The 115,343-nt window shown below is 73.0% G+C and carries 95 protein-coding genes and 1 pseudogene (1 of these 96 cut by a window edge); 41 read left to right on the top strand and 55 right to left on the bottom strand.

Annotated elements, in window-relative coordinates:
- The 3 genes from AB0A97_RS18850 to AB0A97_RS18840 all read left to right on the top strand — a co-directional run.
- On the top strand, positions 1-1,104 hold the 3' portion of the coding sequence (locus AB0A97_RS18850) for an MFS transporter (protein WP_361150879.1). The gene continues 213 nt to the left of window position 1, outside the view; 1,104 of the gene's 1,317 nt are visible here — the last part of the coding sequence; its start codon lies beyond the left edge, outside the window; it ends in the stop codon at positions 1,102-1,104.
- 42 nt (positions 1,105-1,146) lie between these two features.
- Entirely contained in the window at positions 1,147-2,217 is a 1,071-nt protein-coding gene (locus AB0A97_RS18845) for a GNAT family N-acetyltransferase (protein ID WP_361150877.1), read from the top strand.
- 271 nt (positions 2,218-2,488) lie between these two features.
- Positions 2,489-3,298, top strand: coding sequence for a hypothetical protein (locus AB0A97_RS18840; protein ID WP_361150875.1), 810 nt, complete (start codon positions 2,489-2,491; stop codon positions 3,296-3,298).
- 54 nt (positions 3,299-3,352) lie between these two features.
- Here AB0A97_RS18840 and AB0A97_RS18835 read toward each other — a convergent pair whose 3' ends face one another.
- Positions 3,353-3,907 (bottom strand): hypothetical protein, encoded by a 555-nt coding sequence (locus AB0A97_RS18835; protein ID WP_361150872.1) that lies wholly within the window; start codon positions 3,905-3,907, stop codon positions 3,353-3,355.
- A 283-nt stretch (positions 3,908-4,190) separates the two neighbouring features.
- On the opposite strand from AB0A97_RS18835, the gene AB0A97_RS18830 reads away from it, so the two are divergent.
- From AB0A97_RS18830 to AB0A97_RS18820, 3 genes are all read left to right on the top strand, one after another.
- Entirely contained in the window at positions 4,191-4,847 is a 657-nt protein-coding gene (locus AB0A97_RS18830) for a response regulator transcription factor (RefSeq protein WP_361150869.1), read from the top strand.
- Positions 4,848-5,040: 193 nt separating this feature from the next.
- Positions 5,041-5,718 carry a DUF4255 domain-containing protein gene (locus tag AB0A97_RS18825; protein WP_361150866.1) on the top strand — a complete coding sequence of 226 codons (678 nt, stop codon included), beginning with the start codon at positions 5,041-5,043 and terminating at the stop codon, positions 5,716-5,718.
- Between the two features lie 92 nt (positions 5,719-5,810).
- The gene (locus tag AB0A97_RS18820) at positions 5,811-7,793 is read left to right on the top strand and encodes an ATP-binding protein (protein WP_361151110.1); all 1,983 of its coding nucleotides are present in this window, start codon (positions 5,811-5,813) and stop codon (positions 7,791-7,793) included.
- 30 nt (positions 7,794-7,823) lie between these two features.
- Here the strand turns inward: AB0A97_RS18820 and AB0A97_RS18815 are convergent, their stop codons facing one another.
- A complete protein-coding gene (locus AB0A97_RS18815; protein ID WP_361150864.1) occupies positions 7,824-9,218 on the bottom strand; it encodes a hydrolase in 1,395 nt (464 codons plus the stop codon).
- Positions 9,219-9,528: 310 nt separating this feature from the next.
- Here AB0A97_RS18815 and AB0A97_RS18810 point away from each other — a divergent pair, with 310 nt between their 5' ends.
- The 12 genes from AB0A97_RS18810 (at position 9,529) to AB0A97_RS18755 (ending at position 23,521) form a co-directional block, all read left to right on the top strand.
- Positions 9,529-11,136 carry a phage tail sheath subtilisin-like domain-containing protein gene (locus AB0A97_RS18810; protein WP_361150862.1) on the top strand — a complete coding sequence of 536 codons (1,608 nt, stop codon included), beginning with the start codon at positions 9,529-9,531 and terminating at the stop codon, positions 11,134-11,136.
- A 67-nt stretch (positions 11,137-11,203) separates the two neighbouring features.
- Entirely contained in the window at positions 11,204-11,647 is a 444-nt protein-coding gene (locus AB0A97_RS18805) for a phage tail protein (protein WP_030019509.1), read from the top strand.
- A complete protein-coding gene (locus AB0A97_RS18800) occupies positions 11,647-12,156 on the top strand; it encodes a hypothetical protein (RefSeq protein WP_361151107.1) in 510 nt (169 codons plus the stop codon). The genes AB0A97_RS18805 and AB0A97_RS18800 overlap by 1 nt, the downstream gene beginning before the upstream one ends.
- On the top strand, positions 12,153-12,311 hold the full coding sequence (locus AB0A97_RS18795; protein ID WP_344093983.1) for a DUF6760 family protein: 159 nt from the start codon (positions 12,153-12,155) through the stop codon (positions 12,309-12,311). The genes AB0A97_RS18800 and AB0A97_RS18795 overlap by 4 nt, the downstream gene beginning before the upstream one ends.
- Before the next feature lie 3,180 nt (positions 12,312-15,491).
- Complete coding sequence (locus AB0A97_RS18790) at positions 15,492-15,797, top strand: hypothetical protein (RefSeq protein WP_361150857.1); 306 nt, start codon at positions 15,492-15,494, stop codon at positions 15,795-15,797.
- Between the two features lie 59 nt (positions 15,798-15,856).
- Positions 15,857-16,279 (top strand): phage tail protein, encoded by a 423-nt coding sequence (locus AB0A97_RS18785; protein WP_030022142.1) that lies wholly within the window; start codon positions 15,857-15,859, stop codon positions 16,277-16,279.
- 37 nt (positions 16,280-16,316) lie between these two features.
- Entirely contained in the window at positions 16,317-17,039 is a 723-nt protein-coding gene (locus AB0A97_RS18780; RefSeq protein WP_361150854.1) for a LysM peptidoglycan-binding domain-containing protein, read from the top strand.
- Positions 17,039-18,967 carry a VgrG-related protein gene (locus AB0A97_RS18775; RefSeq protein WP_361150851.1) on the top strand — a complete coding sequence of 643 codons (1,929 nt, stop codon included), beginning with the start codon at positions 17,039-17,041 and terminating at the stop codon, positions 18,965-18,967. Before AB0A97_RS18780 ends, AB0A97_RS18775 begins: the two co-directional genes overlap by 1 nt.
- An 85-nt stretch (positions 18,968-19,052) precedes the next feature.
- On the top strand, positions 19,053-19,508 hold the full coding sequence (locus AB0A97_RS18770) for a GPW/gp25 family protein (RefSeq protein ID WP_361150849.1): 456 nt from the start codon (positions 19,053-19,055) through the stop codon (positions 19,506-19,508).
- A complete protein-coding gene (locus AB0A97_RS18765; protein WP_361150847.1) occupies positions 19,508-21,466 on the top strand; it encodes a putative baseplate assembly protein in 1,959 nt (652 codons plus the stop codon). The genes AB0A97_RS18770 and AB0A97_RS18765 overlap by 1 nt, the downstream gene beginning before the upstream one ends.
- 28 nt (positions 21,467-21,494) lie before the next feature.
- A complete protein-coding gene (locus AB0A97_RS18760) occupies positions 21,495-22,052 on the top strand; it encodes a phage tail protein (RefSeq protein ID WP_361150845.1) in 558 nt (185 codons plus the stop codon).
- Positions 22,049-23,521 carry a zinc ribbon domain-containing protein gene (locus tag AB0A97_RS18755; RefSeq protein ID WP_361150842.1) on the top strand — a complete coding sequence of 491 codons (1,473 nt, stop codon included), beginning with the start codon at positions 22,049-22,051 and terminating at the stop codon, positions 23,519-23,521. The genes AB0A97_RS18760 and AB0A97_RS18755 overlap by 4 nt, the downstream gene beginning before the upstream one ends.
- A 73-nt stretch (positions 23,522-23,594) precedes the next feature.
- Here the strand turns inward: AB0A97_RS18755 and AB0A97_RS18750 are convergent, their stop codons facing one another.
- The 3 genes from AB0A97_RS18750 to AB0A97_RS18740 all read right to left on the bottom strand — a co-directional run bounded on the left by AB0A97_RS18750 (position 23,595) and on the right by AB0A97_RS18740 (position 27,634).
- Positions 23,595-26,279, bottom strand: coding sequence for an AAA family ATPase (locus tag AB0A97_RS18750; protein ID WP_361150839.1), 2,685 nt, complete (start codon positions 26,277-26,279; stop codon positions 23,595-23,597).
- A gap of 315 nt (positions 26,280-26,594) precedes the next feature.
- The gene (locus AB0A97_RS18745; RefSeq protein WP_361150837.1) at positions 26,595-27,146 is read right to left on the bottom strand and encodes a hypothetical protein; all 552 of its coding nucleotides are present in this window, start codon (positions 27,144-27,146) and stop codon (positions 26,595-26,597) included.
- A gap of 38 nt (positions 27,147-27,184) precedes the next feature.
- Positions 27,185-27,634, bottom strand: coding sequence for a hypothetical protein (locus AB0A97_RS18740; RefSeq protein WP_361150834.1), 450 nt, complete (start codon positions 27,632-27,634; stop codon positions 27,185-27,187).
- Positions 27,635-28,455: 821 nt separating this feature from the next.
- Here AB0A97_RS18740 and AB0A97_RS18735 point away from each other — a divergent pair.
- A complete protein-coding gene (locus AB0A97_RS18735) occupies positions 28,456-29,673 on the top strand; it encodes a hypothetical protein (protein WP_361150831.1) in 1,218 nt (405 codons plus the stop codon).
- 100 nt (positions 29,674-29,773) lie between these two features.
- Positions 29,774-30,712: a hypothetical protein gene (locus tag AB0A97_RS18730; RefSeq protein WP_361150828.1), complete on the top strand. Its 939-nt coding sequence runs from the start codon at positions 29,774-29,776 to the stop codon at positions 30,710-30,712.
- Positions 30,713-30,970: 258 nt separating this feature from the next.
- On the opposite strand, the gene AB0A97_RS18725 is transcribed toward AB0A97_RS18730, so the two are convergent.
- Positions 30,971-31,252, bottom strand: a complete 282-nt coding sequence (locus AB0A97_RS18725) for a hypothetical protein (protein WP_361150826.1) — start codon at positions 31,250-31,252, stop codon at positions 30,971-30,973.
- 427 nt (positions 31,253-31,679) lie between these two features.
- A complete protein-coding gene (gene nirB, locus AB0A97_RS18720; RefSeq protein WP_361150824.1) occupies positions 31,680-34,553 on the bottom strand; it encodes a nitrite reductase large subunit NirB in 2,874 nt (957 codons plus the stop codon).
- A 220-nt stretch (positions 34,554-34,773) separates the two neighbouring features.
- Between nirB and AB0A97_RS18715 the strand changes: the two genes are divergently transcribed.
- Together AB0A97_RS18715 and AB0A97_RS18710 are read left to right on the top strand one after the other, a co-directional pair.
- The gene (locus tag AB0A97_RS18715; RefSeq protein ID WP_361150821.1) at positions 34,774-35,577 is read left to right on the top strand and encodes a CbiX/SirB N-terminal domain-containing protein; all 804 of its coding nucleotides are present in this window, start codon (positions 34,774-34,776) and stop codon (positions 35,575-35,577) included.
- A gap of 64 nt (positions 35,578-35,641) precedes the next feature.
- Complete coding sequence (locus tag AB0A97_RS18710) at positions 35,642-35,953, top strand: hypothetical protein (protein WP_361151104.1); 312 nt, start codon at positions 35,642-35,644, stop codon at positions 35,951-35,953.
- 16 nt (positions 35,954-35,969) lie between these two features.
- Here the strand turns inward: AB0A97_RS18710 and pflA are convergent, their stop codons facing one another.
- The gene (gene pflA, locus AB0A97_RS18705) at positions 35,970-36,785 is read right to left on the bottom strand and encodes a pyruvate formate-lyase-activating protein (protein WP_361150819.1); all 816 of its coding nucleotides are present in this window, start codon (positions 36,783-36,785) and stop codon (positions 35,970-35,972) included.
- Entirely contained in the window at positions 36,785-39,043 is a 2,259-nt protein-coding gene (gene pflB / locus AB0A97_RS18700; protein ID WP_361150816.1) for a formate C-acetyltransferase, read from the bottom strand. The genes pflA and pflB overlap by 1 nt, the downstream gene beginning before the upstream one ends.
- A gap of 238 nt (positions 39,044-39,281) precedes the next feature.
- On the opposite strand from pflB, the gene AB0A97_RS18695 reads away from it, so the two are divergent.
- Both AB0A97_RS18695 and AB0A97_RS18690 read left to right on the top strand, forming a co-directional pair.
- Entirely contained in the window at positions 39,282-40,151 is an 870-nt protein-coding gene (locus AB0A97_RS18695) for a universal stress protein (RefSeq protein ID WP_361150813.1), read from the top strand.
- A 227-nt stretch (positions 40,152-40,378) separates the two neighbouring features.
- Positions 40,379-40,819, top strand: coding sequence for a pyridoxamine 5'-phosphate oxidase family protein (locus AB0A97_RS18690; RefSeq protein WP_361151101.1), 441 nt, complete (start codon positions 40,379-40,381; stop codon positions 40,817-40,819).
- Between the two features lie 63 nt (positions 40,820-40,882).
- Here the strand turns inward: AB0A97_RS18690 and AB0A97_RS18685 are convergent, their stop codons facing one another.
- Positions 40,883-41,890, bottom strand: coding sequence for a helix-turn-helix domain-containing protein (locus AB0A97_RS18685; protein ID WP_361150811.1), 1,008 nt, complete (start codon positions 41,888-41,890; stop codon positions 40,883-40,885).
- 154 nt (positions 41,891-42,044) lie between these two features.
- Here AB0A97_RS18685 and AB0A97_RS18680 point away from each other — a divergent pair, with 154 nt between their 5' ends.
- Both AB0A97_RS18680 and AB0A97_RS18675 read left to right on the top strand, forming a co-directional pair.
- Complete coding sequence (locus AB0A97_RS18680) at positions 42,045-43,283, top strand: MFS transporter (protein ID WP_361150809.1); 1,239 nt, start codon at positions 42,045-42,047, stop codon at positions 43,281-43,283.
- 587 nt (positions 43,284-43,870) lie between these two features.
- Positions 43,871-44,317 (top strand): hypothetical protein, encoded by a 447-nt coding sequence (locus AB0A97_RS18675; protein WP_361150806.1) that lies wholly within the window; start codon positions 43,871-43,873, stop codon positions 44,315-44,317.
- 151 nt (positions 44,318-44,468) lie between these two features.
- Here AB0A97_RS18675 and AB0A97_RS18670 read toward each other — a convergent pair whose 3' ends face one another.
- Complete coding sequence (locus AB0A97_RS18670) at positions 44,469-44,852, bottom strand: hypothetical protein (protein ID WP_361150803.1); 384 nt, start codon at positions 44,850-44,852, stop codon at positions 44,469-44,471.
- Between the two features lie 1,032 nt (positions 44,853-45,884).
- On the opposite strand from AB0A97_RS18670, the gene AB0A97_RS18665 reads away from it, so the two are divergent.
- A complete protein-coding gene (locus AB0A97_RS18665) occupies positions 45,885-46,421 on the top strand; it encodes an EF-hand domain-containing protein (protein ID WP_361150800.1) in 537 nt (178 codons plus the stop codon).
- Positions 46,422-46,440: 19 nt separating this feature from the next.
- Here AB0A97_RS18665 and AB0A97_RS18660 read toward each other — a convergent pair whose 3' ends face one another.
- On the bottom strand, positions 46,441-48,123 hold the full coding sequence (locus tag AB0A97_RS18660; protein WP_361151098.1) for a GAF domain-containing sensor histidine kinase: 1,683 nt from the start codon (positions 48,121-48,123) through the stop codon (positions 46,441-46,443).
- A gap of 306 nt (positions 48,124-48,429) precedes the next feature.
- Here AB0A97_RS18660 and AB0A97_RS18655 point away from each other — a divergent pair, with 306 nt between their 5' ends.
- On the top strand, positions 48,430-49,128 hold the full coding sequence (locus tag AB0A97_RS18655) for a CBS domain-containing protein (RefSeq protein WP_361150797.1): 699 nt from the start codon (positions 48,430-48,432) through the stop codon (positions 49,126-49,128).
- Positions 49,129-49,300: 172 nt separating this feature from the next.
- Here the strand turns inward: AB0A97_RS18655 and AB0A97_RS18650 are convergent, their stop codons facing one another.
- The 10 genes and pseudogenes from AB0A97_RS18650 to AB0A97_RS18605 form a co-directional block, all read right to left on the bottom strand.
- Positions 49,301-50,038 carry a response regulator transcription factor gene (locus tag AB0A97_RS18650; RefSeq protein ID WP_361150795.1) on the bottom strand — a complete coding sequence of 246 codons (738 nt, stop codon included), beginning with the start codon at positions 50,036-50,038 and terminating at the stop codon, positions 49,301-49,303.
- Between the two features lie 157 nt (positions 50,039-50,195).
- A complete protein-coding gene (locus AB0A97_RS18645; protein ID WP_361150792.1) occupies positions 50,196-50,384 on the bottom strand; it encodes a respiratory nitrate reductase subunit gamma in 189 nt (62 codons plus the stop codon).
- A 175-nt stretch (positions 50,385-50,559) separates the two neighbouring features.
- Positions 50,560-50,709, bottom strand: a pseudogene (locus tag AB0A97_RS18640) (respiratory nitrate reductase subunit gamma); the annotation flags it as partial.
- A complete protein-coding gene (locus AB0A97_RS18635; RefSeq protein WP_361150789.1) occupies positions 50,709-51,575 on the bottom strand; it encodes an alpha/beta hydrolase in 867 nt (288 codons plus the stop codon). The gene AB0A97_RS18635 and the pseudogene AB0A97_RS18640, both read right to left, overlap by 1 nt.
- Positions 51,576-51,684: 109 nt before the next feature.
- The gene (gene hemG / locus AB0A97_RS18630) at positions 51,685-53,181 is read right to left on the bottom strand and encodes a protoporphyrinogen oxidase (protein ID WP_361150786.1); all 1,497 of its coding nucleotides are present in this window, start codon (positions 53,179-53,181) and stop codon (positions 51,685-51,687) included.
- 103 nt (positions 53,182-53,284) lie between these two features.
- On the bottom strand, positions 53,285-54,460 hold the full coding sequence (locus tag AB0A97_RS18625; RefSeq protein WP_361151095.1) for an MFS transporter: 1,176 nt from the start codon (positions 54,458-54,460) through the stop codon (positions 53,285-53,287).
- A 220-nt stretch (positions 54,461-54,680) separates the two neighbouring features.
- Positions 54,681-55,469, bottom strand: a complete 789-nt coding sequence (gene narI / locus AB0A97_RS18620) for a respiratory nitrate reductase subunit gamma (RefSeq protein ID WP_361150784.1) — start codon at positions 55,467-55,469, stop codon at positions 54,681-54,683.
- Positions 55,466-56,215: a nitrate reductase molybdenum cofactor assembly chaperone gene (gene narJ, locus AB0A97_RS18615; RefSeq protein WP_361150781.1), complete on the bottom strand. Its 750-nt coding sequence runs from the start codon at positions 56,213-56,215 to the stop codon at positions 55,466-55,468. Before narJ ends, narI begins: the two co-directional genes overlap by 4 nt.
- Positions 56,212-57,759 carry a nitrate reductase subunit beta gene (gene narH, locus AB0A97_RS18610; RefSeq protein WP_361150778.1) on the bottom strand — a complete coding sequence of 516 codons (1,548 nt, stop codon included), beginning with the start codon at positions 57,757-57,759 and terminating at the stop codon, positions 56,212-56,214. The genes narJ and narH overlap by 4 nt, the downstream gene beginning before the upstream one ends.
- A gap of 1 nt (position 57,760) precedes the next feature.
- The gene (locus AB0A97_RS18605) at positions 57,761-61,456 is read right to left on the bottom strand and encodes a nitrate reductase subunit alpha (RefSeq protein WP_361150775.1); all 3,696 of its coding nucleotides are present in this window, start codon (positions 61,454-61,456) and stop codon (positions 57,761-57,763) included.
- A gap of 227 nt (positions 61,457-61,683) precedes the next feature.
- On the opposite strand from AB0A97_RS18605, the gene AB0A97_RS18600 reads away from it, so the two are divergent.
- Entirely contained in the window at positions 61,684-62,925 is a 1,242-nt protein-coding gene (locus AB0A97_RS18600) for a TIGR04053 family radical SAM/SPASM domain-containing protein (RefSeq protein WP_361150773.1), read from the top strand.
- Here the strand turns inward: AB0A97_RS18600 and AB0A97_RS18595 are convergent.
- On the bottom strand, positions 62,910-63,371 hold the full coding sequence (locus tag AB0A97_RS18595) for a MarR family transcriptional regulator (protein ID WP_361150771.1): 462 nt from the start codon (positions 63,369-63,371) through the stop codon (positions 62,910-62,912). The two genes, AB0A97_RS18600 and AB0A97_RS18595, sit on opposite strands and share 16 nt — an antisense overlap.
- 121 nt (positions 63,372-63,492) lie before the next feature.
- Between AB0A97_RS18595 and AB0A97_RS18590 the strand changes: the two genes are divergently transcribed.
- On the top strand, positions 63,493-64,749 hold the full coding sequence (locus AB0A97_RS18590; RefSeq protein ID WP_361150769.1) for an alpha/beta hydrolase: 1,257 nt from the start codon (positions 63,493-63,495) through the stop codon (positions 64,747-64,749).
- A gap of 124 nt (positions 64,750-64,873) precedes the next feature.
- On the opposite strand, the gene AB0A97_RS18585 is transcribed toward AB0A97_RS18590, so the two are convergent.
- On the bottom strand, positions 64,874-65,164 hold the full coding sequence (locus tag AB0A97_RS18585) for a hypothetical protein (RefSeq protein ID WP_361150767.1): 291 nt from the start codon (positions 65,162-65,164) through the stop codon (positions 64,874-64,876).
- A gap of 1 nt (position 65,165) precedes the next feature.
- Here AB0A97_RS18585 and AB0A97_RS18580 point away from each other — a divergent pair, with 1 nt between their 5' ends.
- On the top strand, positions 65,166-66,119 hold the full coding sequence (locus AB0A97_RS18580) for a serine hydrolase domain-containing protein (RefSeq protein ID WP_361150765.1): 954 nt from the start codon (positions 65,166-65,168) through the stop codon (positions 66,117-66,119).
- A 61-nt stretch (positions 66,120-66,180) separates the two neighbouring features.
- Here AB0A97_RS18580 and AB0A97_RS18575 read toward each other — a convergent pair whose 3' ends face one another.
- Both AB0A97_RS18575 and AB0A97_RS18570 read right to left on the bottom strand, forming a co-directional pair.
- Positions 66,181-67,779 (bottom strand): helix-turn-helix domain-containing protein, encoded by a 1,599-nt coding sequence (locus AB0A97_RS18575; RefSeq protein WP_361150762.1) that lies wholly within the window; start codon positions 67,777-67,779, stop codon positions 66,181-66,183.
- 157 nt (positions 67,780-67,936) lie between these two features.
- Positions 67,937-68,851, bottom strand: coding sequence for an NAD(P)H-binding protein (locus AB0A97_RS18570; RefSeq protein WP_361151093.1), 915 nt, complete (start codon positions 68,849-68,851; stop codon positions 67,937-67,939).
- A 141-nt stretch (positions 68,852-68,992) separates the two neighbouring features.
- Between AB0A97_RS18570 and AB0A97_RS18565 the strand changes: the two genes are divergently transcribed.
- Positions 68,993-69,868, top strand: a complete 876-nt coding sequence (locus AB0A97_RS18565) for a helix-turn-helix transcriptional regulator (protein WP_361150760.1) — start codon at positions 68,993-68,995, stop codon at positions 69,866-69,868.
- Between the two features lie 3 nt (positions 69,869-69,871).
- Here AB0A97_RS18565 and AB0A97_RS18560 read toward each other — a convergent pair whose 3' ends face one another.
- Positions 69,872-70,498 (bottom strand): helix-turn-helix domain-containing protein, encoded by a 627-nt coding sequence (locus AB0A97_RS18560; protein WP_361150758.1) that lies wholly within the window; start codon positions 70,496-70,498, stop codon positions 69,872-69,874.
- A gap of 172 nt (positions 70,499-70,670) precedes the next feature.
- Here AB0A97_RS18560 and AB0A97_RS18555 point away from each other — a divergent pair, with 172 nt between their 5' ends.
- Positions 70,671-72,200, top strand: coding sequence for an amidase (locus AB0A97_RS18555; RefSeq protein WP_361150756.1), 1,530 nt, complete (start codon positions 70,671-70,673; stop codon positions 72,198-72,200).
- Here the strand turns inward: AB0A97_RS18555 and menC are convergent.
- The 4 genes from menC to AB0A97_RS18535 form a co-directional block, all read right to left on the bottom strand.
- Positions 72,178-73,287 carry an o-succinylbenzoate synthase gene (gene menC / locus AB0A97_RS18550; RefSeq protein ID WP_361150753.1) on the bottom strand — a complete coding sequence of 370 codons (1,110 nt, stop codon included), beginning with the start codon at positions 73,285-73,287 and terminating at the stop codon, positions 72,178-72,180. The genes AB0A97_RS18555 and menC overlap by 23 nt on opposite strands.
- A 37-nt stretch (positions 73,288-73,324) precedes the next feature.
- Positions 73,325-74,062 (bottom strand): GNAT family N-acetyltransferase, encoded by a 738-nt coding sequence (locus AB0A97_RS18545; protein WP_361151090.1) that lies wholly within the window; start codon positions 74,060-74,062, stop codon positions 73,325-73,327.
- 29 nt (positions 74,063-74,091) lie between these two features.
- Positions 74,092-75,174: a M20 family metallopeptidase gene (locus AB0A97_RS18540; RefSeq protein WP_361151087.1), complete on the bottom strand. Its 1,083-nt coding sequence runs from the start codon at positions 75,172-75,174 to the stop codon at positions 74,092-74,094.
- Positions 75,175-75,351: 177 nt separating this feature from the next.
- The gene (locus tag AB0A97_RS18535) at positions 75,352-76,374 is read right to left on the bottom strand and encodes a membrane dipeptidase (protein WP_361150751.1); all 1,023 of its coding nucleotides are present in this window, start codon (positions 76,372-76,374) and stop codon (positions 75,352-75,354) included.
- A gap of 138 nt (positions 76,375-76,512) precedes the next feature.
- On the opposite strand from AB0A97_RS18535, the gene AB0A97_RS18530 reads away from it, so the two are divergent.
- The 3 genes from AB0A97_RS18530 (at position 76,513) to AB0A97_RS18520 (ending at position 78,574) form a co-directional block, all read left to right on the top strand.
- Positions 76,513-76,722: a hypothetical protein gene (locus tag AB0A97_RS18530; protein WP_361150748.1), complete on the top strand. Its 210-nt coding sequence runs from the start codon at positions 76,513-76,515 to the stop codon at positions 76,720-76,722.
- Positions 76,723-76,808: 86 nt separating this feature from the next.
- Complete coding sequence (locus tag AB0A97_RS18525; RefSeq protein WP_361150746.1) at positions 76,809-78,428, top strand: fibronectin type III domain-containing protein; 1,620 nt, start codon at positions 76,809-76,811, stop codon at positions 78,426-78,428.
- Positions 78,425-78,574, top strand: coding sequence for a hypothetical protein (locus AB0A97_RS18520; protein ID WP_361150744.1), 150 nt, complete (start codon positions 78,425-78,427; stop codon positions 78,572-78,574). The genes AB0A97_RS18525 and AB0A97_RS18520 overlap by 4 nt, the downstream gene beginning before the upstream one ends.
- Here the strand turns inward: AB0A97_RS18520 and AB0A97_RS18515 are convergent.
- Positions 78,565-79,362: an inositol monophosphatase family protein gene (locus AB0A97_RS18515; RefSeq protein WP_361150741.1), complete on the bottom strand. Its 798-nt coding sequence runs from the start codon at positions 79,360-79,362 to the stop codon at positions 78,565-78,567. The two genes, AB0A97_RS18520 and AB0A97_RS18515, sit on opposite strands and share 10 nt — an antisense overlap.
- Positions 79,363-79,446: 84 nt before the next feature.
- Entirely contained in the window at positions 79,447-80,214 is a 768-nt protein-coding gene (locus AB0A97_RS18510; RefSeq protein ID WP_361150738.1) for a hypothetical protein, read from the bottom strand.
- A gap of 236 nt (positions 80,215-80,450) precedes the next feature.
- On the opposite strand from AB0A97_RS18510, the gene AB0A97_RS18505 reads away from it, so the two are divergent.
- Entirely contained in the window at positions 80,451-80,999 is a 549-nt protein-coding gene (locus AB0A97_RS18505) for a CchlQ (RefSeq protein ID WP_361150736.1), read from the top strand.
- Between the two features lie 81 nt (positions 81,000-81,080).
- Here the strand turns inward: AB0A97_RS18505 and AB0A97_RS18500 are convergent, their stop codons facing one another.
- The 5 genes from AB0A97_RS18500 to AB0A97_RS18480 all read right to left on the bottom strand — a co-directional run bounded on the left by AB0A97_RS18500 (position 81,081) and on the right by AB0A97_RS18480 (position 92,612).
- Positions 81,081-81,752, bottom strand: a complete 672-nt coding sequence (locus tag AB0A97_RS18500; protein WP_361150733.1) for a hypothetical protein — start codon at positions 81,750-81,752, stop codon at positions 81,081-81,083.
- Between the two features lie 9 nt (positions 81,753-81,761).
- The gene (locus AB0A97_RS18495) at positions 81,762-82,391 is read right to left on the bottom strand and encodes a hypothetical protein (protein ID WP_361150731.1); all 630 of its coding nucleotides are present in this window, start codon (positions 82,389-82,391) and stop codon (positions 81,762-81,764) included.
- Between the two features lie 148 nt (positions 82,392-82,539).
- Positions 82,540-83,349, bottom strand: coding sequence for an SAM-dependent methyltransferase (locus AB0A97_RS18490; RefSeq protein WP_361151084.1), 810 nt, complete (start codon positions 83,347-83,349; stop codon positions 82,540-82,542).
- Positions 83,350-83,504: 155 nt separating this feature from the next.
- The gene (locus AB0A97_RS18485) at positions 83,505-91,472 is read right to left on the bottom strand and encodes an amino acid adenylation domain-containing protein (protein ID WP_361150728.1); all 7,968 of its coding nucleotides are present in this window, start codon (positions 91,470-91,472) and stop codon (positions 83,505-83,507) included.
- A gap of 567 nt (positions 91,473-92,039) precedes the next feature.
- Positions 92,040-92,612 carry a rhodanese-like domain-containing protein gene (locus tag AB0A97_RS18480; protein ID WP_361150725.1) on the bottom strand — a complete coding sequence of 191 codons (573 nt, stop codon included), beginning with the start codon at positions 92,610-92,612 and terminating at the stop codon, positions 92,040-92,042.
- Between the two features lie 153 nt (positions 92,613-92,765).
- Between AB0A97_RS18480 and AB0A97_RS18475 the strand changes: the two genes are divergently transcribed.
- A complete protein-coding gene (locus AB0A97_RS18475) occupies positions 92,766-93,044 on the top strand; it encodes a metal-sensitive transcriptional regulator (RefSeq protein WP_361150723.1) in 279 nt (92 codons plus the stop codon).
- A gap of 78 nt (positions 93,045-93,122) precedes the next feature.
- On the opposite strand, the gene AB0A97_RS18470 is transcribed toward AB0A97_RS18475, so the two are convergent.
- Entirely contained in the window at positions 93,123-93,869 is a 747-nt protein-coding gene (locus AB0A97_RS18470; RefSeq protein ID WP_361150720.1) for a sulfite exporter TauE/SafE family protein, read from the bottom strand.
- Positions 93,870-93,939: 70 nt separating this feature from the next.
- Positions 93,940-95,304: an MBL fold metallo-hydrolase gene (locus AB0A97_RS18465; protein WP_361150718.1), complete on the bottom strand. Its 1,365-nt coding sequence runs from the start codon at positions 95,302-95,304 to the stop codon at positions 93,940-93,942.
- A gap of 407 nt (positions 95,305-95,711) precedes the next feature.
- On the opposite strand from AB0A97_RS18465, the gene AB0A97_RS18460 reads away from it, so the two are divergent.
- Positions 95,712-96,335, top strand: coding sequence for a GPP34 family phosphoprotein (locus AB0A97_RS18460; protein WP_361150715.1), 624 nt, complete (start codon positions 95,712-95,714; stop codon positions 96,333-96,335).
- A 66-nt stretch (positions 96,336-96,401) separates the two neighbouring features.
- Here AB0A97_RS18460 and AB0A97_RS18455 read toward each other — a convergent pair whose 3' ends face one another.
- From AB0A97_RS18455 to AB0A97_RS18410, 10 genes are all read right to left on the bottom strand, one after another.
- A complete protein-coding gene (locus AB0A97_RS18455) occupies positions 96,402-96,689 on the bottom strand; it encodes a hypothetical protein (RefSeq protein ID WP_361150712.1) in 288 nt (95 codons plus the stop codon).
- Positions 96,686-96,928: a hypothetical protein gene (locus AB0A97_RS18450; protein WP_361150709.1), complete on the bottom strand. Its 243-nt coding sequence runs from the start codon at positions 96,926-96,928 to the stop codon at positions 96,686-96,688. The genes AB0A97_RS18455 and AB0A97_RS18450 overlap by 4 nt, the downstream gene beginning before the upstream one ends.
- 308 nt (positions 96,929-97,236) lie before the next feature.
- On the bottom strand, positions 97,237-97,566 hold the full coding sequence (locus tag AB0A97_RS18445) for a hypothetical protein (RefSeq protein WP_361150707.1): 330 nt from the start codon (positions 97,564-97,566) through the stop codon (positions 97,237-97,239).
- Between the two features lie 161 nt (positions 97,567-97,727).
- Positions 97,728-98,615 (bottom strand): DUF4190 domain-containing protein, encoded by an 888-nt coding sequence (locus AB0A97_RS18440; RefSeq protein ID WP_361150704.1) that lies wholly within the window; start codon positions 98,613-98,615, stop codon positions 97,728-97,730.
- Positions 98,616-98,751: 136 nt separating this feature from the next.
- Positions 98,752-99,795, bottom strand: coding sequence for a hypothetical protein (locus AB0A97_RS18435; protein WP_361150701.1), 1,044 nt, complete (start codon positions 99,793-99,795; stop codon positions 98,752-98,754).
- A 143-nt stretch (positions 99,796-99,938) separates the two neighbouring features.
- Entirely contained in the window at positions 99,939-101,591 is a 1,653-nt protein-coding gene (locus AB0A97_RS18430; RefSeq protein ID WP_361150699.1) for a M48 family metallopeptidase, read from the bottom strand.
- A 362-nt stretch (positions 101,592-101,953) separates the two neighbouring features.
- Positions 101,954-102,712 (bottom strand): GAF and ANTAR domain-containing protein, encoded by a 759-nt coding sequence (locus AB0A97_RS18425; RefSeq protein WP_361150696.1) that lies wholly within the window; start codon positions 102,710-102,712, stop codon positions 101,954-101,956.
- Between the two features lie 91 nt (positions 102,713-102,803).
- A complete protein-coding gene (locus tag AB0A97_RS18420; protein WP_361150693.1) occupies positions 102,804-103,481 on the bottom strand; it encodes an ANTAR domain-containing protein in 678 nt (225 codons plus the stop codon).
- Positions 103,482-103,713: 232 nt separating this feature from the next.
- Positions 103,714-105,006, bottom strand: coding sequence for an acyl-CoA thioesterase/bile acid-CoA:amino acid N-acyltransferase family protein (locus AB0A97_RS18415; protein WP_361150691.1), 1,293 nt, complete (start codon positions 105,004-105,006; stop codon positions 103,714-103,716).
- Between the two features lie 77 nt (positions 105,007-105,083).
- Positions 105,084-105,650 carry a DUF2690 domain-containing protein gene (locus tag AB0A97_RS18410; RefSeq protein ID WP_361150689.1) on the bottom strand — a complete coding sequence of 189 codons (567 nt, stop codon included), beginning with the start codon at positions 105,648-105,650 and terminating at the stop codon, positions 105,084-105,086.
- A 370-nt stretch (positions 105,651-106,020) separates the two neighbouring features.
- Between AB0A97_RS18410 and AB0A97_RS18405 the strand changes: the two genes are divergently transcribed.
- Complete coding sequence (locus tag AB0A97_RS18405) at positions 106,021-106,263, top strand: hypothetical protein (protein ID WP_361150686.1); 243 nt, start codon at positions 106,021-106,023, stop codon at positions 106,261-106,263.
- Between the two features lie 63 nt (positions 106,264-106,326).
- Here AB0A97_RS18405 and AB0A97_RS18400 read toward each other — a convergent pair whose 3' ends face one another.
- A complete protein-coding gene (locus AB0A97_RS18400; protein ID WP_361150684.1) occupies positions 106,327-107,592 on the bottom strand; it encodes a cation:proton antiporter in 1,266 nt (421 codons plus the stop codon).
- Positions 107,593-107,594: 2 nt separating this feature from the next.
- On the bottom strand, positions 107,595-108,065 hold the full coding sequence (locus AB0A97_RS18395; protein WP_361150682.1) for a TrkA C-terminal domain-containing protein: 471 nt from the start codon (positions 108,063-108,065) through the stop codon (positions 107,595-107,597).
- Between the two features lie 278 nt (positions 108,066-108,343).
- On the opposite strand from AB0A97_RS18395, the gene fes reads away from it, so the two are divergent.
- On the top strand, positions 108,344-109,654 hold the full coding sequence (gene fes / locus AB0A97_RS18390; protein WP_361150680.1) for an enterochelin esterase: 1,311 nt from the start codon (positions 108,344-108,346) through the stop codon (positions 109,652-109,654).
- A gap of 127 nt (positions 109,655-109,781) precedes the next feature.
- Here fes and AB0A97_RS18385 read toward each other — a convergent pair whose 3' ends face one another.
- The 3 genes from AB0A97_RS18385 to AB0A97_RS18375 all read right to left on the bottom strand — a co-directional run bounded on the left by AB0A97_RS18385 (position 109,782) and on the right by AB0A97_RS18375 (position 115,218).
- Entirely contained in the window at positions 109,782-110,867 is a 1,086-nt protein-coding gene (locus AB0A97_RS18385; protein WP_361150677.1) for a YncE family protein, read from the bottom strand.
- 179 nt (positions 110,868-111,046) lie between these two features.
- On the bottom strand, positions 111,047-114,991 hold the full coding sequence (locus AB0A97_RS18380; protein WP_361150674.1) for an amino acid adenylation domain-containing protein: 3,945 nt from the start codon (positions 114,989-114,991) through the stop codon (positions 111,047-111,049).
- Positions 114,988-115,218 (bottom strand): phosphopantetheine-binding protein, encoded by a 231-nt coding sequence (locus AB0A97_RS18375; protein ID WP_030018483.1) that lies wholly within the window; start codon positions 115,216-115,218, stop codon positions 114,988-114,990. The genes AB0A97_RS18380 and AB0A97_RS18375 overlap by 4 nt, the downstream gene beginning before the upstream one ends.
- Positions 115,219-115,343 lie beyond the last annotated feature (125 nt).

Below are 115,343 nucleotides of genomic sequence, written 5' to 3'. Positions count from 1 at the left end.
GCGGTGGGAGACCGGACCAAGGCGCGGCGGCAGGTCCTGGTGGTGTGCGACATGGCGCGGGTGGTCGTCCTGCTGCTGATCGCCGCCGCCACCTACTGGACGACCAGCGCGTTGCTGCTGGTGGCGCTCTCGCTGCTCATCGGGATCGCCGACGGCTTCTTCATGCCGGTCTCGTTCTCGTACATGCTGGAGATCACGTCGCGGGACAAGCTGGTCCCCGCGAACTCCGCGCTGTCGGTCAGCATGCAGTTCGGGCTGATCGGCGGCCCCCTGATCGGCGGTCTGCTGGTGGGGTTCATCGGGGCGCCCGCCACCTTCGCCTTCGACGCGCTGACCTTCCTGCTCTCCGGAATCCTGCTGATGGTCCGGCCGAAGGGCGTGACCGGCGCCCGGCCGGTGACCGACGGCGAAGCGGCCGACGAGCCGCGTCAGCCGATGGGCGAGCAACTGCGCCGGTTCGGCCGGGACATCGTGGAGGCGCTGCACTACGTGCGGGGCGTGCCCTGGCTGCTGATCTTCCTGGGCGTCGGCGCGCTGGTGAACGCCGTCTTCGCCGGTGTGCTCGACGTACCGGTGCCGCTGATCATGTCCCCGGAGGGCACCAGCCAGGCCCAGTCGCTCGGCGTCTTCTACGCGCTGGAGGGCGTCGGCGCGCTGATCGGTGCCGTGATCCTCATGCGGCTCACCGTCAAACGGCTGGGCACCAGCATGTTCGCGATGCTGCTGATGATGGCGGCGGCGCTGACCGCCGTCGGATTCTTCGGCGGGGGCGTCCCGGCGCTGGCCCTCGCGCTGCTGTACGGCATCGGGCTGCACGTCTTCAACTCCCTCTACCCGAGCCTGCTCCAGGACCGGGTGCCGGAGAACCTCACCAGCAGGGTGGGCAGCCTGTCGTTCCTCGGGTTCGACGGCCTGATCCCGTTGGGCACCCTGCTGATGGGCCCACTGGTCACCTCCCTGGACGCACGGGGCGCGGCCGTCGTGGCCGGCGGGGCAGCCGTCCTGCTCAGTCTCGCGGCGCTGCTCGCCCCCAGCATCCGGGGCCTGAAGGCCGAGCCGCCGGCCGATGTCCCCGCGGCCGAGCCCGACCTGGCACCCCGCTGAACCGTCCACGAGGACCGGCCCACGACAGAACGAAGGAGAGGAATGCCCCGCACCGAGATCTCCGCGCACTTCGACGCCGCACGCTGGGGCCGGCTGCACCCCGGCTCCGCGGTGCAGAGCGCCCGCTGGATCGACATCATGCTCAGTCGGCTGCCCGGAAAGCCCCTGATGGTGCTGCACGAGGACGACGACGGTGCCGCGCTCGGCCTCGTGGGCGCGGTGGTCGGGGAGCCGGGCGCCTACGAGGCGTACAACCCGTGGACGATCCTGCGCGCCGACCCCGAGGTCTTCCCCGCCGCGCACGCCGACGGGCCGGTGGCCCCGCAGCTCGGCGGCGCGGCGGCGGACATGCTCCCCAGCGTGGTGCTGTCCGCCCCCGGCTACCTCGGTGACCCGGTCGGACCGGCCGGCCGCCGCCAGGACGCGGTACGCGACTGCCTGTCCGCGGTGCTGGACCACGCGCGGGACGCCGGACTGGCGACGGTGTGCGTGCTCTACACCACCCCCGAAGGCGCCGCCGTGCTCGACCCGGTGACCACGGCCCTCGGCGGCGCGAGCTTCGATCTGACCTCCCGGTCGGTGCTGGAGATCGGCTGGGCGGACTGGGACGACTACCACTCGGGGCCGCGCAACCGGCGGCGGGCCGAGATCCTGCGTCAGCTGCGCCGGCTGGCCGAGGCCGGCGGCGAGGTGGTCCGCGAGGACCCGCGGCCCCGGTTCGACGAGGTGGTGGCCGCGCGCTGCTGTCTGCTGCGCCACTACGGCCAGCCCGCGGACGAGGAGAGCGAACGGCGCAGGCTGAGCGCCCTGATCGAGGCGTTCGGCGACGACCTCGTGCTGTACTCGGTCGTCCGCGACGGCCGCCTCCTGGCCCACGCGCTGTTCGTCGCCCGGGACCGCGTCCTGCAGAACATCTACGCCGGCACCACCGAGGAGGGCCGCGCCACGCCGTACGCCCACCTGGCGGCCACGTATTACGCGCCGCTGATGTACGTCACCAGCAAGGAGTTCGACCGGATCGACTACGGCGTGGGCCACGAGACGACCAAGCGTCTGCGCGGCTGTCTCGTCGTGCCCTTGCGCGGGCATCTGCTGCCGGTGGCCGGGCGGTGACGCCGCGGGCCGGGCGGGCGCACCGCCCGCCCGGCCCGCGGCCACCGCGCCGTGCCGAGCACCGGCCACCGGTTGAGCGCCGTGGCCGGATGTCGTGCCGGGTCCCGTACCTCCTCGTGCCGGGACCGGTACCCCCAGGGAGCCCAGGGGCATCGCTCGTACGGATGGCCGAGCGGGCGAACCCGTCTGCGGTCTTCGCCGTCCGGCAAGGGCAGTGGGGAAAGAGACCGTCGGCGTCGAGCCCCGACCCCGCTCCCGGAGGCCCGCTCACATGACCGTCACCCTCGTGGTGGCCGTGGTCGCCCTGATCCTCGGCCTGATCGCCCACCACTTCCTGCGCCGCAACGACTCCGAAGCCGACGACGAAGGTCTGTCGGTGAAGGACCTGCTCAGCCCGGTGCAGACGCTGACCGTACTGATCCTCGCCTTCGTCCTGGCCACCGCGGCCGGCTCCTACAACCGGGCCGAGGAGGCGGCGCACAACGAGGCCAACGCGGCCGACCACCTCGCGGAGACGGCGGACTACCTCCACGACGCCACGCAGCGCCACCGGGTGCAGGCCGACGTCGTCTGCTACACCCGCGCGGTACACCACTTCGAGTGGCCGACCATGGCCCACGGCCGGAACGCCCCGGAACCCAGCGTCTGGACCGCCGACCTGCGCAGCGCCTTCAAGGACATCGGCACGGACCAGAGCGCCTTCGGCATGCTCGTGTCGGCGGACGACACCCGGGCCAAGGCCCGCCAGGCACGGCTGACGGAGTCGACCGCGGCGGTCCCCGCGGTGATCTACTGGTTCATGCTCGTCCTGCTCTCCATCACCGTCATCTCCCTGTGCCTGTGCATCCCCCGCCGCCGCAACCGGCCCCAGCTCGCCACCCTGGCCGTGGCGACCGCCCTGCTCACCGCCACCCTGCTGCTCGTCCACGACGCCGAGCGGCCCTTCGGCGGGGCCATCGCCGTCAGCCCCACCGCCATCACCGACGTCGAACACCAGGCCGCCCGCGACTTCCGCGCCGACGCCCCCGGCACCGATCTGCCCTGTGACGCCGACGGCCGCAAGGCGACTGGGCGTGCCTGAGGCGGGCCTCGGCCACCAGTCGGTCCAGGACTTGACGGGCAGTGGCGCCCGGCTTCAGCCCCGAGCCCGGTCGAAGGCCCATGCCCCCAGCCCGACCAGCACAGCCACTCCGGCCGCGTACACCGGCAGCCACAGGGTCGTGGTGACGGACAGGCAGTCGGCCACGGCGGCCTGGCGGTGGACGTCCTGTGCGTGGGCCAGGGCGGCGCCGTCGCGACCGGCCAGGCCGGCCAGCGCCGCCTCTGTACGGACGCTCTCGTAGCTGCCCAGCTCGGGACACCGGTCACGGGTGCCCGGCATCGGGAACAGCCAGGCCCGGCGCTGCATCACGGGGGCCGGGGTGATTGCTGCGCACAGGCCGACGACCAGCGAGAACGCCGTCAGATTCGCGATGTACGCGCGTCGCGAACCGGGTGCCCGCGGCGGCAGCCGGTAGAAGGAGAGGATCACCGCGAGCAGCGTCACGCCGAGGTACGTGGCGAACCACTGCCACCAACCCTGCGCGAGCGCGGCCGTCAGCACGGCGGCGAGCCCGATACCGATGACTCCCGACCCGCCGGGGGCGGCGGGTGCCGGGCCCCGGGCTCCTCGGCGGCTGGAATCGTCCACGGCTCCTCCTGCCCGGTCCGGACACCGGACCAGCATCCCGGCGCACCGCACCGGCACGCCGCCGCCATGCCGGGCCGGTCCGGAAGCCCGGCCCGGATGGCGGCGCCCCGCGCCGCGGCCCCGCGGGATCTCCGCGTCCCCGCCCGGCGCGGGATTACGTAAGGGCCCGGCTACGTAGTTCTCGCCGACGCGGCGGTCGCCCTTTCGGCGGCATGGTCGGTACAGCAGTCACGTACCGGCTCCGGACGGATGGGGCCGCCGGTGAACAGGACAGGGGATTCACGTGCTCAGTTCGCACCCGGCCACCACGGCTTCCGTACCCACCGCGCGCCGGGTGCGGGTGGCGGTCACCGCGCCCGACCCGATCAGCCGGGAGGGGGTCCTCAGCCAGTTACGCCGCCATCCGGAGGTCGACCTCGGGGAGGACGCCGGTTCGGCCACCGTGGCCGTGCTCGTCGAGGACGTGCTCGACGAGGCGGCGCTCGCCCGGTTGCGGCGGGTCGTGCGCAGCGAGGGAGCGCGGGTGGTGCTCGTGGTGGGGACCATCCGGGAGAACGAACTGCTGGACGTCATCGAGTGCGGCGCGGGAGCCATCGTCTGGCGCCGCGAGGCCACGGCGCACCGGCTGGTGCAGGCGGTGCTGACCGCGGCCGAGGGCGGCGGCGATCTGCCCGCCGACCTGCTGGGCCGGCTCATCAGCCAGGTGGGGCGCCTGCACCGGGGCGGCGCCGACCAGCCGGGGTCCTTCCTGGGCCTCACCTCGCGCGAGGTCGACGTCGTGCGGCTGGTCGCCGAGGGGTTCGACACCTCGGAGATCGCCACCAAGCTGTCGTACTCCGAACGCACCGTCAAGAACGTCATGCACGGGCTCACCACCCGCCTGCATCTGCGCAACCGTTCGCACGCGGTGGCGTACGCCCTCCGCGAGGGCTACATCTGACCGGCCGGACGGCGGGGACGGCCCCTTGGGGCACGAGAGCTGCCCCGCCGCCGTCCCCGGCGTGCCTGCGCCCCGGACGGCACAGGGGCCACGATCGGCAGCGGGGTCGCGAACAGCCGACGCGACCGGCGGCGGGGCCGCACAGCGCCGGCGCCGGCGTCCGGCGGGGCGGCCGGCAGGTGGGAGCACGTAAGTGATGCATGAGGTGGACGAGGTCCTCAAGGGACTCATCGGCGGCGGCGCACTGGCCGGGTCCGGTATCGACGTGTCCTTCGAGGTACCCACCCGTGACTGGGCCGCCCGGCGCAACGCGCCCGTGGTGAACGCCTACTTGTACGACGTACGGGAGGACATGGCCCGGCGGCAGCGCGGACGCACCGGACTGCGCGACGACCGCGACATCGTCGTACGCCACCGTCGTCCGCCGCGCTGGTTCCGGCTCTCCTACCTGGTGACGGCCTGGACGAAGACGCCGCAGGACGAACACCGGCTGTTGTCCGCGGTACTGGCCACGCTGCTGCCCCACGAACTGCTCGCCGCCGGGGAACTTCCGGAACCGCTCGGGCGCCTCGGTCTGGCCGTGCCGGTGACGGTGAGCGGCAGTCAGTCGGAGGCCCGCTCCCTCGCCGACATCTGGTCCGCGCTGGGTGGGGAGCTCAAGCCCTCCCTGGATGTCGCGGTGACCGTGCCGTTCCCGGCGTTCCCCGACTACGAGGCGGGGCCCCCGGTCACGGAGGGAGCGGTGGTCCGGGTACGCGGTGCGGACGGCGGCCCGCCCCGGTCGGAAGAGCGCGGCCACCGGCCCCGTCAGATCGCGGAGGCCCGCGCCGCGCACGAGCAGGCGGCGGGCCGCCGCAAGGAGCAGACGTGAGCGGCACCTCGCCCCTGGACGACGTCCTCCCCACAACTGCCGGTGCCGGGGCCGCCGGTGCGGCCGGTCCGGCGCGTTCGCTCCTCGATCGGCTGGCGGGGCTGCGGCACGCGGTGACCGCGCTGGTCGAACGACGTTCCGCCGGCGATCCCACCGCGGACGACCCGTTGCGCGGCCTCTACCTGTCCGAGGACGCCGTGGGCCGTCTGCTGCACACCTGGGCGCGTACGGTGCCGGACACGGTGCAGGAGGCCGTGCGGGAAGCGGACGTACGGCCGGGCGCGCCGGCGGGGTGCCCGGCGGACGCCGACGACCGACTGGCCCGTACGGCCGCCCGGTTGCGGCTGACCGAGCTGGACACCGCCGTGCTCCTCATCGCCCTCGCCCCGGACCTCGACCGCACCTTCGAGCCGCTGTACGGCTACCTCAACGACGACGTGAGCCGCCGCCGCGCCACCGTGGGCCTCGCCCTCGACCTGTGCGGACTTCCCGCGCACCTGCCGGAGGCGCGCGCCCGGTTCCACCTCTCGGCGCCGCTCCGCGCGCTGGGGCTGCTGACCGTCGAGGAGGCCGAACGGCCTTTTCTGACCCGCTCGTTGTCCGTACCCGACCGGTTCACCGCCCATGTGCTGGGTGACGACACCCCGGACACCGCGCTCCTCGGGCTGCTGCATCCGATGCCGGAGCCGCTGCCCGGCGCGGAACACGACGAGGGCTTCGTACGGCGGCTGGCCGCCCGCCTCGGCGACGGGCCGTTCACCGCCTATCTGCGGGAGCACCGTACGGGCGACGCCCTGGCGACCCTCGCGTCCGCGCTGCACGAGGCGGGCGCCGACGCGCTGCGTTTCCAAGGGCCGCCGGAGCACGTCCCGGAACTGCTGCGGGAGGCGCGGCTGACCGGCCGGGCGGTCGTGGTGGGCGGCCTTCCCGAGCATCCGGGCCCGATGGTCGCCGAACTGACCGCGGCGACCGAGGTGACGGTGCTGCTGACCGACTCCCGTCCGTACGATCCCCAGTGGTCCGCGCACGACCCGCTGGTACTCCAGGCGCCCCGGAGGCCGGCCGGGGGCACGGACACCTGGCGTACCGCGCTGGGACCGGCCGCCGACGGCTTCGACCTGGCCGCCACCGTGGCGCCGTACCACCTCGGCGGCGACCACATCGTCCGCGCCGCCCGGGCGGCGACCGCGCTCGCCGCCTTCGACGGCACCGCGCTCACCGCCGCCCACGTACTGCTCGCCGCCCGGCAGCAGTCGGCCTCGGGCCTCGAACGGCACGCTCGCCGCATCCGGCCCGCGGTGGACTGGCGAGACCTGGTCCTGCCCGACGGGCCCCTCGCCCAACTGCGGGAACTCGCCCTGCGTGCCCGGCATCGCGACCGGGTGCTCGGCGACTGGCGGCTCAGCGCCGGCGGCGGCCGCGGCCGGGGCGTCCTCGGTCTCTTCGCGGGCGAGTCCGGCACCGGCAAGACGCTGTCCGCCGAGGTGATCGCCGCCGATCTGGGGGTCGATCTGTACGTGGTCCAGCTGTCCTCGATCGTGGACAAGTACGTCGGGGAGACCGAGAAGAACCTCGAACGGATCTTCACGGAGGCCGACCGTACGGACGCCGTGCTCCTCTTCGACGAGGCCGACGCGGTGTTCGGCAAACGCTCGGAGGTCAAGGACTCGCACGACAGGTACGCCAACCTGGAGAGCGCCTACCTGCTGCAACGCCTGGAGTCCTTCGACGGCGTCGCCCTGCTGACCACCAACCTGCGGGCCAACATCGACGACGCGTTCACCCGCCGCCTCGACCAGGTGGTCGACTTCCCCTTCCCGGACGCCGGACAGCGGCTCGCGCTGTGGCGGCACGGCCTGACGCACGTACCGCGGGCCATGGACGCCGACGCCGACACCGACGCCCTCGCCCGGGATTTCGAGCTGGCCGGCGGCTCGATCCGCAGTGCGGTGGTGACCGCCGCCTACCTCGCGGCCGGCCGGGACGAGCCGGTCACGGCGGGCGACCTGTGGGAAGGCGCCCGTCGCGAGTACCGCAAGGCGGGGCGGCTGGTACCGGGCGGGACGAGCTGGTGACACGGCGGGCCTCACCCGTCCGGCCCGTGGTCACACGGTGAAGCGGACCGCCTCCAACGGGAGGTTCCGTTCCATGGGGCTGCCGCCGTACCTCCACTGGCCGGGTTCGGTGCACAGCTTGTCCGTCCAGTTCTGGTCCTTCACGTTGGCTTCGTGGCACACGGAGCCGTCGAAGACCTGGAGGGTGAACCCTTGCAGGGGAGGGTCGGCGCTCTCGGTGCTGCCGAGGACCATGTCCTTGCCGTCGTCCTCCTTCCGCCACGCGTCGTCCTTGCGCCAGCCCTCGCCCACGTAGGCGGACGCGCCGGTGACGCCCTTGGTGCCGGACACCGCGATGTTGAGGGCCTTGACGGGCTTGCCCTGGCCCACCGTCCCGGCCTCGGCCCCGTCGCACACCGGCTCCTGCCAGCCGTCGTCCTGGACGAAGGCGCGGTAGCAGATGTGGCGGCCCGCACTGCGGGCGACGAGTTCGCGCACCGCGGTGGCCGCGGTGCGCTCCTGGGGCTCCTCCTTGGGCCGGTCCCCGTCGCCGCCTCCTCCGCCCTTCGGCTTCTCCTCCCCGCCGCCGGGCTTCTCGGTCGGGCCCTCCGTCTGACGGGGCTGCGGCGGCGGGCTGCTGACCGGCGGGGACGGGCGGCCCGGTGCGAGCTGGCCGGCCTTCTCGGGCTTCTCCCGCGCCACGCTCTGCACCTGCGGCCGGTACGCCAGCCAGATCGTCACGAACGCGATCGTCAGCGCGAGCAGCAGGCCGAAGGTGGTGGCCAGCCAGCCCGGCAGGACGCCGCGCTGCACGAAGGTGCCGGCCACCTCGTCCGGCTCGGTGCCGGAGCGCCGTACGGCCAGCGCGTACGGCTGCTCCTGCTTGGAGCCGAACCAGGTGATCTGCCGGGGCCGCAGCGTCACCTTCACGAAAGCGGCCCGGCCCGGCTCGATCTGGACGTTGCCCGGCTGGATCTCGTACGACAGCCGTTCGCCGGCGTCCTTGCCGCTGAGCGAAGCGGTGACCTTGGTGTTGCCGAGGTTGTCCACCGCCAGCCGCGGCCGCCCCCGGAACCGCCCCTTCACCGTCGGCGGCACCAGTTCGGCGCGCATCTCGGTGAAGGGGGTGATGGTGAGGTTGCCCTCGGGGACAGTGACGGCGTCCGGATGTTCCGTCGGCGTGACCCGCACCGCGTACGGATTCGGGCCGGCGGTCGCGTCCGGCGTGCGGGGCGGCGCGAACGTCAGCTCCACCGTGCCGGTCGTTCCCGGGTAGAGCCGCAGCGCCTGCGGCTCCACGGTGGTCCAGGGGGCGAGATCACCGACCGGCTCGAAGTGGTACTCGTCGACGATGTCTCCGGTGTTGCGCACCCGCAGCCGCACCGAGGTGCTGCTGCCGGGGCTGACGGTCGCGGAAGCGGGTTCCAAAGAAGTCCAAGGGCTCACGCCACGACGCTAGGAGAGGCGGCGGACACCGTCAGGAGCCTCCCGGGCAGACCCGGCTGCCCGGACGGGCGGTGCCGGATGCCCTCGGCCCGCGGCCCTGCGCCCCGCTCCGCGGCAGCGTCGGCGCGGCGCGCCCGGCGGCCCCGGTGTCCCGGGCGGCGGGCCGCCACCGGCCGGCCGGGGAGGCACGGCGCCGCGCCCTTGAGGGCAGCGGCACTGCCCAGGGCCCGGCACCTGAGGACGTTTCGGCGGCGAGGGGCCGTACCCGAGGGTGGAGACGTCCCGTCGTGTACCCCGAGGAGAGCAGAGCATGCCGTCCTACCTGTCGCCCGGCGTCTACGTCGAGGAGGTGGCCAGTGGTTCGCGTCCCATCGAGGGAGTGGGCACCTCCGTGGCGGCCTTCGTCGGGCTCGCACCGGCCGGGCCCCTGAACGAGCCGACACTGGTGACCAACTGGACCCAGTACGTCGCCTCCTTCGGCGACTTCACCGACGGGTACTACCTCGCCCACTCCGTCTACGGCTTCTTCAACAACGGCGGTTCCGCCGCGTACGTGGTGCGGATCGGCGGTTCCACCGAGGGCGCTTCCGGCGAGGGCGGGTCCCCCGCCGCGGTGACCGGCTCGGCCCCTCCGGCGCAACTGCCCGCCGCCGAGCCGCAGCAGCTCGGCACCTTCTCCGTGGCGGCCGTCGCCCGGGGCACGGCCGGCCCGCTGACCGTGGAGGTCGCCGACCCCGAAGGGGAGGGCCCCGCTGAACGGTTCAGGCTCGTCGTCAGGGACGGTGACAAGCCGGTCGAGACGTTCGACGTGAGCGCCAAGAAGAGCAACCGGTCCTACGTCGTCACCCAGGTCAAGGAACGCTCCAAGCTCATCACCGTGACGGAGGCCGTGCCGCCGGCGCAGCTCGCCCGCCCGGACAACCAGACCGTCACCCTCGCCGCACCGCCCGCCCCGGCCCCGGCCGCCGCGTCCGCGCCCGCGCCCGCGCAGCGGGACACCACCGCGAACCCCGGCCCGACCCAGTACCTCGGCGACTCCGCCGACCGCACCGGCTTCGGCGGCCTGGAGGCCGTCGACCAGATCTCCATGGTCGCCGTGCCCGACCTCATGGCCGCCTACCAGCGGGGCGCCATCGACCTGGAGGCCGTCAAGGCCGTCCAGCTCGGACTCATCGCGCACTGCGAGCTGATGGGCGACCGGGTGGCCGTCATCGACCCGCCGCCCGGCCTGAACGCCCAGCAGATACGGCTGTGGCGCCAGGAGACCGCGGGCTACGACTCCAAGTACGCGGCGCTCTACTACCCCTGGATCAAGTCCTTCGACCCGGCGACGGGCCAGGCCCGTATGGTCCCGCCCAGCGGCCACGTCGCCGGCATCTGGGCCCGCAACGACTCCGAGCGCGGCGTGCACAAGGCTCCCGCCAACGAGGTCGTACGGGGTGCCGTCGACCTGGAACTCCAGATCACCCGCGGTGAACAGGACCTGCTCAACCCCGTCGGCGTCAACTGCATCCGGGCGTTCCCCGGCCGCGGCGTGCGCGTGTGGGGAGCCCGCACCCTCTCGTCCGACCCCGAGTGGCGCTACCTGAACATCCGCCGGTACTTCAACTACCTGGAGGAGTCGATCCTGATCGGCACCCAGTGGGTGGTGTTCGAGCCGAACGACCACGCGCTGTGGGCCCGTATCCGGCGCAACATCTCGGCGTTCCTGGTCACCGAGTGGCGCAGCGGCGCGCTCTTCGGCCAGCGGCCCCAGGAGGCGTACTACGTCAAGTGCGACGAGGAGACCAACCCGCCGGAGTCGGTCGACCTGGGCCGGGTCGTGTGCGAGATCGGTGTCGCCCCGGTAAAGCCCGCCGAGTTCGTGATCTTCCGGCTGTCGCAGTTCTCCAGCGGCAGCGGTGAGTTGGAGGAGTAGGCCCCGCCCGCCTCCGCCCCGGACCCTCGCAGCCCACCGCCACCAAGCCCAGAAGGACAGCGAACCCATGGCTCTCATGCAGGGTGACTCCCTCACCTCACACAATTTCGGCCTGCAGATCGACGGGGTGATGGTCGAGTACCTCTCGGAGGTCAGCGGCCTCACCATCGAACAGGACGTCATCGTCAGCCCGCAGAACACCGCGCAGGGCAAGGTCGACATCAACATTCTGCCGGGTGTGCAGAAGAACGGGCAGTGCACCGTGGTGCGCGGCATGACCCAGTCGTCCTCGTTCACGCAGTGGATCAACGACTCGATCAACGGCCGGATGAGCACCGCCCGCAAGAACGCCTCCATCATCATGATGGATTACGAGGACAACCCGGTGAAGCGCTACAACCTGCGCAACGCCTGGTGCAGCAAGATCGACGCGAGCACGCTGAAGGCCGGCGAGGCCGCCGTGCTCTCCGAGACCGTGACCATCGTCTTCGAAGAGCTGGTCATCGAATGATGCGGCGCACGGCTGCCGGTGCGCCGGGCGCGGGCACGGCCGCGCCGGCGCCACCGGCCCCCCAGGCCGCGGCTGCGGGAGCGGATACCCCCGTTCCGCCTCCCGGCGCCGCGGCTCCGGCCGACGCGGTACCCCGCAGCCTGCGCACCGAGTTCCCCTTCCAACTGCCGCGCGGATACGTCGACGAGGCGGGCACCGTGCACCGGGACGGTGTGATGCGCCTGTCCACGGCACGGGACGAACTGGTCCCGCTGCGCGACGTCCGGGTCCAGGAGAACCCCGCGTACCTGTCGGTCGTCCTGCTCGGCCGGGTCGTCACCCGCCTGGGCACGCTGCCGATGGTGCACGACGGGATCGTGGAGAACATGTTCGCCTCCGACCTCGCGTTCCTCCAGGACTTCTACCGTCAGATCAACGCCGAGGGCCACACCCGCGCCGCGGTGGACTGCCCGCACTGCTCCGAGCCGTTCGAAGTGGAACTCGGCGGGAGCCGCCTGGGGGAATCGTGACGTACGCGACCGACCGACTGCACGAGGAGATCGCGTACGTCGCCTACCACTTCCACTGGGACCTGGAGACGATCCTGGACCTCGAACACCACGACCGCCGCGGCTACACGGACCGGATCGCGTCCTTCGTGACACGCGCCGGGGCGGAGGACTGAACCATGGGATTCCTGGAGCGGCTACGGGGCCGGGGTGGGCGTGAGCACGGTGGGAGTGCGGAGGCGCGGCGGGCTTCCGGGGACACGGGGTACGGGGTCGGCGGCGGTGCGGCCGGTGCCGCCGGTGAGCCGATGGTGGCCGGTGGCGCGCCTGCCGGTGCGGCTGCCTCGACCGCCTGGCGGACGCTGCCGTCCATCCAGCGGTCCGTGACCGACGGCCGGGCCGAGGTGGCGGACGCCGGGTTCGGCAGGCGGCTGCCGACGTGGCAGAACCCCTCGTTCACGGATGCGGCGGCCACCCGCATCGGCGTTCTCGACCCCACTCCCGTCGGGCTGCTGCCGGGGGCGATCACCGTCACGGCCCGTCCGGTGACGGGGCTGGAACGGCCATCGAGGACGCTGCCCTGGGCGCCGGTGGCGCCGTCGTCGCCGGAGCCTGCTGTGCAGCGGGTGCCTGTGGTGCCGTTGCGTGCTGTGGGGGCGGGGGCTGGGGTGGGGGTTGGGGCTGGAGCGGGGGCGGCTTCAAGGGGTGGGGAGGTTCGGGCTGGAAGGGCTGCCGGGGCGGGAAAGGCCGTGGGGTCCGGGAAGGCGGGGCCCGGGAAGGCGGGGCCCGGGAAGGCGGGGTCCGGGAAGGCCGTCGATCCTGTCGGGGCTGTGAAGGCTGTCGATGCCGTTGGGTCTGTTGGTGCCACTGGGTCTGTTGGTGCCATTGCGAGCGTGGAGTCTGCTGGGCCGGTCGTCCCGGGTCCGCGGACCCCGTCGGTTCGGCCTTCCGGCGGTGTCCGCCGGTCCCTTCCTGGCGCCACGGCCCGGCCGGTTCCGGCGACTCCGCACACCACGTCCGGCTCAGCCGCCAGGGCCGCCTCGGCCACCACAGCCACCACAGCCACCGCGAACGCCTCGGACGCCGGTGGTGCCCAGGCGAGTTCAGGTACGGCCGCGGAGAGCCCAGTCACCCGGAAGGCACCGGCGACGCACGAGCGGCCACCTGTCGCCCCGGCCGCCCGGCGGACGCTTCTTGCCGCATCATCGGCACCCATGGCCGCGCCCGCCGCGTCCCCGGTTCCGTCCGCCACCGCGTCCTCGTCGTCTCCCGTCTCGTCCCTTGCGTCTCAGGAGGCATCAGTAGCACCAGCACCTGTCCTGTCCCCGGCTCGCGGTGTCCGTGGGACGCCCGCTCCGTCCACCCCGTCCCGGCTGCCCCTGACCAAGGCGCCGATCGGGCCAGGCACCGTGCAACGGCGGGTGCTGCCGGTGGCTCGGCAGGGCTTCGCGGCTGCGGCGATCGGTACTGCGGGGGCAGCGCGAACTCCGCGTACCAGCAAGCGCGTTACGGGGCCGACGAACGAACCAGATGTGATGCGCGACGAGCCCGGAACGGCCGCACCGGCCGGAGGCGGCGAAGGAGGAACCGGAGCGGCCGCCCCAACCGAGAGCACCAGCCGCTCCGCGCCGTCACCGACGAGGGCGACCAGCGCCCCAGCCGCACCCGGTGGAACAACGGCAACTCGCGGGCGTGCAGCGCCTGGGCGGACCGAAGCCGGCACCGCGGTACAGCAGGCAGCCGTCTCCCGTGATCACGCGTCGGCGGCGCCCGCCACCGGCGCGGCATCGGCGCCGACTCCCAGTGACGGCGGTCCCGCCGATTCGCCGGACGATGGCCCGCCGGCCGATCCACCGACAGGACCGGCACAGGACACACACGGCGCTCCAGCACCCACCCCGCGCGGCACGGGCCCCTCGGCCGCTCCGCACCGCGCACTCCCCCCTGTGCGAGACGCCGCGCCCCGACCTGCCATTCCCTCGGAACAGACATCGCCCGAGAACGCCACGTCAGCAGCCGTACCGGTCCCGGAGTCGGCTTCGGGCCCGGCTTCGGACCCGGCTTCGGGTCAGCTCTACGCAACCACTCCTGTGCGTCGATCACTTCAAGGTGCGCGGCCGCTCCCGGTCGCCGACGGCCACACCGTACCCACCGCGCCTTCGGCGACCAGCTCTGACGCACCGCAGCCGGCCCCGGGCCTTCCCCCGGCTCTTCCGGCCTCGGCGCCTTCCGCCGCCGTGGGCCCGGGACCGTCCGCCGCGTCCCGCTCGGTGCCGAACCCGCCACCGGACCCCGCCCCGGCCCGGTCCGCGCCCCACCGGCCGGTACAGCGCAGCGTCACTCGCACGGTCGCCGCGACCGGTCTCGGCGCCCCGGTCTCGGCAACGCCGACGCCCGCGCCGTCGACCGCAGTCCCACCCACCACGGCCGGCGCACCACGCACGCCCGGAAGCTCTGCCCAGCCCACCGGTACGCCCCGTCCCCAGACGGAATCCGCTCCGACGAACCCCACTCCACCGGCCCCCACCTCACGCTCCACCACGGCAACGCCCAAGGACCGGAGCGCTCCGCCAGTGATCGCGCGGCGCCGTTCGCCGCTGGGTGCCCCGGTCACCAGCGCACCCGCGGACGCCACTCCCCTGGCCAAACCCTCGTCCCGCACGGACACCCCACCACCCGTCAGGCCCCCGTCCCGCACCAACGCCCTGCCACCCGCCGCCCCCTCGTCCCGCACGGAGGCCCCAGCATCCGCCCGGCCCTCGTCCCGCGCCAACGCCGCCCTACCACCCGTCAGGCCCACGGCCCGTGCGGACGCTCCACCCCTCCCCCTCCCGTCGGCCCGTCCGGACACCGCGCACCCCACCGGGCCCCCGCCCCAGGCGGCAGCCACGCCCGCTTCTTCCCCGCTCCCCGCACCTCCGGCCGGGGGGCTTCCGGCCGCCCCACGGTCTGCGGCGGGCTCCGCTCCTGCCCCCTCCCCCGTCAACGTCCAGCGGCGCGCCACGCCTCCGCAGGGCGCACCGGTGCACCGCTCCGCCTCGCACCATCCCGCCCCGCACCGTCCCACTACGGCTCCTCGCCCCCTCCCCCTGGCCTCCCTCGCCCCACCTCCCGCAGCAGCACCTCCGCCCTCGCCCCTGACACCACACCCGATATCGCCTCCGATGCCGCCTTCGACGCCCCCGGGAGCACCCCCGCTCCCCCTCCTCCACGCCCTCAGGACCAACAGCACTCCGCCCGTCCCGCCCCTGCCTCCGCTCCCGGTAACCGTTCAGCGTGTCCCCAAATCGGCCCCCGGCGCCCTCGCCCCCCTGGTCGCGGCCACACCGATCCAGGCCGGGACTGCCCACCGCCCCATGCCTGTGGCCCGTGCCGAGTCCCTGCCCCGGCACACCCCTTCCGTACCCACCTCCTCTGTTGCCGCCCGTCCCTCTTACGCCCCGCTTCCGGGGCAGCAGCATCCGACGCAGCAGCATCCGGAAAGCACGCCCCGGCCCGACGACGCCGGGCCCCCCGCCGCCGCGTTCGACCCGCGTGCCCTGACCGACTTCCAGCTCGACGAACTGGTGCACCGGATCATCGGCCGCGTCACCCGGCTGATCCGCACCGAACTGCGGATGGACCGCGAGCGGATCGGCAGACTCCGCGATCCCCGCCAGTGACCGGCGGGCACCCTCCCGCCCCCTCCCGTACCTGACAGCTCTGACAGAAAGGCCCCGCGATGTCCCGCCAGGACCCGGGCTCGTCCCTCTGGTTCACCCTCACCATCGACGGCGAGAGCCTCGGTTACTTCAACGGGTGCGACGGGCTGTCGTCGCAGGTGGAGACGGAGCAGCGGCAGGAGGGCGGCAACAACGGCTTCGTCTGGCGGCTGCCGACCCGGGTCACCTTCTCCACCATCCGGCTGACCCGCCCGCTCACCCCGGACACCACCAAGGTCGCCAAGTGGATCTCCTCCGTCCAGACCGGCATCGAGCGGCCCACCGCCCAGATCACGGCGCTCCGCGCGGACGGTTCGGAGGTCGCGCGGTGGGGCCTGATCGATGTGCTGCCCGTCAGCTGGCAGGGCCCGGCCCTGGACCCCGCCAGTCCGGCCGTCGCCACCGAGGTCCTGGAGATCGCCCACCACGGGTTCACCGACTGAAGTCCGCCGACCGACCGAGGAACGAAGAGACCACCCCATGCCCAAGAGCAGCAACGGCGCCGGCAAGAGCCTGGTCCGGGCCACCCTCGCCATCCACGAGCCGCCACTCGGCACCGGCACCAGCCCGGGCGCGCTGATCAAGACGTTCGGCTTCGACTTCAATCCGGCGCAGTTGTCGCTCAGCCGGGCCGCCCAGTGGAAGGTGACGCCGGCCATCGCCGTACGCAAGGGTGCGCGGCCGGAGTTCATGGGGTCGGAGCCGCGTGTGATGTCCCTGGAGGTCTTCCTCGACTCCTCCGACCGGCCGACCAGCAACACGGTCCTGAACAAGGTGGCGGCGCTGCTGAGCTGCTGCGTGGTGACCGCCAAGAGCTCGGCGGCCAAGAAGCCCTCTCCTCCCTGGGTGGTCTTCCAGTGGGGGTCCTTCTCCACGGCCCGGTTCACCGCGTACGTCAGCTCCGTCGAAGCCTCCTACACGCTGTTCGGGACCACCGGCGTCCCCATCCGCGCCACCTGCCGGATGCAGTTGCACGAGATTCCCCGCAAGACCCGGCGGCAGAACCCGACGTCGGGCGCGCTCACCGCGCAGCGGGTGCACCGGGTCGTCGCCGGTGACTCGCTCCAGTCCCTCGCCTGGCGGGAGTACGGGGACGCGGCCTCGTGGCGGGCGATCGCCGAGGCCAACGGCATCGACGATCCGTCCCGGCTGCCCACGGGCACCGAACTCGTCCTGCCCGCCGCCGAGGAGGTGCGTCACTGATGCTCGGTCCCGCCACGTCCGCCGTCCTCCAGGTCTCCATCGGCGGTGAACTGCCCGACGACGCCGTGGAGGCCCTCGTCGACGGCTGGGTCGACCAGGGCGCCGGGGTCCCCGCCGCCTTCGAGCTGACCTTCCGCGACCCCTACCGGGTCATGATCAGCAAGCTGGGGGCGACGTTCGGCACACCGGTCACCATCGCGACCGTGACCGACGGCCAGGGCGCCGGTGACACGCTGCTGACCGGCGAGATCACCGGTTTCGAGGCCGATTACGACGGCACCGGCACATTCACCATCATCCGGGGCTACGACTTCGGGCACCGGCTCATGCGCCAGCGCCGGGTGGCGGCCTACCGGAACCAGTCCGCCTCCGACATCGCCAGGAAACTGGCCGCGCAGGACGGCGTGCCGATCGGCACGATCCACTCGACGAAGACGGTGTACGAGTTCATCAGCCAGTCCAACGTCAGCGACTGGGACTTCCTGGCGCGGCTGGCCGACGAGAACGAGTCCGTCATGTCGATCGACGCGAAGGGCAGGTTCTGCTTCGTCAAGCCGGAGCCCGCCTCGGGAGCGCCCGCGTCGAGCACGGACGGCGAGGACCCGCTCGAACTGAAGGCCGGCATCGACATCCTGCGGCTGCGGGCCGCCGTCACCGCCGCCGATCAGGTCGGCAAGGTGGAGGCGCGCGGCTGGGACGTCACCCAGAAGAAGACGCTCAGCTCCGTCTCGCCCGCCAAGGACAACCCCGGTTTCGCCATCGGCGAGACGCCCGGCACGGCCGCGGGGAGGTTCAAGGCGGGCAAGCTGGTCGAGACCTCCGTGCCGTACGACAAGTCGGCCGAGGTGCGGTTCGCCTCCGACGCCCTGGCCGACGACGTGACCGGAGCCTTCGCCGAGGTGGAGATCGTGGTGCTGGGCAACACGCGGCTGCGGCCGGGGGTGCCGGTGACGCTCTCGGACACCGGCGCGCCCTTCGAGGGGAAGTACACGGCGACATCCGTACGGCATGTCTTCGGTGACGGGAAGCACTACGAGTCGTGGGTGACCGTCAGCGGCCGGCAGTGGCGCTCGCTGTTCGGGCTGGCCTCCGGCGGGGGCGGCACGGGCACCGGGCCCAAGCTGCCGAGTGTGGCCAACGCCCTGGTCACCGATGTGAACGACCCGCTCAAGCAGGGCCGGGTGAAGTTGCGGTTCCCCTGGCTGGACGACACGTACGTCAGTGACTGGACACGGACGGTGCAGTTGGGCGGCCTCGGGGGTGGCGGGGTGTTCCCGATGGACGTCAACGACGAGGTGCTGGTCGGATTCGACCGGGGCGCCCTGGACCATCCGTTCGTGATCGGCGGTCTCTACAACGGCAAGGACAAGCCGACCGTGGTCGGTGACGTTCCGCTGCACGACACCGTACGGAAGAAGGCGAGCCGGCACACCGTCTCCGACCGGGACGGCAACCGTATGGACCTGCTCAGCCAGAAGACCGGCGGCCGCAAGCAGGGTGTCCGGCTGACGTCCGGCGACAAGCGGCTGACCGTCAGCCTGGACCGGACGAAGACCGAGATCGTCGTGGACAGCAAGGGGTCGGTCACCATCAAGGGCAGCAGGTCGGTGTCGGTGGAAGCCGGGACCGACCTCACGCTAAGCGCCCGGCGCCGGCTGAGCCTGCAGAGCGGCGGGCTGCTCAGCATCAGGAGCGGCGGCCCGCTCACCATCGACTCCACCGGCCTGATCAACCTCAAGTCCGCTGGGCAGATCGGGCTCACCACGGGAGGGGCCCTGAACATGACCGCGGGCGGCATCGCGACCCTGACCGCGGGCGGTTCCCTCCAGCTCACCTCGGTCGCCAACATGATCAACGGCGCCAAGACCACCATCTCGTCCCCGCTCTTCTTCGCCGCTGTCACCCCACCCCTGCCGATGGCGGGGTGAGCGGCGTCTTCCGGCCCCGTCGCCCCTTTGCCAGTAGCTCTGTCCGTTTCGGTGTCCCGGTCCGTGGAAGGCGGGTGTGGTTCTGATGGCCGAACAGTTCGTCGGCTCCGGGTGGTCGTTCCCGCTGCGTATCGGGCCGACCGGCGGTATCGCGCTGGTCAGCGGCGAGCGGGAGATCGAGGAGGCGATCCGGCTGGTGCTGGCGACCGCGCCGGGCGAGCGGCCGATGCGGCCCGAGTTCGGCTGCGCGATCCACGACCTGGTGTTCGCCCCGGTCAACGAGCAGACCGCGGGCCGCATCCAGCACGAGGTGTACGCCTCGCTGGACCGCTGGGAGCCGCGCATCGAGGTCACCGACGTCCAGGTGACCACCGGCGCCGACCGCAGCGTCCTGTACATCGACATCCGCTACCGGATCCGCGGCACCAACAATCCACGCAGTCTCGTCTTCCCCTTCTACGTCATCCCCTCCCACGAGGACGGCCCCGGCGGCGGCCGCTTCGACGACGGTTCCGGCGACTCCCACGAAAGCGACCGCTGATGTCCCTGCCTTCCCCCAACCTCGACGACCGCCGCTTCCAGCAGTTCGTCGACGACGCCAAGCGCTACATCCAGCAGCGCGCGCCGGAGTGGACCGACCACAACGTCTCCGACCCGGGCGTCACCCTCGTCGAGACCGTCGCCCACATGGCCGACCAGATCGTCTACCGCCTCAACCGGGTGCCCGAGAAGAACCACCTGGCCTTCCTGGACCTGGTGGGGGTCACCCTGTTCCCGCCGACGGCGGCCCGTACGGACGTCACCTTCTGGCTGTCCGCGCCCCAGGAGGAGGCCGTGGCGGTGCCGGTCGGCACCGAGGTGGCCACCCTGCGCACGGAGCAGGAGGAGGCGGTGGTCTTTGCCACCGAGCGCGACCTGGCCATCGTGCCCAGCGCGCTGAGCCGCCTGGTGGTGCAGCAGCGCGGCGAGCCCGTCACCGACCGCACCGCCGCGCTGGCCGAGGGCACCGACGTACGGTGCTTCGCCGAGGTGCCCGGACCCGGGGACTGCGTGCTGATCGGCCTGACGGCGGCCGTACCGCACTGCGCCGTCGCCCTGGAACTCGACAGCCGGGTGGACGGTGTCGGCGTCGACCCGCGGCAGCCGCCGCTGGTGTGGGAGGCGTGGACCGAGGACGGCTGGCAGCCCTGCGACCTGGACCGCGACGGCACCGGCGGCCTCAACCGCGCCGGCGACGTCGTCCTGCACGTCCCCGGCGGGCACACGCTGTCCCGCAACGGCGGCCACGAGGCCGGCTGGCTGCGCTGCCGCGTCACCGAGCCGCTGCCCGGCCAGCCCTTCTACACGACGTCTCCGACCGTACGGTCCGCCGACGCCTGCACCATCGGCGGCACCACCCGCGTCGTGCACGCCGCCACCGTGTACGACGAGGCGCTCGGCGAATCCACCGGCCTGCCCGGGCAGCGGCGGCGGCTCGCCCGGGCGCCCGTCGTCGGCGACGACCCGCCCCTGCTGCTCCAGACCGCCGAACACGACGGCTGGCAGGACTGGCAGGTCGTCCCGCACTTCGCCGCGTCCGGGCCGGACGACCGCCACATCACCCTCGACGCCACGACCGGCGACATCGCCTTCGGGCCCGCCGTCCGCGAGGCGGACGGCAGCCTGCGCCAGTACGGCATGGTTCCCCCCAAGGGCGCGGTCGTGCGCGCCCGCCGGTACCGCACCGGGGGCGGCCGGACCGGCAATGTCACCCGGGGCGCCGTACGGGTCCTGCGCAGCTCCATCCCGTACGTCTCCGAGGTCGTCAACGGCGAAGCGGCCCGCGGCGGAGTCGACGGGGAGACCGTCGAGGAGGCCAAGGTCCGGGCCCCGATCACGCTGCGCGCCCAGGAGCGCGCCGTCACCCTGCGGGACTACGAGGAACTCGCCCGCCGGGCCGCGCCCGAGACCGCCCGGATCACGTGCCTGGAAGGCGAACGGGACGAGTACGGGTCCTACGCGGTACGGGTACTGGTCGTCCCGCAGGCCGTTCCCGACCCCGGCGGCCGGCTGCGCTTCGAGCAACTCGTCCCCGGCGACCGCCTGCTGGACCGCATCACCCGCCACCTCGACGAACGCCGCCTCATCGGCACCCGGCTCGCGGTCGGCCCGCCCTACTACCAGGGCGTCACGGTCGTCGCCACCGTCCACGCCTTCCGCGGCACCGACACCGACCGGGTGCGGCGCCGGGCCCACGACGCCCTCTACCGCCACCTGGACCCGCTCACGGGCGGCGCGGACGGCCGTGGCTGGCCCTTCGGCCGCCCGGTACAGGCCGGTGAGGTCTTCGCCGTCCTGCAACGCGTCCCCGGCGTGGAACTGGTCGACGAGGTCGTACTGCACGCCGCCGACCCGCTGACCGGCCGGCGCGGTGACCCGACCGACCGCATCGACCTCGAAGCGCCGTCCCTGGTCTTCTCCTTCGACCACCGCGTACGGGTGATCGGGGACGGATCGTGACGCGGCCGGCGTGCCCAGGAGGCCGCTCATGAGAGGCTCCGTCGACGGCCTGGGCTCCTCCGCGCCCATCGGCATGATGCTCCCGGCCGTCTTCGCCGACGACGATCTCGCCCAGCGCTTCGTCGGAGGGCTGGACGACGTCCTCGCGCCGATCCTGAACGTGCTGGACTGCCTGGACAGCTACTTCGACCCCGCGCTCACCCCGGCCGACTTCGCCCGGTGGCTGGGCACCTGGGTGGGCGCCGAGACCGACGGCACCGAACCCGAAGCGCGGCTGCGCGCCGCCGTGGCCGCCGCGGTCGCCCTGCACCGGGTCCGGGGCACCCGGCGCGGCCTGTCGGAAGCCGTCCGCCTCGCGTTCGGTGCCGAACCGGAGATCACGGAGAGCGGCGGCGCCGCCTGGAGCGCGCGGCCCCGCGGCCCCTTCCCCGGCAGTGCCCGCCCCCACCTGCACGTCGTCCTGCGGCTGCCCGACCCCGCCCCGGCCGACACCTACCGCCTCGACACGCTCGTGGCCGCGGCCCGTCCCGCGCACATGCCCTACACCGTCACGGTGACCACCGTCGAAAGGACCACGGAGAGATGAGCACGCCGGACTGCGGTGAGTGCGGCACCCGCGCGGAGCCGGGGAAGTCGTTCTGCGATGCCTGCGGAGCCGTCCTCCGCTGGGACGCCGGTGACCGCGGCGGCCCGTCGGCGGCTTCCGGGGCCGCTTCCGGCCGGGCCCACGGCTCGCAGGGTACGGAGCCGTACCGGACGCCGGCGCAGGGCGCCAGGGCCGAGGGGCACGGCACGGCCACGGCCACGGGCCCCGCCGGCTCCGGCGTACCGGCAGCGTCTGCGGCTCCGGGCGGGCACCGCCCTTCGGGCCCGGCGGCTCCGGAGCACACCGGGAGTCGCGACGGTGGCGGAACGGCCGACGCGTCGCGGTCCACGGCCGGGGCCGCGTCCGGGTCCGGGGCCGCATCCGGGTCCGCGTACGGATCCGGGTCCGCCGACCCGGGTCTGGAGGACACCGCCCCCCGTATCCCCCTGCCGACGGCACAGGACGGTTTCCCTCCGGAGCGGCCGGCCAGTGCTAGCAGTCCCAACGGCCCGAACGGCCCGAACAGTTCCCACCACCCCAACGGCCCGGACAGCGGGAACAGTCACCCGGCCGACCGCGCCCGTTCCCTCCTCGTGCCCGTCCCGGAGCACGAGGCTCCCCCGGCCGCCCCCGCCCCGTCCGTGGCGCCGGTCCTGCCCGGCCGGCCCGACACCGACCGGCCCCAGGTACGCGTTCCCGGGCCCCAGGGAACGGGACACGGCCCGCCCTGCTCCTGGTGCGCCACGCCCAACCATCCGGACCGTCATTTCTGCAACCGCTGCGCGATGCCCCTCGCCGAGAGCGCCGCCGTCCCCGCGCCCGGACGCCGCCCCTGGTGGCGCCGCCTCTGCGGCCCCGGCGGCCAGGAGACCCCCTGGGCCGGTGACCGTCCCCGGCTGCGCCGTGCCTTCGACCGCGTCGGTACCTGGATCACCCTGGCCGTCGCCGTGACGCTGGTCGTCCTCGGTGTGCTGTACCTCCCCGACGGCATCCAGGCGACGCGTGACCACTTCGCCAAACGGGCTCCGGTCGAGCCGGACGAGATCCGGGCCTCCCGCTCCTACCCGGGCCACGGACCGAAGCTGGTCATCGACAAGCTGAACAACACCTGGTGGGGTCCCGGGGTGGAGCAGTCGGGTCAGGGCGAGTGGGTGGAGATGCGGTTCGCGCGGCCGGTGCGGCTGCTCGACGTCATCATCACGCCGGGGACGTCCACCCGCGCCGATCAGCTCGACAAGTCCGCCCTGCCGCACCGGGTCACGGCGACGATCACGGGCCGGGACGGGCGGATCACGACCCGGGCGCTCACCCTGGACCCGGGCGCGGGCGGGCAGCGCCGCGCCTTCCGGGTCGGTGAGGCGACCAAGGTCCGGTTCACCGTCGAATCGGCGCATGCCGCGTCCGCCGGCAAGCAGGTGGCCATCGCCGAGATCGAGCTGTTCGGCCGGTCCGGTGGGGACCAGTCCTGAACCGGCCGTGGTCCGTCGTCCCGTCGGAACCGCCCGCGTGGCCGGCGGGGTGACGTGCCGCGGCGCCGGGGCGTCACAGCGACATCTCGCGAAGCTGGCGGCGCGAGGAGATGCCCAGTTTGCGGTACACGTTGCGCAGGTGCGTGTCGATGGTGCGCGGGCTGAGGAAGAGCATCACGCCCACTTCCTTGGACGTCGCTCCGGCGGCGACCTTCCCGGCGATCAGCCGTTCCTGCGCGGTGAGCAGGCCCAGCGGGTCCTCGCCGTGCCGGCGCGGCTGTTCGCCGGTGGCGCGCAGTTCCCGGGCCGCGCGCTCGGCGAAGCCGCGGGCGCCGATGCACGACAGCGTGTCGTGCGCCGCCCGCAGCTCGTCACGGGCCTCGGCCCGCCGGTTCTCCCGGCGCAGCCACTCCCCGTACGTCAGACGGGCGCGCGCGTGGAGCACCCGTACCCGGGTCCGGGCGAAGTGGTCGATGGCCTGCCGGTACAACGCTTCGCAGTCGTCGCCCCGTTCGAGGAGTGCCTGGGCCCGGAGCCGTTCGGCGACGGCCCAGGGGACGGGGTTCGCGCGGGCCAGCGCCTCCAGGTGGTCCATGGCCTCGGCCGCGTCCTCGCCGCGTCCGGCGCGCGCGGCGGCTTCGACCAGTTCGCTGTAGACGGCCCAGATCGAGTACGAGCCTGCCTGGTGCCGACGCTGGGCCGTCAGCGCGGCGTCCAGTGCCGCTTCGTAGTTGCCGAGCCCGTTGTGCAGTACCGCCCTGGCGTAGTGTTCCCCGGCGGATTCGAACGGCCGGCCCTCCCGTCCCACCAGTTCCCGCAGCTCGGCGAACCGTTCTTCGTCACCGCGGAAACCGGTCAGGACGAGTTCGGGCCCCAGCAGGGGCACCGTGCCGGCCGCCTCGTCGACGGCCCGGGCCTCGCCGAGGCTGTCGGCCGCCTCGTCGAACCGGCCGACCGACACTCTGGCGACCGCCTGGTACCGCAGGGCCTGCGGCAGCGAGGCGAGGGAGCCCTGGCGCCGTGCCTCGTCCACCTGCCGGTCCGCGATCTCCTCCGCCGCCTCGTCGTCCCGCAGGTCGATGGCGACCTGACAGAGCAGGTTCATCCGCCACGGACCCGGCGAGGAGTCGGCCGCCCGGTACGCCGTCACCGCGTCGCGCATGGCCGGCACCGCCCGCTCCACGGGCAGCATGGCCTGGTCCAGCAGCGCGTCGAGCAGCAGGTCGGCCGGCCCGGCGGTCTCCCGCTGCGGCGCCCGCTCCCGGATCCGGGCACCGAGGTCCCTGAGGAGGCCCGGGTGGATGTCGTTGTACATGAACGACGCGAACGCTTCCAGGTAGGTGTCCCGCGCCTGCTCGGGAGGGGCCAGCTCGGTCACGGCGTCGACGAGTCGGGTCGTCGCCTGCGGCGCGTGGGAGCGCTGGTACTCGATCCGGGCCCGCAGCAGGCGTGCCTTGGCGCGGCCCTGGTCGTCCATCCGGCGCCGCTCCGCGCGGGTGACCAGCGCGCGGGCCGCGTCGGGCGCCCCCGCCCGCAGCCGCAGGGTGGCCGCGACGAGCAGCCGCCCGGCCTGGCGGTCGGGAGCGGGGGTCAGTTGCCCCGCCCGCTCCATGAACGCGGCGGCCGCGGCGAATCCGCCGCGCAGGCGGGCCCGGTCGGCGGACCGTTCCAGCTCCGCGGCGATGTCCTCGTCGGCGTCGATGACCGCGTGGGCCCGGTGCCACGCCTGGCGGTCGAGGTCGGTCTCCGGATCGGTCACGGCCGCGAGAGCGCCGTGCATGCCCCGGCGTTTTTCCGGGCTGGCGGAGGCGTAGACCGCGGAGCGCACCAGCGGGTGCCGGAACCGCAACAGCGGCCCCAGGACCAGTAGTCCGGCGTCCTCCGCGTGGGTGAGGCCCGCGGCGTCCAGCCCGAGGTGCCGCGCCGCGCTGCGCAGCAGGTCGAGGTCGCCGACCGGCTCGGCCGCGGCGAGCACCACCAGCGACCGGGTGGCGTCCGGCAGCCGCTCGAAGCGGTGGACGAACTGCTCCTCCAGCGTGTCCACCACACTGGCCCGGAAGCGCCGGGGCCCGGGGACGCCGAACGGTTCCGCGTGGTGGGCGAACTCCAGCAGCGCCAGCGGGTTTCCGTGCGCCTCGGCCAGGATGCGGTCGATGACCTCGGCGTCCGGACCGATGTGCGTGGCGGCTCCCAGCAGGGCCCGGGCGTCCTCGTCGCCCAGGCCGGTGAGGGGCATCCGCGGCAGCTCGGCGAATCCGGACGACGCGCCGGCGTCACGGGTGGCGAAGACCATCGCGATCCGCTCGGCGGACACCCGACGGGCCACGAACACCAGCACGCGCCGCGAGGCGTCGTCGATCCACTGGGCGTCGTCCACCACACAGCAGACCGGCGCGTCCTTCGCCACCTCGTGCAGCAGTCCCAGGACGGCGAGGCCGACCGTCAACGGGTCGGGTGAGGTCTGCGCGCCGAGGCCGAACACCGCTTCCAGGGCTCTGCGTTGCACCACGGGAAGCCTGCGCCGGTATGCGAGGACCGGGGCGCACAGTTGGTGCAGTGTCGCGTAGAGCAGGTCGTGCTCGAACTCCGTACCGGCGGCCCGCAGCACCTCGAACCCGTCCAGCGCCTCCACCACGGCGTCGACCAGCGCCGACTTGCCGATTCCCGCCTCCCCGGCCACCACGACGGCCCCACCACGCCCGACGGCAGTCGAGGTCACCAATCCATCGAACTCACGCCGCTCCGCATGTCTGGCCACGAGCTGCACCGGAATCTTCCTCCGAGTCGACAACGCTAGAGGTTCCTCACGCTTTCCTTCAGCCAGGCCACGGCCGGACCGCTCCCCACGGCGCGGCGCACCGGTGCGTTCCCTCGACCGGTGCCCGCCTGACTGATCTCACGCTGGGAGACGACAGTCACGGCCGACAGGTTCTTGATCGGTGGCGTCATTTGACCGACACCGGGGACCGGCAGGGGCCTTCTCCGCGATGACGGAGAGCGCCGCTCCCTGCCGCACCGGTGATGGACAAACCTGACGTACCGCCACCAGCCGGGACGCGACGCGCCGGACAGTTCACCCGTGACCCGGACGAGCCGCCCCGAACTCCCGGCGCAGCCGGGCCGGGGCGACCGCGGTCACGGCCGCCTGCCCGTCCAGCTCCCGGCCCGTACCGTACGCCGCGGTGAAAGCACCCTCGCCCAGGGCGGCACGTCCTCGGCAGGTGAGGTCACGAACCTGCCGGTCGGTACGGTCGTGGGCACCGCGCAGCCGGGAGGCGGCGCCGAGCAGGGCGGCGGCCCGGTGCTGCCACCCGTGTGCCGGGGCGAACGCGGCCGTCTGCACCGCCACCAGGGACAGGGGCGGCAGGTCCCGGGCCGCCAGCGCCGCCGCGTACGTCTGCGCCAGTGCCTGCTCCGCGCCGGACAGGTCCCCCGTCTCCAGGCAGTACGCGGCCCGTACGCTGCCGACCAGTGTCCGCGCGTGATCGCCGGGGAACAAGGTGCCGCCGCGCAAGCCCCGTTCGCCGGCGTCGAGCAGTTCCCGGGCCCGGCCCAGGTCGCCGCGCCGCACCCGGGAGACGGCCTCCCACGCGTCGACCAGGAACAGCATGTCCGGCGCGCTCATGCGCCGTGCCCGTTCCCTGGCCGAGCCGATCGTCGCGATCACCCGGTCGGCATCGCCGCGCCGCAGGTACAGGTCGATCCAGCGCAGGTCGCCGAAGACCTCGTCGCCGACGCTGAGCGAGCCGAACCCGCTCGCCGGCGACCGGGCCTCGCGCAGGTCGGCGAGCGCGCCGTCGAGGTCGTCGTCGTACTGCCGCAGTTGGGCGCGCAGGGCGGCGTGACGGCCTGGCCCCAGCGGTCGCCGGCCTGCCGGAAGCAGGTCAGGGCCCCTTCCACGTCGGGGCGCATCGCGTCGAGTTCGCCCGCGTTCTCGGCGAACTGGGCCCGGAACATGCGGGCCGGCCCGGACAGCCTCACGTCGTCACCGTCGGCCGACTGCCCGATGTTCACGGGCGTGCTCCTCTCCTCCTGGAGGAACACGAGCGGGAGCGCGGTGAGTGCTCCGTACGAGGCGGGCCGTTCCGGGTGGGCGAGCAGCCGGCCGGCCACCTCGCGTATCTCGGACCGGTCGGTCGTGGCCTCCCCCGCGGTCCTCCCCGGCCGGGTGACGCACCGGTTGAGCAGGTGTGTCGCGTGGGCGCAGGCGCGGTCGGGCGTCGGTCCGCCGCCGGGCCGACAGCATGTTCACCGAACTCGCCACGCCGACCGACCCCGAATACTGGGCCGAGGACGGCGTCCACCCGACCCCGGCCGGCCACGCCGCACTCGCGGCGGCCTGGCTGCGCCTGGTCACCTGACCCCTGAGAGGGAAGCCCTCAGCGCGGCACCGCACAGGGAAATGGCCACTTCTCCGACCGTCCGACAAGACGCATACGGGAAAAGGCGAGTGGCACGCCCCTTCGGCACAGCGACACGCCATTCCGTCGCCATGGACACGGGTGGCGTCGCTGCTGTCCCCGCACCGCGCACGAACGAACTCATTTCCTGACGCGTGCCCTGCGAGGGTGCCGGGCTTTCGGTGTGCGAGCACGACACCCTTGCTCCGCTGGTAGCGCTCCGCCCCTCACGAAACGCTGCGCCGACGCCCGTGAGTTCTCCAACCGGGCACAGCCCAAAAACTGCCGTACGGCCGCCGGCTCTCCGCTCCGGGTTCCCGACTGGCGCATCACCTTTCCGCCCGGCTCGGAATGCGTCAGCACGTGTCGCGGGCCGGTTTGGGTCGTTGTTCCGCGTGCGGGCCGGGAAATGTTGCGTGGCCCTGTGCGTGTCCTCCGTCTGATCCGGCGGAACGGCTACGGCGAGACGGGCGGACGGCGGCAGAGGTGGCGGCGGTGAAAGTGGCGGCGGGCACGTGGCTGCAAGATCAGGCGGTGACCGAACTGCTGGCCCTGAGCGGGCGGGCACTGCCCCTGCTGCGGCAGTGGGCGGCCGCGGACCCGGGCAGCGGGCCGGCCCGGGCGCTGCTGACGTTGGCGACCTCCGACAGTCTGAGCGACGCGGCGCTCAAGGACCAACTGGTGGTCGCGCACCGGGACGCGCAGGCGGCGGGCGAGCGCGAGGCGAGCTTGGTGTACGGGGTGTACCTCCACACCCACGGGCAGTTCCGGCTGACCGCCGACCACCTGATCGCGCACTTCGCCCGATGGCCCGCCGACGAGGTGGCCGGACTGCTGCTCGGCGCGTTCCCCGCCTGCGGGGAGGCCGCCTACCGCGCGCACGGTGACGCCCTGGTCGAGGAACAGTCGGCGCTGGCCGGCCCGGACAGCTGGGCCTGGACGAGCTGGCTGGCCGTGACGAGGGCGGAGCAGGGCCGCGTACGGGAGGCGCACCGGCTGGCCCGGCAGGCGCTGGAGATCCACCCCCGCTCGGGCGTGGCCGTGCACGCTCTCGCGCACGCGGAGCACGAACTGGGCGCGGGCCGCGCCGGCGTCGAGTACCTGGACGGGTGGCTCGCGGCGGACCCGCACGCCGTACAGGCGCGGCACCTGAACTGGCACGCCGCGCTGCACTCGATCGCCTGCGGCGACTTCCCCGACGCACGCCGACGGGCCGACACGGCGCTGGAGCGCGGGGACGTGGGGATGCGGGCCGGGGTGAACTGGCGGCTCATGCTCGCCGGTCAGACACCGGCAGGCCGTAGCGACGTGGAGCAGGTACGGGACCTGCTCGCCGGGCCGGGCGGGACGGCGGAGGTCTTCCACACCTTCAACCTCGCCCTGGCGCTGGCTGTCGAAGCGGCCACCGACGACCTGCACGCCCTGGCCTACCGTACGGCCGCCGACGACCGACCCGACTTCCGCGACGTCCTGACGCCGGTGGTCCAGGCCCTGGCGCAGATCACCGGGGGCCGGCCCGCGGCGGCGGCCGCCCTGCTCAGCGCGCTGGGCGAGCGGACGCGGCGGATCGGCGGGGTACGGATGGAACGCGAGATCATCCAGGACACCCTCGCCCGTGCCCTGGCCGGAGCCGGTGCGTACGAGCACGCTGCCCGGCTGCTGCGCCACCGCACGGCCGGCCGCCGGCACCACGTCTACGAGGACCTGCTGCTCACCGCCTGTTCCCCTGTCCCGGCGCCCGGCCCGCTCTGATCACCCGGTGCGGTGGACCGTCCGCCCGGTCCGCCCGCCCACCCGGGGCAGCCGGTCGCCCGACCGGCCCGCTCCGCCTTCTTCCGGACGGAGATGTTCCATGGCCGTGCCCCAGATGATCGTCGTGTCGCCGCCCGGCAGCGGCACCCCGCTGCTGGCCGACATCACCACCGCACTCGGCTACACCCCCTACGGCACGATGAGCGGCGACCCGCGCATCCCGGCCGGGCAGCCGGGCCCGGACGAGGTCTACCCGCTGCTGCGCGCCGCCTACGGCGCAGACCGCGCCGCGCTCCTGCTGAACCCGGCCGACCGGATCCGGAACACCGCTCTGCAGGACGCCTTCGAGGTCGCGGTCAGCGCCCTGTGGCGGGTGTGGTGGACACGCCTGGGCCAGCCGACGGCGCTCGCCTCCCCGGGCGCCCCGGACACCGAGACCCGCCTGGCGCGCCTGCCGGAAGCCGAACTGCTCGGGCTGCTGCCGGGGCGGGGCTGCTGGTATCTCACCGGGCTGGATCTGGACACGGCCGACGCGGGGTTCCTGCGCGCCTGGCACGCGGACCGCCGGCCGCCCATCGTCTTCCACCACCGCGACCTCCGCGACCGCCTCGTCAGCCAGATCCACGCACTGTCCCAGCCCGTGGACCCGGTCGGCTCGCTGCCAGGACACCTCGTCTACCACGACATCCTCGCCGCGCAGCCCACCCTGGACGCCAAGATCACCCTCGCCCTCACCGACCCCGGCTTCCCCGGTATGCGCGAAGCGCGCCGCAGCCGGTGGCTGCTGCACCACCCCGCCGTCTGTGTGATCAGCCACGAAGAACTCGCCGGTCCCGCGCACGGTGGCACCACGTACGCCCGTGAACAGGCCCTCGCCCGCCTCCTCCACGCCATCGGCCACCCCGGCCCCGTCCAGGCCCTCGCCTCGGCGCTGCCGCCGCCCGCCTCCGACGCCGACGACCTCGCGGCGGGCGCCGGACGGAAACACTTCACCCCGGCGCACGAAAGGCTGCTGTCCCGCCTCCACGGTGCCTGCTGATCCCCGGCCGCCCGGCGGCTCCTTCGGCTCCCTCGTGGCTTTCTCCTGATCGCGGCGGGGCATGGCGGCCCGGCGCCAGGCGGCCACCATGGCCCGCACGGCGTCCAGCCAGGGGGTACCGAGGTCTCCAAACGGCGGGCTGTCGGCGGCTGGGGCTCTCCCCACACCCGGCGCGCGAAGAGCCGGGCCCAGGGGTGCTCCGGTGGCCCCTGGGCCCGTGGTCCGCCCGCTCCCTGACGGACCAGGCCGTCCCGACCGCTACTTCAGGCCGGCCCGGCGGCACCCGTCGAAGGCGATCTTCGCGGGGACGAAGGCCCGCCGCAGCTCGGTGTAGCAGGCCCGGTAACTCTCCTTGGTCCCCTTGGCGCCGAGGAGACAGCCTCGTTCGACCACCTCCGGGTCGGCCTCGGGGTGCTGTTCCAGCACGTAGTAGAAGCAGCTCTGCGGGGTCGCGTGGACGGCCGGGGCCGCGGCGACGACGACGCCGAGGGCGAGGGCGAGACCGCTGAGGGCGGCGCCGAGGCGTGGGGCAAGACGCATGGTGGGCTGTCCTTTCGGGCGATGCACCGAGACGGTGACTCGGTGCGAGTGATCCACAGCGGACAGTGCCCAACGCCGAGAGTGGTGACGCCGTGGAGTGCGGGGCGCGAAAGGCGAACGGCAGGCGCGCGCGGAGCGGATTTCAGGGCTGGTCGTGCTCCGGCGCGCGACGACGTCCAAAGCGATCGCGAGACGCCGTCCCGTCACCCCCGTGCCCTTGGTCATGCCGAAGGCGTACCGGTCGATCGTGGCCGTGCCGCTCGCTGTCGTCCGTTTGCCCTCGCGAGCGAACGCGCCGAGGGCGACGGCGATCGCCAAGTGCAGGGGCCGACGAGCAAGTTCTGACACCGCGCCGCTCCGGGCGGCCGAGCGGGCAGGGAGTGTCCTGTCCGCCCGGGCGCCCGGCCCGTTCAGCGTGTCCGTCGGGTCACAGCACCCGGACGTCGTGGACGGGGAGGCACCGGCTCTCGTCGTCCAGGCAGGCGCCGGTGCGCAGGTCGAAGCGCTGCTTGTACATGGGTGAGGTGACGACCGGGACGCCGTCGACCGCCCCGTAGATGCCGCGGGAGATGACACCGGCCCGGGAGACGGGGTCGGTGTCGGAGACGGCGAAGACCTCGCCGTCCGGTGAGCGGAAGAGCGCGACCGCCACCGCTTCGTCGCCGTCGCCGACACCGACCGGTATTCCGCGTCCCGGCTCCAGGTCTTCCAGCAGGCAGACGGACTGCCACTCGCCCTCGGGCGTACGGACCTGGACGTGTCCGGGGGCGGCCGGGCCGGCCGGGGCGGGGAAGGAGCTGGTGAAGCGGCGCAGTTTCGCCGGGTCGTCCAGGACGGCCCGCCATTCGTCGCGGTAGGCGTCCACGTGCCGCTGCATCTGGGATTCGAGTTCCTCGGCCAGTCCGAGGGAGTCGTGCAGGACGACGTCCCGTACGTGGGCGACGCCGCCGTCGATCCGCTCCAGCCAGGCCGCGGTGCGCTCCAGGCGGTCCGCGGTGCGGATGTAGAACATCAGGAAGCGGTCGACGACCCGGATCAGTTCCTCGTCGCTCAGGTCCTGCGCGAGGAGGTCGGCGTGGCGGGGTTTGACGCCGCCGTTGCCGCCCACGTAGAGGTTCCAGCCGTTGGCCGTGGCGATGACGCCGACGTCCTTGCTCTGTGCCTCGGCGCACTCGCGGACACAGCCGGAGGCCGCCAGCTTCAGCTTGTGCGGGGACCGCAGTCCGCGGTACCGCAGTTCCAGCTCCACGGCCATGCCGACGGAGTCGCGCTGCCCGAAGCGGCACCAGCGGGAACCGGCGCAGGATTTCGCGGTGCGCAGGGATTTGCCGTACGCGTGGCCCGATTCGAGACCGGCGTCGACCAGCCGGCGCCAGATGGCGGGGAGCTGGTCGACGGTGGCGCCGAACAGGTCGATGCGCTGGCCGCCGGTGAGTTTGGTGTAGAGGCCGAATTCGCGGGCGACCTCGCCGAGCACGACGAGGTGGTCCGGGCTGATCTCCCCGGCCGGCAGGCGGGGCACCACGGAGTAGGTGCCGTCCTTCTGGAGGTTGGCGAGGAAGAGGTCGTTGGTGTCCTGCAGCGCGGCCTGCTCGCCGTCGAGGATGTGGTGCAGGCCCAGTTCCGGGCCGAGGGTGGCGAGCAGCGAGGCGACGGTCGGGCGGCAGACCGCGCAGCCGTGCGGCGGCTTGCCGTCCGGGCCGGGTACGCCGTACTCCCGGGCCAGCCGGGAGAAGCTGTCGGTGCCGGTGACCCGGATGATCTCGTACAGTTCCCGGCGGGTCTGCGTGAAGTCCGGGCACAGGCCGCCGGGGCCCGTCTCGACGCCGTCGGCCGCCAGTTGCGCTTCCATGATCGAGGTCACGGCGCCGACGCAGCCGCCGCACTGGGTGCCGGCGCCGGTGCACTTCTTCACCGCGGCCAGGTCGTGCGCGCCGCCCCGCACGGCGTCGCGCAGCGTCTTCTTGGTGACACCGTTGCACGAGCAGATCACCGCGTCGTCGGGGAGCACCGCGGTGGTGTCCACCGGGCCCGACGCGTCGGCGGGCAGCAGGAAGGAGGCCGGCGGGCCGGGCAGCCGGGCGCCCACGAGGGGCCGCAGCGTGCCGTACGCGTCCGCGTCCCCGACCAGGATGCCGCCCATCAGCTTGCCGTCCGGGCCGAGCACCAGCTTCTTGTAGACACCGGAACCGGAGTCGGCCCAGAGCACCGATCCGCCGGCGTCCGGGGCGAAGGGGTCGCCGAAGGAGGCGACGTCCGCGCCCAGCAGTTTGAGTTTGGTGGAGGTGTCGGCGCCGGTGAAGCTGCCTTCCTTGCCGGTCAGGGTGTCCGCCAGGGCTTCGGCCATCCGGTAGCCGGGCGCGACCAGCCCGTAGACGTTGCCGTCGGCGGCACGGGCGCACTCGCCGAGCGCGTAGACCTCCGGCGCGGAGGTGCGGCATTGGGTGTCGATCACGATGCCGCCGCGGTCCGCGACATCGAGGCCGGCCGTCCTGGCGAGTTCGTCGCGGGGCCGTACGCCCACGGAGAAGACGATGATGTCGGCCTGGACGCCGGTGCCGTCCGACAGGGACAGTCCGCGCACCCGTCCGTCCGCGCCGGTCCACACCTCGGTGATCGCCGCGTCCGTGTGCACCTGCACGCCCATCGCCTCGACGGTGTGTGCCAGGACGTCGGCTCCGCCCGTGTCCACCTGACCGGGCATCAGCCGGGGCGCGGCCTCGACCACGCTGGTCTCCAGGCCGAGCGAGCGCAGGGCGCCGACCGCCTCCAGGCCGAGCAGCCCGCCGCCGACGACGGCCGCGGTGCGGGCGCCGCGCGCCGCCTCCTGGATGTCGCGGACGTCCTCCAAGGTGCGGTAGACGAAGCATCCGGGCGCGTCCCGGCCGGGCACCGGTGGGACGAAGGCGTACGAGCCGGTGGCCAGTACCAGCGCGTCGTAGTGCCATGTCGCGCCCCTGCGCGTGGTCACCGTGCGGGTGGCGGTGTCGACGGCGGTGGCGGGGTCGCCGAGGCGCAGGGTGATGTCGTGACGGGCGAAGAAGTCGGGGTCGGCGAGGTTCAGTTCCTCCGGGGTGGTGCCGGTGAACAGCGAGGAGAGGTGGACGCGGTCGTAGGCGCGGCGCTCTTCCTCGGCGAGGACCACGACGCGCCATCGCCCGCTGCCGTCCGCGCTGCCCGGCCCGCCCCGGCCGTCCGGTCCGGCGAGCGCGTCCCGTGCGGCCAGTTCTTCCAGCAGCCGTTGGCCGACCATTCCGTGACCGACGAGAACAAGGGTGGGCCGGTCGGTGGATGACACCATGAGAGGACTCCTGCCAGCTGCTTGGCGACGGGACGCGTTTTTCCGTTTTCCACGACTGCCGCCCGAGCCCGCCGCCTCCCGGGCCGCAGCGCTTTCAGGCTATGCCCGCTCCGCACCCGGGCCCCGCGCCGAAGGGCCTTTTAACCAGGGCCGGTCGCCCCTGTGCAGCCGGGACCAGCAGTGCCTTTCCGCGGCGCGCGTACGCCTTTAGCGTGACGGCATGGATTCCCGTTCCCCTGTGCTGATCGCCGCCGCTCACGGCAGTCGCGAGGCCCGGGCGCAAACGGAAACACACCGGTTGCTGGCGCACGTGCGCGCCCTGCGTCCGGCGCTGCGGGTGGAAACCGCTTTTTTCGACATTCACCGTCCCACGGTCGACGAGGCGGTGGCCGCCCTGCACGGCGTACCCGCGGTCGTGGTGCCTTTGTTGCTGGGGTCGGGATTTCATTTCTCCGTGGATCTGCCCGCGCTGCTCGGGCCTGCTCGCGCCGCGCGACCGCTGGCTCCGCATCCGCTGCTCGTCGAGGCGCTCGCGCACCGTCTCCAGGAGGCCGAGTCGCACGCCGGTTTCCCTGCGGACGCCGTCGTCCTGGCTGCCGCGGGCTCGCGCCGGCCGGGTGGCGACGACAGTTGCCACGCCGCTGCCCGGGACCTGGCAGCGGCGCTGTGCGCCCGGCGGGGTGCCCCCGTTCCGGTACGGCCGGCCGTCCTGTGCGACGGTTCCGCGGACGGCCGGTCCCTGGCCCGTACGGCAGCCGACCTGCGTGCCGAAGGCCGCACCCGCGTCGCTGCCCTGCCCTACCTGATGGCCTCCGGACGCTTCTCCGACCGCCTCGCCGAGGAGGCCGGCCGGGCGGGGTGCGTGATCATCGCCCGTCCTCTCGGCGCCCAGGAGGCCATGGCCCGCCTCGTCCTCGCCCGTTTCGACGCCTGCGCCGGGCCGGCGGCGGCGGAGACCGGCCTCGGTGACCGGGTGGCCCGATGGGACGTACCAGGCGTGTCGGACACCGCTGGGCGTCGTTGACCGGACGGCGGCCGGTCCGGCCGGTCAGCCGTTTCCGGAAACCGTTCCAGAAAGAGGATGAATGATGCGTGTCTTGCGTCCGGTCGCCGTGGCTCTCGCGGGGCTCACTTTCGCCGCGACCCTTTCCACGGGCGAAGCGTCCGCCGCGACGGGGTCGTTCGTCTGGCTGGGGCCGAAGGGCAAGTCGTATCTGGTGGAGAATCCGCCGAACGGCCGGTGCCTGACGATGCAGCAGCAGGCGCACGGTGCCCGCAATGCCACGAAGACACCGGCCGTCCTTTTCTCGGGCAAGAAGTGCAAGGGGCGGGCCGTACCGCTCGCTCCCGGTCAGCAGGCACCGCGTGACGCGGCCTTTGCCAGCGTGCGGTTCGGCTGACGGGAGAGCGGGTTCCTCACACTGCCGACAGGCCGTATTCCGCGAAAGCCCCGCGGGCCGCCGCCACTTCGGGAGCGGTGGGGGTCGGGGTGTCCCGCAGCGTGAAGTCCAGGCCGAGGCGTTCCCATTTGGCGGCGCCGAGTTTGTGGAAGGGCAGTACGTCCACCCGGGTCACGTTGCCGAGCGAGGCGGCGAAGGAGGCCACGCCCGCGATGTTCGCGGGGGCGTCGGTCAGCCCGGGGACGAGCACGAAGCGTACCCACACCTCCTTGTCGAGGCGGGCCAGCCGCCGGGCGAAATCCAGGGTCGGGCGCAGGTGCCGGCCGGTGAGCCTCTGGTAGAGGGCGGGGTCCCAGGACTTGATGTCCAGCAGCACGAGGTCGGTGTCGCGCAACAGCGCGTCGGTGGCCCGGACACCGAGGTAGCCGGAGGTGTCCAGGGCCGTGTGCAGGCCGAGTTCGTGCTTGAAGCGGTGGAGGAGCTCGCCGGCGAAGACGGGCTGGAGGAGCGGTTCGCCGCCGCTGAGGGTGGCGCCGCCGCCCGCGGCCCGGATGAACGCCCGGTACTTCGCCGCCTCGGCCACCATGGCGTCGGCCAGGACGCGCTTGCCGTCGCGCATCTTCCAGGTGTCGGGGTTGTGGCAGTACAGGCAGGACAGCGGGCAGCCCGCCAGGAACGTCACGAAGCGGGTGCCGGGACCGTCGACGCCGGTGGACAGGTCCCAGGAGTGCACCGACCCGGCGACCGGCCGGTGCCCGACCGCACCGGCCGGCGTCGTGGCTTCCAGGGCCGCCCGCGCTCCGGCGAGGGGCACCGCGGTCTCGGGGGACATCACAGGGCTCCGTGGAAGGTGCGGTTGAGGACGTCGAGCTGCTGCTCGCGCGTCAGCCGGACGAAGTTGACCGCGTAGCCGGACACCCGGATCGTCAGCTGCGGGTACTTCTCGGGGTGCGCCATGGCGTCTTCCAGGGTCGCCCGGTCCAGCACGTTGACGTTCATGTGGAAGCCGCCGCCGGCCGTGTAGCCGTCCAGCACGCCCGTCAGGTTCGCGATCCGCTCCTGCTCGGTGCGGCCGAGCGCGTCCGGGGTGATGGTGTTGGTCAGCGAGATGCCGTCCTCGGCGTCGTCGTACGGCAGCTTGGCGACCGACAGGGCGGAGGCGAGGTAGCCGTGCTCGTCGCGGCCGTTCATCGGGTTGGCGCCGGGCGCGAAGGGCTCGCCCGCCGGACGCCCGTCCGGGGTGGCGCCGGTCTTCTTGCCGTAGACGACGTTGGAGGTGATGGTCAGCACGGACTGGGTGTGCACGGCGTCCCGGTAGGTGGGGTGCTTGCGCACCTTCTGCATGAACGTGTGGACGATGTCCTTGGCGATCTGGTCGGCCCGGTCGTCGTTGTTGCCGTACGCCGGGTACGTGCCCTCGGTCTCGTAACCCGTGACCAGCCCGGTTGCGTCCCGGACGGCGCGCACCCGGGCGTGCTTGACGGCCGACAGCGAGTCCGCGGCGACCGAAAGGCCGGCGATGCCGCAGGCCATGGTGCGCAGCACGGCGCGGTCGTGCAGGGCCATTTCGATGCGTTCGTAGGCGTACTTGTCGTGCATGTAGTGGATGACGTTCAGGGCGTGGACGTACGTCTTGGCCAGCCACTCCAGCATCGCGTCGTAGCGTTCGGCGACGGTGGCGTAGTCCAGGTACTCGCCCTCGACCGGCTCGAAGCCCGCCACCACGGTCTTGCCGGTCACCTCGTCCCGGCCGCCGTTGATGGCGTACAGCAGGGCCTTGGCGACGTTGACGCGGGCGCCGAAGAACTGCATCTGCTTGCCGACCGCCATGGCCGACACGCAGCAGGCGATGGCCGTGTCGTCCCCGTACTTGGGCCGCATCAGCTCGTCGGACTCGAACTGGAGCGCGGAGGTGTCGATGGCGGCCTTCGAGGCGAAGTCCTTGAAGCCGCGCGGCAGGCGCGGCGACCAGAAGACGGTCAGGTTGGGTTCGGGGGCCGGACCCAGGTTGTAGAGCGTCTGGAGGGCGCGGAAGGTCGTACGGGATACGAGCGGGCGGCCGTCCTCGCCGATTCCGGCCAGCGACCAGGTGACCCAGGTGGGGTCGCCGGAGTACAGCTCGTTGTACTCCGGGGTGCGCAGGAACCGTACGATGCGCAGCTTGATGACGAAGTCGTCGATCAGTTCCTGCGCCCGCTCCTCGTCGAGGGTGCCGCGCTCGATGTCGCGGCGGAGGTAGATGTCGAGGAAGGTGTCGATGCGGCCGATCGACATGGCCGCGCCGTTCTGCTCCTTGACGGCGGCCAGGTAGCCGAAGTAGAGCCACTGCACGGCCTCGCGGCCGGTGGCGGCGGGCCGGGCGATGTCGTACCCGTACGCGGCGGCCATGGCCTTCAGTTCGCCGAGCGCCTTGATCTGCTCGGATATCTCCTCGCGCTCGCGGATCACGTCCTCGGTGGGCCACTGCGCGTCCGCCTCGGCCTTGGCGGCCTGCTTGTCCTCGACGAGCCGGTCGACGCCGTAGAGCGCGACGCGGCGGTAGTCGCCGATGATGCGGCCCCGGCCGTAGGCGTCGGGCAGGCCGGTGATGATGCCGGCGGAGCGGCAGGCGCGGATCTCGGGGGTGTACGCGTCGAAGACGCCGTCGTTGTGGGTCTTGCGCAGCCGGGTGTAGATCTCCTTGACCGCCGGGTCGGCCTCGTACCCGTACGCCGCCAGGGCGCCCTCGACCATCCGCCAGCCGCCGCCCGGCATGATGGCGCGCTTGAGCGGGGCGTCGGTCTGGAGGCCGACGATCAGGTCGCGTTCCTCGTCGACGTAACCGGGCGCGAACGCGTCGATGCGGGACGGGGTGTGGATGTCCACGTCGTGGATGCCCCGGTTCCGCTCGTCCGGGAACATGCCGAGCAGCTTCTGCCACACCGCGGTGGTGCGCTCGGTCGGGCCCGCGAGGAAGGAGCCGTCGCCCTCGTACGGGACGTGGTTGTGCTGGACGAAGGCGCGGACATCGACGGCGTCCCGCCACCGTTCGCCCTCGAAACCCTCCCACGCCGTGTCGCCGGTCGTCTTCTCCACAGGTGTTGCGGTCATGGTGCGCACCTTCCGAATAGCTGTGCCTGCGCCCGCCCCCATTGCACTGCCGCGTGCCGTTCACCGAGGTCGGCGTTGGTCCCGACCCGGAGGCCGAAGGGCCCTCGGCGGGCGAGGGACCGTGTGCCGGGAGGACGTTGGTCCCCGGGCGCGGGACCTTGGGGCCGTCCCCGCGGCGGCCGCCGTGCCCCGAGAGTGGGGGTCGGACGTACTTCCGTTCCTTCCTCAGGAGGCCCGTATGCCCGGCATCGTCACCGTCGGCCTCGACGGAACCGACCACAGCCTCGCCGCCGCCGACTGGGCCGCCGCCGAGGCCGCACGGCGCGGAGCGCGGCTGCGGCTGGTGCACGCGTGGATCTGGCGTCCCCTGGACGTGCCGGTCGCGGCGGACGAGGAGGTGCAGCGCCACTGGGCCGCGGGGGGGCTGCGGGAGGCCGCGGCCCGGGTGGCCGAAAACTTCCCCGACCTGCCCGTCACCAGGGAGATCCTGGCGGCCGAGACGGTACCGGCCTTGCTCGCCGAGGCTGCCGCGGCGGACCTGCTGGTGCTGGGCTCGCGCGGCCACGGCACGCTGGTCGGCTATCTGCTCGGCTCGGTGGGCCTGCACGTACTGCGGCAGGCCACCACCCCCGTCGTCCTCGTCCGCAGCCCCCGCCGCGACGAAGCGGAGCAGCCGCGGGACGAGGTGGTGGTGGGGGTGCAGGACGGGCGGGAGAGCGGACCGGTGCTGGAGTTCGCCTTCGCGGCCGCCGCGGCCCAGGGCACGACCCTGCGGGCGGTACGGGCCTGGAACATCCCGCCCGTCCTGGTGTGGGGCGGCGAAGCCATGCGCGCGGCCGACGACGCCGGCGGCCTGGAGCCGCTGGAGCGCAAGCGGCTGGCCGACGCCGTACGGCCGTGGCGCGAGCGCTTCCCCCAGGTGGAGGTCGTCGAGCACGTCGAGATGGGCGGCGCGGGGCAGGTCCTGCTGGCCGGCTGCGCACGGGCCCGGCTCCTGGTGGTGGGGCGGCGCAGTCCGGGCCGCCACGACCTGCGGAAGATCGGCGCGGTCGCGCACGCGGCGCTGCACCACGCGCCGTGCCCGGTGGCGGTGGTGCCTCATCCGTGAGAGCCGGTGCCCGGCCATGGGCCCTCATGGGTGGGGCTCTCCCGCCGTCACGGGCGAAATGGCCCGCACCGGGGCCCGTTCGGCCCTGTCGCCGGGAGCCCGCTCCGGGAAGGCTGGCGGTCAGGCAACGAGTGCCCGGACGAGCGCCGCCGGAGCAGAGAGTGTGCAGCATGAACGACGAAGACGCACAGCATGTCGAGGTACGCCGCGAGCTGGCGGCCCGGGGGATGCAGCAACTGCCCCGGGAGGAATCGCTGCGGCTGCTGGGCAGTGTCCCGCTCGGCCGGCTCGTGTTCACCCAGAACGCCCTGCCGGCCATCCGCCCGGTCAATCACCTCCTCGACGGGGAGGACATCGTCGTCCGGCTCAACGACGGGGCGACCCTCACCTCGATCGCGCCGCCCGCGGGCGAGGCGGGTCTGGTGGTCGCCTACGAGGCCGATGCCATCGATCCGCACACCCGCCTGGGCTGGAGCGTCATCGTCACCGGATACGCCCGGCTGGTGGCCGATCCGGCGCAGGTGGCCCGCTACGAGGATCTGCTGCGGCCGTGGGTGGCGCAGACCATGAACGGCGTGCTGCGCATCCAGCCGGACCTGGTCACCGGATTCCGGCTGGTGGCGCAGCCCGCGGTCGCGGTGTGCGCCGCGGGCGGCGAGGGGCGTTGAGGCAGCGGCTCCCTGCGGCGGGACCGGCGCCGTACGGGGCGCGTACCCGGCTCCTGCTGCCGCTCAGCGGTCGTCGGCCGGCGCTCCGTCGGCGGTGCCCGTGAGCCGGTCGCCGAGCGCGCTCCTCCGGTACAGCACATGCCGTCCGTCCCGGGTCCGGGTGACCAGTCCGGTGGCGTGCAGGACGCGCAGGTGCTGGGAGACGGCGCTCGGGGTGACCTTCAGGCGGCGGGCCAGCTCGACGGTCGGCAGCGGCTCTTCGAGGAGGCTGAGCAGCCGTGCCCGGGCCGCGCCGAGCAGGGACGTCAGGGCGGCCGTGCTGACGACCGGCGCCTCCGGGCCCCACAGGGTGGCCACTCCCCGGCTGGGATAGACGAGACTCGGCGCCTCGTCCGGGCCGACCGGCGGCGCGGGCTTGTGCGCGAACACGGACGGGAGGAGCAGCAGCCCCCGGCCGGACGCCTCGACCCGGTGCCTGCTGATCATCTGGTGGATGTACAGCTCGCCGTCCCGCCAGCGCAGGTTCGGGTGCATGTCGGCGAAGAGCAGCCGGGCGCCTCCCAGGGCGAGCCGCCGGGCGCGGTAGGTCATGTCGGCTTCCAGCACCAGCCGGATCTGCGGCCACAGCGGCTCGACGGCCACCTGCCAGTACTGCCGCAGGAGGTCGCAGAGGGCGTCGCGGAGACCGGCGACCGACGCGTCGTCGGCGAGGGACACGTCGCCGAGCGCCTCGGGGAGCGGGTCGGGGGCGTGCGCGAGCAGCAGGTCGTGGCGGACGCGGGCAGCGGGCGTCCGGCGGACGAGGGCGAGTTCTTCCTCGAACGCTGGGGCGAAGCTCGTGGGGTTCGGCGTCAGGAAGTCGGGGAGCGTACGCCGCTGCGCGACCAAGGACATCAGCAGACCGGTGTCGAGCGCGCCCAGCTCGCCGAGTACGGACCTGCGCCAGGGCAGGTGCAGCGCGGACAGGCCCGGGTCCTGCAGCACGCGCAGGCTGAACAGGGTCTCGTGCAGGGGGGACAGGGCGAACCGGGTGTCCGCGAGGTCCTCGACGCCGAGCACAAAGCTGATCATTAAGCCGTACGCTACATCGATTGGCGACGTACCGTCGATGCCGTGGACTTCCTGCCATGACCAACACAACTCATGAGCGGTGGGCGGCGTTTGCCGCCGGGGCGGAGTGCGACATCGGCGCGGCGGCGGCCGGTCTCCCCCGGGGGACCGAGGAATGAACCGTCGTACCGTGCTGCTCCTGGCGGTCACCTGTGCCGTGGCGGTCGGCAACATCTACTTCCCGCAGGCCATCGGTCCGTTGGTCGCCTCCGGGCTGCACGTGTCGCCCGACGCGGCCGCCGTGGTGGTGACCGCCACACAGATCGGTTACACGGCCGGGACAGTCCTGCTCGTGCCGCTCGGTGACCGGCTGCCGCACCGCCCGTTCCTCGTCACCCTGCTCGCCCTGACCGGTCTGGCACTGCTCGCCGCGGGCTGCGCGCCGGCGCTGCCGCCCCTCGTCGCCGCCGGCGCCGTGGTCGGTCTGACCACGGTGGGCGCGCAGATCGTCGGCCCTCTGGCGGCCGGTCTCGTGGGCGCCGACCGCCAGGGAGCGGTGCTCGGCACCCTGCTGAGCGGATCGACCGGCGGCATGCTGCTGGCCCGGACCTTCAGCGGCACGCTCGGCGAATGGCTGGGCTGGCGGGCTCCCTACCTCGTCGCCGCGGTCGTGGCGCTGCTCCTGGCCTGCGTTCTGGCGTTCACGGTGCCGACCACGGCCCCGTCCTCCCGCCAGCGGTACGCGGCCCTCCTGTCCGAACCGCTGCGCCTGCTGCGCACCGAGCCGGGCCTGCGCCGCTCGTGCTTCTACCAGGCAACCGTCTTCGCCGGGTTCTCCGCGGTCTGGACCTGTCTGGCGCTCCTGCTCACCGGTCCGGCCTACGGGCTGGACGCCCGAGCGGTGGGCATGATCGCCCTGGTCGGCGCGGCGACCATGCTCTGCACCCCGCTCGCCGGCCGCCTGGTGGACCGCCACGGTCCCGATCCGGTGAACCTCGTCTGCCTGCTCGGCGTTCTCGTCTCGGCCGCCGTCCTCACCGCCGGCTCCCGGGGCGGCGCCCTGGGGCTGGCCGCCCTGGTCGTGGGCACGCTGCTCCTCGACGTCACGATGCAGTCCGGCATGGTCGCCAACCAAGTACGCGTCTACGCCCTGCGCTCCGACGCCCGCAGCAGGCTCAACACCGCCTACATGACCTGCGCCTACCTGGGCGGCAGTGCGGGTTCCTGGCTCGGTGTACGCGTCTGGAGCCAGGCCGGCTGGCGCGGCGTGTGCGCACTCGTCGCACTGCTCGCCGTACTCGCCCTCGTCCGCCACCTGTTGGCACCGCGCACGGCGAAGGACGGCGAACGGCGCCACCGCGCCCGGAGCGAGCCTCAGCGGGCGCCCTCCGTGGCCTCGGACTGCCACGAGTGAAGCGCTTGTTCGAGGCCCTGGGGCCGCCGGCGCGGGCGGCTTCCGGCGCGGTGAAGGTCAGGTGGACATCACCGTCCATATCGATGTGCCGGGCCTCGCGTTCCAGCTTCCACGTACCGGCTCCACCACCCGCATGCGCCGCGGTGCTGCCGGGCCCGTCAGAATCCGGGATCCGGCCAGTCGGTTGCGGTAAAGGTGCCGTCGGCCTTGAGTTCCACCGTGCCGAACGGTTCGGCACGGCAACTGCCGACCAGATCCGGGCGAGTGAGCCCAGCAGGCCGCTTGCCTCTCTCACCGACTCCTCCGTGACGGCCTTTCAGCTTGGCTCTGCCGGGAACGGGAACCCTGGAGTTTCCCGCCGGATGCATGATCAGCAGGCAGGGGCGGGGCAGTGCTTCAACCCGACCCCGCTGGTAACCGCGCGACGGCCGCCCTGGTGCCACAGAGTCACTCACTGAGCGTCCGGAGACGGGCCACTGGCGGCAAGGAACCGCCGCATGGTCGGTCAGCGTGCCACCCCCACCGCTGTCCGTCTCGTCGTTTCTGAAAAACTGATCCCGCTCATCTGACTGATCGGGGGAATCGCGATGCGCTGGAAGGCTGTGGTCGTGGCCTGTTCACTGGTCGTGGCTACGTCGGCGACTTCGGCCGGGTGCGCCCGGTACTTCGCCTGCGGCCCCGAGGGGGCCTGGCCGAAGGGATTGACCGAGGACGACCTGGTCGGCCAGTACGTCGGCTCGCCCTCCGGCAAGCTGGAACTGAAGGCCGACGGGACGATGCGAGCCACCGACTGGCCGAAGTACGACGTCTTCGGCGACAACCCTGAGCTTGCCCCTCAGGAGGTACGGGGCACCTGGCGCATCCGACCCGGCTCGCACAAGACACCGCACGGCGATTTCGCTGAGGATGATCTGGATCTGACGGGGGCGGATGGAGGTTTCGCCGTCTCAGGCAGTCGCGAGAACCCCCGCCTGTACAGGGGGGTCGGCGACCCCGACGGCTGCCACTTCCACGAGTTCAAACGCGTCGAGTAGCAGTGCCCCTCGTCCGCGTGCAGGTGATTGCCGGATCCGGATGTCGGCCGTATGAGGCGCGGTGATGACGCTGCCGACGCGGTCGCTCCCGGCTCTGCGTGTTTCGCGATCACCCGTCGGACGGCCCATCTCGTAAGAGCGCGAGGTGGGTTCAGGGCTGCGCCTTGCAGGCCGCGCGAGCCGCGCCGACCACGGCGACTGCATCCTTGAACGAGATGTCGAGCTTCTTCTTGGTCTCTCGGGTGACATCGATGGCGCTGCCGATGGCGCCGCCCACACCACCGTTCCCGTCGGTGGCGCAGATCGCGTTGCCTTGCCTGACGAGTTCCTCGTCGCTGACCCCGGAGGGCTTGTTCTTGGTGTTCTCAAGGAGATCAAAAAAGATCTTTTTCCTGGCTCCGCTCAGTTCATTGGCACTGGAGGTGCCGGTAGTTGCGTGGTCCGATGAGACGGACTCGCCATCGGTCGGGCCGCAGGCAGTCATGACGGCCATTCCCATGATCGCGACACCGCAGGCTACAAGTTTTTTCGTCATGTGCTCTTGAACCCCCTGCGCCAGTGAATCGCCGCCGAGACACACCCCGTACCGGCAGGCAGGGCGCCCGCTAAAGGCTGGCGCTTTGCAGCCCATTCGAGAAAGAAATATCCTTCCCCCACAGCGTTCGTGACAATGAATCCGGCACCCAGGACAATCATTACTGTTCCTGCTCCCATGTCACCTCACTGCCCGCACTGCACCGAAGTTGCAGAAATACTGTACAAGCGAAAAGCAGGGGGAGGTACGGCCTTGACGCGGCAGTGGAAATTTCATTCCCAGGTACATGGTCGGGTACATCTTTCGATGCATTCCTTCGGGGATGATGTGTGGACGCGGACGACATGGCGCGTCTCCGCGTCCACGCTCCCAGGTCACCGCTTCGAGCGGCTGTCAGCTTCAGCAGGTGCTGCTGCCGGTGCCGGCCGGAGCCTCGACGCCCTCGGCGACGATCTCCTCGCCCTGCGACTCGGCCGCGCTTCAGGCCGGTTCGGCCAGCGCGGTGCGCGGTTCCCGGGGGTGCTCGGAGGGGCGGACGCGAAGGAGTTCAGGAGTGCGTTGGGCGTCCGATGCGACCGACGCGGCGGGGACCAGTGCCGCCCCCTCCCACCGCCATGATGCGGTCTCGCCGGTGAAGGCGTTAAGAATGAAGCCCCCCCCCGCATGGCCTGCCCCGCACCGGCCGGCGGCGCCGGCGGCGGTTCGGTGTCCGGTCCGGTCATCATGACGATGGTTCCCCGACTCCATTCCGCGATCTCCCTCGCCGCGTTTCGGCTGCACCTCAGCGACCCACAGGGGAAGGAACGACCGGACCGGCACGAGGTCCCCCGGCCGAAGTCCTGGCGAACCCTCGATAGTTGCTCTCGCCCCCACCAAGCTCCCCGACGGAGTCAGGTTCAGGGCCTGTTCGAACAAACCGCGCTCGGGCAAGGCCCGACACGCATACCCGGTTTCCTCCATATATGCGTCTTCCGCCTGTTTCGTGGGTAACTTGCGGTTGCCACACCACGGAAACAGCCGGGAGGAAGCACCGTGTCCAGTCCAGGGTTCGACTCACCGCAGTACCGCATCTTCGCCATGCTGGACGTCGACGGCGACGGCGCCATCACCCATGCGGAATACCTCGCACGGGTCGACCGGGTGGCCTCCGCCATGGGCCGCGACCTCCACCACCCGGTCGTGGCGGCCTCGCGAGCCGCCCATGAGGCGGTCTTCCAGGACATGGACGGCGACCGCGACGGGCGGGTGACCTTCGAGGAATACCGCGCCTGGGTGGGCCACGATGCCTTTGAACGCTCCTGCCGGCCCGCGCTGGGCTCGCTGTTCGACATCGCCGACACCGACGCCGACGGGCGCCTGAGCCGCGACGACTTCGTCCGCCTGCGCACCGCGGCGGGAAACGTCGGAACCGACGCGGCCGCCGCGTTCGACGTTCTCGACACCGACGACGACGGACTGCTCGAACGAGACACCTATCTGGCGAGCATCAAGAAGTTCGTCACCACCGGCGACTCCCCCATGGCCGCGGCATACGGTGGCGGGCAGCCGGTGCCGAGCACCCACTCCTGACACCGCTGACGCGGCTCCGTCACGTGCCCGCCGACAGCGGAGCGCGCCACACCACCTGGCTCCCCCCGCCGTCGGGCGTACGGATCTCCATCGTCCCGTCCACCCGGTCCGCCCGTTCGGCCAGGTTGGTCAGTCCGCTGCGCCGGCCGCCCTCCGGGATGCCCTTGCCGTTGTCGGTCACGGTCAGCACGACCTCGTCGCCGGTGGCCTGCAACGCCACCTCGACCCGCGTCGCGTGCGCGTGCCGGGCCGCATTGCTCAGCAGTTCGGTGAGGGCCGCCACGACGTGGTCGGCGACCTGGGCCGGCACGTCGGTGTCCAGCAGGCCCTCCATGCTCAGCCGGGGCGGGAAGCCCAGCGCCGTGCCGGCCTCCCCCACCGCGCGCGCCACCCGGGCCCGCAGGCTCGGCCCCGCGTCCTCCTCCCTGACCCGCAGACCGAAGATCGTCGAACGGATGATCTTGATGGTCTCGTCCAGGTCGCCCACCGCCCGGGTGACCCGCTCCGCCGCCCCGGCGTGCTCGACCAGCCGGGCGGCGCTCTGCAGCGTCATACCGGTGGCGAACAGTCGCTGAATGGCCAGGTCGTGCAGGTCTCGGGCGATCCGGTCGCGGTCCTCCAGCAGCGCGAGCTGTTCGGCGTCGCGTCGGCGCTCGGCCAGTTCCAGGGCGAGGGCCGCCTGCCCGGCGAACGCGTGCAGCGGGTCCAACTCCCCTTCGGTGAACACCGCCTCGCCCTCGGCGCGCGCCAGCAGCAGCACGCCGCGGGCGCTGCCGCCCTCGCTGTCCAACGGCACGGCCACCGCCGGGCCCAGGCCGTCGAACCGCCGGGGCCCGGCGGCGTACCGCTCGTCACCCGCCAGGGCGGACGTGGTGACCGGCCTCCCCGCGGTGAGGGCGGCGCCGGACAGCGTGCCGTCGACCGGGACCACCAGACCGCGACGCTTCTCGCCGTGCCCGCCGAGCGCCAGTTCGACGACCAGGTCACCGGTGTCGTGCATCGGGACGCAGACGTCGGCGAGCTGCGCCCGGGTGATCTCCTGGGCCCGGCGGGCGATCAGCTCCAGCACCTCCAGGCGCGGTATGCCGGAGAACAGGCTGTTGGTGATCTCCGCGCCCGCCTTCAGCCAGCGCTGCTGGCGCTGCGCGCCCTCGTAGAGCCGGGCGTTGTCGATGGCCACGCCGGCGGCGACCGACAGCGTGGAGATCACCGACTCGTCCTCCGCGTCGAAGTCGTGCCCGCCGCGCTTGTCGGTCAGGTACAGATTGCCGAAGACCTCGTCCCGTACCCGGATCGGCACCCCGAGGAACGTGCGCATCGGCGGGTGGTGGGCGGGAAAGCCGTACGACGACGGGTGGGTACCGAGGTCGGTGAGGCGCAACGGCTCGGGGTGGCGGATCAGTTCGCCCAGCAGGCCGTGCCCGGCCGGCAGCGGCCCGATCGCGGCGATCTCCTCGGGGGTCAGACCGACGGTGAGGAACTGCGACAGCCGCTTGCCGTCCGGGCCGATCACGCCCAGCGCCGCGTACTGGGCGTCGACCAGCAGCGCCGCGGCTTCGACGATGCGCCGGAGCACTTGCGGCAGGTCCAGTTCCCGCCCCACCGAGACCACGGCCTCCAGCAGGCTGTGCACCCGGTCCCGGGTGCCGCGCGCGGCGTCGATGCGTGCCTGCAGCTCTTCCAGCAACTCGTCCAGTCGCATCTGCGGCATCCGCGACAACGGCTCCTGCGTGCCCACCGGCCCTCCTTCTTCGGTCGCCCGCCTTACCCGGCCAGCGTATCCCTGTGCGAACACGCCATCGGACCCCGGTGGCCGCCCGCTCCCGCCCGGGCCGCGCGCGTGACGTTCCGGGAGCGGCGGACGGCGTACCGGGGGCGAGTGGCCCTCGGACGGAGGCGGATGGCCCCTGCTCCGGGGCCGCGGCCTCGGCCAGACTCGATCAGCGGGGAAAAAGCGGCCGGCCCGGAGGCCGGTTCCGTGAGGCACCGAAGGAGGGGAGGTACCGCCGTGCAGAACCGCACCGTGGCCGAGGTGATGACGTGGGAGGTCGTACAGGCCCGCCCGGACACCCCGGCCAAGGAGCTGGCCCGGCTGCTCGACGTCCACCGGATCAGCGGCCTGCCGGTGGTGGACGGCGACGACAAGGTCATGGGGGTGGTGTCCCGTACGGACCTGCCCGCGCCCCCGGGTGACCGGCCCGGGAGCCCGGCCGGGCGGCTGCCCCGCCCGGCTCCGTGCCGCCCGGCCGGCACCGGTGCGCCCGGGGGCGCGACCGCGGGCGAAGTGATGACGACACCGGCGGTCACCGTGCACCCGGAACACCGCGTCGCGGACGCCGCGCGCCTCATGCAACGCCGGCAGGTCGACCGGCTGCCCGTCGTGGACGAGGAGGACCGGCTCATCGGGATCACCACCCGCCGGGACCTGCTGCGGGTCTTCCTGCGGCCGGACGAGCAGATCCTCGGGGAGGTGGTCGGCGAGGTGCTGGGACGCGAGCTGGGCGTGCCGCCGGACGCGGTGCGGGTGTCGGTACGGGACGGCCTGGTGACCCTGCGGGGAACGCTCGCGCACGAGGACGACATCCCGGCCGCGATCGGCCTGACCTGGCGGGTGGACGGGGTGGTGGGCGTGGTCAGCCGCCTCGTCCCGCGCGCGGGTGACGACGGCGGCCCGTACGGAGAGCCTTTACGGCGCACACGGGAGTGACCGGTCCCCCGGCCGCGCGCGGCGTCACGCCGTCCGGCCGGGAAGCCGACCCCATCGGCCCCATCGGCCCTGTCGGTCCCGTCGACCCCATTGATCCGCCAGCCCCATCCGTCCCATCCGCCCCGCCGACCCCACCGGCCCCGCCGGTCGTACTCCGGGAGCCGCTACGCCCTCACACCCGCGGACCGCCCGCGCGCGGCGTCGCGGAGGCAGCCCCGGGTCGGGACTCCGGGGCGGCGGCGAGTGCCTGGGTGGCGATGACCGCGGCCTGGACCCGGCGTTCCACGCCGAGCTTGGCCAGCAGGCGGGAGATGTTGTTCTTGACCGTCTTCTCCGCGAGGAAGAGCCGCTTGCCGATCTCCCGGTTGGTCAGCCCCTCGCCCACCAGCGCCAGGATCTCCCGTTCCCGCTCGCTCAGCCCCGGCAGGCCCGGCTTCGGTTCCTCCTGCCGGGTCTCACCGCGCAGCCGGGCCATGACGCGCGCGGTGGCGCCGGCGTCCAGCAGCGACTGGCCCGAAGCCACCGTCCGTACGGCGCTGACCAGGTCGGTGCCGGTGATCTGCTTGAGCACGTACCCGGCGGCCCCCGCCATGATCGCGTCCAGCAGCGCCTCCTCGTCGTCGAAGGAGGTCAGCATCAGGCACACCAGGTCCGGCATGCGCGAGCGCAGTTCGCGGCAGACGCTCACCCCGTCGCCGTCGGGCAGCCGGACGTCCAGGACCGCCACCTGCGGACGCAGGGCGGGGATACGCACCAACGCCTGTTCGGCGGTGTTCGCCTCCCCCACCACGGTCAGATCCGGCTCGGCGTCCAGGAGGTCGTGCACGCCGCGGCGCACCACCTCGTGGTCGTCGAGCAGGAAGACGCTGACCGGTGCCTTCGTCCGGGCGTCGGCAGGGTTCTCCGTCATCACACAGCTCCGATGTTCCTGATGCGGCCCGCCCCCGCGGGCGGTGCCATGTGCAGCCTGCCGCACACCAGGGCCGAAGAGCCAGGGCCGGACGGCCCTTCTTGCCGGGCGCACGGCCCCGGTGTACGCCGCCGGCGGGTGCCGAAGGTCCCACGGTTCACCGGCCGCGTGCCCAGCCCCGCCGGGGAGGGCGCGCGCCCGGCTGCGCCTCCCGGCCGCGGTGGACGAGGGACGGGCGGGCGAGGCAGCCCAGGGACACGGTGAGCATGTGGACGAGCCGGGTGAACGGCCAGACGGCGAACAGGGCCGGCGCGCTGAGCGCGTGCGGCTGATACAGCAGCGGCACGCCGCTCATCAGGGCGGGGGCGGGCCGGAAGGGGGGACGGACCGGAACCAGGAGGAGATAGTGGTGCGGTAGTCGTACCCCGCGCCGGCGATGTCGGCGTCGGCCGTCGCGGTCGGCCCATGCACCAGGGCGAGGTGAGCGGGACGTACCTCAGCTTGTCGTTGCGCGTGGCGGCGCCGAAGACCAGGCCGACGGTACGCCGCCGGTAGCCGAGGGCGGCCAGGCCGCCGAGCGTGCACACGCCCGCGACGGTGCTCAGGGCGACGGCGGTGACGTGGCAGGTGTGCTCGGTGAGACCGGCGGCCTCGGTCCAGCCGTGCGGGATCAGCAGGCCGATGACATGACGAATCTGCGAAGGTGCGCACGCACGGAGTCGGGCTGCTCCAGCCAGGGCTCATGTCCAGCGCCTTCGATCCGCGTCAGTGGAAGATCGAGCCGGAGCGCGAGTGATTCCAGGGCCGACAGAGGGCGGGGATCGTCGACTCCGCCGAGGAGTTCCGTTCGCGCGGGCAGGCGGACGTGCAGGTCGGCTAGGTGCTCATCGAGTGGGTCCGCGCGTCCTTCCTTGCCGAGTTCGCCGTTCATGGCCCAGTTGACGGGGCGCCGCTGCCGAGCGCCCTGCGCGGCCCAGCGCCACCCGCGTGCGGGATCGGCATGGTCGGTGAACCAGGCCAGTGTGAGCAGCTCGACTTCCTGCTCCTCCGTGCGGTGCGGCAAGTCCTCCAATGCGCGCAGTCGCTCCTGCTGCGCTGCGGACATGCGACGGTCGCGCTCGACTCGGTCCGCGGTGCGCCAGTCACCGACGAACGGCCCGCACATCAGCAGCATGGCGGCAACCCGGTCCCGGTGCGCCAGACAGAACCGGCTCGCCAGGTCGGTGCCGTAGGAATGCCCGATCAGCACGGCCTTGGGCACGTCCCACGCATCGAGCAGTTCGGCGAGGTCCTCGACATGCCGGGCGAGGGAATGGCGTCCCCGCCACGGGGACTGGCCGGTGCCACGCTGGTCGTACCGGTACACGGGTGCGAGGTCCGCGATCATCGGTGCGACATCGCCCAGATAGTCCGGCAGGCCCGGACCACCATGGAGCATGACCACGGGCGGCTGCCGAGTCGTGTCCCCCAGCGCCATCCAACGCAACCGCGCCCCGTCGGCCATCGATGCGAGGCCCTGCGTCGCTGTCGAAATCATCGCGGAGAACCTACCGGTGCCACTGAGGCTCCTTCAAAGGGTGAAGGCCAAGCGTGCACGGGCAGCCTAAACGCCGGGCGCCGCACCACGAGTACGGCGCCGGAATTCCTCACCTCCGGCGGCGGGCGCCGAGTTCCGCCGTGATGGCTTCGGCCGCCCGCTGCGCGCTCTCGACGCAACGGGTGATGCCGACACCGTCGTACGCGGCCCCGCAGACGGCCAGCGTGCCGAGCTGCCCCACGTGCTCCCGCACGCGGGCCATCCGGGCGCCATGGCCGACGGTGTACTGCGGCAGGCCGGTGGCCCAGCGGGTGACAGCGGTGGCGCGCGGGGTGGCCGCCAGGCCGGTCGCGGCGCGCAGTTCGGCGCGTGAACGGGCCACCAGTTCCTCGTCGTCGAGGCGGAGGGCGGTGTCCTCCCCGTACCGGCCGATCGACGTGCGCACCACGGCTGTGCCGGGCGCGCACCGGCCCGGCCACGCCCATTTGCTGCTCAGGAACGTGGACGCCTTGATGAGGCGGCCGTCCACCGGCGGGACCAGGAAGCCGCTGCCCGGCAGGGCGCCCGGCAGGTCCGCCTGGTCGTAGACCAGGGTGACCAGCGCCATGTCCGCGTACTCGACGGTGCGCAGCGCGGCGGCCGCGGCCGGCACCTCGTCGGCCAGCAGCCGCGCGGCAACGGGCGCGGGCACGGCGAGCACCACGGCGTCCGCTTCGAGCCGCTGTTCGCCGCCCGCGCTCCGTACCGTCAGCCGCCACCCGTCTTCCGTACGGCGCAGCGCGCGGGCCGCGGTGGCGGTACGGATGTCCACGCCCGCCGACCGGCAGGCCCGGGCGACGGCCAGGGGCAGGCGTCCCAGACCGCCCCGTACGCTCCGGAACGGCGGTACGGCGGCGCCGGGCTCCGGCGCGGGTGCCGCTGTCCGCATCCGGTGGATGCCTTCGAGCAGGGACCGCTCCTCGCGGGCGACGGGGAGGAGCTGCGGCAGGGCGGCGCGCAGGGAGATGCGGTCGGCCTGCCCGGCGTAGACGCCGCCGAGCAGGGGTTCGACGAGCCGGTCGACCACTTCCCGTCCCAGCCGGGCGGCCACGTAGCGGCCGACCGCGATGTCGTCGCCCACTTCGGTACGCGGGAGCCATCGGTCCTCGCGGGCGCGCGCGAGGCCGTCGGCGGACAGCACCCCGCTGTCGGCCAGGGCGTCGAGGTCCGCGGGAATGCCCATGAGGTGGCCCCGGGGCAGGGGGCGCAGCGCGCCGCGGGTCCACAGGGAGGCTTCCGTCGTGACCGGCGGCTCCAGCTCGTCCCCCAGGCCCGTCTCCCGGGCCAGCTCGACGACGGCCGGCTGCCGGACGAACACCGCCTCGGCCCCCAGGTCCACGGGGACACCGCCCACCTCGCCGCCGCGGAGCTTGCCGCCGAGCCGGCCGGCGGACTCCAAGAGCGTCACCCGTCCCGCGAACCCGGAGCCGCCCGCCGCGCCGCTGAGGCGAGCGGCGGCGGCCAGTCCGGCGATGCCGCCGCCGACCACCACGACGTGCGGCCGGGATTCCTCCGGGCCGGGCGGTACGGAGGCAGGTCGTGGGCGCGGGACGCTGGTCGCGTTCATCTGGATGCGCTGCCTTTCCGAGGTCGTTTCAGGGTGTCTTCGCGGAGCCGCCGGAGAGCCACCGGGCCGGTTCCGCCATCGAGGTGACGGGGCGTCGGCGCGCTCACGCGGTGTCCGCGGAGGTCCCGGTCCGGGCGGCGGCCCGCCGGACCCGGGTGACGGTGAACGCCAGGGCGGCGGCCGAGACCAGGGCCAGCAGGAGCAGGCCCAGGGCGAAACTCCCGGAGGCGCTGAAGATCACGCCCATCACCAGCGGGGGAATGAATCCGCCCAGGCCGCCCGCCGCGCCGACCACACCGGTGACCGAGCCGACCTTGTTCGCCGGGGCCAGCAGGGCCACCAGGGCGAAGGAGGCGCCGCTGCCCGCGCCGAGCGCGGCGGCCATGGCCAGAAAGGCGATGGTGCCCACCGGCGCGAGCGGCGGGGTCGCGGACTGTACGGCGGCGCCCACGACGACGACCGCCAGCGATCCGGCGAGGACACGGACCGAACCCGCCTTGTCCGACAGCCAGCCGCCGACCGGGCGCATGGCCACCGCGAGCAGCACGAAGCCGGCCATCCGGTTGGCGGCGTCGGCCTGGCCCAGCCCGTACCCGGTCTTCAGGTAGGTCGGGAGGTAGACCGAGAAGGCGACGTAGCCGCCGAACGCCACGGCGTACAGGGCGGATGCCTGCCAGGTGACGGGCAGACGTGCGGTGTCGGCCAGGCGGCGGGCCAGCGGTTCGCTCGGTACGGTGCGGCCGGGCGCGTCCCGCAGCAGTACGGCGGCCAGCACGGCGTAGACGGCCAGCACCGCCGCGGTGATCAGGAACGGGTTGGCCATGCCGTGCGCGTCGACCAGCTTGACGGTCGTCAGCGCGCTGATGGCGGTGCCGCCCATGCCGGCGCCGAAGACGCCGATGGCCAGCCCGCGCCGCTCCGGCGGGTACCAGCCGCTGACGAACGGCACGCCGACGGCGAAGGCCGTGCCGCCGATGCCCAGGAAGAAGCCGCCGATCAACAGGGCGACCAGCGAGGAGTGACCGAACAGGCCCAGGTAGAGCACCGGCACGATCGTCGCGGCGGACACCAGGGGGAACATCGCCCGGCCGCCGAACCGGTCGGTCAGCGCCCCCACCGGGATCCGGCCCAGCGACCCGACCACGACCGGCACCGCCACCAGCAGGGACTGCTCGAACGAGCTGAGTGCCAGGGTCTCCTTGAAGCGCGGGCCCAGCGGGCTCAGCAACGCCCACGCCCAGAAGTTCACCGCGAAGCCCAGCGTCGCCAGGGTGAGCATGATCGCCGGGCGGCCGGCCGGGGCGGCGCGGCCTGCCGCCTCCGACGGCGTGGCACGGGCGGTTTCCTCAAGCGGGCACATCGGGTACCTCTCGTTCAAGTCGTTCCGGCAGCCGTCCGGCGCGGGACCTGCGTCCCGCGGCCGGCACCCGGCTCCCGTCTCTCAGCTTCATCGAACCCGCCCACCGGGGACGGGCCATTCATCGCGCGCGGGGCCGCTGCTACCGGGGAGCCTTGGACCCGGTCAGCTCGCGCCGGGCGCCGGCGGGGGCACCGGGGCGCCGGTCGTACGCCCGGGCGGCCGGCTTCCGCCGGTAGACCAGGTACGGGCGTCGCAGGTAGCCGACGGGGGCGCTCCACACGTGGACGAGGCGGGTGAAGGGCCAGGCCGCGAACAGCAGGCACGCTGTCAGGGCGTGCAACTGGAACAGCAGGGGTGCGCCGGAGATGGCCCCGGGCTGCGGTTGCAGCAGGAACAGTCCGCGGAACCAGACCGAGACGGTGGAGCGGTAGTCGTATCCGCCGCCGGCGATGTTGTGGACGACGGTGGCGGCGATGCCCAGCACGACGGTGACGGCCAGCAGCGGGAAGAGCACCTTGTCGCTGGAGCTGGTCCGGGTGCGGATGCGCGGGGCGAGCAGGCGGCGGGCGCTGAGCATGCCCAGGCCCACGACCATGGCCGCACCGGCCACGGAGCCGAGGGCCACCGCCACGGTGTGGTAGGTGTGCTCGCCGATGCCCACCGCCTCGGTCCAGGAGGCGGGAACGGCCAGGCCCACGACGTGTCCGGCGATCACGGCGAACGCGCCGAGGTGGAACAGCGGGCTGCCCCAGCGCAGCCAGCGGTGTTCCAGTAGCTGGCTGGTGCGGCTGGTCCAGCCGAACTGGTCCTTGCGGAACCGCCAGACGTGTCCGACGACGAAGACGGCCAGACAGATGTAGGGGACGGCGACCCACAGCAGCAGGTCGGTGCCGTTCATCGCGGTGAGGGGGCTGCTGGCGGCGCTCATCGGCGGGGCTCCGAATCCATGGGGCCGGTCAGAGGGGGCATCAGCGTCGGCCGGGCCGGTGCGGGCGGCACGAAGGTGCCGGGCGGGGCGAAGCCGGTGCCGCTGTACGGGTCGAGGCCGACGTCCTCGGCGGGCGGCCCTTCGGCTGCCAGCTTCGCCACGGCCGCCAGCTCCGCGTCACTGGCCGGCGGCAGCAGCGACAGCAGCGCCGTCAGCAGCCCGGCGTAGGGGGATCGCACGTCGGACAGGGCGTGGTGGATGAGTTCCAGGCCGCGCCGGTGGCGGCGCAGCGGCGCTTCTCCGGCGCGCGGGCCGGCCAGCGCGGCGAATTCCAGGACGACGGGCAGGTGGTCGGGGAGTTCGCCGCTGTCGGCACTCCATCCTGCGGCCCGGTAGGTCTGGGCGAGGGTGAGCAGGGCCATGCCCCGTCGGCGGGTGTCGCCGTGCAGGTAGTAGGTGAGGTAGAGGCTGCTCTTACGGCGCAGGTCGAAGATTTCCACGTAGTGGCTTTCCAGGGCCTCGGCAGGCTGGGCCGCGTACCAGGTGGTGAAGGTGGCCAGCTCGTCGGCGGCGGGCGAGGGCGGCAGTGCGTTCACGGCCGCGGCCAGCGCGGGTCGCTCGGCGGTCAGTTCGGCGTCCGGGTACTGCAACAGGAGCGACAGCAGCCGCAGCAGGAGCGCGCGCTGAGCGGTCTCTTCGGGGCCGGGACGGGCTGCCGGGCGGATGCGCGTGCGCAGGGTGCTCATGCGGTGTCTCCCGCGAGGCTGTCGGAGGTGGTGGCGCGTCGCCGCAGGGCGGGAATGCCGAGCATGACCTTGCGGTCGGAGCCGGGCGGGGCGTCGGTGCTCTCCACGGGGCAGCGGTCCTCCATCGCGCTGAGCGCGGCGGCGTCCTCCCGGTGGGCGGCGGGCACCACGTACCGGTCGGCGTACTTGGCGACGGCCAGCAGCCGGTGCAGGTCCTCGGCTTGCGCTGACGTGAGTCCGACAGCCTTGAGGGCGCTCTCGTCGCCCTGCTCGCCGAGGCTGCGCTGCCGCATGTGGCTGCGCAGCGCGGTCAGTTTCATCAGCACCCCGGCGACGACGTCGGTGTCTCCGGCGGCGAAGAGGTTGGCCAGGTAGTCCAGCGGGATGCGCAGCCGGGTGACGGCGGCGAAGACATGGTCGGGGTCCTCGGCGTCGCCGCCCGCCTCGCCGACGGCGTCCAGGACCGGGGACAGCGGCGGCACGTACCAGACCATGGGCAGGGTGCGGTACTCCGGGTGCAGCGGCAGGGCCACCTGGTACTCGCTGATCAGGGCGCGTACGGGTGAGCGGCGGGCGGCGTCGATCCAGTCCTCGGGAATGCCGGACCGCCGGGCGGCGGCGCGGACTCGGGGGTCGGCGGGGTCGAGGAAGACGTTCCGCTGGGCGTCCAGCAGGTCCTGCTCGTCGGCCACGGCGGCGGCCTCGCCGACCCGGTCGGCGTCGTAGAGGACCAGGCCGAGGTAGCGCAGACGGCCGACGCAGGTCTCGGAGCAGACGGTGGGCTGTCCGGCCTCGATGCGCGGGAAGCAGAAGGTGCACTTCTCGGCCTTGCCGGTGGCGTGGTTGACGTAGACCTTCTTGTACGGGCAGGCGGTGACGCACATCCGCCAGCCGCGGCAGCGGTCCTGGTCGACGAGGACGATGCCGTCCTCGGCCCGCTTGTACATCGCCCCGGACGGGCAGGCGGAGACGCAGGCCGGGTTGAGGCAGTGCTCGCACAGCCGCGGCAGGTGGAACAGGAAGGTCTGCTCGAACTCGAACTTCACCTTCTCGGCCAGGTCCCCGCTCAGGTTGGGATCGCCGGCCGCCGTCTCGGCCGCGCCGCCCAGGCCGTCCTCCCAGTTGGCGCCCCAGGTGATGGCGGTCGGCTTGCCGGTGAGCACCGAGCGGGGGCGCGCGACGGGCACGTCCTGGCCGGCCGGGGCGCTGACGAGATGGTCGTAGTCGTAGGTGACCGGCTCGTAGTAGTCCTCGATGGCCGGCAGGTCGGGGTTGGAGAACAGGGAGGCCAGGCGCTTGAGGCGGCCGCCGGAGCGCAGTACCAGGCGCCCGCGCCGGTCCAGCTCCCAGCCGCCCTTCCACTGCCGCTGGTCCTCGTAGCGGCGCGGGTAGCCGACGCCGGGCTTGGTCTCGACGTTGTTGAACCAGGCGTACTCCACACCGGTGCGGTTGGTCCACGTCTGCTTGCAGGTGACCGAGCAGGTGTGGCAGCCGATGCACTTGTCGAGGTTCATCACCATCGCCACTTGGGCCATGACGCGCATGTCAGTACTCCACATCCTGGCCGCGGCGGCGGATGACGGTGACCTCGTCGCGCTGGTTGCCGGTGGGGCCGTAGTAGTTGAAGGCGTAGGTGAACTGGGCGTAGCCGCCGGCCAGGTGCGACGGTTTGAGCAGCAGCCGGGTCAGGGAGTTGTGCATGCCGCCGCGCTTGCCGCTGACCTCCGTCTTCGGCACGTTCACCGTGCGGTCCTTGGCGTGGTACATGTACACCGTGCCCTCGGGCATCCGGTGGGTGACCACCGCGCGGGCCGCCACGACACCGTTGCGGTTGTACGCCTCGATCCACTCGTTGTCCTTGACGCCGATCTTCTCGGCGTCGGCGGTACTCATCCAGATCACCGGCCCGCCGCGGGACAGCGCGAGCATGTAGGCGTTGTCCTGGTACTCGGAGTGGATGGACCACTTGGAGTGCGGGGTGAGGTAGCGGACCGTCACCTCGGCACGGCCGTCCTCCCCCAGGTGCTCGTCGCCGTAGTGCCGTGCGGTGTTCAACGGCGGACGGAAGACCGGCAGTTGCTCACCGAGTTCGGTCATCCAGTCGTGGTCGACGAAGAAGTGCTGGCGGCCGGTGAGGGTGTGCCAGGGCTTGCGGTGCTCGACGTTGATGACGAACGGGGAGTAGCGGCGCCCGCCGGTCTCGCTGCCGGACCACTCGTAGGACGTGATCACCGAGCGGGGCTGGACGCGGGTGTCGGCGAAGGTGATGCGCTCTGCCTCCCGCTCGGCGGACAGATGCGCCATCTCGGTGCCGGTACGTTCCTCCAGCGCCTTGAATCCCTCGGTGGCCAGCCGTCCGTTGGTGGTGCCGGACAGCGCGAGGATCGCCTCGCACATGTCCGTCGCGGTGGCCAGCGAGGGCCGGCCGTCCACCGCGCCACCGTGCCGGACCCCGTTCGTACGCCGCAGCCGCTCCAGTTCCTCGTCCGGACGGACGGTGACGCCCTTCGTGGTGGTCCCGAGCCGGTCGAGGAGCGGGCCGACGGCGCGCATCTTGTCCGCCACCGCCGTGTAGTCCCGCTCGACGGTCACCAGCTTGGGCATGGTGCGCCCGGGGACCGGCGCGCACTCGCCGGCCTTCCAGTCGGCGACGATGCCGCCGGGCTGGGCCAGTTCGTCGGGGGTGTCGTGCTGGAGCGGCACGGCCAGGACGTCGGTACGGGTGCCGAGGTGCTCCTCGGCCAGCTCGCTGAAGCGGTCCGCGATGGTCAGGAAGGTGTCGTAGTCGGTCCGTGCCTGCCAGGGCGGCGCGATGGCCGGGGTGAAGGCGTGCACGAAGGGGTGCATGTCGGTGCTGGACAGGTCGTCCTTCTCGTACCAGGTGGCGGCCGGCAGCACGACGTCGGAGAACAGCCCGGTGGAGGTCATCCGGAAGTCCATGCTGACCAGGAGGTCGAGCTTGCCCTCAGGGGCCTCCTCGTGCCAGACGACGTCCCGGGGCCGCTTCTCCGGCGGTGTCTCCTCGGAGCGCACGGCGGCATCCGTGCCCAGCAGGTGGCGCAGGAAGTACTCGTTGCCCTTGCCGGAGGAGCCCAGCAGGTTGGCCCGCCACACGGTCAGTACGCGCGGGAAGTTGGCCGGGTCGTCCGGGTCCTCGGCGGCGAAGCGCAGGGTGCCGGACGTCAGTCCCTCGACGATGTGCTCCGCCACCGGGCGGCCGGCGGCGGCCGCCTCGTCGGCCAGGTCCAGCGGGTTGCGGTCGAAGCCGGGGTGGCCGGGGGTCCAGCCCATGCGGACGGCCTGGGCCAGGCAGTCGGCGGTGGCGCGGCCGGCGAACCGTCCCTCGCCCAGCGGGGAGGCCAGCTCGTCCGGGCCGAACGCCTCGTAGCGCCACTGGTCGGTGGCCAGGTACCAGTAGGACGTACCGGCCATGTGACGGGTGGGCCGCTGCCAGTCGAAGGCGAACGCCAGGTGTTGCAGGCCGGTCAGGGGACGGACCTTCTCCTGGCCGACGTAGTGGGCCCAGCCGCCGCCGTTGACGCCCTGGCAGCCCGTCATGGTGGTCAGGGCCAGGAAGGCGCGGTAGATGGTGTCGGAGTGGAACCAGTGGTTGGTGCCGGCGCCCATGGCGATCATGGAGCGGCCTTCGGTGCGCTCGGCGTTGCGGGCGAACTCCCGGGCGATACGGGCCGCCTGGGCCGCGGGGACCGAGGTGATGGTCTCCTGCCAGGCCGGGGTGTACGGCTGGGAGGCGTCCTCGTAGGAGGCAGGCCAGGTGCCGGGCAGTCCGGGGCGGTGCACGCCGTACTGGGCCAGCATCAGGTCGAAGACGGTGGTCACCTGCCGGCCGCCGATCTCACGGACCGGTACGCCGCGGACCATGACCCCGCCGCCTTCGGTGGGTCCCTCGTCAAAGCGCGGCAGCGCCACGGTGGCCGTGTCCTCAGCCCTCTCCAGCAGGCTCAGCTCCGGCTCGGTGTCGCCCAGTTCGAGGTTCCAGCGGCCCTTGCCCTGCTCGCCCCAGCGGAAGCCGAGCGATCCGTTGGGCACCACCGGGTCACCGCTCGCACGGTCGACAAGGACCGTCTTGAAGCGCGCGTTCTCGTCGGTGTCGCCGAGGTCGGCCGCCGTCAGGAAGCGGTCGGGCACCAGATCGCCGTCCCGCTCGCGCAGTGTGACCAGGAACGGGGCGTCGGTGAACCGGCGCAGACAGCCCTCGAAGTAGGGAGTGGCCCGGTCGACCAGGAACTCGCGCAGGATGACGTGGCCCATCGCCATCGCCAGGGCGCCGTCCGTCCCCGGGTGCGGGGCCAGCCACTCGTCGGCGTGCTTGACGTTGTCGGCGTAGTCGGGGCTGACGGCGACGACCTTGGTGCCGTTGTAGCGGGTCTCGGTCAGGAAGTGGGCGTCCGGGGTCCGGGTGACGGGGATGTTGGACCCCCACATGATCAGGTACCCGGCGTTCCACCAGTCGGCGGCCTCCGGCACGTCCGTCTGGTCGCCGAAGACCTGCGGCGAGGCGACGGGCAGGTCCGCGTACCAGTCGTAGAACGACAGCAGGGTGCCGCCGATCAGGGACATGAACCGCGCGCCGGCGGCGAAGGACGCCATCGACATCGCGGGGATCGGCGAGAACCCGGCCACCCGGTCCGGGCCGTACGTCTTGACGGTGTGCACCTGGGCGGCGGCGACCAGCTCGGCCACCTCGTCCCAGTCGGCGCGCACCAGCCCGCCCTTGCCCCGGGCCTTCTTGTACGCGCGGGCCTTGGCCGGGTCTCCGGTGATCTCCGCCCAGGCGGCCACCGGGTCGCCGAGCCGGCGGCGCGCCTCCCGCCACATCTTCAGCAGCGTGCCGCGTACGTACGGGTAGCGCACCCGGCTGGGCGAGTAGGTGTACCAGGAGAACGATGCGCCGCGCGGGCAGCCCCGCGGCTCGTACTCGGGGCAGTCGGCACCGATCGACGGATAGTCGGTGGCCTGGTGCTCCCAGGTGATGATGCCGTCCTTGACGTAGACCATCCAGGAGCAGGACCCGGTGCAGTTGACCCCGTGGGTGGAGCGGACGACCTTGTCATGGGCCCAGCGGTCGCGGTAGAAACCCTCCCACCGCGGGTCCCCCGTGCCGAACACGGCGCGTCCGTCCGCACTCACCTCGCGGCGGTCGAGCAGCCGCCGGCCGGCCAGCGGCCAGCCGCGTGCTTCATCAGCCGCCGACGGGCTGCTGATCTTCTTGTTCTCCATGCAACCGAACCTAGGTCCGGCCCATGCCGGGCACGGTGGGCGAAGCGTCCCGCGCCGCAGGGCCACAGGACCTCGAATGTTTTCGGCCACACGGGACCAACGACCCTGCGCCGGGGCCGCCCCGCCCCCGGCGGCAGCCGCCTCCCCGGCCGCATGCTGGGGCTGATCGCATCGGAGGTACCGCTCATGCACCACCACGCCCGGCGGCCGGCCCGCCGCTCCGTCCCGTGTCCGCACCGGTGACCGGCGCCCGGCCGGTCCGCCGGCAGCACCAGGCGGTGGCGGACAAGCCGTTCATCGTCATCTGGGAGTCGACCCGCGCCTGCCCGCTGGCCTGCCTGCACTGCCGGGCGACCGCGACCCCCGCCCGCGACCCCCGCGAGCTGGACACCCGGTCCGCCAAGGGCCTGATCGACCAGGTCGCCGCCTTCGGCCGGCCCGCTCCCCTGTTCGTCGTCACCGGCGGCGACCCCTTCCAGCGTCCCGATCTGCTGGAACTGATCGTTTACGGCACGCGGACCGGGGTAAAGGTCGCCGTCTCTCCCTCGGGCACCCCGACCCTGACCGCACCCAACCTCCGCGCCGTGCACGAGGCCGGGGCGGCGGGCCTGTCCCTGAGCCTGGACGGCTCCACCGCCGCACTCCACGACGGCTTCCGGGGCGTCCCCGGCGTCCACCGCTGGACCCTGGACGCCTGGGACACCGCCCGCCGCCTGGGCATGAGGGTCCAGATCAACACCACGGTCGGCCGGCACAACCTGGACGACCTGCCGGAGATCGCGGCACTGGTCCGCGAGCACGGGGTCATGCTGTGGAGCGCCTTCTTCCTCGTACCGACCGGACGCGGCAGTCGACTCGCCGCGCTCAGCCCCGCGGAGACCGAGGACGTCCTCAACTTCCTCCACGACGTCGGGCTGTCGGTGCCGGTCAAGACCACCGAAGCCCACCACTTCCGCCGCGTCGCCCTGCAACGCGCGATCCTCGCCGCGAAGGGCGCGGACCACGTCCAGGCCCTCCGCCTGGGCCCCCTGTACCGCCGGCTCCGCGACCGCGCCGAAGAGCTGAACCTCTGCACCGGCCCCCGCCGGACCCGCCGCCCGCCCCTGGACGTCAACGCCGGACGGGGCTTCGTCTTCGTCTCCCACACCGGCACCGTGCACCCCAGCGGCTTCCTCCCCCTCTCGGCGGGCAGCGTACGCACCCGCCCGCTGTCGGAGATCTACCGCGACTCGGACCTGTTCACCGCCCTGCGCGACGCGGGCCGACTCCTCGGCCGCTGCGGCCGCTGCGAGTTCCGCCACGTCTGCGGAGGATCCCGGTCCCGCGCCTACGCCGTCACCGGCGACCCGCTCGCCGAGGAACCGTGGTGCGGTTACGAGCCCGGGTCGTTCCCCTACCAGCGGGAAGTGGCGGACTTGGTGGCCGGGACCGGCCATGACGGCGTACGGCCGCGTCAGAGGCGGTCGTAGATGACCGAAAGCCGGCGCAGCACCTCCGCCGCCGAGTCGAGGGCGGCCGTGTCGTAGTCGGTGAGGGCGGTGTCCAGCGCCTGTTGCAGGAGCGCCTGCCGCTCGTTGTGGCGCTCCTGGCCGCTGGCGGTGAGGGCGACCGCGACGGCTTTACGGCCCGGGACCTGCTCGCGGGTGACGTAGCCGGCGGCGACGAGGCCGTTGACCAGTTGCGTGGCGCCAGGGGGCGTGGTCTCGGTCGCGGCGGCCAGTTCACGGATGGAGAGCGGACCGTTCTCGGCGAGCACCCGCAGGGCGCGTGCGTGGGTGAGGGAGAGCGCGCCGGGCGTGCGGGTGGCGCGGCCCCGCAGGCGGGCGTCGGCTGCGCTGAGGCTGTAGGCGGCCCGGGACAGCTCGTCCAGGGCGAGCTTGCGCTCGGAGTCGGTCTGCGGGCGACGAGGGGGCATGGCGTGTCTCTCTCCGATGGGCACTGCGGTTGACAAACATCCTAAGGTAAGTACTTAATGAATTGAAGGTAAGTACTTAACTCAAGCGTCGGGCACTGACGCCGCAGAGGAGGAAGGCCCCATGACCACACGGTCCACCGGCCAGAACTGGAGCCTGGACATCGCCCTGGCACAGGGCGGTTTCGACGCCCTGCACCCCGAGGCCAAGGGCACCATGGAACAACTCGGCCACGACCCCGCCGACTTCGACAAGGTCTTCGCACTCGTCAAGAGCGGAGCCATGCTCCCCAAGGCCTGGGCAACCGTCGCCGGCCAGGCCGAGCGGCGCGCCACCCACCACGAGCGGGAGGGGTTCGCGCGCACCGCCGCCGACCTCTACCTGCGCGCCGCGGTGATGTGGGGCCGCGCCCAGTACTCCGTCTTCGACGCGGGCGACCCCCGCAAGGCGGCCTTCCGCGAGCGCACCGACCACTGCGTCGCCCGCCTCGGCAGCCTGCGCGGGGACCGGGTGCGCCGCGTGGTGCTGGACTTCGAGGGGCAGCACCTCTACGCACTGCTGCACCTGCCGGCCGGCCCGGTGCACAACGCCCCCGCGGTGATCCTCGGCCCGGGCATGGACATGATCAAGGAGGACTACATCCAGGCCGCGGAGCGCTACTACACCTCCCACGGCATCGTGGCCCTGTCCATCGAAGGCCCCGGCCAGGGAGAGACCCGCGCCAACGGCCTCACGGTCGACCTGACCAACTACGAGCGGGCCATCAGCCGCTACATCGACCACCTCGCCGGCCTGCCGGAGGTCGACGCCGGGCGCATCGGCATGTTCGGCATCAGCATGAGCGGCTACTGGGGCCTGCGGGCGGCCGCCGCCGACCCGCGCCTGGCCGCGCTGGCCACTTTCGAGGGCGTCACCGGCGACTTCGACACCATCTTCGAGCGCGCCCAGCCCACCTTCAAGCACAACTACATGTACATGTCCGGCTTCAGCGACGAGGAGCGCTTCGACCGGGAGCTGGCCGCGCTGATGCCGCTGGGCGACCTCGTCACCCGCCTCACCCGGCCGGTGCTGGTCGGCATCGGCGAGTTCGACGAGCTGACGCCGCTGGAGCAGGCGCTGGCCACCTACGAGCGCATCCGGGCTCCCAAGGAGATGCGCGTCTACGAGAACGAGTTCCACCCCCTGGGCGGGGTCGCCGCCGAGATGTTCCGCTTCGGTGCCGAGTGGGTCGAGCGCGCCCTGAACGGAGCGCTGCAGGAGCCCGGCCGGGACGTACGGCACTACGTGCGCCGCGACGGCACCACAGCCGACGGCACCGCCGACCCCGACTGGTGGCTCGGCGCCGCTCCGGCCGCGCTCGGCAAGGCCCGCCAGTCCTAGACCAGTACCTTCAGGGCCGGGCCACACGCGTCACACGTGTGGCCCGGCCCTCGACGCACCCCACCGGCTGTGTGCGTCCCTTTGGCCGGACGCACAAGACCTGTGCGCGATCTCTGTACGGACATCACGTGCGCCCGGCCGGGCCGGCGGCGACGCTGTCCGAACGCACGTTCCGACGAACGAGCGGCACACGGGGCTGAACCGGCCCGATGCCGCACGCATCAGTTCCGGCCTCACCGAAGGAGACGTCAGACGTCATGCGATACGGGACCAGTGCCGTGGCCTTGGCCGTCACCGCCTCTCTGATGACGGCGGCGCCGGCCGCGTCGGCCGCGGCACCGCGGTGCGACAACCAGCCCGTCCGGACCGCGTTGAAGGCACTGAAAGATGTCGGCGCCTCGGGCATCAGCGTCACGGTGAAAAGCCCCCGCTGCGGTGTACGGCACGGCGGTGTCGGCCTCGCCGATCTCAGGACGGGCCGTGAGGCCGTCGGCGATGAGCACGGCCGCATTGCCAGCAACACCAAGACCTGGACCGCCACCGTCGTGCTCCAGCTCGTCGGTGAAGGCAGGTTGCAGCTCGATGACACCGTGGAGCGGTATCTGCCCGGCCTCGTCCGCACCGAGCACTACGACGGCCGCAGGATCACGGTCCGGCAGCTCTTGCAGCACACCAGCGGTCTGCCCGATTACCTGGAAGCGTGGGACGACCTGGAGGCGCACCGCTGGGAGCACATGGATCCCCTGGAGACGGTCGAGCAGGCCCTGACGCTGCCCCCGCCCGACGACCGGACCCCCGGCGGCTTCGCCTACTCCAACACCAATTACAACCTGGTCGGCCTGATCGTCCAGGAGGTCACCGGCCGCGGCATCGGCACCGAGATCGAACAGCGGCTCATCAAGCCGCTCGGGCTGCGCCACACCTTCTGGCCCGGCGACCGGACCACGCTGCCCAAGCCGGACATGCGCGGTTACGTGGACCGGGGCGGGAAACTGGTGGACCGGACGGAATGGAACACCTCCGGGGCCGACGCGTCGGGCGCGCTGGTCTCCACCAGTGCCGACGCGACCACCTTCTGGACCGCGCTGCTCTCCGGCAGGCTGCTGGCCCCGGCCCAGCTCGCCGAGATGAAGAAGACCGTAGCGGACAGCTTCCCGAGTGAGCGCTACGGCCTGGGAGTCGAGCGTTACGAGACCTCCCCCGGCTTCGTCACCTGGGGGCACAGCGGCCACATGGAGTCCGGCCACAAGTTCCGCAACGCCGTCACCGACGACGGCCGGCGGGCCGTGACCCTGCTGATCGGCTCGGAGTCGTTCGACTCGGACAAGGTGGACGCCGTCATCGGCAAGCTGATCCACGACCTTCGCTGACCGGGCTGCCACGCGGAGCATCTGGGCGGCACCGTGGTGCCTCCCAGATGGCCCGGGGCCGTCACTCTCCTGCTCCGGCAGCACCGCCGAGCCCCGCCAGCGCCCTCAACTGGAGCCACAGGACCAGCCGTTCGTCGGGGTCCTCGAAATCGATCCCGAGCTGCCGGCCGGCCTGCTTCAGGCGGTAGCGGCAGGTGTTGGGGTGGACGGAGAGCAGCTTCGCCGCGCCCGCCACGTCGCAGCCCGCGTCGAACCAGGACACCAGGGTACGGGCGTAGTCGGTGCCGTGCTCGGCGTCCGCCGCGAGCACCCGCTGCCAGACGCCCGCCCGCAGCCCCCGTTGCTGGTGCATGACGTCGGACAGCCGTAGCAGCGTCACCCGGGGCCGCACCTCGTCGACCGTGGCCACCGGCAGGTCGTCGTGCAACAGCCGGAGGACCAGATCCGCGTCCGCACGCGAGTCCGCCACGGCACCGAGATCCTGTGCCACCTCGCCGAGCGCTGCCCGTACCGGCACCCGCAGCGACCGCCCGGCCCGGCGCACGATGTCCTCCGCCAGTTGCCGGTGCCGCTGGTGGGCGGTCCTCTGCTCGCGCGGCGCACACGCTCCGGCACTCTCCTTGGGCGCCGGCAGCAACGCGTACACCACCCCGTCCAGGAGTACGCACGCGTGCCGCCCGTACCGCGCCTCGCACTGCAGTCGTACGACGTCCAGCAGCCTGAGCGACGCCCGCTCGGCGTCGGGCACGCTCGCCGAGAAGTCCAGCACGAACGCGGCCACGCGCACCGCGTCCCACCCCAGGCGGTGCGCTGCGGCCGAGGCGTCCGCCGAACCGTCCAGCAATCGGCGCAGCAGGTCGGTGTTCTGATGGCGGGCCAGTTCCCGGGCCGCGCGGGCACGCAGCAGGAGCAGTGCCGCCGTGGACGCGCCCTGGACCAGGGTCTCCTCGGCGTCCGGGGCGAGAGTGCCGCCGTCGATCACCCAGATCGAGCCGAGGGACTCGCCGCCGGCCCGCACCGCGACGGCCAGCCGCGGCAGGTCCCCCGGCGTGAGCGAGGGGAGCCGCACCGGCCCGCCCGCGGCGAACACCTTCCTGACCTGCTCGGAGTTGTCCACGCTGCCCGGTACCTGCAAGCCGAGGATGCCCTGGCGGCGGTCCTCGTCGACCGGCTGCCCGGGCACGGTGGAGTAGGCCAGGATCCGCTGGCGCGGGTCCTCCACGGCCGTCGCCCCGCCGGTCGCCGCCGCGATCGCGTCGGCCAGTGCGAACAGGTCCCCCAGGCCGGCGGCGCTGTGGGCGGAGCGGGCGCCGATCGCCGAGGCCAGCATCAGGTGCACATGGTGCCAGGCCGCGTTCTCGTCGACGGCCAGCAGCGCCACGCCGTGCGTCTCGGCCTCGCCGACCGGCGGTCCGGCCGTGTCCCGCACCACGACTCCGGTGATCCCGGCCTCCGCAGCGGCCCGCAGCAGCGGTCCGGCCGCGGCCGCCCGTACGCCGACCGCGAGCAGCAGGGCGCCGGGCGCGTGGGGCAGCGGGGCGTGGGCGTCGTACAGCAGCGCCTCGGTGACCGGGGCGGCGAAACCGGCCGGAGCGGTGTGCAGCCGCAGGGGCGGGCTGCCGACGATGTCGATCAGGTCGCCGAGCGTACAGGCGTCCATAGGTGCTCCTCACCGCGTCTTCCCGGATCCGGTCAGGCTGCTGCCCGGACAGCCAAGGTTGCTTGCTGGACACGTCCGGGTGACTGGCCGATCCCCACAGGAACGTACGTTTCTGTTGTCCGTTTCCACAAACCCGCGAGCCGCGGCAGGGACGTGTTCAGCCGCCTTCGGTGGGCCGAGCCGTACGGAACCGGGGAGCGAATTCGTCCTCGATGAACCGCTCGATGGAGGTGGGGGTGGAGGTGCGGGCGGTACGCGGCTGCCGCATCCGTATGTGCCGGGAGTTGATGGCCTCGCCGGCCTCGGTCATCATGTCCGCGACGTTTTCGGAGACGCCTGCCTCACGGAGTCCGGCGCGGAAATCGGCGAGGCCGGTCTGCTCATAGGTGAGGTCGTCCGCTCCCACCGCCTCGGCGATCAAGCGCACGGCTTCCCGCATGCTCACGTCGCGTTCGCCCTGGAGCTCCAGGACTTCCGTACCGCACCAGGCCCCGGCGGCCAGCGCCTCCCCGGCCCGCGACCCGATGTCGCGGGTGGTCACGAACGGCAGCGGAAGGCCGGGGTCGAAGGGGGCGCTGATGCGGTGGTGGGCCCTGGCGGTACCGATGTGGTCCAGCAGGTTCTCCATGAAGTAGCCCGCCCGCAGCCACAGCGTGTCGACTCCGGGGACGGCCGAGAGACGCTGTTCGAAGCGGTGCAGCCCCGCCACCGGCCCGGTGCCCGCGGCATGCTGGGCTCCCCAACTGCTGAGCCCGACGACGCGGGTCGCACCGGACTCCGCGACCGCCCTGGTCAGGGAGTCCGCCACCCGGTCCTGGAAGGCGCCGAAGTCGGGGTGGTGAGGGAGGTAGTTGGGCTGGATCACCGCGTAGACACCGTCCGCGCCGCGGAGGGCATCCGTCAGCGCGCCGGGGTCCGCCGGGTCGGCCTCGCAGACCTCGGCGCCCCGTGCGGCAAGATCGGCCAGCCGCCCGGCGGAACGGCCGACGGCCCGCACCCGGTGCCCGGCGGCGAGAAGGTGTTCGGCGGCGGCCCGTCCGGTGCGGCCACTGGCGCCGGTGATGACGAACATCGAGGTCACTCTTTTCCTTGGTGGTTGCCCGGCTGCGTCCCGGGCCCTTCGGCAGGCCGACACTAGGCACCCGGCGATCCGTACGGGTAGGAGTGCCGCACCCACCCCGGACCAGCGGCGCCTCGTCCTTACGCTGGTGGAATGGACGTTGCAGCAGGACACGGCGGAGGCGCGCCACTGGCGGCCTTCCTGCGCGCCAGGCGGGACCGGGTACGGCCCGAACAGCACCGGCTGGCCGCGGGGGCGCAGCGTCAGGTGCCGGGGCTGCGGCGGGACGAAGTGGCACTCCTGGCCGGGATCAGCACCGACTACTACGTGCGCCTCGAACAGGGGCGGGAACGCCGGCCGTCCCCCACCGTGGTGGAAGGTCTGGCCAAGGCCTTGCTGCTGGACGCCGTGGCGGCGCGCCACCTGCGTGAACTCTCCGCCGCGAGTACCGCCCTGGGCGGCGAGGCGCCCGGCATGGGTACGGAGCGCCGTGCGGCCGTGCGCCGGTTGCTCGACTCCCTGCCGGTACCCGCCCTGCTGGTGAACCGATGGCTCGACATCGTGGCCGTCAACCCCCTCGGGGAGCTCCTGCACGAGGGACTGGAGCCCCGGGACAACTACGCCCGCCTGGTGTTTCTCGCCCCCGGCGCACCGTCGTTCTTCACCGACTGGCCCGAACTCGCCCGCTGCGTGGTGGCGTCCCTGCGCGCCCAGACCGGCCCCGAGACGGCATCGGCGCGCCTGACACACCTGCTGGACGAGCTGTCCGCGCACAGCGACGTCTTCCGGTCCGCCTGGAGCGGGCACCACCTCTACGAGAAGGCGCTGGACCACAAACGGCTCCGGCACCCGAGGGCCGGAACGCTCGCCCTCGACCAGCACGTCCTGGAGCTTCCGGGCAGCGAAGGCCACCGGATCTGGGCCTTTCACCCGGCGGACGGCAAAACCTCGAACGCCCTGCTCGGCCTGGCGTCCCCGGCTCCCGTCCCGGCCGCTGCCCCGGCGCTGCCGCCCGGCCGTGGTGAGTGACGGTCAGCCGGTGGCCGCCCGACCGGTGCCGGGCCGGGAGCGGTGCCGGTCGATGATCCCCTCGACCGTTCTCAGGAGGCGGTCCCCCACCTGATCGATGCTTCCGTTCTGCATGCTGACCTGCGCGCCTTCCAGTACGAAGGTGATTTCGGCGGCGGTCTGCTCGGGGTCGGGCAGCCCGGCCGCGGCACACATGCCGACCAGTCTGCGGGTCTGGCGGGCCTTGTGCTGCTCGATCACCTGCCGTGCGGGATCGGACCGGTCCGGCAGTTCGGCGAGGGAGTTGATGAACGGGCAGCCCCGGTACGAGAGCGCCGGCAGTCCCTCGGCGATGAAGCGCGCCAGGGCCAGGATCTGCTCCCTGGGGCGGCCGGGGTGTTCGGCCTCGACCCGGTCGAAGGCCGCCTGGTAGTCGGCGGCGACGATCCGCAGCCACTCCGCGACCAGGGCGTCCTTGGTCTCGAAGTGCCGGTAGATCGCCATCTTGGTGGTCCGGGCCCGCTCGGCGATCGCCTGGACGCCCACCCGCCGGATTCCCTCACGCTGGAAGAGCTCCTCCGCCGCGTCGAGGATGCGCTCACGAGGCGGCAGTTTCGCCACCCTGTCCGGCCTTCTGGTGGTCGCTGCCATGACTGCTCCGTGACTCCCGTCGATCGTGGGGCGTCCGGGGCCCGTGAGCCCGGTGGGACCTGTAGGGCCTCCGAGGCCTCCCGACTCCTGTTACGGTACCAGCCCGGCCCACGCGATACCGTTGGGTATCGTTCGGAACCTGCCGGTATCTTTCTTTCCGCTGGGAGTGACTGTGAGGGTTTCCGAGTACGTGCGCTTCGACGCTGTCGGGCTCGCGGAGCTGGTGGCCGGGGGCGAGGTGTCCCCCGCCGAACTGGAGGCAGCCGCACGCGAGGCCGTACAGGCGGTCAATCCGCGGATCAACGCCGTCGTGGAGACCTGGCCGACCGACGACGGGCCCGGGCCCGACCCCCGCCCCGGCAGCGCACCGCTGGCGGGCGTCCCTTTTCTGATCAAGGACATCGGGATCACCATGGCCGGACGGCGGACGGAGCTGGGCAGCCGTCTCGCGGCCGGCCATGTCGCCGACGCCGACTCCGCCCTGATGCGGCGCTTCCGTGACGCCGGCCTCGTGACGTTCGGCCGTACCGCGACACCCGAGCTGGCCTACAGCATCACGACGGAATCCGTGCTGTACGGCGCGACCCGCAACCCCTGGAGTCCGGAGCGGAGCGCGGGCGGATCCAGCGGGGGCGCGGCCGCGGCTGTCGCGGCCGGGGTGGTTCCGATCGCCCACGCCACCGACGCCGCCGGCTCCCTGCGCATCCCCGCCGCCTGTACCGGCCTCTTCGGGCTGAAGCCCACCCGTGGCCGTGTCTCCATGGGCCCCGACGCCGACGAGACCTTCAGCGGCCTGGCCGTGCACGGCAGCGTCAGCCGCACCGTACGCGACAGTGCGGCCCTGCTCGACCGGATGCGCGGCCCGGAGCCGGGCGACCCGTACTTCGCCCAGCAGCCGTCCCGGCCCTACGCCGAGGAGGTCACCCGCCACCCGGGCTCACTGCGTATCGGTGTCCTCCCCCAGGCATGGGGCGGACGGCGCACCACCGCACCCGTGGCCGACGCGCTCTCCCGTACCGTGCGGCTGCTCGAAGCCCTCGGCCACCGGGTGGAGGAGGTTTCGGTCGACCTCGGGGTCGACCGGGAGGAGTTCGTCCTGGCCAACGCCCGGCTGTTCACGGTCAACCTGGCGGCCTCGGTCGACGCGTTGGCCGCCGCCTTCGGCCGGCCGGTCGACTCCTCGACGCTCGAACCGGCGACGCTCGCCGGCTGTCACTACGGGCAGCAGGTCGGCGGCACCGAGTTCGTCACCGCGCTCGCGATGCGCAACCGGGTCGCCCGGAGCCTGGCGCGGTACTTCGACACCCACGACATCCTGCTCACCCCGACCTTGCCGGAGCTTCCCATGCCCCTGGGCACCTACGCCGAGGGCGCGGCGGCGTCGGACGGCTTCGGCTGGATCGACCGCCTCAACGACCGCTCCCCGTTCACCATGCCGTTCAACGTGGCGGGTACGCCTGCCATGTCCGTGCCGGTGACGGCCGACGCCGGGACGGGGCTCCCGATCGGTATGCAGTTCGCCGCCGGTCACGGCCTCGAAAGCCGCCTCTTCCGCCTCGCCGGTCAACTCGAACAGGCAAGCCCGTGGGCAGGCCGGACCCCCGTGGTGTGGGCGGGGCACCACACGGGCACCGGCACACCCGCCGAGGCCCCGGGGAACCGTCGAACCGACGGCGCCCTCACAACGCCACCCATTCACTGAAGGTGGTGACCTCGTCGAGGACGTCGGGCAACGGCTCGACGCCGAGGCCGGGGCCGGCGGGGACGTCGAGGTGGCCGTCGGCCAAGACGAACGGCTCCGTGATGTCGGTGGCGAAGTAGCGGCTGGATCCGGAGGTGTCGCCGGGGAGGGTGAAGCCGGGCAGGGCGGCCAGCGCCACGTTGGCGGCGCGGCCGATGCCGGTCTCCAGCATGCCGCCGCACCAGACGGGTATGCCGTGGGCGCGGGCGAGGTCGTGGATGCGTCGGGCTTCGAGGTAGCCGCCGACCCTGGCCGGCTTGATGTTGATGACGGAGCAGGCGCCGAGGGAGATGGCCGCCGCGGCGTCGGCGGCGGACTCGATGGACTCGTCCAGGCAGATCGGGGTGCGCAGCAGTTCGGCCAGTCCGGCGTGCTGGACCAGGTCGTCGTTGGCCAGGGGCTGTTCGATCAGCAGGAGGTCGAAGGCGTCGAGCCGGGCGAGCTGCCGGGCGTCCACCAGGGTGTAGGCGGCGTTGGCGTCGACCTGGAGGAGCAGTTCGTCACCGAAGCGCTCGCGTACGGCTCGGACCGGCTCGACGTCCCAGCCGGGCTCGATCTTCAATTTGATCCGGACGTATCCCTCGTCGAGGTACCCCGCCACGGCGTCGAGGAGTTCGGGTACGGAGTCCATGATCCCGACCGAGACGCCGCAGGGCACCCGGTCCCGGGCGGCCCCCAGATAGGAGCCGAAGGACTCGCCGGCGGCGCGGAGCCGGGCGTCCAGCACCGCGGTCTCCAGCGCGGCCTTCGCCATGCGGTGGCCGGTGAAGGGCTCCAGGACCCGACCCACCCCGTGCGCGTCCGTGCCGTCCTTCGGCAGGGCGGGGATCAGGAACTTGCGCAGGACCTCCTGAGCGCTGTCGACGTACTCGGAGCAGTAGCGGGGCTCGGACATGGCGGCGCACTCGGCCCACCCCTCGCCCTCGGAGGTGACGACGCGGACCAGCAGCACATCGCGGCTGGTCTCCACGCCGAAGGAGGTACGGAACGGGGCGACGAGCGGCATCGCGATGCGGCGCAGCTCAACGCCGGTGATCTTCGTCTGCACGGCTGGTGACTCCTCGGGAGCGGGAAACGGAGAGCGGTCAGGGGCGGGTGGGGAGGCGTCGGACCACGTAGCGGCGGCGTTCGTGGAAGCCGACGACGCGGGCGCCCTCGGCGAGCAGGCCGCCCAGGGTGTGCCGGACGGCCAGCCGCCAGGCCCGGGCGGCGCCGGGGTCCGTGCCGCGCAGGGCCTCGATGTCGTCGGGCAGGTCGACGAGTACGGTGGCCGCGTCGGTCGGCACGGTCCGCGGGCGGCCTGCGTCGTTACGGAGGACGTGCGCGGCGCCGGCGGGCAGTTCGGTCGTCCCGGGCGGCGGGGTGGGCGTGGTGAGGTTCCAGGCGGCCACGACCCGGTCGGACTCGTCGCCGCCGTTGATGACGTCGTCCATCGCGCCGTAGAAGGAGGTCAGGTACTCCTCCGGCCGGGCGCCGAGTTTGACCAGGTTGAAGTAGGCGTTGCGGCGGATGAGCGGGTCGTAGGTCCAGGTGATGCGCTCCAGGCGGCGGGCCGTCGCCCACTGCCGCTGATGCAGCTTGAGGGCGAGGCCCACGCCACGTCCCATGACGGCGCCGGTGATGTGCGAGTGCAGGCTGGTGCCCACGGGCTCGCCGAAGAAGCCGACGGAGGCGCCGACCAGCCGGCCGTCCTCGTACGCTCCGGCCACATAGTTGCCGGCGTGCGAGAGGGCCCGCATGACCTCGGCGGACAGGGGCGGGTGGGCGGGCGGGGTTCCCCAGATGTCGGCGTAGAGCAGGCTGACGGCCTCGAAGTCCGCCATGCGGTGCAGCTCCCGGACGGTGGTCCCCTTCACCGCAGTGCTCCGACCAGGCGGGCCAGGAGGCGGGCGCGGTCCGGCATGGTGGCGGCCACGACGTGTTCGTGGTCGGCGTGCGCGCCGTCGCCCACCGCGCCGAGGCCGTCGAGCGTGGGGCACCCGACCCCGGCGGTGTAGTTGCCGTCGGAGGCCCCGCCCACGGCCGCTCGGCGCAGCGGGCCGAGGCCGAGCCGTACGGCCTCTTCGGTGGCCAGGGCGAACAGGTCGCCGGAGGCGTCGGGGGTCAGGGGCGGCCGGTTGGGGCCGCCGTCGATCCGCAGGCGGGCGCCGGGAGTCCGCGGGGACAGGGACCTGATGAGCCGGTCGACGGCGTCCTGGGCCGTGGCGTCCGGCACGCGGACGTCCACGCTCAGCTCGGCCTGTGCGGGCACGGTGTTGTTCGAGGTGCCGGCCCGCATCACGGTGGGGGTGACGCTCGTCCCGGGCCCGGTGGAGGCGTTGACGGTGCCCGCGATGCCGCCCAGGGCGAGCAGTTGGTGGGCGAGTTCGGTGGCCGCGTTGACGCCCTTCTCCGGCTCCAGTCCGGAGTGGGCGGCCCGGCCGTGGACGGTGATGTCGTAGAGGGACACGCCCTTGCGGCCGGTCTTCAGCGCTCCGCCGGGCGCCGAGGGCTCCAGAACGAGGGTGGCCGAGCACCGGCGTGCGACGTCCTCGATCAGCGAGCGGGAGGTGGCCGAGCCGGTCTCCTCGTCCCCCGTGACGAGCACACAGAGGCCGTCCAAGGAGGGCAGCGAGGCGAGAGCGTGGAACATCTGCACCAGGCCGGCCTTCATGTCGAAGACGCCGGGCCCGCGGACGACACCCTGCTCCATCGACCAGGGGTGCGTCTTGAGGGAGCCGGTCGGCCAGACGGTGTCGTGATGGCCCAGCAGCAGGATGCGCGGTGTTCCGAACGTCCACCGCACATGGGTGATGCCGTCGAGGGTCAGCGTCCGGGGTGCGGCGTCGAGCAGCCGGCGGCCCTGCGCGGCGACCACCTGACCGCTGCGGGCCACGGCCGCGTGGTCGTCGGAGAAGGACTCGCAGGTCACCAGTTCTTCGAGGTCGGCGAGCATGGCGTCCAGGGCCGGTTCGACCGGTGTGAACGGTGCTTCGTCCGCCGGCGCGGAACGGCGTGCTGAGTCGTACGGCACGGGTTGTCCTCCGTGAAGTGTCGAGTGAACCGGTAGGGCCGGGATGCCCGGTGACTGGTGTCGGGCCCCGCCGCCCCGGCGGGTACCGCCGGGGCGGCGTCAGCCCATGTTCTTGCTCATGAGCCGTCGCATGTTGCCGCCGAGGATCTTGAGGACGTCCTCCTCGGGCAGGCCCCGGCGGAGCATCGCTCCGGTGACCCGGGGCATGTCGGCCGGGCCCGCCAGGCCGGGGAAGTCGAACTGCGGGTCCTCCTCGTCGAGGTTCTCGCAGCAGGGCGGGGTCACGTCCGCCACCACCTCGCGGAGGAAGTCCGAGCCGAGGCCGACATGGTCGGTCCCGGCCACGGAGACGACGTGTTCGATGTGGTCGACGACCCGGTCGAGGCTCACCTTCGACGCGTCGTCGGTGAGGAAGTCCGGGACGAAGTTGACGCACACCACGCCGCCGGTGCCGGCCACACCGCGGATCTGGTCGTCGGTGAGGTTGCGGTGGTGATCCCGCAGGGCGCGGGCGCAGGAGTGGGTCGCGATCAGCGGGCGGGTCGCGAGCTCCAGTACGTGGGAGACACCGCTCGCCCCCAGGTGGGAGATGTCGAAGAGCATGCCCAGGCGTTCCATCTCCCGCAGCGCCCGCACGCCCGGCGCGGTCAGCCGGCTGCCGATGGCGTCCTCCCGGCTGCCGTCCGCGAGCGGGGTGCGTCCCCAGTGGGCGATCGAGGCGATCCGTACGCCCAGCCGGAACAGGGTGGCGAACAGTTCGACGGAGGCGTCGATGCCCGGCGCGCTCTCCAGAGCGAGCACCAGAGCGATCTTCCGCTCGGCGAGGGCCTCGTCGATGCCGGCTCCGTCGGTGCACAGCGCGACGTGTCCGGCGTTGGCCTCGGTGAGGGTGTGGGCGCACTCGATCATGCGGAGGGTCTGCCGGAGCGCGCCTTCGGGGCGGTACTGGTCGTCGATGAACACCGGCAGGACCTGGATGTCGATACCGCCCTCGCGCAGCTGCGGCAGCCACCGGTCCCGGAAGAAGCCGCCCCAGCGCTTCGGGGGGCGAGCGGCAACGGCCATCAGGAGGTCGTTGTGGGCGTCGGCGACGACGGCGCGGTGGTGCAGGTCCAAGGACACGACGGTGCCTTTCGCGTGGAGAACTGAGCCGCAGCGTACGAAGGGTGGCCGCCGGGTTGTTGATCCGGGAGAACGAATCAGCAGGGCATGTGCTGTGCATATGGACAAAGCACGGGCGGGGGAAGGTCTTTGCGGTGAGTGCCTGGAGCTGAAGGGGCGGGCCTGGAGCTGCTCGTGGCCACCACCGGCCGCCGCAGCCCTCACGTCTCTTCCCGCACCACCGGCACCGGTCTTTTCGAGAAGTGCGCCCAGCACATCCGCACCACACTCCGCGACGCCTTCCCGGAATTGCGCCCGTCCCCGCGCACCGTTCCGGCCGGTCCGTCACTGGCCGATTTCCGTGATTGACGCCGGTATGTGCCGTGCCTAGGTTCCCTGTCGCAACGGGGAGAGGAACGTCCGGGAACCGGACGTCGGAAACGAGGGGTGTGGACATGGCAAAGCAATACGTCACGCCGGAATGGGAATCCCCTGGCGAGTGGTACGGCACCATGAAGGCCACGGTCTGGAATTTCGAAAGCGAACCACTCGTCGATCCGGAAATCTCGTTCCGCGTGCAGTCGGACCAGAACGTCACCAACGTCTACGGGCTCGTCTGGCAGCGGTCGGGCAACGTGATCACCGGGCGTCTGGTGCCCGAGCGCAAGACCGTTCCGCCCCGGCGCGGCACCCAGGAGTTCCGGCTCGGCTTCGCCCGGTCCATGCCGGGCCCCGGCCCGCTGCCGACCGAATTCAAGATCAACGGGCAGCCCGCCGACGTACCGGACGACGCGACACCGCCCAGCGTGCCGACGCAGCTCCGGGTGGACACCCTCGGCCCGACCCAGGCCACGCTCTCCTGGACCCCCTCCACCGACAACATCGGCGTGCAGGGCTACGAGGTGGCCTACGGCGGCGCCCAGCCACTGCGGGTCAAGGACGAGACCGCGGTGCTCTCCGGGCTCACCCCGACGACCGCGTACACGGTACGGGTCACGGCCGTGGACCTCGCGGGGAACCGCTCCGACCAGTCCCAGCCGCTGGAGTTCAGCACGACCGACAAGCTCCCGGACGGCGGCCCCTGGGACATGCCGCGCGCGCCGTTCGTGGACTACATGGCCTGGCCGAACCCCAGCCTCCCCCAGTACGCCCAGGAATCCGGCGTGGACGGCTTCATGCTGGGGTTCATCGTCGCCAACAACAACAAGAAGCTGGCGTGGGCCGGACAGGACGGCCCCGACTGGGAGGTCGACCAGAGCTCGTACGGAAAGAAGGACATCCAGCAGTTGGCCGCCACCGGCGGCAAGGTCGCCTTCTCCTGCGGCGGAGCCTCCGGAAGGCCCCTCGAAGCCGTCGAGACGAGCGTCCCGAGGATCGTCGAGCAGTACGAGGCGTTCCTGCGCAACTACGGTGTGGCGCGCCTCGACTTCGACTTCGAGGGCGACTTCCTGTCCGACGAGGCGGCGCACCTGCGGCACACGGCGGCGGTCTCCCAGCTCCTCGCCAAGCACCCCGGCCTGAAGATCTCCTACACGCTTCCCGCCGACGCGCAGCCCGGTGAGGGGTCGGCGGGCTTCAGCCCGGTCGGCGTCAAGTTCCTGGCCAAGGTGGCCGCCGCCGGAATCGAGCCCGGCCTGGTCAACGGCATGCTGATGGAGTTCGGGCAGAGCGCGCCGCCCGACATGTACGAGTGCTGTGTCATCGGCCTCAAGGCCATGCACGGCCAGATCGGTTCGCTGTGGCCCGCCTGGGACGCCACGAAGACCTGGAACCGTACGGGCGCGACCCCGATGTTCGGCTGCAACATCAACAAGCGGGTCTTCACCCTCGACAACCAGCGCAGCCTGGTCGAGTTCGCCCACGAGAACCAGCTCGGCGCGCTCTCCGGATGGGATGCCACCCGCGACCACAACCAGGGCAACCCCGACGTCCAGCCGCCGTGCACCGTCGGCTGCGAACAGTGCGACACCTACCGCTGTACCTGCGTGGACCAGCGGCCGTTCGACTTCAGCAAGCTCATCGCCCTCTACAAGAACGGCGCCACCCCCACCATCGGAGCGCAGTCCCGAGGGTGACGGCACCCCTCCCCCGTACGGCGAACGGCCGCCTCATGGGCGGCCGTTCGTCCGTCCCCGGAATCATCGTCGGCACCGACGCGTCACTGCCCCTGAAACGCTTCCCGTCCCGCATCACTTCCGGAGCGTTTCCCGACTACTTCTGACTGCGCACCATCGCCATCAGCAGTCGGTGGGTCTCGGCGTCGGCGGCCACGACGAGTCCGCGGCCGCCCCGGCCGACCGGGGCGCCGTCGACACCGGTGACGACGCAGCCGGCGGCCCGGCACAGGGCGATACCGGCGGCGAAGTGGACGCTGCCGGACAGATCGCCGCCGTCCGTGACGTACGCGGCGCGCTTGCCCGCCGCGACCCAGGCCAACGCGAGCGTCGTGGACACCACGCGGGGCCGGAAGTGCTCGGCGAAGGCGGGCCCGGCCAGCAGGTCCACCGCCCGGAAACCGGGGGCGCCGGGGAACGGCGGGTCGAGGTTGACGTCCACGAGCCGGGAGGCGGACGCGGGCGTCAGCCGCCGGTCGGCACCTTCGCCCCGTACCCACGCGGTCTCCCCGTCGGTGCAGAAGACTTCACCGCCGAACGGGTCGGCCACCGCCGCCGCGCCCTCGCGCAGCGCCACGTTGACGGCGACCAGCACCGTGCCGACGGCGTAGTTGAGCGTGCCGCACAGGGGATCCACCAGCCACCGCCGCGCAGCGTCCTCGGCACCGTGCCGCCCGCCTTCTTCGCCGAGCACCGCGTCGCCGGGCCGGGCGGCGCGGAGCACGCCGAGGATCGCCTTCTCGGCCGCCACATCGGCCTCGGTGGCGAAGTCCCCACCACCCTTGTCGATGCGGGCGAGCCGCCGCCCGTACAGGTCGCGCACCACGTCCGCGCCGGCCCGCGCCGCGGCGGCCGCCACTCCGGCATCGTCAAGGTCCGCACAGGAGTTGATCATGCCGAAGAGGTTACGGGGAGGCGGCCCGGACCGTGGGGGCGCCCGGCCCTCTGCCGGCCGGGCGCCCTTCGTGGTGCTCGTCCGTCACGGCTCGACGGTGGTCGGCCTCTCGGCCCGCAGGTCGCTGACGAAGCCGCCCTTCACCACGCGCATCCAGTAGGAATGCGCCCGGATTCCGGCCGGGATGCCGGAATCACGCTGGAGCTTCCGGTCCATCGAGGTGGTGCCGCGCGGAGCGTTCCACCGGAACGTGTAGGGGTGCCACAGGCCCAGCTCGCTGCTGTAGAAGGGCTTGCGCTCCAGCACGATCACCTGGTCCGGGTCACCCTGTGCGGCTTCCCAGTTGACGCGGACGGTGGCCGCGTCGACGCGGTCGACGGACGTCAACCGCGGGGCCTTCGGGATCACCGACGAGGAAGCGGGCTGGAGGGCGCCGCTGCGGATGGTCCGCGGCACGGACGGGTCGTAGTGCTCCGGGCGGTCCAGCTTGCCCGTGACGCGGAGTGTGGCGGGGGCCTGGCTCTGCCCGCCCGCGCACACGTCGACCTGGGCGACCTTGAACCACTCGTCGGAGAACCGCACGAAGTCCTCCTTCTGCACCGGGAACTCGCGCGTGCTCCCGCCGACGACCCCGCTCACGGAGTAGACATAACGGGAGTCGTCGGAGCGGACCACCTGGTAGCTGCACCGGTCGACGGCCGCGGCGCGCGCGTCGACCGCCGCCCTCGGCGACGGCGCGTCCGCACCGGCAGCGGCGGCGGACGGTGCCGCCGCGGCTGTGCCCACGCCCGCGGCGAGGGCCCCGAGGCTCAGCGTGCAGGCGGCTATGGCGGCGGTGATACGAGAGGTCATACATCCTCCGGTGGCATCCAACGGCTCACGTATTGGTCCTGATCGGGTTCGCCGATCAGGACTGGACGCTACCGGCAATGAACGACCAAGAAATAGTCAACAACCAGCAAAATGGTGACCTTGTGGCGACTTTCCGCAGTCGGCGGCTCAGTGGCCCGGCCTCTGTTCTTCGGCGGAGGCCGGGCGTAGATTCCGGTCCCGGCGCCGTGATCACGGCGGGGAGAGGGAGGTCCGACGTGGACTGGGGGACGCTCGTCGCGACGATCAGCGGCGGGACACTCGCCGTCTCCGGCACCGTGCTGGCCGACCACCTGCGTCGCCGCCACGAGAACGACCGCGGGTCGGGGGACCGGCGGCGAGCCGTGTACATCGCGTTCATCACCGCCGCCGAGACCGGCCACGCCCGGCTGCGTCAGATCGCCCAGTACCCCGTGGCCGACGCCGACCTGGACGCCGTCACCCGGGCGGCGCTGAGCGATGCCGCGATCTACGAAGCGCGCGAGCGGCTGTTCATCGACGCGAGCACCGCGGTCGCCAGCGCCGGTCAGGCCCTGTTCGAGCAACTCCGCGCCCTTCAGCGGGCGGTCGCAACGGGCGCCGAGCCGACTTCACGTGCCTTTCACGACGCCTACCACCCGTACATCGGCACGGTCTGGGCCTACCGGGTCGCGGTACGCAAGGAGCTGGAGGGCCAGTCCCTCTCCCCCGCGGCCTTCGGCTGGGACCGGTGGGACGGCCGGGACCGGTGCCCGCTGTGCCAGGGAGTGGCCGCCACCGAAACGTGAACGACCGGTGATGACCTGCGAAGACTCGCCGATCATCGGTGCTGATCGGCGAGTTCCCGCCCCTTCCCGCCACCCGCGTTCTCACCAGCCGGGAAACGGCTCCTCCTCCGCCCGCGGCACCGGCTCGGCCGCGGACCAGTCGCCGGGGACGGCCGCGACGACCTCCCGCACGTCGGCTTCCGACCGGCCCACGACGACCAGGACCGATCCGTGCGGGACCGACTCGTCCGCATCCGGTTCCCGGCAGAGCAGTTTCCCGGGAGCGGAGTACCAGCGCACCGGGTCTCCCGCCGGGTGGTACCACGCCGGACAGGGCGGCAGGGCGACCGGCGTACAGATGGCCTCGGCGGCCCGGATGACGGCGGCGGTCGCCGGACACTCGCGTCCGTACGGGCCGTACCGGCGCGCCATGACCGTCTCGCTCAGCACCGGTTCGGTGCATGCCGACGACACGCGGTCCAGGTAAGGCGTCCGGCTGCCGTCCGGCAGGCGGTCGGAGAACAGGCTGACCGGCGGATCGTCGTGCGCCACCTGTTCCAGGGGAACACCCCAGCCACAGGCTTCGGACAAGGCTGCCGGGAGGCGGAGCCCGAGCCGCTCCTCCGCTTTCCGCACCTCGGGCGACGGAATTCCGTCCGCGGGCGTCAGAGGGCGCGTCCACGCGTGCGCGAATGCCTCGATGCTTTTCCACACCGCCGCCCGTCCCGTCATCGCGGTGTCGAATGCCCGGTCCGGGTTCTGCCTGTCAGCCATCGTTCGACCTCAGGTGTTGAGGAAATCGACGATCTCCCCGCGGTACCGGTGCGACGGTACGGCGGAGTCCGTCTTCGGCGACAGGTGGTGCCGGAGTTCTGTGCGGGCTTCCGACCAGACCTGGCGGGCAAGGGTGTCGGCGGGCCGCGTCGCGTCGAGGATCAGGTCACTGGCGTCGCGCGCCGGTTCGACGTGTCGAGCGTGCGCGTCGCGTCGGTGGTGGAGGTAGGTGCGCAGGAGGACGTCGAGAGGGAAGCCGTGGTGCAGGCACTTGCGCTGGATCTTGCGTACCAGCCGGAGGTCGGCCGGCAGGTCGACGAAGATGTCGAGGCGGGGGCAGCGTGCCGACGGTGCGACGTGACCGGCGAACAGCCCCTCGACAATGACGACGGAGACCGAGGCCGACGCGGCGTCCACGTCGTGGGTGAGGCGCTCGAAGTCCATCGACCGGGGAGATCCGTAGTCCAGGCGCGGTACCCCGGCGTCGTCGTACGTCCATACGCCGCCGTGGTCCGGTGCGCCGAAGTAGTAGTCGTCGCCGTGCAGTACGCGGACGGAAATCCGGGGGGCGGTGGCGGTCAGTGCGTCCGCCAGCGTGGTTTTGCCCGCGCCGGAACCTCCGGTCAGCGTCAGCAGCATGTGGTTCTCCCATCCACTCGGCCCACTGGTCATGCCGGTCGCGCCGTACGGCCGGGTCGCCGTTCGCCGGCTCGCTGTCCTCTCTTCGGAGCCGGCGAACGTGCGGGCCGGACGGATCGGGTGGGATCAGGTGGGGCGGTGCCGGGTCTCAGGCGTTCTTGCGGGCGACGGCCCCGTACATCGCGATGTCCCGGTCGTCGACCTGCTCCTGGTCGGCGTCGGGCCGCCAGTGGTGGACCTGTGTCAGCCCGGGGTCGACCAGGTACAGGCCCTCGAAGAGCGCCTCGGCCTCGGCCTTGGTACGCAGCTTCATGGGCATGCCCCGGCGCGCGTACTCGTCGGCGACCCGGTGGACCTCGCGCGGCGCGAAGTCGGCGGTGCCGATGGTCATGGCGAGGAAACTGCCGGCGGGCAGCGGCTCCAGGAGGCGGCGCACCAGGCTGTGGTCGTCGGGCGGGAGGATGAAGTGCAGGATGCCGATGATCATCAGGCCGACCGGCTGCCGCAGGTCCAGCAGTTCCTGGAACTGGTCGGAGCCGATGATGGCCTCCGGGTCGCGCATGTCGGCGTCGACGTACGCGGTCCGGCCCTCGGAGGAGCCGGTGAGCAGGGCCCGCGCGTGGGTCAGCACGATCGGGTCGTTGTCGACGTACACGGCGTGGGCGTCGGGCCGCACCTGCTGCACCACTTCGTGCAGGTTCGGGGAGGTGGGCAGGCCGGTGCCGATGTCGAGGAACTGCCCGATGCCTTCCTCGCGGGCCAGGTAGCGGGCCGCGCGGTGCATGAACTTCCGGTTGGCCCGCATGTGGACGGGCAGCGCCGGCCACTCCTCGCACATCACGTCACCGGCTTCGCGGTCCACGGCGTAATGGTCCTTCCCGCCGAGGATGTAGTCGTACACGCGCGCCGAGTGAGCCGTACCGGTGTCTATCCGGTCCACGGGGTAGCCCTGCTCCAACACCCTTGCTCCTTACGGTTGTACTTGCGCCACGACGGTCCGGCGCCACGGTGAGTGTATGCGGTGCCCGATACGGCCCTGACGGTGCGGTATGCCTGCTCAGGGCCGTGGTGCCCGCGCGGCCGACTGACCGGACCGGAACGGTCACACCCTGTTCACCGTGCCGCTTCATCACTCAACCGGTCGGCGATCGCCTCGAATTGCTCAATCTCGTCCTGATCCAGGTCGAGGAGGGGGAAATCGGAGGGCGTGTGCCCTCCGGCTGCCGGGCTGTCCGTGTGGGTGGCCAGGCCGTCCAGCAGGTCCAGCCAGGCGCGGCCGACACGGGCCGCCACCGCCGCGTCCAGCAGCCGGTCCGGCCAGGTGAGGGTGAGGCTGAGGGCCGCCCCGTCCGCGGTGTCCCGGACGGCCGCGCTCGCTTCCAGCACATGCGGCGCGGGCATGCCGGGGTCGGAGGAGGAACCGATGGCCGGTTCGCCGGTCAGTTGCCAGGGTTCGGGCGTGCCCGTCCGGGTGGGTGCGGCGAGGAAGCGGCCCATGTAGTTGAAGCTGATGCGGGCGGACGGCGGGTGCGCCTGCCCGGGCGTGTCGGTGCTTTCCGGGAGGTGCTCCGGTCCGTCTTCGGCTGCCGCCCGGGACTGTTGCTTGACCGTTTTGAGCAGCCGGCCGGCCGCGGGGCCGCCCGCCGACGCCTCGGCCAGGTCGATGCCGGTGAGGTCCAGCCGCTGCGGGCGTACGGTGGTGAACCAGCCCACCGTACGGGAGAGGTCGGTTCCGTCGGCCGCCGCACGGCCGTGCCCTTCGACGTCCACCAGGACGCTCTCGCCGCCGGTGCCCGGCCGTCCGTCCACGACCGCCCCCGCCAGCGCCGCGAGCAGCACCTCGTGCACGCCGCAGTGGTACGCCGCCGGGGTACGGGACGTCAGGATCTCCGCCTGCCCGGCCGGCACCGCCCAAGTCTGTTCGCGCAAGGTCGCCGCGGTGTCGACGGCCGGGTCGAGTTCCCGGCCGATCGGCAGCGGGTCGGGCGGCTGCGGGCAGGGCCGCGCGTCGGCCGGCTGCGCGTCGGCGGCCCGCGGACCGTCGGCGTCCGGCCCCGCCGCGGCCCACCTCCGGAACGACGTGCCGACCGCATCGAGGTGCGGCACCCCGCCTTCCGCCGCCTCGCAAGCGGCCCGCAGGTCCGCGAGCAGGATGCGCCACGACACCCCGTCGACCGACAGGTGGTGGACGGCCAACGCCAGACGCCCCGCCCGCCCGGGCCCGGCGTCCAGCCACACCGCCTGCACCATGCGGCCCGAGGCCGGGTCGAGCCGCCCTACGGCGTCCCGCGCCGCCCGTTCGGCAGCCTCGTCGAGGAGCGCTTCGCGGGTCGCCGGGGTCACCACCGGGGCCACCGCGCTCCCGTCGAGATCGTCGGTGACCGACCGGCAGGTGATCAGCGGCCCGGCATCCACCGAGCCCCGTTCGCCCGTCTCCAGTGCCCATCCGTCCGCGTCCGGCACCACGCGGGCCCGGAGCATGGCGTGCGTGTCCAGTACGGCGCGCAGCCCGGCCGTCAGGGCGTCCCCGGTGAGTGCGGCGGGTGTGGCGACGATCGCCCACTGCGCGAAGCGGCCACCGGTGATCCGCTCGCCCAGCCTCCGCATGAGCGGGGTCCGGCGAATCCGGCCGACACCCGTGTCCACGGAGTCCCGCGGGCCGGTCCCGTCGTCCGCCGTACGGGCCAGCAGAGCGAGCCGTTCGGGCGTCTTCGCCTCGAACACCTGCGGTGAGGTCAGTACCAGTCCGGCGCGGCGGGCCCGTGCCACCAGTTGCAACGAGATGATGGAGTCGCCGCCCAGCTCGAAGAAGCTGTCCTCGACACCGGCTCGTTCCAGCCCCAGTACCTCGGCGAACAGTGCGCACAGGACCTCTTCGGCCGGGGTGCGCGGGGCCCGGCCCGCGGCCCGCGCGGCGAAGTCGGGTGCGGGCAGGGCCGCGCGGTCCACCTTTCCGTTCGGGGTGCGCGGCAGCGCGTCGAGCACCACGACCGCCGCGGGCACCATGAACTCGGGCAGCGCCCCGGCGACGTGCTCCCGCACCGACCGGCCGTCGACCCGGCGACCGTTCACCGGACGGCCGTCCGCCGCTCCCCTCGCCACCACATAGCCGATCAGCCGCCGCTCGCCCGGGCGGTCCTCGCGGACCGCGGCCGTCGCCTCGCCGACGGCGGGGTGCGCGGCCAGCGCGGCCTCCACCTCGCCGAGTTCGACGCGGTGGCCGCGTATCTTGATCTGGTTGTCGGCCCGCCCGGCGAAGACCAGTTCGCCGTCGCCGGTCCAGCGCACGATGTCCCCGGTGCGGTACATCCGCCCGCCGGACGTGAACGGGCAGGCCACGAACCGCTGCGCGGTCAGCGCCGTCCGTCCCTGGTAGCCGCGCGCCAGGCTCTCCCCCGCCACGTACAGTTCACCGGGCAGGCCGGGCGGCACCGGCTGGAGGAAGGCGTCCAGGACGTACAGCCGGGTGTTGGCGACGGGACGGCCGACCGTGGGCGTCTCGCCGCCGGTCAGCGGGGCGGTGGAGCTCTGCACGACGGTGGCTTCGGTGACTCCGTACTCCTCGTGGACCTGCCGCCCCGGGGCCCAGCGGCGGCGCAGTTCCTCGGTCAGCGGCTCGCCGCCGGTCACCACGACGCGCAGGTCGGGCAGGTCTTCCGGCGGCAGGTGCAGCAGGAAGGACGGGGTGCCGCCGAGCTGGGTGATCCGGTGGGCGCGCAGCAGCCGGGCCAGGTCCGGACCCAGGGACGGCGGCCCCGGCGGGGCCAGGACGAGGCGTCCGCCCGCGCACAGGACGGGCCAGGTGTCGGCGATCGACACGTCGAAGGTGGGGGCGGCGAGCTGGAGGACGCGGCTGTGCGGGCCGATGCCGAACCGGGCCACCCGGTCGGCGACGAGGTTGCGCAGGCCGCGGTGGGTGACCGTGACGCCTTTCGGTACGCCGGTGGTCCCCGAGGTGTAGATGAGGTACGCCGCGTGGTCCGCTGCCAGCGGCGTGCGGCGCTCCGCCTGGGTCACGAAGCCGCCTTTGCGGCGTGCCAGCGCCTCGGTCACGGCCGGGTCGTCCAGGTCGGCCACGCGGGCGGCGCAGTCACCGGGCACCGCGTGCCGGGTGTCGGCGGCGCACAGCACCACGGCCGGGTCCGCGTCCCGCAGCAGGAAGGCCCGGCGCTCCGGCGGGTAGTCCGGGTCGACGGGTACGAGGACGCCGCCCGCCATGAGCACGGCCAGTGCGGCGGTCAGGGACTCCGCCGACCGCCGCAGCACCACCGCGACGCGGCGCTCCGGGCCGACGCCGAGGTCGGTCAGGTGCCGTGCCAGACGACCGGCCGCGGTCGAGAGTTCCCCGTAGGTCACGGTCCGGCGGGCGTCCTCGACGGCCACGGCGTCGGCCGCCCGCGCCGCGCGGCGGCGGAGCAGTTCCGGTACCAGTACGGCGGGCAGCGGCACCTCCGTACGGTTCCACTCCGTCACCACCTGCCGGTGTTCTTCCGCGCCCAGCACGCCGACCCGCCCCACGGCGGGCGCCGGGCCGTCGGTGACCAGTTGTTCGAGGACCAGGGCCAGCCGGGCGGGCAGTGCTTCGACGACGTCGGCGGGGAGCAGTCCGCGCTGGTGGATGAGGTGGACCCGGAGCTGTTCGCCGGGGGTGATGTTCAGGCCCAGCGGGTAGTGGACGGCGTCGGTCACGTCCGAGAGGCGGATCGTCAGCGCGCCGGGCCGGTCCGGGACGGCCGGGGGCCGGGGCAGGTTCTGGTAGACCACGATGCTGTCGAACAGCGCGCCGGGCCCGCCCAGTTTCTGCGCCTCGGACAGGCCGAGGTGCCGGTGCGGCAGGAGGGCCGACTGGCGTTCCTGCACGTCCTTGAGCAGGGCGAGCACCGGCTGCGCGGCGTCCAGCGGCACCCGTACCGGCAGGGTGTTGATCAGGAGGCCCACCATCGTCTCGACGCCGGGCAGTTCGGGTGGGCGGTCGGCCATGGTGACGCCGAAGACCACGTCCGTACGGCCGGCCAGCCGGGCGAGGACCAGGGCCCAGGCGCCGAGCACCACGGTGCTCGCGGTCAGCCCGTGGGCACGGGCCAGTTCCTCCAGCCGGCGGGACAGCCCGGCGGGGAGGTCGGCGTGCAGGTGCGCGGGGTCGGTCGCGCCGTGCTGCGGTGCCGTCGGCGCCACCAGGGTGGGTTCGTCCGTGCCGTGGAACGCGGCGCGCCAGGCGTCCCGTGCGGCTTCCTTGTCCTGCCGCGCCAGCCAGGCCAGGTACTCCCGGTACGAGGTGACCGGGGCCGGCCGCGGGTCGTCGCCGCCCGCTTCGTACGCCGCGGACAGCTCCGTGACCAGCACCGGCAGCGACCAGCCGTCCATGAGGACGTGATGGGTGAGGACGACCAGGCGGTGCCGTTCCGCGCCGAGGCGGATCAGCAGGAGCCGCCACAGCGGCGCCGTCGCCAGGTCGATGCGCCCGCGCTGTTCCCGTTCGGCCAGCTCCGCGGCCGCGGCCGACGCCTCGTCCTCCGGGAGGTGTGACACGTCCGCTTCCTGCCAGGGCAGCGGCACGTCACGCGCGACGACTTGTACGGCCGCGCCGGACGCGCTCCGGCGGAAGCTCGCCCGCAGGGCGGCGTGCCGGTCCACCAGGGCCCGCCAGGAGGCCCGCAGTCGGCCGGTGTCCAGCGGTCCGTCGAGTTCCAGTGTCCACCGGCTCTTGTAGACGTCCGGCGCCAGCTCGTCGTGGACGGACTGGAACAACAGCCCTTCCTGCAAGGGTGAGAGCGGCCAGACGTCCGCGAGCCGCGGTACCGCCTGCTCCAGCTCGGTCACGTCCTGCTGGGTGAGGGTGAGCAACGGGAAGTCGGAGGGCGTGTGCCCGCCCGCTCCGGTGGTGCGGGTGTGCGCGGCCAGGCCGCCGAGCAGGTCGAGCCACAGCTGCCCCAGGGTGCGTACGGCGGTCTCGTCCAGCAGGTGGGCGGACCAGCTCAGGGCGAGGGCCAGTTCGGGTCCGTCGGGGGTGTCCCGTACCGCGGCCTCGGCTTCCAGGGCGTGCAGTACGGGCATGTCGGGGTCGGCGGCTTCGCCGATCGTCGCGTGACCGGTGAGCTGCCAGGGCCCGGCCGGGCCGGTACGGGTCCCGGCGGCGAGGAACCTGCCCAGGTAGTTGAACGAGACCTGCGGGCCCGGAAGCGCGGCCAGCGCTGGTCCCGTACCGGGGTTGAGGTGGCGCAGCAGGCCGTGGCCGAGTCCGTCGCCGGGCACCGCCCTGGCCTGTTCCTTGACGGTCTTCAGCAGGGCACCGGCCGCCGGGCCGCCCGCCAGGGCTTCGCGGAGGTCGACACCGGCGGCGTTCAGCCGGACCGGGTGCACGTCGGTGAACCACCCCACCGTACGGGCCAGTTCCACTCCTTCGGCCACCGGCTCGCGGCCGTGCCCCTCCACGTCCACCAGCAGTCCGGCGGCCGGGACGGTGTCCGGCCGCCAGTGGGTGAGCGCTCCGGCGAGCGTGGACAGCAGGACTTCGTGCACGCCACAGTGGAATGCGGCGGGTGTGCGGCCCGTCAGGGTTGCCGCGCGGTCTGCCGGAACGGTCCATTCCGTACGGCGCACGGTGGCGGCGGTGTCCCGCAGCGGGTCGGGCGGCCGCGCGCCCACGGAGAGGTCGCCGCCGTCCAGCAGCGCCTTCCAGCCGTCCAGCTCCGCGGTGCGGCGCTCGTCCGTGGCCTGCGCCGCCAGCAGCCCGGCCCACTGGCGGAAGGACGTTCCGACGGGGTCGAGGACCGGCGGCCGTCCGGCGGCGACCGCCTCGCAGGCAGCCCGGAGGTCGGGGACCAGGATGCGCCAGGAGACCCCGTCCACCACCATGTGGTGCACGACCAGCACCAGCCGGCCGTTCCGCTCGGGCCCCGCGTCCAGCCAGACCACCTGGGCGAGCGTCCCGGCGGCGGGGTCGAGCCGCCGCAGGGCGTCCCGTACGGCCTGCTCGGCGGCCTCGTCCGGACTGCGGCCGTCCTCGGGGACGATCCGTGTGACCAGCGAGGCCGCGTCGACCGTGCCGCGCCCGGCCACCGTCAGGACCGGCTCCGGAGCGTCCGTCACGATCCTGGCGCGCAGCATGTCGTGGGTGTCCAGTACGGCGGCCAGCCCACCCACCAGCACGTCCCGCGTCAGCCCGGCCGGCGCGCCGACGGTCACCCACTGCGCGAACCCGCGGCCCGCCCCCCGCTTCCCCAGCGCCCTCATCACCGGGGTCCAGGGCACGTCCCCGGTCCCCCCGTCGTCCTCCGTGGTGCCTTCCGGCCGGTCCGAGGCGGTCTCGGCGACCGCCGCCAGCCGCTCGGGCGTCATGAGGCCGAAGACCTGACCGGTCGTCAGGACCAGCCCGGCCCGCCGGGCCCGCGACACCAGTTGCATCGAGCTGATCGAGTCACCGCCCAGCGCGAAGAAACCGTCCCGCGCCCCCACCCGGTCCAGGCCCAGCACCTCGGCGAACAAACCGCACAGGGTCTCCTCGGCCGCCGTCCGCGGCCGTTCGGGTGCGGCTTTGCCGAAGCCCGGCGCCGGCAGGGCCTTGCGGTCGACCTTGCCGTGCGAGGTGAGCGGCAGCCGGTCCAGCGGTACGAGGGCGGCCGGGACCAGGTACGCGGGGAGCGTCGCGGCCAGGTGGTCCCGCAGGACGGCGAGGAGCGCGCCGGGGTGGCGGCCGTCGGGGCGTTCGCGGCCGGCGGGCCCGCCCGGGGCCGTCGCCGCCGGGCCGGCGGCCGGAACGACGTATCCGACCAGCCGCCGCTCGCCCGGGTGGTCCTCCCGGGCGACCACCACGGCCTGCCCGACCGCCGGATGCGCGGCGAGGGCCGCTTCCACCTCGCCCGGTTCCACCCGGAACCCACGGATCTTGACCTGCTCGTCGGTCCGCCCGACGAAGACCGGTTCGCCGTCAGCGGTCCACCGCACCAGGTCCCCGGTGCGGTACATCCGCTCGCCGGGCGCGAACGGGCAGGCCACGAAGCGTTCCGCGGTGAACCCCGGACGCCCCAGGTACCCGCGGGCCAGCCCGTTCCCGGCGAGGTACAGCTCCCCGTCCGTTCCCGGGGCGACCGGCCGCAGCCGCGGGTCGAGTACGTGCAGACGGCGGCCGGCCAGTGGCCGCCCGAGGGGCAGGACGTCCGGTACCTCGTCGCCCGGCCGCACCGGACGCGTCGTCGCGCACAGGGTGGCCTCCGTCGGCCCGTACAGATGCTGCACGGTCACCTCCGGGCACGCCTCCCGAACGCGTGCCACCGCCACGGCCGGCACCACGTCCCCGCCGCACATGACCTGCCGGAAGCTCCGGAAGCACTCCGGCGACTCCTCCGCGATGACCCGGAACAGACCGGCCGTGAGCTGCACCGCCGTCACACCGTCGGCCGCCGCCCGGCCGAGCCGCTGCGCGTCCGGCGCGCCCGGCTCCGCCATCACCACCGTGCCGCCCACCGCCAACGGCAGCCACAGATCGAACAGCGACGCGTCGAAGGCGTACGGAGCGTGTGCCAGCACCGCGTCGTCCGGGCCCACTCCCCACCGCGGGTCGCTGACCAGCCCCGCCACACTGCCGTGCGGGACCAGTACGCCTTTCGGCAGCCCCGTCGAGCCGGAGGTGTACATGACGTACGCCGCGTCCTCCGCACCCACCGCCACCCCGGTACGGCCAGGCGGGCAGGCGGCCACCGCTGCCACCACCTGCGGGTCGTCCAGCACCACGGTGCGCACGCCGTCCGGAACCAGGCGCTGTGTCACGGGCCGGGTCGCCTGCGAGCACAGCACCGTCACGGGGGCCGAGTCCGCCAGCAGGAACGCCACCCGGTCCGCCGGATACCCGCAGTCCACCGGTACGTACGCGGCCCCCGCCTTCCACACCCCCAACAGCGCCGTCAGCAGGCCCGCCGACCGCTCCAGTACCACCGCGACCCGGTCACCGCGCCGCACACCACGGGCGGACAGGTACACGGCCAGCCGACTCGACGCCGCTGCCAATTCCTCGTACGTGTCCTTGCGTTCGGCGTCCGCCACCGCCACCGCGTCCGGCGTGCGGGCCACTTGGCGGTGAATCATGTGCGGCACCGAAACGGCCGGCGCCCCGGCGGGCACGCGGTCCCGGCCGGTCATCGTCCGGTCCCCGTGTCCGGCCGACGGCTTTTCTCGCGTGTATCACCTTCGGAGGGAACTGTTGCCCTCATTCCTTTCCGGCGGAAGGAAAGCGACGGGGTCAGGATCAGGGGCAGGTCCGAGTACGCCAGGCCGTTCATGATTCCCCCTTGGACGGCAACGACCGAAATGACCGGCGACCCCTTGGCCGTAGGCGCGGCGCATCCCGCAACCTCCGCGCATTCCGCGTCGGTCGAAACCGATCGGCGTACCGTGATGCGAGGGTCGGCAGCCCTCACTTTGCGGTTCGTGAAGTACGAGGTCAACGCAGCCAGTTGGACGAGCACTTGGTCTGTGCGCGTCCAACTGGTTGTTTTCCGTACTCCGGCCACCGGCCCGGGACGGACCGCCGTCAGGAATTCTCACCGACGCCACTCACGGATTCCCCCGGATTTCCGAGCGGCACCGGAACTGTACGTGGCCGCCCGCCACCGGAATGGGGGGGCGGCAAAATGCTGCTGCGGCGCCGCCCGGTCACCCGCCGAGGGCCGCGAGCGTGACTTCGAGGTCGGTGGCTCGGGGCTGGTTGTGCGGAAGCCTGGCCAGCAGGGCCGCCATGCCGCAGGTGTCGGTCGCGGCGGAGACGACCAGGCCGCAGCCGATCGCGGCGGACAGCCAGCGGGCGTGCCGGTAGCGGGCGCCGAAGGCGAGGCCGGCCACCACGAGGGAGCCGGCGGCGAGGCGGACCTGGCGTTCCATGGGCCAGACGGCCCGGGTGCCGGTGCCGTCTGCACGCTCGACCGGGTGGCCCTGTGCGGCCCAGGCGGCGGTGCCGCCGGTGAGGGTGGCGGCGGGGATACCCGCGGCGGCGAGCTGTTCGCAGGCGGCGGCGGAGCGGTTGCCGGAAGCGCAGACCATCAGCAGTTCGCCGCGGCCGGCTGCCGCCTCGATGGCGGGAAGGGCCCTCGCGAGGTGGCCGAGGGGGACGTTGTGGGCACCGGGCAGATGGCCCGCGGCGTATTCACCGGGGGTGCGGACGTCGACGACGGTGTAGGCGCTCAGCCGGCCGGCCGCCTGGGCGGGACGGACGGCGGTCTGGGTGATCATGTGCATGGGGTTCCTTTTCGTTGCGTCCCCCGGGCCCCGGGGAAGCGGGCCCCGACGGACTAGAATACCCGCGGGGGTATCCGGAGGGCCCGGAACCACACCCGGGACGCCCGGGGTGTCCCCGGGACGCGGGTCTGCCGCGGAGGAGGAAGTGTGGAGCTGGAGATGGCGGCCGGTGAGCTGAAGAGCGTGCTCAACCGGCTGCGACGGGCACAGGGACAGATCGCCGGAATCATCAAGATGATCGAGGACGGGCGCGACTGCGAGGACGTCATCACGCAGCTCGCCGCGGTCTCCCGCGCGCTGGACCGGGCCGGGTTCGCGATCATCGCGACGGGCCTGCAGCACTGCATGGCCGACGGGGAGCAGACCGGCGGCGACCGGGAGCAGATGCGGGCGCGGCTGGAGAAACTGTTCCTCTCGCTGGCCTGAGGCGTCCGGCCGCTCGCCGGGCCGCGGCGTCCCGCCGTCCACCGGCCCGAGACGTCCGTCGCCGTTCCGCCGGACGCGTCATGTCACGGCCTCGACGAGCATGAAGGCCGCCACGGCCAGCAGGGCGAACGCGAACAGACGCTGGAGACGGGGACCGGAGATCTTGCCGGCGAGGCGCTTGCCGTCCCACGCCCCGAGGACGGCGGCCGCGGTGAACGGGCCGACGACCGCCCAGTCCAGGGCACCGGCCGCCCCGAAGCGGGTGGCCAGTGAGGCCAGCGAGTTGACGGTGATGACCAGCAGGCTCGTGCCGACGGCCGCCCGCATCTCGAAGGCCAGTACCGCGACCAGGGCCGGTACGGCGAGGAAGCCGCCTCCCACGCCGAGCAGCCCGGTCAGGGCGCCGAGCCCCGCGCCGGCCCCCGCGGCCCGCCCCTTTCGTATCTCGCGGTCCCCGGCCGCCGCGGCGGCCGGGCGCAGCATCATGACCGCGGCGAGGGCGGCGACGCCAGCGAAGGCGAGGGTGAGGGCCGCCTGCGGAAGGCGGGCGGCGGCAGCTCCGGCGAGGGCCGCGGGCAGTACACCGGCGGCGGCGAAGGCCGCGCCCGCCTTCCACCGTACGTGTCCGGCCCGCGCATGCGCGTACAGCGCGGTCAGGGAGGTGGCGGTGACAATGAGCAGGCTCGCGGTGGTGGCCTCGGCGGGAGTGAAGCCGAGGAGGTAGATCAGCGCCGGCACGGCCAGGACGCTGCCACCGCCGCCGAGCGCGCCGAGCGCCAGGCCGACCACACCGCCCGCGACCAGGGCCAGGATCAGTGCGCTCATGCTGCCGGACCACCCGGCCGGCGCCCGCCGGTGACCGGCGGGGCGCAAGCGCCGGGACCGGGAACGGGCATCAGGAGCCGGCCACGGTCAGTCCGGCGTCGGCCGCGGCTTCGAAGCCGTCGTCGACGGCGACGACCTGCCGCCCCACCGCGTCCAGGAGGGAGGCGGCGATCGCCGCGCGCATGCCCCCGGCGCAGTGCACCCACACGACGCCCCGCGGGATCTCGCCGATCCGGCCGTGCAGTTCGTGGACGGGGATGTGCACCGAGCCTTCGACGTGTCCGCCGACGCGTTCGGAGTCGCGGCGTACGTCGAGCACCACGACCTCCGCGCCACGCTGACGGGCGGCGGCGAGGTCGGCGAAGGTGGCGCGCGGGAACGAGGCGAGTTCCTCGCCGTCGCGTATCCAGCCGGCCGGGTCGCCGGTGGCGGCGGCGGCCGGGCGGTCGATGCCGACCCGGGTCAGCTCCCGCTGGGCGGCGGCGATCTGCTCCGGCGTCGTGGCGAGCAGGGTGACCGGCTTGCCCCACGGGATCAGCCAGGCCAGGTAGGTCGCGAGCTTGCCGTCCCCCTCGAAGTTGAACGATCCGGCCACGTGCCCCGCGGCGAAGGCGACGCGGCTGCGCAGGTCCACCACCCACTCCCCCGCGGCCAGCCGCTCGGCGATCCGCCGCGCGTCGGCGGGCTCGGGCGGGGTCAGGTCGACGGAGGCGGGGCCCGCGGCGTTGGCGGGGCCCATGTGGGCGTAGTAGGCGGGTACGTCCTCCAGGCCGGCGAGGGTGCGGGCGACGAAGGTGTCCACGTCCAGGGTGAGCGCGTCGTTGGCCGTGCGTTCCTTGCCGATCGTGGTGGTGTCGCCGTCGGCCTGGGAGGAGGAGCAGAAGCTGCCGAAGCCGTGGGTGGGCAGCACCGGGACCTCGTCGTCGAACTCGTCGGCGAGGCGGTGCGCGGAGGCGTGCTGGGCGCGGGCCAGTTGCTCGGTCAGCCGTGGCTCGACCAGGTCCGGGCGGCCGACCGTGCCGATCAGCAGCGACCCGCCGGTGAAGGCCGCCACCGCCCGGCCGTCGTCCTCCAGCGCGTACGAGGTGTGGTGCGGTGTGTGGCCGGGGGTGGCGATCGCGCGCAGTACCAGGCCCTCGTCCACCGCGACCGTGTCGCCGTCGGCGACGGGAGTGCGGGGGAACGACACGCTCGCCGCGGCCGGGACCAGGTAGGCGGCGCCGGTGACGCGGGCCAGCTCCAGACCGCCGGTGACGTAGTCGTTGTGTATGTGGGTCTCCGCGACGTACGCGATCCGCACGCCGCGCCGCGCCGCGGCGGCGATCACCCGGTCGATGTCGCGCGGCGGGTCGATCACGACCGCGGCCCCGTCGCCACCGGCCAGGTAGCTGCGGTTGCCCAGGCCCTCGAACGTCAGGGTGTCGACGAAGAACACAGCGGTGCCTCCTCCATGGAACGGGCGTAACGGGTGTGACTCGTGTACCCCCGGGGGTATCTGCCGCCCACCTTGACAGGGATACCCAGGGGGGTATTCCGGAGCGCCGGGACGCCCGGACGTTCCAGCGCCCCCTGGGGAGCGGAACACCTGCGTCCGAAAGCCCCTCACTGCGACGGGTACCCGGTGGGGTATCGGGGAATCCGGCCCGGCCCGGGTCATGGGCGCGCGGGCCGTCGCGGGAGGGCGGGTCGGGCTACAGTCAACTCCGTACGGAACACCGCCCGTTGCCATCCGTGGTTCGCGCCCCGCCCCCGCCCCGACCGGCCCCGGCCCCCTTCCCGCACCCGGCAACCGGCCGCTCACCGCCGTGCCGCTGCGGGTACCCCTGACACGGAGCCTTCGTCATGACCACCACACCGCGGGATCTTCAGCTCGTCGCCCTGCTCGTCTCCATGGACGCGGAGGCGCCCCGCCCGGTGGTTCCGGGCGACCTCTCCCTCGCCCTGGCGGGAGCCGAGGTGATCGACCTCCTGCACGCCGGGACCCTCTCCCTGGAAGGCGACCGCATCGTTCCCTGCGACCACGACCGCGGGGCACCGGCCGACCGCCTGCTGGACGCGGCGGCGTCGGCGCTCGTCCGGCAGGCGCCTCACGAGTCGGTCGAGGACTGGCTGTGGCGCCGGGGCCGCGGTCTGTCGGCGCTCTACCGGGCCGCCCTGACGGAAGAGGGCCTTCTCACCCGCGAGCGCCGTCGGCTTCCGTTCCGCAAAGGCCGGACGACGGTGGCCGCCTCGTCCGCCCGCAGCCACGCGGCCGACCGCTGGGCATCGGGCGAACCCGTCCTCGCCGCCCTCGCGGCAGCCGCCGGAATCCGCGAAGCGCCGGCCGGCGATGCCCTGAGCGGGACCGACGACGCGGTCGTGACCGTACTCGCCGCCGTCAACGAGGCGGTGGTGGAGCTGGAGGGCGTACGGCAACGACGCTCCGTCGAGCAGGCGGCCTTCGACAACATCTGGCGCGGCGTGTGACGGGAAGGGGGACCGTGCGGCGGTAGCTCCTGACGGCCCCCCTCGCACCGCCCGCCCCGACGCCCGTCAGCGCAGGCGCCGTACGAAGATGTCCGTCGCGGCGTTGGTGTCGCCCGGCGCCAGATCGGCGCCGGCCCCGGCGAAGGCGGCCAGCAGGCCGCCGCGGTCGGAGGACACCCCGAAGGACGCTCCGGTGCCGCCGTCGGGGGCCGAGCTGAGGCGGGTGACCCGTCCGGTCCTCAGGTCGCGTGCGAAGACGTCCCAGGTCCCGTTGGTGTCGTCCGGGACCAGGACGGGGGCGTTGGTGGTGAAGCAGGTGGTCCGGTTGTCGGCGCTGAGCCCGCCGCCGGTCACGCTGCCCGTCGGGGGCCGCCGTCGGGACGGGCGGCCAGTCGCGCGTACGCGCCGGTGCGCAGGTCACGGGAGTACGAGCCCCACCTGCCCGGCTGGTCCCCGGGCAGTACCGCGTCGCCGGTGTCGAACTGGAGGGAGCGGCCGTCCGGCGAGAACCGCAGTCCGTACTGGACTTTCGCCGGGGTGCCGGCCCGGTTGTACGCGCCCGCCCGGGTCTCGCCGGTACGCCGGTCGTGCACCCCGAAAGAGACGTAAGGAGGCTGCGGCCTGGCGATGCCGGGCGCGCCCTGGGGCCAGGGGAAGAGGTTCCTCGCCTCGGTGGTGAAGGCGACCTGCGCCCGTCGGCGCTGATGACCGGGTCGGAGGAGGGTGCGGCGCCCTGCGTACCGTCACTGGCCACGCTGACCAGTTCGGTGGCACCCTTCCAGCGGTCGCGGACGAAGACGTCCATGCCGTCACCGCGGTCGCGCGGGTCGAGCGTCCGCGACGGCGAGTCGAAGGCGACGAACCGGCCGTCGGCACTGACGGAGTGGGTGTGGCCGGGCTCCTACCCCGGCGAGCCGTCCGGGTTCGCGCTGACGAGATCGACGCGCCCGGTGCGGAGGTCCTTGGCGTACAGCTCAATGCCGGCTCCCTCGGGTGTACCGGGTACGAGGTTGCGTGCCTGGCCGAAGAAGACGAGGACGCGGCCGTCGGCGCTCAGCACCGGGCCGGAGGAGTCGCCGTCGGCCTGTTCCCCGGTGGCGCTGACGCTGACCCGCCGCAGATCCCCGTACGGCCCGGCCGGTGCGGGGCCCGCGCCGTGCGCGGACACCGCGGGCAGCGCCGTGGCACAGGCTCCCGCCAGCACCGCCGGAACTGCGGTCCGTCGACGCACGGTTCCTCCCCTACCCCAAGCGCACCGAACGGAGCCGGAGCAAGCCAACCGGTCCGGCGTCACACCGGCAACGCGGGATCCGGCCTTCCGGAGCCCGCAACCGCGCGGCGGCCCGCAACGTCCCACCAGCTCGCGAGGGACGTTGCGGGCCGCCGCCCGGGTCACTTCCCCGTCAGGTCGGTGGGACCGCTCCAGTAGGCCCGCTTCCACCGCTTCGCGTCGGGAGTGAACTCGACCTCCATGCGGTCGGCGGCGTCCGGCGGCAGCGAGAACGCGTACTTGCCGACGACCTCCCGGCCGGGCAGGACGTACCCCTTGAGGACCTTCTGCCGCCCGCTGCCGTCGATCACCAGCTCCGTCGAGGCGCCGTCGGCGTCGTTGACCGAGGGCAGTCCCGTCTCGATCTCGACCCGCTCGCTCCCGGTGTTGACCACCTTGATCGTCACCTGGACGGCCCTGTTGCCCTTGGCGTGGCCCAGGACGTAGGCGTCCGGGACGAACGGCTGCGGTTGGGCGACCGTCACCTTCAGACCGTTCCCGAAGGTGTAGGAGCCGCCGAACGACGGATGCCGCGCCTTCTTGTCGGCCTCGGCGGCCTCCTTCGCCTTCTCGATGCGGTCGATCCGGGCCCGCGCTTCGTCGTTCGCCTTGTGCACCGAGACGGCGAAGAAGATGCCGCCGGCGACCGCGCCCAGCAGTCCGCCCACGCCCAGGAGCACACCGGCCAGCGCCATGCCCTTGCCCCGCGCCCGGCCCTTGCGTGCCAGGCCGAGCCCGACGGAGCCGAAGATCACGGCGAGCAGCGCCGGCAGCCAGGCCATCCAGAACAGGACGACGGGCAGGGCGAGTACGACGCCGAGGGCGCCGAGGACCAGCGCCGAGACGGCAATGCCGTTGCCGGGCCGCGGCGCGAGCGGCAGCCCCGTCGGGGGCGGGCCCCAGGAGGCGGGGGCCGGCCCCTGGCCGGGGGGCGGCGGGCGCCAGGGGTCGCGGTCGTCCGGCGTCGGGGCGACGGGCTGGTCACCGTCGGGCGGAGTGGATACGGTCACGCACAGTCCTCGTAAGGGGTCGAAACGGACAAGCTGTTGACCTTATCAGTCAGACAGGCAGCATCGGTCAGGCAGACAGCGGTTCGGCCGTGCCCCGGCCACCTCCGCACAGCCGCGGTGCTCACGACCCTGTGGCTCACGACTTGCTCACGGCACCCCGCAGCGCCTTGGTCCGGTAACGGCAGTACGTCTTGGCCGGGGAGGGGCGGTAGCTCCACGGCAGCGCGCCCACGTATCCGTCCACCGCGCGGAACTGTTCCAGTGCCGCTTCGTGACGGTCCTGCTTCGTCAGGAAGTACGCCAGCAGGTGCCTGACCTCCGCCACCCGGCGGTCGTCCGGCCGCGCCGCGCCGACGTCCCGCAGGGCGTCGTCGGTCATCCCCAGGACATCGGGCCAGCCGTACGCCTCCGACGGCGCCTCGTCGTCGTGTTCGAACCAGGCGATGAGGCGCAGTACCGTCAGCAGGCTGCCGGGCGGGGCGGTCGCCGCGGCCTGTCCCGCGAAGTCGCGGGCGATCTCGGCGGAGCCACGCCACTTCGCGCACCAGTACTGGAGTGCACGCACATGCCCCTCGAAGTGGTGCGGGGCGCGGGAGGTGACCTCGCTCCACAGGTCGAGCATCATCGCGTGCGAGGCGCCCAGGCCCATGTACAGCGGGATCTTCTTGACGTACGGGGTGGGGTCGCCGGGCAGCGCCAGGGTCTCCGCCCGTTCGAAGGCCTCCCTGGCCTCCCGCAGCACCCGGTGGAATCCGGCGAACTGCTCGGCGGTGGTGTGCTTGGCGAGGTACGCGCCCCGGATCTCCCAGGCCAGCGTCACCTGCGCGGCGGCCCGGACCACGGCCGCGTCCGGGTCGTCGGGGCGCTCCGCCTCCCAGGCGCGCAGCCAGGTGTCGTCCTCGGCCGCCCGGTCGGCGACGACACCGACCAGGTGGGAGCGGTGTTCCCAGTCGGTGCCCGCCGCGCTGATCACCTTGGCGGCGGTCTGCCACTCGCCCCGGACGAGGGCCTCCGTCACGGCGTCCGCCTCGGGGTCGGCGCAAGGCCGTTCCGTGTCCTGGCGGTTCGGCGGCAGCAGGTCCGTACCGGCCGCCGCGGCGAGCTTGGTGGTACGTCTTCTCTTCCACAGCCAGGTGCAGACCGTGACGGTGATGATGATGAGGGGAAGAATCCCGTGCATGGGTTCGAGTGATCCGATCGAAGGTGTGCTCGCCGGGCGGCGTCGGTGGCCGCCGGCGTGATGGGTGATGCGAAATCCGTGGTGGGTGGTACGTGCTCCGTGGTGGGCGCCGCGCGGCGTCGGCCGGGGTCGCCCGCGTCCTGTCAGCCGGCGAGGAGGCCGCGCAGCGGTCCGGTGTCCGGGGTGTCCGCGACGGCCGCCCGTACCGCAGCCGCCAGTTCGTCCTCGATGTCCCGCTCCCCCGGCAGCCGTAGCCGGGGCCCGGCGGCCCAGGAAGGTTCCCAGCGCGCCCCGGCCGCCTCCACGAGAGCGAGTTCCGCGAGGTGCTGCGTCCCCTCCTCCAGGTCCGGGCGCAGGAATTCGCGTGCGGCCCGGCCGCTGGCGCGAGCGGCCTCCCGCGACTTGGGCAGGTGCCGGGCGACCCACCACAGCCGTCCCGCGTCGACGGCGTCCAGCAGGGCCGCCAGATCCTCCGCCGCGCTGCCCGGCGTGATGCCGAAGGCCGCCATCGCCGTCCGCAGCGGCCGCGCGTCCGCTTCCGTCAGCGTGTGCACGGCCCGGTGCGTCAGGTCCGGCCAGTCGGTACGTTCCATGGCCAGCGCCTCGGGTGTGAGGACGGTGCCCTCCACCTCGACCAGCACCCGCTCCGCATCGCGCAACAGGGTCAGCGCGGGCCGCGCCGGGGACGTGGCCGGGCCGTCGTCGGGCAGCGCCTCGATCAGCCGGACCCGTTCGGCCACCGGCGGGTGCGAGTCGTACGGGGTGGGCTCGCCGGACGGCAGTTCACCGCGCAACTCCGCCAAGTCGGCGCGCAGCTCGGGGTCGTCGAGCAACTGCCGTACGCCGCCGACGACCTCGCCGCGCGGCGGGAGCAGGCCCGCCCGGGCGCCCAGGCCGATGTACCGGCCCACATAGACGTCGTGGACGGCGTCCAGGACGGCGATCTCCCGCAGCGCCGAGACCGTGGCGTCACGGCCCGCGACCCGGGCCGCCACGCGGTCGGCGGCGAGTTCCTGCTGCCGGCCCACGCTCTGCGTGGCCCGCAGATAGAACCGCGCGTACGCCTGGAACGGCCTGGCCACCACCCCGTACAGCAACGGCCTGGCGATCCTCCCGAGTCCGGACCGGACCGCACGGACGGTGTCCGTGACCGCGCTCCTGCGCCGCTCGGCTCCAGCCCCGGTGGAGGCTGTCCCGTCTCCGCTCCGGCGGGTCTTCTTCCGGTCGCTCCGCGCGCGTCCGGGTGCCTGGAAACCCGCCACCGTCCGCAGCACGCTGTCGCGGCCACGCAGGGTGATGCCGGCGAGCCGGGTGTCCGCGTTGCCGTAATGGCCGAGTTCGTGGGCGATGACCGAGTGGAGCTGTGGTTCGCTGAGGCCGATCAGCAACGGTACCCCCAGGTACAGGCTGCGCCGGCCGGGCAGCAGGCCCAGCAGCCGAGTGCGTTCCTGGACGGCCGCGTTCACCTCTTCGGTGAGGAACAGTGTGTCGGGCGCCCGGGTGCCGGTGCGCTCGGCCAGCGAGCGGACGGCGTGCCACAGCTCGGGCTGTTCGGCCTCGGTGACCGCGAGCCCGTGCTTGCCGTCCCCGTCGCCCGTACCGAGCGTGCAGACGCCCCGCAGGACCGGCAGCCCCACCAGGACGGCGAGCACGGTCGCCGTGACCGCGCCTCCGGTCGGCGCCCACGCCCAGGCCGCCAGGGCTGCGCCGGCGAGCACGCAGAGCACGGCGAGGGCGAGGACGTAGAAGCCGGCCAGCAGGAACAGTGCGCGCAGGGCGCGCAGAGATGTGCCCACAGGGCAGAGTCCCCCCACAAACAGAAAAACAGAGCGAGAGGATCATAAGTGCGACATGGTCATGACCTGGACCATTTTCGCGGTCACCGAACGGGCGCCCGGCCGCTCGCCGGACGGACCGGCAGCCGGGTGCCGACCGCGAGGCGGGCCGGCGGTGTGCGCGTGATCTTCGCGACGCCGAAGCGGCCGACGAGGTAACCGTCGAGGTACCGCCACATCTGGGGTGCCTGCGTCAGGGCGGCGAGTCCGGGTGGCGGCCGCGATGCCCGGTTCCGCCGTGTCGCCGTTGACGACCTCCACACGGGTGCCGAAGGAGGCGGCCGGCCGCGGTCAGGTGACGCGGCCACCGATGGCGGGCGGTCTCACTCCGCCGACGCGTCCTCGGCCGGCTGGTGGGGAGCGGTCGACGGCCTGGGCAGGTCTCCGGCGTCGATGGCGCTCTGCGCGACAGCGGACAGCAGCAGACCGTGCCGGCGGGCGTGATCGCGCAGGAGGTCGAAGGCGCTTCCGAGAGAGACGTCATGGTGCGCGGCGAGGTAGCCCTTGGCCTGTTCGATGAGGATGCGGCCGTGCAGGGCGCCGTGCATCTGTTCGTTGATGGTGTCGGTGTCGGCGTGCCGGAGGGTGCGGGCGTGGACCAGACCGATGGTGGCCGCGTCGGCGAACGCCTGGGCCATGGCGAGGTCGTCCAGCGGCACCGGGCTGTCGGTGGTCCGCAGGAGCAGCAGGCTGCCGAGGGTCTCCCGGCGCAGCCGCAGCGGTACGGCGCAGGCATGGGTGTAACCGGCGCCCCGGGCCTGCGTGGTGAAGTCGGCCCACGCGGCGGGAGCTCGGGAGAGATCACCGGGGGCGACGGGCTCGGCGGTGCGGTAGGCGTCCGCTGCTGGACCTTCGCGCAGCGCCAGGTCCAGCACCCTGGACAGGGCCGGGCTGGGGTCGCAGGGCGCGGGGCTGTGCATCTGCGGCCCCGGGTAGGCCAGTACGACCGCGGCATCGGTGACGGCGAAGATGTCCCGACAGCGGACGGTCAGTTGCTGCAGGAAGTCGATGACGTCGAAGTCCGCGACAAGGGTGTCGGCGAGTTCGACGAAGGTCTCGGCGATCTTGCCTTCCCTGCTCATGTCCCTCCTTCTCGATGAGCGGGCGCGGGCCACGGCAGGTCCGTGCCGGGCGGCGGTCGCCGCGGCCATTTCCGAAGGATGTCGCGGGCGGTCACGGCGGCAGATCCGACAGGATGTCGCGGGCGGTCTCGGTGAGGGGCCGGCCGGAGGCGAACGCCCGGGCCCGCAGCCGGACCAGCGCCTCCTCCAGCGGTACGCCGAGCCGGCAACTGAGCACACCGGTGGCCTGGTGCACCTCGACCCGGTGCAGGTCGACAGCGCCCGCGGCGCCCGGCCCGTCGTGCGGGTCACCTTCCCCGGTGTCCGGCCGCCAGGCCAGCAGCCGGCCGGCCAGCGCGTCGGCCACACGCAGCCCGTCCGCAGCCTGCCGTGCGGACAGCGACCCCGGCATCCCGCGGTATGCGGTCAGCGCGCCGAACCGGACGCCTCCGGTCCGCACCGGCCACACGAACACCGCTCGCACGCCCAGTGACTGGGCCTCGACGACGAACTGCGGCCACCGTTCGCCCGCGCTCGTGCCCAGATCCGCCACCTGATAGGGCACCTCACTGAAGTCCGTCGCCATCCCGGGCCCCTGTCCCAGGGTGAACTGCGCGTCCTCCAGCCGGGCACTGATGTCGTCGCTGAACCAGACCAGTTCCGCACCCCACCGCAAGGAGACCGCGATGCCTTCCAGCCCCAGCGCGTGCGCGCACCGCACCGCCCACACCCGGTGTTCCCCGGAGTCGACGGCTCGCTCCAGGCCGACCAGCAGATCCTGCACAGACACCTGGTGCTCCATCGCTGAGCCTTCCACGCCGAAGAGCGGACCGGTACCGAAGACGGCCACATTCCGCATCTGAAGACTACTCTTCGTGGCCCCTCCGGGAGCCGGTACGGAAAAAGCGATGTTCTCCGTCCGGGCACCGTTCGGCAGCGTCCGGCGTACGTGCCCGCGGCGCGGCCGGGCCGGTCGCGGCTCGTCCGGTGTCGGAGCCACGGCCGTCCGGTGGCACGTTCGGTCACCGCGCCGTCCGTTTGAGGAGCCGGAGCACCTGCGGCCAACTGTCGCTCTTCGCGTGGGCGTCGGCCGCCCGGGTCCCGCCCAGGGGCCGCCCGCCGCCCTCCACCGCGCTGGGCAGGTAGGGGTAGGACGCGGCAGCGTGCCCGGCCTTCGGATAGAGCAGAGCCCGGTGCCTGCGGCCGGTGGCATTGCGCTCCTGCGCGATGGACCGGGCGGCGGCCAGCGAGGGCCACAGGCGGTCGTCACCGCCGCCGACGGCCAGCACGGTGCCCCGGACGCGGTCGAGCGGGATGGGGGCGAGGCGCAGGGCCTTGCCGTGGTGCGTCCACGCGGCGTGCCCCTGCCCGCAACTGAGGCAGCCGGGGTGGTAGGCGTCCCAGGTGTCACGGCTGGGCAGGTACGCCACGGCGTCGTGGACGAGGCCGGGGTAGTACTGCGCCATCATCTGCGCGGCCTCGGATCCCCGGGAGACACCGATCACCGCAAGCCGCCGCGGATCGGCCTGCGGCTGGTCGCGCAGCAACCGGGCGGCGGCGGCGAAGTACTCCAGCGGGATGCCGGCCAGGTTCTCGGGGCGCCCTTGGCAGCCGAAGTAGCACAGGGCCAGGGCCGGGTGGCCGCGGGAGGCCAGCAGCGCGGCCGCCCGCTCGTCGGCGAGGCCGCCCTCCGAGCCGCCCAGGAGCAGGACCGGTGCCTGTCGCGGCCCGTGCGCGGGAGGCAGGAAGAGGCTGCCGCGCACCTCGTCCTTGGAGACGGTCAGGTCGTGGTGCCGTACTCCGGTCGCGGTCCAGATGCGGGTGAGGTCCCGCTCGGCCAGGGTCCGGCCGCCCGACGCCACGGTGAGAGGCACCCGGTAGGAGGCTGCCGTCCGCGGTATGAACCATGTCGCGTCCGGGTCGCCCTCGGCGGGCTTCATGGACCACAGCAGGCCCATGCCGTCAGCTCCCCGGTAGGTCCCGGTCCGGGGCCTGTCGCGGCTCAGGTCCACGGTCCCGTCCGCGTCGGCGGCGAAGACCGCGCGCCCCGACCAGGCCATGCCCCGGTGGTCGGTGGCGTGCGTCGTGACCGTCGTCTCCGTCCCGGCGGCGAGTCCGCTGATCCGGATGTGCACCGGTTCGTCCGCCAGGGCGGCCGGCTTGTCCAGCTCGACGGTGGCCGCCCGGTCACGCCGACGGTCGTCCGGTCCGCTGTCTTCCGTGCAGCCCGCGGCGACCAGCAGAGCCAGCCCCGCCGACACGGCGCGCAGCACGTAGCGACCGCCCCCGCTGCCCCTTCTGTTCGGTTCCGGCATCCCAGCAGTGTGAGCGGCGGGCACCGGCGAGTGGAAGAGCAAGAACGGACAGCAGGTGCCGCCGTCCGTGGACCGGCTCACTTCCAGGCGGTGGTGTCCGTCACGACGATGCAGTACTTGCGCCAACTCCCGGTGCGCTTCGCGGAGATGGTCGGCTCCGCGCAGGCCGTGGCCCGAAACGTTTCACCCACCGACGCCATCGGCGTGTACTGGTCCTTGCCGTATTCGACGACGGCACTGCGGGCCGAGCCGCCTTCCACCCTGACGGTCACCACGTCCCCCACTTCCGCACGGGTGATCCGCCCCCACACGGCACCGCAGCGCTTGCTGTGCCGCACGTGCAGCGAGACCGGGTTGTCCTTCGGCGGCAGCCAGGTGACCGCGTCGGCGGAGCACCCCTCATTCTGCGGGTCCTTCCCGTCGCACCCGGCTCCCGGGCAGGGGGCCGGTGCCGGTGGCGGCGGGGAGAGCCAGTCCTGCAACGCCCCGGTCAGCAGGACCGGTACCACCCCGCCCACCACGGCCGCCGCGATCGCCACCAGGAGCGCGTGCGTACTGTGTTCACGCAGCCAGCGCCACGTCCGGCGCCACGGCGACCGGCTCTCCGTGCCGTCGCCCTCGGCCTCGACCTCGGAATCACTCACCCTGCCTCCCGGAGCCCTCCGCTGCCCCACCAGCATCGGCGGCCCTGCGGCAGGCCGTAAGAACGATTCACGCCCTCGTGCGAGCTGCGACTCGGCACCGGCGGGGCCAGGGTTCGGACGGCTGAAGAGCCGCCTCACGCGGCGTCGAGGCCGCACGGGGATGTTCACCGACGGCGCGCGCCGGGGGCGCGCTGTTTCCGATGTGCGCCAAGTGGCGGCGGCACGGCTCACTCGCGTCGTTTGCGGACTGCGAGAGGAAGGTAAAGATCAGGTATAGCAGCAGGTCAGGTAGGGCTTGCCGAACGGCGCACGGGTGGCATAGGTGGTGTTCGGCCGGTGGGCCGGGAAACAGAGGCGAGGGGGAGAAATCGTGTTCGACCTCAAGGCCGAGGCGGAAATGCGCCTGTTCTCGGAGAAGCTGGCCCGGGAACTCGCCGGGAGGCGCTCCGGCGCTCGGGAGGACGCGGGCGACCGCGCCACGGGAGAGCCTTCCGCGGCCGACCGGCAGCTTCCGACCCCGGCGGACGGGCCGGACGCCGCGGAGGCGTCGGGGGCGACGGATGCGGCAGAGGCGTCGGGTGCGACGGAGATACCGGGCCGCGCGAAGGCATAGGACGCGGCGGGCGCGAGCCGGTGTCCCTCCTGTCGGCCCGCCGGTCGGTGACCGGCCGTACGGTCACATGGCGCCCCGGGTCGGCCGCGGGTCGTCCGACGGAAGGCGCCTGATGACCCGTTCGTCCTCCGGCGGCGCCGTGGGCGGTGGGCCGGCCGGTGTCCGGCGGGAGCGGCGCAGCGCGGCCCGTAGGCGGTGGACGGCGGGGTCGGCCCAGCGGGCGGCGAGTGTGCCGAAGACGACCGTGAGCAGTACGTAGGCCGTGGCGATGGGCCCGATGCGGGGTTCCGTCGCGGTGGCGAGTCCGGCGATGACGATGGAGAACTCACCGCGCGCCACCAGCGTGCCGCCCGCGCGGAGACGGCCGCGGGGTGCGATGCCGGCGCGGCGGGCCGCGTACCAGCCGGTGAGGATCTTCGTGGTGGTGGTGACGGCGGCGAGCAGCAGGGCGGGGAGCAGCACGGGAGGGATGGCGGCGGGGTCGGTGGACAGGCCGAAGAAGACGAAGAAGACCGCGGCGAACAGATCGCGCAGCGGGGTGAGGAGGGGTCGGGCGCCTTCGGCGACCTCGCCGGACAGGGCGATGCCGACGAGGAAGGCGCCGACGGCGGCGGAGACCTGCAGCCGCTGGGCGACTCCGGCGACGAGCACGGTCAGGCCCAGGACGACCAGCAGAAGCATCTCGGGGTTGCGGGAGGAGACCGCGCGGCTGATCAGCCGGCCGTGGTGCAGGGCGAGGTAGAGGACGGTGGCCGCGGTGGCGAGGGCGACGAGCAGGGTGATGCTGCCGCCGGCGAGTGACGCCCCGGCGAGCAGGACGGTGAGCAGCGGCAGATAGACGGCCATGGAGAGGTCTTCGAGGACCAGCAGGCCGAGGATGACCGGGGTTTCGCGGTTGCCGAGGCGGCCCAGGTCGGTGAGGACCTTGGCGACGACGCCGGAGGAGGAGATCCAGGTGATGCCCGCGAGGGCGACGGCGGCCACCGGGCCCCAGCCCAGCAGGATCGCCGCCCCCGCGCCGGGCAGTGCGTTCAGGGCGAAGTCGACGGCGCCTGAGGGGTACTGGGTCTTGAGGCTGGTGACGAGTTCGGAGGCGCTGTATTCCAGGCCGAGGAGGAGCAGGAGGAGGATGACGCCGATCTCGGCGCCGACCGCGGTGAAGCTCTCGCTGGCGTCCAGCGGCAGCACTCCGCCCTGCCCGAAGGCGAGTCCGGCCAGCAGGTACAGGGGTATGGGGGACAGTCCGATGCGGCCCGCGAAGCGCCCGATGAGGCCGAGGGCGAGGATGAGGGCGCCCAGTTCGATCAGCAGCGCGCTGGTGTCGTGCACGGTCAGCCTCCGGCGATGATCGCGGCCAGGGTGTCGACGCCTTCGCGGGTACCGACCGCGATGAGGGTGTCGCCGATGGCGAGCCGGAAGTCGGGGCCGGGGGCGGGGTGGGCGCTGGTGCGGCGCAGGACGGCGACGATCGAGGCTCCGGTGCGGGTGCGGGCCCGGGTGTCCCCCAGCGGGCGTCCGCCGTACGGCGAGCGGGCGTCGAGCGGGAGGTGTCCGGTGACCAGGTCGAGCCCGTCGGTGGGCACCGCGTCCAGCGGGGAGGGGGCGACGAGGCGGGCCAGTTCGGTGGCTTCGTCCGGTTCGAGCGGGACGGATTCCTGGCAGGCGTCCGGGTCGTCCGCCGAGTAGAACCCCAGGAAGCGGCGCCCGTCCTGGTGGACGACGACGGACAGGCGCCGTCCGCCGCGCGTGGTGAGGTCGTACCGGGTGCCGACTCCCGGCAGTGCGGTGCGTCGGGTGCTCATGGCTGCCTCCCGCGTGCGTGCCCCGGCGGCCGGTGCCCGCACCGCACGGGATCTCCTTCACACCATCATTACAGAGGCGGCAGCACGGCCAGGGGCGCCGTCGGGCCTGGTCGCGCCCGGTCGGGCGCCCGCGCCACGACGGCGCGCCGCACGAGTCGTAAGGTAAGGGTGCCCTTACCCACAGGCCGGCTCCCTTCCCGCTCCGAGTCCGCTCCTCTCCCGCTCCGATCCCGCTCCGCCCGCCCCTCCCCCGCGCCACCGACACGGAGACCGCTTCGATGACCGTCACCGCCCCGCCGCCCTCCGACACCCCCCGGCACCCGCCCCGGATACCGCGTCCCTCCCCCGTACCGCGCGTCACCGACGAGCGCGTCGTCCGCCGGGCGGCCGAGTTGTCCGGGGCGGAGTTCTGGCGGACGGTGGAGCGCGAGGGTACGCCGCTGACCGGTCCGGACCCGTACGGCGCGGCGGACCACGCGCTGGTGACGTTCCTGTGGCGCGGCTCCCCCGCCACCCGCGCGGTCCTGGTGTCGCCCAACAAGCTCGCCGATCCGCGCGACCCGGCCGGCAACCTCATGGAACGCGTCCCCGGTACGGACGTGTGGCACTGGTCGGTCCGGATGCGCCGGGACTGGCACGCCACGTACACGCTGTGTGTGGACGAGGGCGACGGCCCGGCCGACGACGCCGCGTACTGGCCGTGGCTGCGTACACAGCAGCGCACCGACCCGTTCAACCAGCGCGCCATCGCGAGCCGGTGGGGCGACACCCCGGTCTCCTGCGTCGCGCTGTCCGGTGCGCCGCAGGATGAAGTGTGGCGGGAGCGGCCCGGCGTGCCCCGCGGCACCGTCTCCGTCCACACCGTACGCAGCGCGCTGCTCGGCAACGAGCGCCGGGTCTGGCGGTACGCGCCCCCAAGCGCCACGGGCCGCGCGGGCGGAGCGGGCGGCACGGAACCTGGTGCGGGGCTCCCCGTCCTCGTCCTCCTGGACGGGGAGATGTGGCAGCCGGGACTGGGTGTGGCCACGCTGCTGGACAACCTCATCGCGGATGGCCGCATCCCCCCGCTGGCCGCGCTGATGCCGGAGTCGCTGGGCGCGGACACCCGTTGGGCCGAGATGACGTGCGACCCGCGGTTCACCGGCTTCCTCGCGGACGAGCTGCTGCCCTGGGCGAGCGCGGACCTGCCGCTCACCGCCGATCCCGCCCGTACCGTCGTGGCGGGCCAGAGCCTGGGCGGCCTGACCGCCGCGTACGCCGCGGTGTCCGCGCCCGGCCGGTTCGGCTGCGTGCTGGCGCAGTCCGGCTCCTTCTGGTGGCCGAACGGTCCGGGCGCGCAGTGGCTGACCGAACGGATCGCGGAATCCCCGCGGCTGCCGGTGCGGTTCCGGTTGTCGGCGGGCGAGCAGGAGTGGGTCGCGCTGCCCGCGAACCGCCGGCTGCGCGACACCCTGACGGCGAAGGGGTACGACGACGCGGTCTACCGCGAGTTCAACGGCGGCCACGACTACCTGTGCTGGCGGACCGAACTGGCCGACGGGCTGTGCGACCTCCTCGGCCCAGGGTCGGCCGGGCCCGCGACCAGCTGACGCGCCACCGGGCCCGCAGCCGACCGACGCCCCGGGCCCGGCCGCTGGAGTGCGGCCGGGCCCGGGGCGCGACGGCGCCGTCGAGGACGGTCCCGCCGCACCGGGAGTGAGTGCGGCGGGTCCGGCCTCAGTGGGAGCGCGTGAGGCTGATGCGGTGAACCGAGTCGATCCGGTCGGCACCGGCGGCGGACTTGTCGACGACGTAGGCCGTGCCGCGGCGGACCGTGACGTGGTTCGGGTTGGGGCCGGTGGCCAGGTCGGCCAGGACGGTGCCCTTCTTCGGGTCCACGACGGTGGTGGTGCCACTGCCCCGGTTGGCGACGAAGACCCGGCCGGAGCGGTGGTCGGCGGCCACGGAGATCGCGCCCGCGCCGGTGGTGACCGTCCGGGTGACGGCACCCTTGCGCAGGTCGACGACCGAGAGCGTGCCCGCGGCCTGGTTGGCCGTGTAGGCGGTGCGGCCGTCGGCGGACAGCTCGATGCCGACGGGGGCGTCGCCGGTGGGGATGAAGCGCGGCTCGGCCTTGTACGGGCTGACCGCGATGATCCGGTCGTTGGTCAGGTCGGTGGCGTAGGCGGTGCCGGTGCGGGTGTCCACGGCGAGTCCGGCGGGGCCCGCGCCCTCCACCTTGACGCGCTTCTTCTCCTTGAAGGTGCGGGTGTCGAAGGCGACGACCGAGCCGTCGCCGAAGCCGCTGGCCCAGGCGAGGTCGTGGCGCTTGTCGACGACGACCTCGCGGGCGTGGGCGACGCCGGGCAAGGTGGCGAGGTGCTTGCCGGTGCGCTGGTTGTAGACGGCCACCGAGTTGTTACGGGTGTTGGTGGTCCACACGGTGTCGTGCTCGTCGTCCACGGCGACGCCGTAGACCGCCTCGACCGCGCCGGTCGCCTGGTCGGTGACCGGCGGGGTGTACGCGTCCTTGGTCTTGAGCGTCTTCGGGTCGACCTTCAGCAGTCTGGACTGGGTGACCGGCGGCCGGCCGACGGCCGTGGTGGTCCACAGGACGTGGTGGCGCTCGGAGTAGGCGGACTGGTAGAGCCCGGTGGCCAGTTGCGCGGTGTCCACCCGGTACGACGCCCGGTGCGCGGGCCGGTCGTGCGCGACGGCGGTGCCGCTCACCGCCAGGACACTGCCCGCGGCGACGGCGAGGGCGGTGGCGTTGCGGACGAGGCGGCGGGCGGCGGTGCGGGGCTGCGTCTTGGGGGCGCTCATGGTCTGGACTCCTCCTGAAGAGGCGGGCGGGGCAGGGAAGTCGGGAGTGATCCACCCGACACGGTCAAAGGTTAGCTTAGCCTTACCTAAGTTGCACTCCATCGGCGGGACCGCCCGGGACCGGAGCGAGCCGGGTACACCGCGACGGCGCACCCGACTCGCCCGGCCGGGCGGCCCGTTCAGGCGTCCAGCGCGGCCAGACTTGCCGCGACCACCGCAGCGATCCCGTCCATCCAGCGCGGCTGCGTCATCTGCGGGTGCAGACAGTCCACGTCGTGGTTGTCCAGTCCGCCCCGGATGTACGGCGTCCAGGCGTCCCGCGTCAGCCAGTCCTCGGCGCGCGGGGCGGCGGCGGTGAAGAACAGCGCGTCGCCGGTGAACACCCGGTGCTGGTGTTCCCGCATGAGACGGGCGTTGTTGACGACGATGTCGACGACGGCGGACAGCGTACGGTCGGACAGCCCGGCCAGCGCGCTGCCCTCACGGCGCAGCGTCTCCAGGACGTCCTCGCGGGTCAGCTCGTCCGTCCGCTCGAACCCCGCCATCCGCAGCAGAGCGGTCAGCGCGTCGGTCTCCTTGGGAACGGCCTGGTCGCGCCACTGGTCGGAGGGGTAGGCGTCCAGCAGGGCGAGGAAGTCGACGCGCTCTCCCGCCTCTTGGAGCTGCACGGCCACGGTGTGGGCGAGGACGCCGCCCACGGACCAGCCGAGCAGCCGGTACGGGCCGTGCGGCCGCACGGTACGCACCTGCCGTACGTAGTCCGCGGCCATCTCCTCCATCGTCGCCGGAAGCGGCTCGTCCCGGGCCAGGCCGCGCGCCTGGAGGCCGTACACCGGTTGCGCCGGGTCGAGCCGGGAGAGCAGGCCCGAGTAGCACCAGCCGATGCCGCCCGCCGGGTGCAGGACGAACAGCGGCACTCGGTCGCCTGCCGGGCGCAGCGGCAGCAGGACGTCCAGCGCGTCGCCGCCCGCCCCGTCGCCGTCCAGGCGGGCAGCGAGCGCGGCCGGGGTGCGGTCCTGGAAGAGGGCGCCGATGGCCAGGCTGGTGCCGAGCGTGTCCCGTACCCGTGCCATCAGGCGGGCGGCCAGCAGGGAGGTGCCGCCCAGGTCGAAGAACGCGTCGTCCACGCCGACCCTGGGCAGGCCCAGCACTTCGGCGAACAGCCGGGTGAGGGTCTCCTCCCGGTGGGTGCGCGGGGCCCGGCCGGGTCCGGCCTCGAAGGAGGGGGCCGGGAGCTGTTTGCGGTCCAGCTTGCCGTTGGGGCTGAGCGGGAACGCGTCCAGGGCGACCACACTGGTGGGCACCATGTGCTCCGGCAGGGTGCGGGCGAGCGCGGCGCGCAGGTCCTCCGGGTCGGGCGGGATCTCGCCGTCGCGGTGCTCGTACGTGACGTACCCGGTCAGCCGCTGGTCGCCCGGGCGGTCCTCACGTACCACCGCGCAGGCGGCGGCCACGGCGGGAAGGGCGGCCATGGCCTCCTCGATCTCGCCGAGTTCGACGCGCTGGCCACGCAGTTTGACCTGGTGGTCGGTGCGGCCGAGGTAGAGCAGTTCGCCGCGGTCGGTCCAGCGGGCGAGGTCGCCGGTGCGGTACATCCGGCCGCCGTCGGGCCCGAACGGATCGTCGACGAAGCGGGTCGCCGTCAGGCCGGGCCGTCCCAGGTACCCGTCGGCGAGCTGGGTGCCCGCGAGGTACAGCTCGCCGGGCACGCCGGGCGGGCAGGGCTGGAGGGCCGCGTCCAGGACGTACAGGCGGGTGTTCCAGACCGGCGCCCCGATGGGCACCGGTCCCTCGCCGTCGGATGCGCAGGCGTGGTACGTGACGTCGACGGCTGCCTCGGTGGGGCCGTACAGGTTGTGCAGTTCCACGTCCGGCAGGGCCCGCGCGAACTCCCGTGCCGTCTCGCGCGGCAGCGCCTCGCCGCTGCAGAACACCCGGCGCAGCCCGGTGCAGTTCACCGTGTCCGGCTCGGCCAGGAACATCTGGAGCATGGAGGGCACGAAGTGGCAGGTGGTGACGGCCTGTTCGCGGATGACGCGGGCCAGGTACGCGGGGTCCCGGTGGCCGCCGGCCTCGGCGACCACCAGCGTGGCGCCCTGGCGCAGCGGCCAGAAGAACTCCCACACGGACACGTCGAAGCCGGAGGGCGTCTTCTGGAGCACCCGGTCGCCCGGTTCCAGGCCGTACTGCCCCTGCATCCAGCGCAGCCGGTTGTCGATGGCCCGGTGGCTGACCACGACGCCCTTGGGGCGGCCGGTGGAACCGGAGGTGTAGATGACGTACGCGGGGTGGTCCGGGGTGAGCGGACGCGGCGGAACGGTGCCGGAGTACGCGTCCAGGTCGAGCCCCTCCAGAACGACCACGGGCGGCTGCCCGTCGCCGGGTACGCGGCCGTCCCGGTCGGTGACCACGCACACGGGCCGCGCGTCGTCGAGCATGTACGCGAGCCGGTCGGCGGGGTAGTCGGGGTCCAGCGGCAGGTAGGCGCCGCCCGCCTTGAGGACGGCCAGCAGGGTGAGGACCAGGTCGGCGGAGCGCGGTACGGCGACGGCGGCCAGGGTGCCGGGCCGCACGCCCAGGGACGCCAGGTGCCGGGCCAGCCGGTTGGCGCGGGCGTCGAGTTCGGCGTACGTCCAGGAGGTGTCTCCGAAGACCAGCGCGGTGGCGCCGGGGGTGCGGGCGGCCTGGGCCTCGATGGGGCCGATGAGCGTGGTGGGCGGCAGGGCGCGGGCCGTGGCGTTGAACTGGTCCAGCACCAGGGACCGTTCGGCCGCCGTGGCGATGCCGTGCTCGCCCTGGGGGGCGTGCGGGTCGGCGTGCGCGAGGCGGGACAGCAGGTCCAGGAACCGTTCCAGGTGGTGGCCGAGGTCCGTCTCCTCGTACAGCGCGGGGTTGGCGTCGTAGTCGAGGCGGAGGCCGCGGCCGTCGGCGCGGTCGTAGACGTTGACGGTCAGCTCGTCGACCGGGCCGGTGGAGAGGTTGTGCGCGGTGGCCGGGGCACCGGCGAAGTCCAGGCCGTAGTCGAAGGGCATGACGTTGACCAGTGGCCCGACCAGCGCCCGGTCGGCGCCGAGCAGGCCCAGGTCGCGGCGGATGTCCTCGTAGCGGTAGCGCTGGTGGCGGCGGGCCGCGCGGATGCCGAGGACGACCTGGCGGGTCAGTTCGGCGAAGGTGGCGCGCGGGCCGGCGGTCAGCCGCAGCGGCAGGACGTTCATGACCATGCCGGGGACGCGCAGCGCCACCGAGCCCATCCGGCCCATCATCGGCAGCCCGAGGACGACCTCTTCGGCGCCGGTGGCCCGGGACAGGTACAGCGCCTGGGCGGCGATCAGCACGTCGGGCCAGGTGGCGCGGACCGAGGAGGCCAGTTCCTTGAGCCGTTCGGTGGCCTCGGGCCCCAGGTACGCGGTGCGGCGCAGATGCGTACGGGAGGGCAGGGCGGTGCGCCCGGCCAGGTTGACGGCCTCGGGCCGGTCCGCGAACGCCTCGTTCCAGTGCTGCCGGTCGGCCTCGTACGCGTCCGAGGCGCGGTACGCGGCGTCGTCGTCGACCAGGTCGGTGAGCCGTCCGAAGGGGTCGAGGCCCACGGGTTCGCCGGTCGCGAGCGCCGTGTAGACCTCGGCGGTGCGGCGGGCCAGCAGCGAGTAGCCGAAGCCGTCCATGACGACGTGGTGGACGCGCTGGTACCACAGCCAGCGGGTGTCACCGACCCGGAACAGCGCGTGCGCGAACAGCGGTCCGGCGGCCAGATCGAACGGTTCGGCCAGGTCGGCGCGCATCCAGGCGCGCGCCGCGCCGTCCGGGTCGGCCTCGGCGCGCAGGTCCGCCAGGTGCAGGGGCAGCGGTGCCGGGACGGTGGACAGCGGGAGCTGGCGGGGCCCTTCGGCGGTCTCGACGATCCGGACCCGCAGCGCGTCGGCCTCGGCGACCACCCGGTGCAGCGCGTCGGAGAACAGCGCCGGGTCCACCGGGCCGTGGATCTCCAGGTACTCGGCGGTGTTCTGCGCGGGGCTCGCCGGGTCCAGAGCCTGCGCGTACCACAAGCCGGTCTGGGCGGCCGTCAGCGGCAGGCCCTCGGCGGTGCCGCGCCGGGTGTCCGCTGCGGCGTCGAGCAGTGCCGTCATGAGTCGGCGCCCAGGATGCGGGCCCACGCCTCGATGGCGGGCTGCTCGGCGAGGTCCACGAACCCGGCCCGGGTGCCGTGATCGCGCCGCCATCGTTCCAGGAGCGCCATGATGCGGACCGAGTCCATGCCGTAGTCGACGAGGTTCTCGTCGACGGGGATGTCGGCCGGGTCCTCGCCCAGCACGTCGGCGACGTCCGCGCGCAGGTGGTCGATGGTCAGAGCCATGACAGGTGGTTCTCCTTGGGGGGTGGGGCCGGTGGTAACTGAGGGCGTGCTGCCGGAGTGCCGGCGGGTGGCCGGGACGTGCGGGTACGGACGGGGCGCTGCTCGTACGTACGGGTACGGGCGGG

The sequence above is a fragment of the Streptomyces sp. NPDC045470 genome, from assembly GCF_040646595.1.
GTDB lineage: Bacteria > Actinomycetota > Actinomycetes > Streptomycetales > Streptomycetaceae > Streptomyces.
This window is presented reverse-complemented; position numbering and strand designations above follow the sequence as displayed.

Coding starts and splice junctions, on each gene's coding strand:
- AB0A97_RS18845 (WP_361150877.1), top strand. CDS start 1,147: ATGCCCCGCACCGAGATCTCCGCGCACTTCGACGCCGCACGCTGGGGC.
- AB0A97_RS18840 (WP_361150875.1), top strand. CDS start 2,489: ATGACCGTCACCCTCGTGGTGGCCGTGGTCGCCCTGATCCTCGGCCTG.
- AB0A97_RS18810 (WP_361150862.1), top strand. CDS start 9,529: ATGCCGTCCTACCTGTCGCCCGGCGTCTACGTCGAGGAGGTGGCCAGT.
- AB0A97_RS18805 (WP_030019509.1), top strand. CDS start 11,204: ATGGCTCTCATGCAGGGTGACTCCCTCACCTCACACAATTTCGGCCTG.
- AB0A97_RS18800 (WP_361151107.1), top strand. CDS start 11,647: ATGCGGCGCACGGCTGCCGGTGCGCCGGGCGCGGGCACGGCCGCGCCG.
- AB0A97_RS18790 (WP_361150857.1), top strand. CDS start 15,492: ATGCCTGTGGCCCGTGCCGAGTCCCTGCCCCGGCACACCCCTTCCGTA.
- AB0A97_RS18785 (WP_030022142.1), top strand. CDS start 15,857: ATGTCCCGCCAGGACCCGGGCTCGTCCCTCTGGTTCACCCTCACCATC.
- AB0A97_RS18780 (WP_361150854.1), top strand. CDS start 16,317: ATGCCCAAGAGCAGCAACGGCGCCGGCAAGAGCCTGGTCCGGGCCACC.
- AB0A97_RS18775 (WP_361150851.1), top strand. CDS start 17,039: ATGCTCGGTCCCGCCACGTCCGCCGTCCTCCAGGTCTCCATCGGCGGT.
- AB0A97_RS18770 (WP_361150849.1), top strand. CDS start 19,053: ATGGCCGAACAGTTCGTCGGCTCCGGGTGGTCGTTCCCGCTGCGTATC.
- AB0A97_RS18765 (WP_361150847.1), top strand. CDS start 19,508: ATGTCCCTGCCTTCCCCCAACCTCGACGACCGCCGCTTCCAGCAGTTC.
- AB0A97_RS18760 (WP_361150845.1), top strand. CDS start 21,495: ATGAGAGGCTCCGTCGACGGCCTGGGCTCCTCCGCGCCCATCGGCATG.
- AB0A97_RS18755 (WP_361150842.1), top strand. CDS start 22,049: ATGAGCACGCCGGACTGCGGTGAGTGCGGCACCCGCGCGGAGCCGGGG.
- AB0A97_RS18745 (WP_361150837.1), bottom strand. CDS start 27,146: ATGAGCGCGCCGGACATGCTGTTCCTGGTCGACGCGTGGGAGGCCGTC.
- AB0A97_RS18730 (WP_361150828.1), top strand. CDS start 29,774: ATGGCCGTGCCCCAGATGATCGTCGTGTCGCCGCCCGGCAGCGGCACC.
- AB0A97_RS18725 (WP_361150826.1), bottom strand. CDS start 31,252: ATGCGTCTTGCCCCACGCCTCGGCGCCGCCCTCAGCGGTCTCGCCCTC.
- nirB (WP_361150824.1), bottom strand. CDS start 34,553: ATGGTGTCATCCACCGACCGGCCCACCCTTGTTCTCGTCGGTCACGGA.
- AB0A97_RS18715 (WP_361150821.1), top strand. CDS start 34,774: ATGGATTCCCGTTCCCCTGTGCTGATCGCCGCCGCTCACGGCAGTCGC.
- AB0A97_RS18710 (WP_361151104.1), top strand. CDS start 35,642: ATGCGTGTCTTGCGTCCGGTCGCCGTGGCTCTCGCGGGGCTCACTTTC.
- pflA (WP_361150819.1), bottom strand. CDS start 36,785: ATGTCCCCCGAGACCGCGGTGCCCCTCGCCGGAGCGCGGGCGGCCCTG.
- pflB (WP_361150816.1), bottom strand. CDS start 39,043: ATGACCGCAACACCTGTGGAGAAGACGACCGGCGACACGGCGTGGGAG.
- AB0A97_RS18695 (WP_361150813.1), top strand. CDS start 39,282: ATGCCCGGCATCGTCACCGTCGGCCTCGACGGAACCGACCACAGCCTC.
- AB0A97_RS18690 (WP_361151101.1), top strand. CDS start 40,379: ATGCAGCAACTGCCCCGGGAGGAATCGCTGCGGCTGCTGGGCAGTGTC.
- AB0A97_RS18685 (WP_361150811.1), bottom strand. CDS start 41,890: ATGATCAGCTTTGTGCTCGGCGTCGAGGACCTCGCGGACACCCGGTTC.
- AB0A97_RS18680 (WP_361150809.1), top strand. CDS start 42,045: ATGAACCGTCGTACCGTGCTGCTCCTGGCGGTCACCTGTGCCGTGGCG.
- AB0A97_RS18675 (WP_361150806.1), top strand. CDS start 43,871: ATGCGCTGGAAGGCTGTGGTCGTGGCCTGTTCACTGGTCGTGGCTACG.
- AB0A97_RS18670 (WP_361150803.1), bottom strand. CDS start 44,852: ATGACGAAAAAACTTGTAGCCTGCGGTGTCGCGATCATGGGAATGGCC.
- AB0A97_RS18660 (WP_361151098.1), bottom strand. CDS start 48,123: ATGCGACTGGACGAGTTGCTGGAAGAGCTGCAGGCACGCATCGACGCC.
- AB0A97_RS18650 (WP_361150795.1), bottom strand. CDS start 50,038: ATGACGGAGAACCCTGCCGACGCCCGGACGAAGGCACCGGTCAGCGTC.
- AB0A97_RS18635 (WP_361150789.1), bottom strand. CDS start 51,575: ATGATTTCGACAGCGACGCAGGGCCTCGCATCGATGGCCGACGGGGCG.
- hemG (WP_361150786.1), bottom strand. CDS start 53,181: ATGAACGCGACCAGCGTCCCGCGCCCACGACCTGCCTCCGTACCGCCC.
- AB0A97_RS18625 (WP_361151095.1), bottom strand. CDS start 54,460: ATGCTCACCCTGGCGACGCTGGGCTTCGCGGTGAACTTCTGGGCGTGG.
- narI (WP_361150784.1), bottom strand. CDS start 55,469: ATGAGCGCCGCCAGCAGCCCCCTCACCGCGATGAACGGCACCGACCTG.
- narJ (WP_361150781.1), bottom strand. CDS start 56,215: ATGAGCACCCTGCGCACGCGCATCCGCCCGGCAGCCCGTCCCGGCCCC.
- narH (WP_361150778.1), bottom strand. CDS start 57,759: ATGCGCGTCATGGCCCAAGTGGCGATGGTGATGAACCTCGACAAGTGC.
- AB0A97_RS18605 (WP_361150775.1), bottom strand. CDS start 61,456: ATGGAGAACAAGAAGATCAGCAGCCCGTCGGCGGCTGATGAAGCACGC.
- AB0A97_RS18595 (WP_361150771.1), bottom strand. CDS start 63,371: ATGCCCCCTCGTCGCCCGCAGACCGACTCCGAGCGCAAGCTCGCCCTG.
- AB0A97_RS18590 (WP_361150769.1), top strand. CDS start 63,493: ATGACCACACGGTCCACCGGCCAGAACTGGAGCCTGGACATCGCCCTG.
- AB0A97_RS18575 (WP_361150762.1), bottom strand. CDS start 67,779: ATGGACGCCTGTACGCTCGGCGACCTGATCGACATCGTCGGCAGCCCG.
- AB0A97_RS18570 (WP_361151093.1), bottom strand. CDS start 68,851: ATGTTCGTCATCACCGGCGCCAGTGGCCGCACCGGACGGGCCGCCGCC.
- AB0A97_RS18565 (WP_361150760.1), top strand. CDS start 68,993: ATGGACGTTGCAGCAGGACACGGCGGAGGCGCGCCACTGGCGGCCTTC.
- AB0A97_RS18560 (WP_361150758.1), bottom strand. CDS start 70,498: ATGGCAGCGACCACCAGAAGGCCGGACAGGGTGGCGAAACTGCCGCCT.
- AB0A97_RS18545 (WP_361151090.1), bottom strand. CDS start 74,062: ATGGCGGACTTCGAGGCCGTCAGCCTGCTCTACGCCGACATCTGGGGA.
- AB0A97_RS18540 (WP_361151087.1), bottom strand. CDS start 75,174: ATGCTCGCCGACCTCGAAGAACTGGTGACCTGCGAGTCCTTCTCCGAC.
- AB0A97_RS18525 (WP_361150746.1), top strand. CDS start 76,809: ATGGCAAAGCAATACGTCACGCCGGAATGGGAATCCCCTGGCGAGTGG.
- AB0A97_RS18515 (WP_361150741.1), bottom strand. CDS start 79,362: ATGATCAACTCCTGTGCGGACCTTGACGATGCCGGAGTGGCGGCCGCC.
- AB0A97_RS18510 (WP_361150738.1), bottom strand. CDS start 80,214: ATGACCTCTCGTATCACCGCCGCCATAGCCGCCTGCACGCTGAGCCTC.
- AB0A97_RS18500 (WP_361150733.1), bottom strand. CDS start 81,752: ATGGCTGACAGGCAGAACCCGGACCGGGCATTCGACACCGCGATGACG.
- AB0A97_RS18495 (WP_361150731.1), bottom strand. CDS start 82,391: ATGCTGCTGACGCTGACCGGAGGTTCCGGCGCGGGCAAAACCACGCTG.
- AB0A97_RS18485 (WP_361150728.1), bottom strand. CDS start 91,472: ATGATTCACCGCCAAGTGGCCCGCACGCCGGACGCGGTGGCGGTGGCG.
- AB0A97_RS18480 (WP_361150725.1), bottom strand. CDS start 92,612: ATGATCACCCAGACCGCCGTCCGTCCCGCCCAGGCGGCCGGCCGGCTG.
- AB0A97_RS18470 (WP_361150720.1), bottom strand. CDS start 93,869: ATGAGCGCACTGATCCTGGCCCTGGTCGCGGGCGGTGTGGTCGGCCTG.
- AB0A97_RS18460 (WP_361150715.1), top strand. CDS start 95,712: ATGACCACCACACCGCGGGATCTTCAGCTCGTCGCCCTGCTCGTCTCC.
- AB0A97_RS18435 (WP_361150701.1), bottom strand. CDS start 99,795: ATGCACGGGATTCTTCCCCTCATCATCATCACCGTCACGGTCTGCACC.
- AB0A97_RS18425 (WP_361150696.1), bottom strand. CDS start 102,712: ATGAGCAGGGAAGGCAAGATCGCCGAGACCTTCGTCGAACTCGCCGAC.
- AB0A97_RS18415 (WP_361150691.1), bottom strand. CDS start 105,006: ATGCCGGAACCGAACAGAAGGGGCAGCGGGGGCGGTCGCTACGTGCTG.
- AB0A97_RS18395 (WP_361150682.1), bottom strand. CDS start 108,065: ATGAGCACCCGACGCACCGCACTGCCGGGAGTCGGCACCCGGTACGAC.
- fes (WP_361150680.1), top strand. CDS start 108,344: ATGACCGTCACCGCCCCGCCGCCCTCCGACACCCCCCGGCACCCGCCC.
- AB0A97_RS18385 (WP_361150677.1), bottom strand. CDS start 110,867: ATGAGCGCCCCCAAGACGCAGCCCCGCACCGCCGCCCGCCGCCTCGTC.
- AB0A97_RS18380 (WP_361150674.1), bottom strand. CDS start 114,991: ATGACGGCACTGCTCGACGCCGCAGCGGACACCCGGCGCGGCACCGCC.
- AB0A97_RS18375 (WP_030018483.1), bottom strand. CDS start 115,218: ATGGCTCTGACCATCGACCACCTGCGCGCGGACGTCGCCGACGTGCTG.